Annotated in this window: 108 protein-coding genes and 1 pseudogene (1 of these 109 cut by a window edge); 53 read left to right on the top strand and 56 right to left on the bottom strand. The window is 36.2% G+C overall.

The window, feature by feature from the left end; translation table 11 throughout:
* On the top strand, window positions 1-921 hold the 3' portion of the coding sequence (locus tag F598_RS0106160; protein ID WP_019038155.1) for a 3-phosphoshikimate 1-carboxyvinyltransferase. 291 nt of this gene lie to the left of the window's left edge; 921 of the gene's 1212 nt are visible here — the last part of the coding sequence; its start codon lies off the left edge, out of view; its stop codon occupies window positions 919-921.
* A 104-nt stretch (window positions 922-1025) separates the two neighbouring features.
* Entirely contained in the window at window positions 1026-2075 is a 1050-nt protein-coding gene (queA, locus tag F598_RS0106165) for a tRNA preQ1(34) S-adenosylmethionine ribosyltransferase-isomerase QueA (RefSeq protein ID WP_026302551.1), read from the top strand.
* A gap of 53 nt (window positions 2076-2128) precedes the next feature.
* Here queA and rlmH read toward each other — a convergent pair whose 3' ends face one another.
* Window positions 2129-2602 (bottom strand): 23S rRNA (pseudouridine(1915)-N(3))-methyltransferase RlmH, encoded by a 474-nt coding sequence (gene rlmH / locus F598_RS0106170; RefSeq protein ID WP_019038157.1) that lies wholly within the window; start codon window positions 2600-2602, stop codon window positions 2129-2131.
* A 47-nt stretch (window positions 2603-2649) separates the two neighbouring features.
* Here rlmH and nadC point away from each other — a divergent pair, with 47 nt between their 5' ends.
* The 7 genes from nadC to F598_RS0106205 all read left to right on the top strand — a co-directional run bounded on the left by nadC (window position 2650) and on the right by F598_RS0106205 (window position 10622).
* Window positions 2650-3507, top strand: a complete 858-nt coding sequence (gene nadC / locus F598_RS0106175) for a carboxylating nicotinate-nucleotide diphosphorylase (RefSeq protein ID WP_019038158.1) — start codon at window positions 2650-2652, stop codon at window positions 3505-3507.
* Between the two features lies 1 nt (window position 3508).
* The gene (locus F598_RS0106180) at window positions 3509-4435 is read left to right on the top strand and encodes a YihY/virulence factor BrkB family protein (RefSeq protein WP_019038159.1); all 927 of its coding nucleotides are present in this window, start codon (window positions 3509-3511) and stop codon (window positions 4433-4435) included.
* Between the two features lie 3 nt (window positions 4436-4438).
* Window positions 4439-4999, top strand: coding sequence for a chalcone isomerase family protein (locus F598_RS0106185; RefSeq protein ID WP_019038160.1), 561 nt, complete (start codon window positions 4439-4441; stop codon window positions 4997-4999).
* A gap of 3 nt (window positions 5000-5002) precedes the next feature.
* On the top strand, window positions 5003-5428 hold the full coding sequence (locus tag F598_RS0106190) for a DUF2147 domain-containing protein (RefSeq protein ID WP_019038161.1): 426 nt from the start codon (window positions 5003-5005) through the stop codon (window positions 5426-5428).
* Between the two features lie 19 nt (window positions 5429-5447).
* The gene (priA, locus tag F598_RS0106195; protein WP_019038162.1) at window positions 5448-7910 is read left to right on the top strand and encodes a replication restart helicase PriA; all 2463 of its coding nucleotides are present in this window, start codon (window positions 5448-5450) and stop codon (window positions 7908-7910) included.
* A gap of 81 nt (window positions 7911-7991) precedes the next feature.
* Entirely contained in the window at window positions 7992-8936 is a 945-nt protein-coding gene (locus tag F598_RS0106200; protein WP_019038163.1) for a hydrogen peroxide-inducible genes activator, read from the top strand.
* Between the two features lie 192 nt (window positions 8937-9128).
* Window positions 9129-10622, top strand: a complete 1494-nt coding sequence (locus F598_RS0106205; RefSeq protein ID WP_019038164.1) for a SulP family inorganic anion transporter — start codon at window positions 9129-9131, stop codon at window positions 10620-10622.
* A gap of 85 nt (window positions 10623-10707) precedes the next feature.
* Here the strand turns inward: F598_RS0106205 and F598_RS0106210 are convergent, their stop codons facing one another.
* Window positions 10708-11142: a 3D domain-containing protein gene (locus tag F598_RS0106210; RefSeq protein ID WP_019038165.1), complete on the bottom strand. Its 435-nt coding sequence runs from the start codon at window positions 11140-11142 to the stop codon at window positions 10708-10710.
* A gap of 198 nt (window positions 11143-11340) precedes the next feature.
* On the opposite strand from F598_RS0106210, the gene F598_RS0106215 reads away from it, so the two are divergent.
* The 7 genes from F598_RS0106215 (at window position 11341) to F598_RS0106250 (ending at window position 17005) form a co-directional block, all read left to right on the top strand.
* Entirely contained in the window at window positions 11341-12414 is a 1074-nt protein-coding gene (locus F598_RS0106215) for a transporter substrate-binding domain-containing protein (RefSeq protein WP_245539758.1), read from the top strand.
* Between the two features lie 169 nt (window positions 12415-12583).
* Window positions 12584-12745: a hypothetical protein gene (locus F598_RS14460; protein WP_157594966.1), complete on the top strand. Its 162-nt coding sequence runs from the start codon at window positions 12584-12586 to the stop codon at window positions 12743-12745.
* Between the two features lie 901 nt (window positions 12746-13646).
* Complete coding sequence (locus F598_RS0106230) at window positions 13647-14162, top strand: hypothetical protein (RefSeq protein WP_019038169.1); 516 nt, start codon at window positions 13647-13649, stop codon at window positions 14160-14162.
* The gene (locus tag F598_RS0106235) at window positions 14159-14641 is read left to right on the top strand and encodes a hypothetical protein (protein WP_026302552.1); all 483 of its coding nucleotides are present in this window, start codon (window positions 14159-14161) and stop codon (window positions 14639-14641) included. The genes F598_RS0106230 and F598_RS0106235 overlap by 4 nt, the downstream gene beginning before the upstream one ends.
* Before the next feature lie 117 nt (window positions 14642-14758).
* On the top strand, window positions 14759-15772 hold the full coding sequence (locus tag F598_RS0106240) for a hypothetical protein (RefSeq protein WP_157594967.1): 1014 nt from the start codon (window positions 14759-14761) through the stop codon (window positions 15770-15772).
* 12 nt (window positions 15773-15784) lie between these two features.
* A complete protein-coding gene (locus F598_RS0106245; RefSeq protein ID WP_019038172.1) occupies window positions 15785-16246 on the top strand; it encodes a hypothetical protein in 462 nt (153 codons plus the stop codon).
* 162 nt (window positions 16247-16408) lie between these two features.
* Window positions 16409-17005, top strand: a complete 597-nt coding sequence (locus F598_RS0106250; RefSeq protein WP_019038173.1) for a hypothetical protein — start codon at window positions 16409-16411, stop codon at window positions 17003-17005.
* Window positions 17006-17300: 295 nt separating this feature from the next.
* Here F598_RS0106250 and F598_RS0106260 read toward each other — a convergent pair whose 3' ends face one another.
* Together F598_RS0106260 and rho are read right to left on the bottom strand one after the other, a co-directional pair.
* Entirely contained in the window at window positions 17301-18110 is an 810-nt protein-coding gene (locus F598_RS0106260; protein ID WP_019038175.1) for a helix-turn-helix domain-containing protein, read from the bottom strand.
* Between the two features lie 176 nt (window positions 18111-18286).
* A complete protein-coding gene (rho, locus tag F598_RS0106265) occupies window positions 18287-20059 on the bottom strand; it encodes a transcription termination factor Rho (RefSeq protein WP_019038176.1) in 1773 nt (590 codons plus the stop codon).
* Window positions 20060-20233: 174 nt separating this feature from the next.
* Between rho and F598_RS0106270 the strand changes: the two genes are divergently transcribed.
* Complete coding sequence (locus F598_RS0106270; protein WP_019038177.1) at window positions 20234-20644, top strand: DUF4293 domain-containing protein; 411 nt, start codon at window positions 20234-20236, stop codon at window positions 20642-20644.
* Window positions 20645-21029: 385 nt separating this feature from the next.
* Here F598_RS0106270 and F598_RS0106275 read toward each other — a convergent pair whose 3' ends face one another.
* Window positions 21030-21545: a metallophosphoesterase family protein gene (locus F598_RS0106275; protein ID WP_019038178.1), complete on the bottom strand. Its 516-nt coding sequence runs from the start codon at window positions 21543-21545 to the stop codon at window positions 21030-21032.
* Window positions 21546-21625: 80 nt separating this feature from the next.
* On the opposite strand from F598_RS0106275, the gene truA reads away from it, so the two are divergent.
* Window positions 21626-22390: a tRNA pseudouridine(38-40) synthase TruA gene (truA, locus tag F598_RS0106280; RefSeq protein ID WP_033408520.1), complete on the top strand. Its 765-nt coding sequence runs from the start codon at window positions 21626-21628 to the stop codon at window positions 22388-22390.
* Window positions 22380-24146: an ABC transporter ATP-binding protein gene (locus F598_RS0106285; RefSeq protein ID WP_019038180.1), complete on the top strand. Its 1767-nt coding sequence runs from the start codon at window positions 22380-22382 to the stop codon at window positions 24144-24146. The genes truA and F598_RS0106285 overlap by 11 nt, the downstream gene beginning before the upstream one ends.
* Here F598_RS0106285 and cdaA read toward each other — a convergent pair.
* Together cdaA and folP are read right to left on the bottom strand one after the other, a co-directional pair.
* Entirely contained in the window at window positions 24143-24922 is a 780-nt protein-coding gene (gene cdaA / locus F598_RS0106290) for a diadenylate cyclase CdaA (protein ID WP_019038181.1), read from the bottom strand. The genes F598_RS0106285 and cdaA overlap by 4 nt on opposite strands.
* Before the next feature lie 3 nt (window positions 24923-24925).
* Entirely contained in the window at window positions 24926-25753 is an 828-nt protein-coding gene (gene folP / locus F598_RS0106295; RefSeq protein WP_019038182.1) for a dihydropteroate synthase, read from the bottom strand.
* A gap of 102 nt (window positions 25754-25855) precedes the next feature.
* On the opposite strand from folP, the pseudogene F598_RS15810 reads away from it, so the two are divergent.
* Window positions 25856-26089, top strand: a pseudogene (locus F598_RS15810) (DUF5652 family protein).
* Here the strand turns inward: F598_RS15810 and gldG are convergent.
* Genes gldG through F598_RS0106320 form a run of 4 tightly spaced genes read right to left on the bottom strand, consistent with a single transcriptional unit; the run spans window position 26086 to window position 29614 of the window.
* Window positions 26086-27756, bottom strand: a complete 1671-nt coding sequence (gene gldG / locus F598_RS0106305; RefSeq protein WP_019038184.1) for a gliding motility-associated ABC transporter substrate-binding protein GldG — start codon at window positions 27754-27756, stop codon at window positions 26086-26088. The pseudogene F598_RS15810 and the gene gldG sit on opposite strands and share 4 nt — an antisense overlap.
* Window positions 27753-28484, bottom strand: coding sequence for a gliding motility-associated ABC transporter permease subunit GldF (gene gldF, locus F598_RS0106310; RefSeq protein WP_019038185.1), 732 nt, complete (start codon window positions 28482-28484; stop codon window positions 27753-27755). Before gldF ends, gldG begins: the two co-directional genes overlap by 4 nt.
* 1 nt (window position 28485) lies before the next feature.
* Window positions 28486-28782, bottom strand: coding sequence for a putative quinol monooxygenase (locus F598_RS0106315; RefSeq protein WP_019038186.1), 297 nt, complete (start codon window positions 28780-28782; stop codon window positions 28486-28488).
* A gap of 1 nt (window position 28783) precedes the next feature.
* Window positions 28784-29614: an SAM hydrolase/SAM-dependent halogenase family protein gene (locus F598_RS0106320; protein WP_019038187.1), complete on the bottom strand. Its 831-nt coding sequence runs from the start codon at window positions 29612-29614 to the stop codon at window positions 28784-28786.
* A gap of 95 nt (window positions 29615-29709) precedes the next feature.
* On the opposite strand from F598_RS0106320, the gene F598_RS0106325 reads away from it, so the two are divergent.
* Together F598_RS0106325 and F598_RS0106330 are read left to right on the top strand one after the other, a co-directional pair.
* Window positions 29710-30663 (top strand): PhoH family protein, encoded by a 954-nt coding sequence (locus tag F598_RS0106325; protein WP_026302553.1) that lies wholly within the window; start codon window positions 29710-29712, stop codon window positions 30661-30663.
* 3 nt (window positions 30664-30666) lie between these two features.
* Window positions 30667-31617, top strand: a complete 951-nt coding sequence (locus F598_RS0106330) for a phosphoribosylaminoimidazolesuccinocarboxamide synthase (protein ID WP_019038189.1) — start codon at window positions 30667-30669, stop codon at window positions 31615-31617.
* Here F598_RS0106330 and F598_RS0106335 read toward each other — a convergent pair.
* The 7 genes from F598_RS0106335 to F598_RS0106365 form a co-directional block, all read right to left on the bottom strand.
* Window positions 31614-32015, bottom strand: coding sequence for a DUF4174 domain-containing protein (locus F598_RS0106335; protein WP_019038190.1), 402 nt, complete (start codon window positions 32013-32015; stop codon window positions 31614-31616). The genes F598_RS0106330 and F598_RS0106335 overlap by 4 nt on opposite strands.
* A 59-nt stretch (window positions 32016-32074) precedes the next feature.
* Window positions 32075-32458, bottom strand: coding sequence for a DUF4174 domain-containing protein (locus tag F598_RS14465; protein ID WP_019038191.1), 384 nt, complete (start codon window positions 32456-32458; stop codon window positions 32075-32077).
* A gap of 28 nt (window positions 32459-32486) precedes the next feature.
* Window positions 32487-33041, bottom strand: coding sequence for an RNA polymerase sigma factor (locus F598_RS0106345; RefSeq protein ID WP_019038192.1), 555 nt, complete (start codon window positions 33039-33041; stop codon window positions 32487-32489).
* Window positions 33038-34138, bottom strand: a complete 1101-nt coding sequence (locus tag F598_RS0106350; RefSeq protein ID WP_019038193.1) for a glycosyltransferase — start codon at window positions 34136-34138, stop codon at window positions 33038-33040. Before F598_RS0106350 ends, F598_RS0106345 begins: the two co-directional genes overlap by 4 nt.
* Window positions 34139-34188: 50 nt before the next feature.
* Window positions 34189-34398, bottom strand: a complete 210-nt coding sequence (locus F598_RS0106355) for a hypothetical protein (protein ID WP_019038194.1) — start codon at window positions 34396-34398, stop codon at window positions 34189-34191.
* Window positions 34399-34461: 63 nt separating this feature from the next.
* The gene (murB, locus tag F598_RS0106360; RefSeq protein ID WP_019038195.1) at window positions 34462-35475 is read right to left on the bottom strand and encodes a UDP-N-acetylmuramate dehydrogenase; all 1014 of its coding nucleotides are present in this window, start codon (window positions 35473-35475) and stop codon (window positions 34462-34464) included.
* On the bottom strand, window positions 35476-36669 hold the full coding sequence (locus F598_RS0106365) for a pyridoxal phosphate-dependent aminotransferase (protein ID WP_019038196.1): 1194 nt from the start codon (window positions 36667-36669) through the stop codon (window positions 35476-35478).
* Window positions 36670-36804: 135 nt separating this feature from the next.
* Here F598_RS0106365 and F598_RS0106370 point away from each other — a divergent pair, with 135 nt between their 5' ends.
* Complete coding sequence (locus F598_RS0106370) at window positions 36805-38130, top strand: retropepsin-like aspartic protease (protein WP_019038197.1); 1326 nt, start codon at window positions 36805-36807, stop codon at window positions 38128-38130.
* 4 nt (window positions 38131-38134) lie between these two features.
* On the opposite strand, the gene F598_RS0106375 is transcribed toward F598_RS0106370, so the two are convergent.
* Window positions 38135-38509, bottom strand: a complete 375-nt coding sequence (locus tag F598_RS0106375) for a DUF1573 domain-containing protein (RefSeq protein ID WP_019038198.1) — start codon at window positions 38507-38509, stop codon at window positions 38135-38137.
* A gap of 134 nt (window positions 38510-38643) precedes the next feature.
* On the opposite strand from F598_RS0106375, the gene F598_RS0106380 reads away from it, so the two are divergent.
* On the top strand, window positions 38644-41271 hold the full coding sequence (locus F598_RS0106380) for a valine--tRNA ligase (RefSeq protein ID WP_019038199.1): 2628 nt from the start codon (window positions 38644-38646) through the stop codon (window positions 41269-41271).
* Between the two features lie 86 nt (window positions 41272-41357).
* Here the strand turns inward: F598_RS0106380 and F598_RS0106385 are convergent, their stop codons facing one another.
* From F598_RS0106385 to rsfS, 6 genes are all read right to left on the bottom strand, one after another.
* A complete protein-coding gene (locus tag F598_RS0106385; RefSeq protein ID WP_019038200.1) occupies window positions 41358-41663 on the bottom strand; it encodes an acyl-CoA-binding protein in 306 nt (101 codons plus the stop codon).
* A 1-nt stretch (window position 41664) separates the two neighbouring features.
* Window positions 41665-42318 (bottom strand): phosphatidylserine decarboxylase family protein, encoded by a 654-nt coding sequence (locus F598_RS0106390; protein WP_019038201.1) that lies wholly within the window; start codon window positions 42316-42318, stop codon window positions 41665-41667.
* Entirely contained in the window at window positions 42308-43108 is an 801-nt protein-coding gene (locus F598_RS0106395; protein ID WP_019038202.1) for a phosphatidate cytidylyltransferase, read from the bottom strand. The genes F598_RS0106390 and F598_RS0106395 overlap by 11 nt, the downstream gene beginning before the upstream one ends.
* 3 nt (window positions 43109-43111) lie before the next feature.
* Complete coding sequence (locus F598_RS0106400) at window positions 43112-43717, bottom strand: LUD domain-containing protein (RefSeq protein WP_026302554.1); 606 nt, start codon at window positions 43715-43717, stop codon at window positions 43112-43114.
* A gap of 115 nt (window positions 43718-43832) precedes the next feature.
* Window positions 43833-45881 carry an ATP-dependent zinc metalloprotease FtsH gene (ftsH, locus tag F598_RS0106405; protein WP_019038204.1) on the bottom strand — a complete coding sequence of 683 codons (2049 nt, stop codon included), beginning with the start codon at window positions 45879-45881 and terminating at the stop codon, window positions 43833-43835.
* 17 nt (window positions 45882-45898) lie between these two features.
* Complete coding sequence (gene rsfS, locus F598_RS0106410) at window positions 45899-46270, bottom strand: ribosome silencing factor (protein WP_019038205.1); 372 nt, start codon at window positions 46268-46270, stop codon at window positions 45899-45901.
* Between the two features lie 88 nt (window positions 46271-46358).
* Here rsfS and F598_RS0106415 point away from each other — a divergent pair, with 88 nt between their 5' ends.
* Window positions 46359-47090 (top strand): biotin--[acetyl-CoA-carboxylase] ligase, encoded by a 732-nt coding sequence (locus F598_RS0106415; RefSeq protein WP_026302555.1) that lies wholly within the window; start codon window positions 46359-46361, stop codon window positions 47088-47090.
* A 24-nt stretch (window positions 47091-47114) separates the two neighbouring features.
* On the opposite strand, the gene F598_RS0106420 is transcribed toward F598_RS0106415, so the two are convergent.
* Window positions 47115-48200: an acyloxyacyl hydrolase gene (locus F598_RS0106420; protein WP_019038207.1), complete on the bottom strand. Its 1086-nt coding sequence runs from the start codon at window positions 48198-48200 to the stop codon at window positions 47115-47117.
* A 207-nt stretch (window positions 48201-48407) separates the two neighbouring features.
* Here F598_RS0106420 and rpsU point away from each other — a divergent pair, with 207 nt between their 5' ends.
* A complete protein-coding gene (gene rpsU / locus F598_RS0106425) occupies window positions 48408-48602 on the top strand; it encodes a 30S ribosomal protein S21 (protein WP_003436964.1) in 195 nt (64 codons plus the stop codon).
* 57 nt (window positions 48603-48659) lie between these two features.
* Here the strand turns inward: rpsU and F598_RS0106430 are convergent, their stop codons facing one another.
* On the bottom strand, window positions 48660-49457 hold the full coding sequence (locus F598_RS0106430; protein WP_019038208.1) for a DUF2797 domain-containing protein: 798 nt from the start codon (window positions 49455-49457) through the stop codon (window positions 48660-48662).
* Window positions 49458-49527: 70 nt separating this feature from the next.
* Here F598_RS0106430 and F598_RS0106435 point away from each other — a divergent pair, with 70 nt between their 5' ends.
* The 4 genes from F598_RS0106435 (at window position 49528) to F598_RS0106450 (ending at window position 52832) form a co-directional block, all read left to right on the top strand.
* On the top strand, window positions 49528-51045 hold the full coding sequence (locus F598_RS0106435; RefSeq protein WP_019038209.1) for a GH3 auxin-responsive promoter family protein: 1518 nt from the start codon (window positions 49528-49530) through the stop codon (window positions 51043-51045).
* A gap of 31 nt (window positions 51046-51076) precedes the next feature.
* Window positions 51077-51286, top strand: coding sequence for a hypothetical protein (locus tag F598_RS0106440; RefSeq protein WP_019038210.1), 210 nt, complete (start codon window positions 51077-51079; stop codon window positions 51284-51286).
* Window positions 51276-51821, top strand: coding sequence for a Smr/MutS family protein (locus tag F598_RS0106445; protein WP_019038211.1), 546 nt, complete (start codon window positions 51276-51278; stop codon window positions 51819-51821). The genes F598_RS0106440 and F598_RS0106445 overlap by 11 nt, the downstream gene beginning before the upstream one ends.
* Window positions 51822-51899: 78 nt before the next feature.
* Entirely contained in the window at window positions 51900-52832 is a 933-nt protein-coding gene (locus F598_RS0106450) for a peptidylprolyl isomerase (RefSeq protein ID WP_019038212.1), read from the top strand.
* A gap of 83 nt (window positions 52833-52915) precedes the next feature.
* Here F598_RS0106450 and F598_RS0106455 read toward each other — a convergent pair whose 3' ends face one another.
* Window positions 52916-54355 (bottom strand): L-serine ammonia-lyase, encoded by a 1440-nt coding sequence (locus tag F598_RS0106455; protein ID WP_019038213.1) that lies wholly within the window; start codon window positions 54353-54355, stop codon window positions 52916-52918.
* A gap of 186 nt (window positions 54356-54541) precedes the next feature.
* On the opposite strand from F598_RS0106455, the gene dnaK reads away from it, so the two are divergent.
* The 9 genes from dnaK (at window position 54542) to F598_RS0106500 (ending at window position 63602) form a co-directional block, all read left to right on the top strand.
* Window positions 54542-56452 carry a molecular chaperone DnaK gene (gene dnaK, locus F598_RS0106460; RefSeq protein ID WP_019038214.1) on the top strand — a complete coding sequence of 637 codons (1911 nt, stop codon included), beginning with the start codon at window positions 54542-54544 and terminating at the stop codon, window positions 56450-56452.
* Window positions 56453-56623: 171 nt separating this feature from the next.
* Entirely contained in the window at window positions 56624-57163 is a 540-nt protein-coding gene (gene pyrR / locus F598_RS0106465; RefSeq protein ID WP_019038215.1) for a bifunctional pyr operon transcriptional regulator/uracil phosphoribosyltransferase PyrR, read from the top strand.
* 8 nt (window positions 57164-57171) lie between these two features.
* Window positions 57172-58122, top strand: a complete 951-nt coding sequence (locus F598_RS0106470; protein ID WP_019038216.1) for an aspartate carbamoyltransferase catalytic subunit — start codon at window positions 57172-57174, stop codon at window positions 58120-58122.
* 61 nt (window positions 58123-58183) lie between these two features.
* Window positions 58184-58516: a hypothetical protein gene (locus tag F598_RS0106475; protein ID WP_019038217.1), complete on the top strand. Its 333-nt coding sequence runs from the start codon at window positions 58184-58186 to the stop codon at window positions 58514-58516.
* A gap of 4 nt (window positions 58517-58520) precedes the next feature.
* On the top strand, window positions 58521-59429 hold the full coding sequence (locus F598_RS0106480) for a ribonuclease Z (protein ID WP_019038218.1): 909 nt from the start codon (window positions 58521-58523) through the stop codon (window positions 59427-59429).
* Between the two features lie 57 nt (window positions 59430-59486).
* Window positions 59487-60137, top strand: coding sequence for a pyridoxamine 5'-phosphate oxidase (gene pdxH, locus F598_RS0106485; RefSeq protein ID WP_019038219.1), 651 nt, complete (start codon window positions 59487-59489; stop codon window positions 60135-60137).
* A gap of 1 nt (window position 60138) precedes the next feature.
* A complete protein-coding gene (locus F598_RS0106490) occupies window positions 60139-60624 on the top strand; it encodes a SixA phosphatase family protein (protein ID WP_019038220.1) in 486 nt (161 codons plus the stop codon).
* Window positions 60624-62696 (top strand): polyphosphate kinase 1, encoded by a 2073-nt coding sequence (gene ppk1 / locus F598_RS0106495; protein ID WP_019038221.1) that lies wholly within the window; start codon window positions 60624-60626, stop codon window positions 62694-62696. The genes F598_RS0106490 and ppk1 overlap by 1 nt, the downstream gene beginning before the upstream one ends.
* A gap of 3 nt (window positions 62697-62699) precedes the next feature.
* Window positions 62700-63602: a Ppx/GppA phosphatase family protein gene (locus tag F598_RS0106500; protein ID WP_019038222.1), complete on the top strand. Its 903-nt coding sequence runs from the start codon at window positions 62700-62702 to the stop codon at window positions 63600-63602.
* A 4-nt stretch (window positions 63603-63606) separates the two neighbouring features.
* Here the strand turns inward: F598_RS0106500 and F598_RS15815 are convergent, their stop codons facing one another.
* The 4 genes from F598_RS15815 to F598_RS0106520 form a co-directional block, all read right to left on the bottom strand.
* The gene (locus tag F598_RS15815) at window positions 63607-63804 is read right to left on the bottom strand and encodes a sulfotransferase (protein ID WP_425413766.1); all 198 of its coding nucleotides are present in this window, start codon (window positions 63802-63804) and stop codon (window positions 63607-63609) included.
* 437 nt (window positions 63805-64241) lie between these two features.
* Window positions 64242-64757, bottom strand: coding sequence for a DUF4136 domain-containing protein (locus tag F598_RS0106510; protein WP_019038224.1), 516 nt, complete (start codon window positions 64755-64757; stop codon window positions 64242-64244).
* 55 nt (window positions 64758-64812) lie between these two features.
* Entirely contained in the window at window positions 64813-65292 is a 480-nt protein-coding gene (gene purE / locus F598_RS0106515) for a 5-(carboxyamino)imidazole ribonucleotide mutase (protein ID WP_019038225.1), read from the bottom strand.
* Between the two features lie 4 nt (window positions 65293-65296).
* Window positions 65297-66457 carry a 5-(carboxyamino)imidazole ribonucleotide synthase gene (locus tag F598_RS0106520; RefSeq protein WP_019038226.1) on the bottom strand — a complete coding sequence of 387 codons (1161 nt, stop codon included), beginning with the start codon at window positions 66455-66457 and terminating at the stop codon, window positions 65297-65299.
* A gap of 116 nt (window positions 66458-66573) precedes the next feature.
* Between F598_RS0106520 and F598_RS0106525 the strand changes: the two genes are divergently transcribed.
* A complete protein-coding gene (locus tag F598_RS0106525; protein WP_019038227.1) occupies window positions 66574-67722 on the top strand; it encodes a sensor histidine kinase in 1149 nt (382 codons plus the stop codon).
* Between the two features lie 2 nt (window positions 67723-67724).
* Here F598_RS0106525 and obgE read toward each other — a convergent pair whose 3' ends face one another.
* The 4 genes from obgE to F598_RS0106545 all read right to left on the bottom strand — a co-directional run bounded on the left by obgE (window position 67725) and on the right by F598_RS0106545 (window position 71397).
* The gene (obgE, locus tag F598_RS0106530) at window positions 67725-68735 is read right to left on the bottom strand and encodes a GTPase ObgE (RefSeq protein WP_019038228.1); all 1011 of its coding nucleotides are present in this window, start codon (window positions 68733-68735) and stop codon (window positions 67725-67727) included.
* Window positions 68736-68757: 22 nt separating this feature from the next.
* The gene (locus tag F598_RS15770) at window positions 68758-69330 is read right to left on the bottom strand and encodes an adenylate kinase (protein ID WP_019038229.1); all 573 of its coding nucleotides are present in this window, start codon (window positions 69328-69330) and stop codon (window positions 68758-68760) included.
* Window positions 69323-69862 (bottom strand): phosphoribosyltransferase family protein, encoded by a 540-nt coding sequence (locus F598_RS15775; RefSeq protein ID WP_026302556.1) that lies wholly within the window; start codon window positions 69860-69862, stop codon window positions 69323-69325. The genes F598_RS15770 and F598_RS15775 overlap by 8 nt, the downstream gene beginning before the upstream one ends.
* Window positions 69863-69990: 128 nt before the next feature.
* On the bottom strand, window positions 69991-71397 hold the full coding sequence (locus tag F598_RS0106545) for a S1C family serine protease (protein ID WP_019038231.1): 1407 nt from the start codon (window positions 71395-71397) through the stop codon (window positions 69991-69993).
* A gap of 123 nt (window positions 71398-71520) precedes the next feature.
* Between F598_RS0106545 and dapF the strand changes: the two genes are divergently transcribed.
* From dapF to mltG, 3 genes are read left to right on the top strand one after another with little or no spacing between them, the layout of a single operon-like run.
* Window positions 71521-72312 carry a diaminopimelate epimerase gene (dapF, locus tag F598_RS0106550; protein WP_019038232.1) on the top strand — a complete coding sequence of 264 codons (792 nt, stop codon included), beginning with the start codon at window positions 71521-71523 and terminating at the stop codon, window positions 72310-72312.
* Window positions 72299-72826: a GNAT family N-acetyltransferase gene (locus F598_RS0106555; RefSeq protein ID WP_019038233.1), complete on the top strand. Its 528-nt coding sequence runs from the start codon at window positions 72299-72301 to the stop codon at window positions 72824-72826. The genes dapF and F598_RS0106555 overlap by 14 nt, the downstream gene beginning before the upstream one ends.
* A complete protein-coding gene (gene mltG / locus F598_RS0106560) occupies window positions 72816-73859 on the top strand; it encodes an endolytic transglycosylase MltG (RefSeq protein WP_019038234.1) in 1044 nt (347 codons plus the stop codon). Before F598_RS0106555 ends, mltG begins: the two co-directional genes overlap by 11 nt.
* 126 nt (window positions 73860-73985) lie before the next feature.
* Here the strand turns inward: mltG and F598_RS0106565 are convergent, their stop codons facing one another.
* Window positions 73986-76367 (bottom strand): penicillin acylase family protein, encoded by a 2382-nt coding sequence (locus tag F598_RS0106565; RefSeq protein WP_019038235.1) that lies wholly within the window; start codon window positions 76365-76367, stop codon window positions 73986-73988.
* A gap of 181 nt (window positions 76368-76548) precedes the next feature.
* Entirely contained in the window at window positions 76549-78180 is a 1632-nt protein-coding gene (locus F598_RS0106570; protein WP_019038236.1) for an ABC-F family ATP-binding cassette domain-containing protein, read from the bottom strand.
* Between the two features lie 135 nt (window positions 78181-78315).
* Here F598_RS0106570 and F598_RS0106575 point away from each other — a divergent pair, with 135 nt between their 5' ends.
* Both F598_RS0106575 and typA read left to right on the top strand, forming a co-directional pair.
* Window positions 78316-79722, top strand: a complete 1407-nt coding sequence (locus F598_RS0106575; protein ID WP_019038237.1) for a TlpA family protein disulfide reductase — start codon at window positions 78316-78318, stop codon at window positions 79720-79722.
* Between the two features lie 121 nt (window positions 79723-79843).
* Window positions 79844-81640, top strand: coding sequence for a translational GTPase TypA (gene typA / locus F598_RS0106580; RefSeq protein ID WP_019038238.1), 1797 nt, complete (start codon window positions 79844-79846; stop codon window positions 81638-81640).
* Window positions 81641-81720: 80 nt separating this feature from the next.
* Here typA and F598_RS0106585 read toward each other — a convergent pair whose 3' ends face one another.
* The 12 genes from F598_RS0106585 to F598_RS0106640 form a co-directional block, all read right to left on the bottom strand.
* Window positions 81721-82341, bottom strand: a complete 621-nt coding sequence (locus F598_RS0106585; RefSeq protein ID WP_019038239.1) for a hypothetical protein — start codon at window positions 82339-82341, stop codon at window positions 81721-81723.
* A gap of 12 nt (window positions 82342-82353) precedes the next feature.
* Window positions 82354-83043, bottom strand: a complete 690-nt coding sequence (locus F598_RS0106590) for a DUF2490 domain-containing protein (RefSeq protein ID WP_026302557.1) — start codon at window positions 83041-83043, stop codon at window positions 82354-82356.
* 36 nt (window positions 83044-83079) lie between these two features.
* Window positions 83080-83343 carry a hypothetical protein gene (locus F598_RS14470; RefSeq protein ID WP_019038241.1) on the bottom strand — a complete coding sequence of 88 codons (264 nt, stop codon included), beginning with the start codon at window positions 83341-83343 and terminating at the stop codon, window positions 83080-83082.
* A gap of 97 nt (window positions 83344-83440) precedes the next feature.
* Entirely contained in the window at window positions 83441-83947 is a 507-nt protein-coding gene (locus F598_RS0106600) for an NADPH-dependent FMN reductase (RefSeq protein ID WP_019038242.1), read from the bottom strand.
* A 36-nt stretch (window positions 83948-83983) separates the two neighbouring features.
* Window positions 83984-84733, bottom strand: a complete 750-nt coding sequence (locus tag F598_RS0106605; RefSeq protein WP_019038243.1) for a LytR/AlgR family response regulator transcription factor — start codon at window positions 84731-84733, stop codon at window positions 83984-83986.
* Window positions 84730-85767: a sensor histidine kinase gene (locus F598_RS0106610; RefSeq protein ID WP_019038244.1), complete on the bottom strand. Its 1038-nt coding sequence runs from the start codon at window positions 85765-85767 to the stop codon at window positions 84730-84732. The genes F598_RS0106605 and F598_RS0106610 overlap by 4 nt, the downstream gene beginning before the upstream one ends.
* 164 nt (window positions 85768-85931) lie before the next feature.
* On the bottom strand, window positions 85932-86264 hold the full coding sequence (locus F598_RS0106615; protein ID WP_019038245.1) for a hypothetical protein: 333 nt from the start codon (window positions 86262-86264) through the stop codon (window positions 85932-85934).
* A 273-nt stretch (window positions 86265-86537) separates the two neighbouring features.
* On the bottom strand, window positions 86538-87152 hold the full coding sequence (locus F598_RS0106620; RefSeq protein WP_019038246.1) for a porin family protein: 615 nt from the start codon (window positions 87150-87152) through the stop codon (window positions 86538-86540).
* A 74-nt stretch (window positions 87153-87226) separates the two neighbouring features.
* The gene (locus F598_RS0106625) at window positions 87227-87547 is read right to left on the bottom strand and encodes a hypothetical protein (RefSeq protein WP_033408524.1); all 321 of its coding nucleotides are present in this window, start codon (window positions 87545-87547) and stop codon (window positions 87227-87229) included.
* Between the two features lie 509 nt (window positions 87548-88056).
* Window positions 88057-88455, bottom strand: a complete 399-nt coding sequence (locus tag F598_RS0106630) for a nuclear transport factor 2 family protein (protein ID WP_019038248.1) — start codon at window positions 88453-88455, stop codon at window positions 88057-88059.
* 13 nt (window positions 88456-88468) lie between these two features.
* Window positions 88469-89989, bottom strand: a complete 1521-nt coding sequence (locus F598_RS0106635; protein WP_019038249.1) for a M20/M25/M40 family metallo-hydrolase — start codon at window positions 89987-89989, stop codon at window positions 88469-88471.
* 349 nt (window positions 89990-90338) lie between these two features.
* Window positions 90339-91736, bottom strand: coding sequence for a glycosyltransferase family 2 protein (locus F598_RS0106640; RefSeq protein WP_051080730.1), 1398 nt, complete (start codon window positions 91734-91736; stop codon window positions 90339-90341).
* 232 nt (window positions 91737-91968) lie between these two features.
* Here F598_RS0106640 and F598_RS0106645 point away from each other — a divergent pair, with 232 nt between their 5' ends.
* Entirely contained in the window at window positions 91969-93021 is a 1053-nt protein-coding gene (locus F598_RS0106645) for a CNNM domain-containing protein (RefSeq protein WP_019038251.1), read from the top strand.
* 22 nt (window positions 93022-93043) lie between these two features.
* On the opposite strand, the gene F598_RS0106650 is transcribed toward F598_RS0106645, so the two are convergent.
* Window positions 93044-94528, bottom strand: coding sequence for a carboxypeptidase-like regulatory domain-containing protein (locus F598_RS0106650; protein WP_019038252.1), 1485 nt, complete (start codon window positions 94526-94528; stop codon window positions 93044-93046).
* Between the two features lie 292 nt (window positions 94529-94820).
* Between F598_RS0106650 and F598_RS0106655 the strand changes: the two genes are divergently transcribed.
* The 3 genes from F598_RS0106655 to F598_RS0106665 are packed head-to-tail and all read left to right on the top strand — an operon-like array spanning window position 94821 to window position 100516.
* On the top strand, window positions 94821-98003 hold the full coding sequence (locus tag F598_RS0106655) for a SusC/RagA family TonB-linked outer membrane protein (protein ID WP_019038253.1): 3183 nt from the start codon (window positions 94821-94823) through the stop codon (window positions 98001-98003).
* A gap of 16 nt (window positions 98004-98019) precedes the next feature.
* Window positions 98020-99480: a SusD/RagB family nutrient-binding outer membrane lipoprotein gene (locus F598_RS0106660; RefSeq protein WP_026302561.1), complete on the top strand. Its 1461-nt coding sequence runs from the start codon at window positions 98020-98022 to the stop codon at window positions 99478-99480.
* Between the two features lie 4 nt (window positions 99481-99484).
* Window positions 99485-100516 (top strand): choice-of-anchor J domain-containing protein, encoded by a 1032-nt coding sequence (locus F598_RS0106665; protein ID WP_245539759.1) that lies wholly within the window; start codon window positions 99485-99487, stop codon window positions 100514-100516.
* 16 nt (window positions 100517-100532) lie between these two features.
* On the opposite strand, the gene F598_RS0106670 is transcribed toward F598_RS0106665, so the two are convergent.
* Window positions 100533-101453: a LysR substrate-binding domain-containing protein gene (locus F598_RS0106670; protein ID WP_019038256.1), complete on the bottom strand. Its 921-nt coding sequence runs from the start codon at window positions 101451-101453 to the stop codon at window positions 100533-100535.
* A 215-nt stretch (window positions 101454-101668) separates the two neighbouring features.
* On the opposite strand from F598_RS0106670, the gene F598_RS0106675 reads away from it, so the two are divergent.
* Together F598_RS0106675 and F598_RS0106680 are read left to right on the top strand one after the other, a co-directional pair.
* On the top strand, window positions 101669-103123 hold the full coding sequence (locus F598_RS0106675; protein WP_033408440.1) for a proton-conducting transporter transmembrane domain-containing protein: 1455 nt from the start codon (window positions 101669-101671) through the stop codon (window positions 103121-103123).
* A 5-nt stretch (window positions 103124-103128) separates the two neighbouring features.
* Complete coding sequence (locus F598_RS0106680; protein ID WP_019038258.1) at window positions 103129-105438, top strand: DUF2309 domain-containing protein; 2310 nt, start codon at window positions 103129-103131, stop codon at window positions 105436-105438.
* A gap of 18 nt (window positions 105439-105456) precedes the next feature.
* Here F598_RS0106680 and F598_RS0106685 read toward each other — a convergent pair whose 3' ends face one another.
* The 4 genes from F598_RS0106685 to F598_RS0106700 form a co-directional block, all read right to left on the bottom strand.
* Window positions 105457-106380, bottom strand: a complete 924-nt coding sequence (locus F598_RS0106685; protein ID WP_019038259.1) for a DMT family transporter — start codon at window positions 106378-106380, stop codon at window positions 105457-105459.
* Between the two features lie 201 nt (window positions 106381-106581).
* Window positions 106582-106776: a helix-turn-helix transcriptional regulator gene (locus F598_RS0106690; protein WP_019038260.1), complete on the bottom strand. Its 195-nt coding sequence runs from the start codon at window positions 106774-106776 to the stop codon at window positions 106582-106584.
* Window positions 106773-107162 (bottom strand): hypothetical protein, encoded by a 390-nt coding sequence (locus tag F598_RS0106695; protein WP_019038261.1) that lies wholly within the window; start codon window positions 107160-107162, stop codon window positions 106773-106775. The genes F598_RS0106690 and F598_RS0106695 overlap by 4 nt, the downstream gene beginning before the upstream one ends.
* 399 nt (window positions 107163-107561) lie before the next feature.
* Entirely contained in the window at window positions 107562-107867 is a 306-nt protein-coding gene (locus F598_RS0106700) for a GIY-YIG nuclease family protein (protein WP_019038262.1), read from the bottom strand.
* 515 nt (window positions 107868-108382) lie between these two features.
* On the opposite strand from F598_RS0106700, the gene F598_RS0106705 reads away from it, so the two are divergent.
* The gene (locus F598_RS0106705) at window positions 108383-109252 is read left to right on the top strand and encodes a PPK2 family polyphosphate kinase (RefSeq protein ID WP_019038263.1); all 870 of its coding nucleotides are present in this window, start codon (window positions 108383-108385) and stop codon (window positions 109250-109252) included.
* Between the two features lie 256 nt (window positions 109253-109508).
* Window positions 109509-109796, top strand: a complete 288-nt coding sequence (locus tag F598_RS0106710; RefSeq protein ID WP_019038264.1) for a DUF4235 domain-containing protein — start codon at window positions 109509-109511, stop codon at window positions 109794-109796.
* Window positions 109797-110259 lie beyond the last annotated feature (463 nt).

Raw genomic sequence — 110259 nt, forward strand, 5'->3', positions numbered from 1 at the left:
CCCATCGGAATCCTCGTTGAAGCCATGCGCGAGCTTGGAGCAGATATTCAATATGAAAAGACCGAGGGTTTTCCGCCATTGAAAATCAAAGGCACAACCTTAACCAAAGACGAAATTTCTATTTCTGCTAATGTCAGCAGTCAATACATAACAGCCTTAATGCTTATTTCACCTTCGCTTACAAAAGGCTTGAAAATCAGATTAGAGTCTAAAGTGACTTCTAAGCCTTATCTGAAAATGACAGCACAGGCGCTTCGGAATATTGGCGTAAAGGTCGATTTTGATAAAAACCAAATCAGTATCCAACCCAAAAGTGCAATTTCTGATAAAACTGTTGCAGTAGAATCAGACTGGAGTTCAGCATCTTATTTTTATAGTTGTTTAGCCTTACGAGATTTAGGGAGTATTGAACTTTCAACGTACTATAAAAACAGCTTACAGGGAGATTCTAAGGTGGCAGAATATTATAAACTATTTGGTATTCATACCGAGTTCCAAGAGCAGTCGATCCGACTTTCAAAAGAGGAAAACTTTCAAATTCCAGAATTTATTGAACTCGACTTGAATGATACACCAGACCTGGCTCAAACCATTGCTGTTAGCTGCTTAGGTTTAGGGGTAGAATGTTTATTAACGGGTCTTCATACGCTCAAGGTCAAAGAAACCGATCGTTTAGTCGCTTTGAAAAATGAAATTGAAAAGTTTGGAGCTATCGTTGAAATCACTTCAGAATCTCTTCACTTAAAAGCTGAAGCTAATTTGAATTCAAATGTTCAGGTAAAAACCTACCAGGACCACAGGATGGCAATGGCTTTTGCGCCTTTAGCGATCAAAACAGGTTTACAAATTTTAGAGCCAGAGGTCGTCTCCAAGTCATTTCCAAGCTTTTGGGAAGAAATGAAAATCTTAGGCATCTCGTAAAATCTGCTATTACAAGCTTTTAAGCTAAATAAACTACAATTTACTTGACAACGGCTATTCCGAGGTAGTATATTTGCGTTTTTAAAAAAATCTAGACTATGGGAATGAAACTTTCACAATTCGACTTTACTTTACCTGATGATCTTTTAGCAGAATTTCCTTCAGAACATAGGGATGAAGCTAAATTAATGGTGGTAAACCGAAAAGATGGTTCAATTGAGCACAAAATGTTTAAAGATGTCATCGATTACTTCGATGAAAAAGACGTCATGGTGTTCAATAATACCAAAGTTTTCCCTGCTAGGCTTTATGGAAATAAAGAAAAAACAGGCGCTAAAATTGAAGTATTTCTGTTGAGAGAGCTCAATCCTGAAACACGATTATGGGATGTTTTAGTAGATCCAGCCAGAAAAATAAGAATAGGTAACAAACTTTATTTCGGCGAAGATGAGAGTCTGGTAGCTGAGGTTATAGATAATACCACCAATAGAGGAAGGACCCTGAGATTTTTATATGATGGTTCTTATCAGGATTTCAGAGATAAACTGACCGAACTTGGCCAAACTCCACTTCCCAAATACATCAAGCGTGATGTTGTGCCAGAAGATGCAGAGCGTTACCAAACCATATATGCTAAAGAAGAAGGTGCTGTTGCTGCTCCAACGGCAGGCTTACACTTCTCTAAGCACCTCTTAAAACGATTGGAAATCAAAGGCATCGATTTTGCAGAAGTGACGCTACACATCGGTCTCGGGACATTCAATCCTGTAGAAGTTGAAGATTTGTCTAAACATAAAATGGATAGTGAGCAAATCATGGTTGATGAAAAGGCGACCAAAGTGATTAACGGTGCTAAATCTGAAAAAAGAAAAATATGTGCAGTTGGAACCACTGTGATGAGAACACTCGAAAGTGCTGTAAGCTCCAACCATCGTTTAAATGAGTATAATGGCTGGACCAACAAATTTATTTTCCCTCCCTACGATTTTAGTATAGCTAATTGTATGATTACTAATTTTCATATGCCAAAGTCAACGTTGTTGATGATGATCTCTGCGTTTGCAGGTCACGAATTGATGGAAAAAGCCTATAAAGAAGCCATCAAAGAAAAATATAAATTTTATTCTTATGGAGATGCTATGCTGATATTGTAAGCTAAAAACAAAACTTAAAACTAAAAAGCTGACATACATGAGTCAGCTTTTTTTTATTCGTGATGATAGGGTAAATTTTTCAAAATTGTAAACGCCCGGTAGAGTTGTTCTGTGAAAAATAATCTTACCATTTGGTGAGAAAACGTCATTTTGGAAAGTGCGAGTTGTTGATTTCCTCTTTTGTAGACTGAAGGCGAAAAACCGTAAGGTCCACCAATAACAAACACTAAATTTTTTAGGCCCGAATTCATTCGTTTTTGAAGCCAACTTGCCATTTTAGTGGAGGTGTATTCTGTTCCTTGCTCATCCAAAAGGACAACAAAATCTGAAGTTGAGACTTTATTAAGTATCAATTCTCCTTCTTTTTCCTTTTGAAGTTCGATGTCCATGTTCTTTCTTTTTTTTAAATCTGGAATAAGAACAACATTGTAGTTGACGAAGAAAGATAATCGCTTTTTGTAATCTGCTATCAGAGCTTCTAAATGCTTACTATCTGTTCTACCTACAAGGATAAGTGTGATGGTCATCCGTTCAAAAAAGTTTAACTTTGTTATGCACAAAAATAGAGAACCCAATGATTAGTCAAAAGCAATTGGACGAAGAAATCCAGCTTATCATCAAAAATGCAATCCGAGAAGATATTGGCGACGGTGACCACTCGAGTTTGGCTTGCATTCCTAAAGATGCAACTGGTAAAGCCAAATTGCTTGTAAAAGACAAAGGCATACTAGCAGGGGTTGAATTTGCTAAGCAGGTTTTTGCTTTTGTGGATCCTTCGCTTAAGATGGAGGAACAGATGAAAGATGGCGATGAGATGCAGTATGGAGATATCGCTTTTTATGTATCAGGGCCGAGTCAATCCATATTGAAAGCAGAACGACTGGTCTTAAACGCTATGCAACGTATGAGTGCCATAGCCACTAAAACTTCTGAATTTTCAAAACTTCTATCCTCCTACAAAACTAAAATTCTAGATACGCGTAAAACTACTCCTGGATTTAGGGCCCTAGAAAAACAGGCTGTAAAAATAGGTGGTGGTGAAAACCATAGGTTTGCACTCTATGATATGATCATGTTGAAAGATAATCATATTGATTTTGCTGGAGGCATCACAAAAGCCATCGATAAGACATTAGCTTACCTGAAAACTAATGATTTGGACCTCAAAATTATTGTAGAAGCCAGATCACTTTCAGAAGTAGAAGAGATTTTGAAATCTGATGGGGTATATCGAATCTTACTTGATAACTTTAGTTTCGAGGATACTAAAAGCGCTGTCAAACTTATTGATAATAGATGCTTGACAGAATCCAGTGGTGGGATAACCCTCGAGAATGTAGAAGACTATGCTAAGTGTGGCGTGGACTTTATTTCCAGCGGAGCTTTGATTCATTCGGTGCATAACCTGGACCTGAGTTTAAAAGCTATGTAAAATGGCCAAAGAAATTAGCGATACTCTTAAAAAAATTCCAGTTGTAAGTCGTATAGCGTATTGGTCGAATCAATTAAATCTTCCAGGCTTAGAAGGCTTTACGCTTTACGATCTATTAAGTTTGTATACCAGCGGAATTATTAAGGGCACGTTTTCTACCCGTGCAGGGTCTATCGCTTTTAGCTTTTTTATGGCCATTTTCCCCTTTTTGTTATTTATTTTAAACCTGATACCTTTTGTTTGGTTTATCGATGATTTTCAGCAGGAACTACTCAATTATTTAGAAGAGCTACTACCACCACAAACTTCAGGACTTTTTCAGGATATATTCTATGATATTGCCAACAATCCAAGAGCTGGTTTATTATCTTTTGTGTTTTTACTTTCTGTATTTCTAATGTCAAACGGGGTCAACGCTATCTTTACTGGATTTGAATTTTCATTCCATACCAAAATCAATCGTTCTATCATCAGACAATATTTTGTAGCGGTTGGAGTCGCTATAATTGTGGCCTTTTTATTGCTTATTGCAGTTATTGCGACTGTCTATTTTTCGTATCTCATAGATCAGTTTAAAAGTCTTGGAGTGGTTGGGGATTCTATCGTGCTTGCAAAATATGGTCGCTTTGCAATATTAATATTAGTGTTGGTTTTAGGAATTTCGACCCTGTATTATTTTGGAACTAAAGAAGGTAGAAAAACCCGTTTTTTTTCGTTAGGTTCATTTTTTACAACGGTCCTGATCATTTTAACGACGTATTTATTCTCAATCTATGTAGAAAATTTTAGTGCTTACAACAAACTTTATGGTTCTATTGGAGCGCTCCTCATCCTCATGTTATATATTTGGTTAAATTCAAATATTCTCCTACTTGGATTCGAATTGAATGGATCCATTTACAACCTTAAACAAAAATTGAAAACATAATTTATGAGGACCACTTGTTTTACATTACTACTTTTTTTCGTTTTGACATCTACTTTTTCTCAAACCAAAATCGCAGGGGTTGAGCTTCCAGCAACTTACCAGATTAAGGATCAGAATCTAAGGCTTAACGGAGCAGGCGTAAGAGAAAAATTCTGGATGGATCTCTATGCCGGAGGTCTTTATGTCTCCAGTAAACTCTCTAGTGGAAAAGAGGTTTTGAATGCTGATTCTCCTATGGTTATTAAAATACACATTGTTTCTGGTTTAATTTCAAGTGATAAAATGAGTTCTGCAGTAGAAGAAGGCTTCGAAAACTCAACAAAAGGCCATCTTGAAGAGTTAAGGGTTAAAATTGACAAATTCAAATCCTTTTTTTCTGAAGAAATAAATAAGAATGACGTTTTTGATATTGCTTATTCTCCAGCAGATGGGATAATGGTGTTCAAAAACAACAAAGAACTCGGACATATTGAGGGCTACAAATTTAAAAAGGCTCTTTTTGGAATTTGGTTTGGCGACCAACCTGCAGATAAGGACTTAAAGGAAGGAATGCTTAATATTTAATCGATGAAATTATTTATACTATATTTTGGCTTGCTTTGTGGAAGTCTTGTAAACGCCCAAGACGTTGTAGGCGAATGGAAAACGATTGACGATGATTCTGGTGTTGCCAAATCTATTGTAGAAATTTACAAAGAGGAAGGTAAACTTTATGGTAAAGTAAAAAAAATACTCAGAGAAGATAAACGAGATGTACGTTGTACAAAATGTAAAGGACAACGTAAGAATCAAAAAGTTGAAGGTATGGTTATTCTGAGGAATCTTACCGAAGAGGATGGAGAATATACAGGTGGAACGATTACGGATCCAGAAAACGGAAAAAGCTACGATGCTAAAATTTGGATTGATGAGGACCAGCCTAACACCTTAATGGTGAGAGGGTATGTTTCATTCTTGTATAGGACGCAAGAATGGAAAAGAGTTACCGACTGAGTGATTAGAAATTAAATTTATGCCATTCTTCATTGATGTTATCGTTCCCCTGCCTTTAGAACAAAGGTTCACCTATTCTATTACAGATGAAGAGCAACGAAGGCTTAAAGTAGGAATGCGAGTAGCCGTTCCTTTTGGGAAAAGAAAAGTCTATACAGCAATAGTTGCTAAAATTCATCAGACTCCGCCATTACGCTATGATGCAAAGCCTACAGAGGAGGTACTAGAAGATCAACCTACAATCACGGCACATCAACTGAAACTTTGGAAGTGGATGAGTAACTACTACTTATGTACAGAGGGAGAAATTTTGAGATCTGCTCTGCCAAGTGCGCTTCTAATCGAAAGTGAAACCGTTGTTGAACCTCATCCAGATTTTAATCTTGATCTAATAGATGATATTGAAACCTTAAGTGATCAGGAATACTTGATATTACAAGCGCTTCAAAAACAAAGTTTACTTAAGATTGGTGAGATCATTTCTATTCTAGATAAGAAAACCATCTTCCCCGTGATCAACGCAATGGCAGAAAAATCTTATATTTTAGTTAACCAGGAACTGAATAAGCAATATAAGCCAAAGCTTCAAAAATACTTAAGATTGGCAGATCAGTACTCTTCTGAAGCTGATTTACCTACATTATTAAATCAGCTTGAAAAAGCAAAAAAACAAAAAGAAGCCTTATTACAATTCTTCAATTTCAAAGCTAAAACTCAAAAGCCCATTTCTAAAAAACTTTTGAAAGAAAAGGCAGGAGTGTCTGCATCTGTGGTTAAATCCTTGATAGACAAATCTATACTGGAAGAATATTATATCAAAAAAGATCGAGTAGAACATCATGCGGAGGCGATTGATTCAGAAATTCAGCTTAATGAATATCAAGAAGCCGCCTTATCCCAAATTCAACAGGGATTTGAAGAATTACACGTTTGTTTATTACAAGGCGTCACTTCATCGGGAAAAACTGAAGTCTATATTAAGCTAATTGAAACGGCCATAAAAAAAGGGGAGCAGGTTTTATATCTGTTGCCGGAAATTGCACTAACCACTCAATTAATTAAAAGATTACAAGATTATTTTGGTGATGAAGTATTAGTCTATCATAGCAAATATTCGGTAAACGAAAGAGTAGAAGTATACAGGCATTTACTGAATCGTACCAAGGGCAAAATTGTAATAGGAGCCAGGTCTTCAGTGTTCCTGCCTTTTAAAAATCTAGGACTTGTTGTCGTAGATGAATCTCATGAAACAAGTTTTAAACAATTTGACCCTGCGCCGAGATACCATGCCAGAGATACTGCTATAGTGCTAGCTTCTATTTTTGGTGCTAAAACCCTACTTGGGACAGCGACCCCAAGCTTAGAAAGTTTTTACAACGTCAAACAAGAAAAATATGCTTTTGCGAAATTATCCAAACGCTTCGGGAATGTCGTACCACCAAAAGTGGAGTTAGTAGATTTGAAGGATCAGCAGCGAAAGCAAAAAATGACTGGTCATTTTTCTGAAACGCTCTTAAAAGCAATAGAATCTACCTTAAAAGAAGGACAGCAAATCATTCTGTTTCAGAACAGAAGGGGATATTCTCCCATTCTAGAGTGCAATACCTGTGGACATGCTCCGCAATGTCCAAATTGCGATGTAAGCTTGACTTACCATAAACATAATAATAGTCTACGATGTCACTACTGCGGCTATCATATTGCTATGCAAACTAAATGTATGGCCTGTGGTTCCACAGATGTGACCACAAAAGGATTTGGTACAGAACAAATTGAAACAGAACTAAATGCTTTATTCGAAGATAAAGTGATTAAGCGTATGGATTTGGATACGACACGAGGAAAATATGCTTATGAAAAACTCATCTCCTCTTTTGAAAACCGAGAGATTGATATTTTAGTTGGCACGCAGATGCTTACTAAGGGTTTAGATTTTAGGCATGTAAAGCTTGTAGGAGTTATGAATGCTGATAGTTTGTTGAATTTCCCAGATTTCAGAGCTCACGAGAAAAGTTTTCAGCTGTTGGTACAGGTGGCTGGCAGAGCAGGGCGTACAGAGGAACAGGGTCAAGTTCTCATTCAAACTTATAATCCTTACCATAGAATTTTACAACAAGTTACCACCAATAGCTATGATGAAATGTTCAAGGAGCAGCTTGATCAGAGAAGGCATTTTAAGTACCCTCCTTTATTCAGGATGATAAAAATTACTTTTAGGTCTAGAGATTTAAATAAGATGAATGAAGCTTCAGATTGGTTGGCCTTATTTTACAGACAAATTTTTAAAGCCAATGTTCTAGGCCCGGAGTTTCCTGCTATTTCTAGGATAAGAAATGAATATCATAAAAATATCTTGATTAAGATACCTCCAGAACAGTCCCTTTCTAAGACCAAGTCTTATGTTAAATCTGGGATAGATAAATTTAAATCGATCGCTCAATTTAGATCCATTAAGGTTCAGGCAAACGTCGACCCATATTAGTATTTAGATCTATAATATAATATAGCTAGATAGTAGAATGTAGTTTTATATTAGTTTGTATTTTTATCAAAAATAACTGAGATGACTATAACTCAACTTAATTACGTACTTGCTGTAGCAGAATACAAAAACTTTACGAAAGCTTCAGAAAAGGTGTTTGTGACTCAGCCTACACTTAGTATGCAGGTTCAAAAATTGGAAGAGGAGTTAAACGTCAAGATTTTTGATAGAACAAAAAAGCCGATTAAACTCACTCCCGTTGGTGAAAAGATTATAGAGCAGGCTAAAAATATAGTTAATGAAAGTGTTAGAATTCAGGATATTGTAGATCAGCAAAAAGGCTTCGTAGGTGGAGAGTTCAAATTAGGAATTATCCCAACGGTAATGCCAACCTTGCTGCCGATGTTTTTAAATAATTTCATCAAAAAGTATCCAAAAATCAATCTCAAAATTGAAGAATTACATACAGAGGTAATTATTGAAAAGCTTAAGGAGGGACATCTAGATGCCGGGATTGCCGCCACTCCTTTAGCCGATGAAAAAATAATAGAGAGGCCCTTATATTACGAGCCATTTATGGCATATATTCCTCCACAACACAGATTATTTCAGCAAAAAGAGCTTGTTTCAGATGATTTGGATGTAGATGAAGTTTTACTTCTTGAGGACGGGCACTGTTTTAAAGACAATATTCTTAATCTTTGTAAAAGTGTTCAAAATCATCCTGATCAAAAGAAATTTTATCTGGAAAGCGGAAGTTTTGAGACCCTAATCAAACTTTCAGATGAAGGCTTAGGTATGACTTTACTACCTTATCTACATACCTTAGATTTAAAATCTGAAAAACAAGAGCATGTCAAATTCTTCAAAAAGCCTTATCCTTCAAGAGAAATAAGCATTGTCCATCATCAAAATGAATTGAAATCGCATATCATAAAAGCGCTACATGATTCTATCAGTTCTATAGTGAAAGCAGCTATTCAATTTCAGGACATTCAGATTATAAGTCCGTTGAATAATCATTAATGACTGATTACTTCAAAGTTAAGTGCAATTCAGCATAATTAATTTAAAGCTTAATCCTCTTTTTAATCTGTTTTAAAAGCCTAAATTTGCAATTTTTTTAAAAAGGCGATCACTTTTGATAATTGTGTTAGTGATACATCATTATTTAGGTATCGTTTAAACGCTGAAGGTACATATCATTAAAATATACAGATGAAAAAGCTGATTAACCTATTTGATTTTAAACAAAAAGTCGATTATAAAATTGAAGTTTTATCCGGCTTAACAGTTGCTTTAGCCCTTATACCAGAATCTATTGCCTTTTCTTTTATTGCAGGTCTATCCCCTCTCACTGGTTTGTATGCCTCGTTTGTTATGGCACTCGTCACCTCTATTTTTGGTGGACGTCCAGGAATGATTTCTGGAGCCACAGGTGCTGTGGCCGTTGTACTTGTGAGTCTTTCAATGGAATTTGGGGTCGAATATATTTTTGCAGCCGTTATACTGGCTGGGTTATTACAGGCTGCAGCAGGTTTGCTTAAGCTGGGTAAACTCATGCGACTTGTGCCACATCCTGTCATTTTTGGATTTGTGAATGGTCTTGCGATTATCATTTTTATGTCTCAGTTAGATCAGTTTAAAGATGCTTCCGGAGCCTGGTTAACGGGAAGTAATTTGTTTATCATTTTAGGTTTGGTAGTCTTAACGATGCTCATCATCTGGTTATTACCAAAACTGACGAGAGCGGTTCCAGCGTCTCTGGTGGCGATTTTAGTAGTTTTTGCAATTGTTTATTTTGGAGATATCACAACCAATACAGTTGGGGATCTGGCCAGTATTAGTGGTGGATTTCCACCTTTCCATATTCCAGACTTTCCTTTTACATTTGAAGCCTTTTTAATTATACTGCCTTATTCAGCCATTATTGCTGGTGTTGGACTAATTGAAAGTCTTCTTACCTTAAATATTGTGGACGAGATTACCGAAACGAGAGGTAATGGTAACCGGGAAGCTATTGCACAGGGGAGCGCCAACATTATTTCTGGTTTCTTTTCTGGAATGGGTGGATGCGCCATGTTAGGACAGAGTTTAATTAATATTTCCAACGGTGCTAGGGCGAGATTGTCTGGTATCGTTGCTGCGGTAGCTTTACTGGCCTTTATTATGTTTGGGTCTGGTATTATAGAACAAATGCCCATGGCCGCCCTTACAGGCCTTATGATCATGGTGGCGATTGGAACCTTTGAATGGGCAAGTTTAAAAACCTTTAGACGAATGCCAAAATCTGACGTTCTAGTGATGGTACTGGTTACTTTGGTGACCATCATACTCCACAACTTAGCTTTAGCTGTTTTGGTAGGTGTTATCATCGCCGCTCTGGTGTTTGCCTGGGATAATGCTAAGCGCATTAGAGCTAGAAAGCGAGTTGATGAAAACGGAGCCAAACACTATGAAATTTACGGACCTTTGTTTTTTGGTTCTACTACAGTATTTGCAGATAAGTTTGATGTGATGAATGATCCTCAAGAAATTATCATTGATTTTAAAGAGAGTCGAGTAGTGGATATGTCTGCCATTGAAGCGCTTAATAAGATCACCGAGCGTTATCAAAAAGTAAATAAGAAAGTTTATCTCCAAAATTTAACAACTGACTCAAAAGCTCTATTGGTAAAAGCAGATAAATTAATTGAGGTCAATATTCTTTAAGAGCAGGATCCAAGTCTTACTTTCTACTAAAATCTGAGTTGAACTTAACGATTTTAAACTCTTACTTTGAGCTAATTTGAATCGACTATCTACTTAGCTTGTTAACTTTAGTAGTATCTTCTTCGTGGTATTGAATAGTTACGCTTTTTTTACCCCATTCTTTAGCTGCTTCTTCGTCAAGACCCATGTATACATCTATTTTCTTCTCCCAGCGTTTATTCATTTTATCCTTGACAATATAGTTGCCTTCGAGGCCTTCTATTTTGACGCTATCGTTATGACTTAGTCCCATTTTAATAAGATCACGGGAAACAGCAATAGCTTTTTCGCCTGGAACTAGTGTATCTCCCCAGGCTGCAAGTCCGATATTACCTTTTTTAGTCTGGCTTTCAACCGAATTGTAAGCTGTCGCTGTCACTTCAATTTTTACATTGTAATCGTCTTCTTTAGTGTTTTTACATCCGTAAATTAAAAGCGCAAAAGCACTAAAGACTACTAAAAATTTCTTACAATTTATCATAAACATCTTTTCCTTCAATATAGCTATTATTGTAGACTAACTTAGTTAATGCCATCATAAGCCTTTTTCAGTTTTCAATTAGTTTTAGATATGAGTTGCTAAGTCGATGTATTTGTGTTAGCTTGACTTTTTATAACTAATGGGTATGCTACATTTCATTCGCATGAATAGAATTGTCGACTTTTAAAATTAATTATCATGATGCTTTTTTTTCGCTTTTGCTTACTTATTTTCATAATCACATCTTTTAGTACATCTGCACAACAGGATTCATTATCAACTGCTTCTAAAGACTTAAAAATTGGCGTATTCATCACGCCTCCTTTTGTTATGGAAGATAAAGGGTCTTTATCGGGCTTGAGTATTTCCTCCTGGGAGTTAGTCAATAAAGACTTGCAAATGTCTTATGAGTATATTCAATACGAGTCCTTGAAAGCTTTATTGGAAGGAGTAGAGAAGGGCGAAGTGGATTTCAGTATCAACCCAGTAACCGTGACCGATAGCCGGATGAAACGTTTAGATTTTTCGCAACCTTATTTTATTTCTAAAACAGCCATTGCTAAACGAACCGAAAACCAAACCTGGACTTTTATCAAAAACCTTTGGAGCTGGAATTTTATTTCTGCAGTTCTGATTTTGATCACAGTCATATTCATATTTGGAGTGCTGGTTTGGTTATTTGAAAGACGAAAAAACAAAGAAGAATTTGGAGGAAAGGGTTTGAGTGGTATCAAAGAAGGATTTTGGTGGAGCGCTGTAACCATGACAACGGTAGGTTATGGAGACAAATCTCCACGAACCACGGGAGGTCGGATTGTCGGACTGGTCTGGATGTTTGCAGCTATCATTATGATATCAAGTTTAACGGCTGGTATTGCTTCTGCCTTAACGGTTCAAAACATCAATAATAGCATTACATCTGTTGAGGATTTAAGTAAGTTTAAAACGACCACGGTAGCCAATTCCAGTGCAGAAGAATTACTGGAGCTTTACGGTATTGAATCACAGAGTGTTTTTGACGAAAAAGCTGGCGTTCAACAGTTGCTGGATAAGGAAACGGATGTTTTTGTATACGACGAACCTATCATAAGCTATGAAATACAACAAAGAGAACTTTCAGATAAGATTGAAATACTTCCCAGAACTCTAAAAAAAGATTACTACAGTTACACTTTTCCTAAAGAGTCTAATTTATTATCTCAAATTGATCCTATCCTTGTAAGTACTTTAAAAATTATGGAGTGGAGTAAATTGTTAGAGAAATATCAATAGTGTTTATTTACATCTAACCTATGACTAAAAAGCAAAGAAGACTAGGGCAATTGCGAATTGTCCTTACTATCCTACAAGCAGTATCTGTCATATTTTTTATTTTTTTTTGATAACAATTAGATCTGCAAATAGTTTTGTAAAGGATAGTAAATTATTTGAAAAAAAAAAAATGATTAAAATAGATACTATTCATTCTGGTGGTGGAAGAAGCGGAGAAACAGCTACTTATAGCGGTCATGGCGAACTTTGGGGTGAGCCCAAAGCATTTTTAAGCGGTATTCTCTACGGTACTCACTTAGTTCCAAAAAGCATAAAAACAAGGGCAAAATAAATGCTCCATTGCATTACGCACCCTTGTTTTTACCATTCCTTTCATACAGCTTTATCAAGCAGTATTCCATTCATTTGCTTTTTTACACACGCTGTGTTCTTCGTTCATAGGTGGCTACTTTGTCTTGTTTGCCATATTCCGACAAGCTCCCTATCGCAAACAATCCACCGCCACCAATAATTTTGCTCGCCTGCGGGTCGCAGCTGGCTACGGGCAATTTGATTATTTAGCCTACGGCAGTAAGGATGCCCTTGTGTAAGTTGCGTTGCGCTCCGTTATTTTTGTATTAAAAAATAAAAAAACACTTCGCTCCACTTCACACATAGCTACAAAACGCCTTTATCAAGGCTCTTTTTGTACCACCCTTGCTCCACTCACTGGCGGCTCGCTGAAATGCTTCGCTTTGGCTCAAGGCTGTTTTTCCTGTGTTTACGCACTTAAACCCCTTAGTTAATTTAGTTCTTCGCCTTCCGCGCGCAAATAAAATGCATCATTCTAATCAAGATTTTACTGCGCTTGGATACTCATTTTTATCTGTGCCTTGTTCCGCTACGCTCCACAAACCCCAGTTAAAAATCGAGTTGTTTTTTCTTCAATTGAAAAGAAAAACGAACTCGATAATGTATCTTTGTTGCCAGTGAGTAAGTCATTTAAAATATTCCTATTAATTGCATTAAGCTTTTTGTCAAGCTTCAATTTAAGTGCAAACGACACTTTTTTTTCAATTGAAAATAAAGGCAATAGGGTTTGTGAAGTGGCTAATTCGGGGTGGAATATAAAATTCGGAAAATCATTTGTTAACTCATTGAACGGTTTTTCGGACAATATAGATTCTTTAGCTAGTAAGCAAGGTTTAAGTATTGATGATTTTAAATTACTACAATAAAAGAGGTATGATGTAATGACACCTTTGGAACAAGCCAATATAAATGCTATCAGGAACTCTATTCCACTGCCTGATGGTAATACAATTTTACAAAAAGTTATACCTAAAGCCGATATTAAAAAATATTTAGACGGTACTTACAATCAAATAAGTGGATTTGTAACTACCGCTAAAGATGCAAAACATCTTTCAACATTTGAAGATGTTTATTATGGTATGAGACTTGATTATGCATTAAATAATGGAATTAAGCCTTTTAAATTAAGTGATGGAAGTTTTGGTGTTATAAGATATAAGACATCTACAACAGACGCATCTGTACCTAAATTACCTTCTGTAGATGGTAAAGTACCATACACAGGGAATGGCTTTACTGGAGGGAGCAATGGTAAATTAGGAGTTCCTGAATGGCAAACACCTTACAATACTCCAATTGATGGAGCTGAATTATGGGAAATAACTTCGGATGGAACAGAAACATTAAGAGCAATATTTAATGTTAATCAAAATAAATTCATAGCCGTACCATGATGAATATTAGAAATGGAACATACACTCTTTTGAATGGTGTCGAAATGGAAATAAATGGTTTTTATGGACATGGTATTTCAAATCCTGATATTGAAAAAATCAAACAAATATCATACTCAAAAAAATTCAAACCACTAAAAGGATTTAGATTAGATGATAAAGAAGAGTCTTTTGTGAAAGACATTCGAATTAGTGAAATAAACAATGCATATAAAGTTACAACAAAAGCCTCTTTTCAAGGGGAAGAAATGAACGTGTATAATTTTTTTGAAAAAGAAAATGCACTTGGATTGACTACTCATACTTTTATTCAAGACTCTAATTTTATTAAATCAATTGACCAATATGGAGTAGATTACTGTATAGGAATGATTGGACTTCCTGAAATTGAAAGTATATGGGAAGAAAGAAGTAAAAGTGAATATGATTTGCCTATGCCAGTTGGTATTGAAAAAATTAAAAAAATTATCCTTCGATAATGCGTTTATCCTGTTATTTACAAAAAGAGTAAAAAAGATAAACTAAACAAAAAATTGAATAAAATCTCTAAATATAAAGCTTGTCTAATTTAACTCATCAACCTTTAAAACCAATTTTTGTCACCAAAACAACTTCATATCAATCAACTTAATTCACTAAAAATTCTTTTTGTTTTCTTGTTGGCTACATCCTCTATGCTAGGCGAAACTTTGCTAGAAGAAGCCTCCGGCAATTCAACTTCAGCCTGGGAAGAAGCCACTAATGAAAATACAGATTGGGGTAAACGAAGGCATATTTATTCCAAAGGAACGGTTCGGACAGCCAGTTCTATTTTCTTCTCAGGAAAATTAGTCTTAAAACTCCCTGAAATCGCCGAAGACCTGATACTAAAGATGGGCAGGGCTAAAGAGAGATTGAAATTTAAGGATGTTGCTGAAGCAACGGATGCCCTGCAAGATAATTTAAATCAATTATTAGATAAAATTAAATCCCTTCCCGATGAAGGTAAGAAATTTCTGGATGACTTTGCAGAGGCTGAGACTAATGTTTTAGAGCTTTTTTTGTTAAATCCTGAGTTGGTAGAGGCGTGGCGATTCTTGGATGAAGCTGGTGTAGATGAGACTTTAAGGCGGAATATTGATGCATTAGCCGATCCAGATGCAGCACTGGATGCTATCCAGATGTTTCAGAAGGTTAAGCCTACCTGGCCAGAAATACAGGCACTCTTTAAAAGAGGTAACGATTTTAATAAGAAAGGAAGACTTAAGTATACTGATGATTTTGTCGAAGTAGTTCTAAGAGGAGTTGACGGAAAACCAGGAAAGCGATTAGATACTTATATACCTCCTTCAGGGGGAAAAGCTGGAGAGATAATTTCAAGAAAGGCGACTACACTCAGTGAAATACAGCCTAATACATTTAGGATTTATTTGAATGAATTAGTAACGAAATATCCTAAAGGAGCTGAATTGAACTCAAGTAAGTTCCCTTCAGGTACTACACTAAATGGAGATTATTTCTTAGAGATACCGACTTCAAATAAATCCTTTTTTGAATCAAGTTCTGAGTTTCAGCAAGTGTTGAGCGACTTCAATACAAGCAAGGGTGTGGATATAAAATCAAATATTTAAACGAGTAGTTTTATGAAAAAGCTTATTTTAAAAATACTTCAGGAAATAGAACTAGATAAGGAGTACGCGAAGCTATGTGAGAGATATTGTGATTTTGATAATAATGCTAACCTCAATAATAAAGAAGTAGCCCCTATCATTAAATCCTTTGATTCTGACTTTAAATACGTAGCAAAAGATAGAACGTTTTTGAAAGAAACCATTTTTGAAGATTACACCGTACGTTTTTTTATAGGCTTTAAAAGTGGGATTACAGGTTTTGGATATTTAGTTTGGAAAGAAGGAGAAAATCATAATTTCTACAAAGGAAATTTGGTGACACTATCAGAACAAATTGATCCAGAGTTTAAAGAAAGAGTGAAATATAACTCTCCAATAGCTACATCTTTAGAAGACTTCAAAGAGATATTATCAAAGTATTTTGAGTTGTTAGAATCCTTTAAACAACATTTTCAAGAAGCAGTAAAAAGCTGATTTAGGAAGTCTCATCCCGCTAGCACTAGTGGCCTTTTGAACATAACAAAAAGAGCAAAAAGATAGATGAGAAACAAATCAAAATGAATTAAAAACAATTATCTTTATGCTCTAAGCACTTAAATCATCCCATCTATTTGATAAAACTTTAAATCTAACTTTTTGCCACCAAAACAACCATCCTTTCATCCTAACTTTTTATGCTTTTTCCTGTTGTTTTTTCTCCTGGCAACTTTGTCTGCTCGAGGACAAGACCTTGAGAATATTGGTAGTCGTACTCTGGATAAGATTAGAAACAGCCCTTTGCGGGTCAACGGCGGGCTATCGGCCAATTCTATTTTTTATGATTCCAATGGAAGAGATGCTCGAGAACCTTTTACCTACTTTTTACAGGGATTCCTCAACGTCACCTGGCTGTCTTTCACCATGCCGGTAAGCTATAGCCTAACCAATCAGGAAAGTCAATTGGGTTACGAAACTCCTTTTAAGTTCAATAGAATAAGCTTAAACCCCAAGTACAAATGGGTACAAAGCCATATTGGGGATGTAGCCATGACCTTTTCGCCCTACACCTTAAACGGTCATCAGTTTACTGGTGGAGGAGTAGAATTAGCCCCAGAGGGTGGGTTTAGCCTAAGTGCGATGACAGGACGTCTGCTCCAGGCCACAGAAGATGATGAGCAGGCTCAAACTCTTCCTGCTTTAGATCAGCAAGATGATTTGCTTAAGCTGGTGAAAGCTTATAACTCCTGTAAGTAATTCTCTTAAAGTAAAAAAATAAAATACTATCGTCAATTTCTGGGTCAGAAAGGTGTTGATTTGACCTAAAAATCTTTCTATCAATCATAATCGGGATTTCTAGATATTGCACGATTCAAGCTTGAATCATTATAAGCACCAGCATCATGCTGGTGTTTTTTTTCAATAAATAAAAAAAAACCGCCAGTTATGACGGTTTTAATTGAAAAAAGATAGAGGCTCTTAATTTTTAAAGCCAATAGGATGATCTGTTTTTCAATGCGTATCCATTTATTAATAATTTCTGTTATTCAAATTAAAACTTACTGTATTCTCTTTGTAAGGCCTGAGATAACAAAGGATTAAAGTCATTTTTATAACTATTGATGCTTTGACCTAGAAACTTTTTGAAGTCTTTTTCAAAATGAGAGAGATCGTAATAATTGTATCTTTCAATCAATTCCTCCATGCTTATGTAATTTTGTTTTTCCAGCTCACGAATGATAAAGTTGAACCTGATTAAACAAATAAACCGGTAGGGGGTAGATCCTACTTCAGTATTGAACATACGTTCTATACTGCGCTCTCCGTAAGGAAACTTCTCACTGAGCATGGATACTGGTAGAATTCCTTTTTGTCTGTAGATATAATCTACAATCAACGTAGAATTCAAATTTAAGTTCCAGCTGCTGTAAAATTTATGGAGGTATTTATCCAGTGTTTGTGTTAGGCTTTCAATAGTTTGATTTCCATGTATTTCGTTGTAAAGCTCATCCAAAATAGATGCATCCACATAGTCGTATAAATCAATCAATTTATTTCTATAGTTCTTAGCAATAAGCTTGGTGATGTTATGAAAGCTATGAGTGGGTAACTCAATTGAAATCCAGGTAGTGTTTTTATACGCTTTGATATTGAAATAATCTCCAGTGCCTTTCACAAAGATTTTTGGGACAGGAACCAAATTATTCTGATAATCATAAGCTTCAAGATCCCCAAAACGTAACATAATGTAGCTATAGCCATAGTCGTTAATACACTGTAATGGCATATCAGCTTTGTAATTAATCCTAATTATGTCTTTAAAAAATGAGTGTTCGAAATTAACATCATTAATAAATTCCATTATGCTGAATTTGACAGCAAAATAGCTCTTATAGACAAGTTCGGATTGTAAATTTCCGACAAATACTAACGGTTATGATTTTCGACAGAAATCTATAAAAGCCTGAGTATTTAAATGAAAAAATCCCTAAATGAGTTTTTTCATTTAGGGATTTACTTTTTGTTTTTTAAGATAAATTATCCGTTCATCGACATCAAAAACTCTTCGTTGGACTTGGTGTCTTTGATACGTTGGTTGAGGAATTCTATCGCTTCAATAGGGTTCATATCGGCCAGGTACTTTCTCATGATCCACATTTTCTGGATTTGATCATCGCCCAACAGCAAGTCGTCTCTTCGTGTGCTTGAGGAATTAAGATCAATTGCAGGGAAAATACGACGGTTAGCAATTTTTCTATCCAACTGTAATTCCATATTACCTGTTCCCTTAAATTCTTCAAAGATCACTTCATCCATCTTAGAACCGGTATCGGTTAGAGCTGTGGCAATAATTGAGAGTGATCCACCGTTTTCGATATTACGGGCAGCCCCAAAGAATCGCTTCGGTTTATGCAAAGCGTTGGCATCTACGCCACCACTCAATACTTTACCACTAGAAGGTTGTACGGTATTGTAGGCTCTGGCCAATCTGGTGATAGAATCGAGTAAGATGACCACATCATGTCCACATTCTACAAGACGCTTAGCTTTATCGATCACAAGATTAGCTACACGTACATGCTCGTGGGCTTCTTTATCAAAAGTAGACGCGACCACTTCACCTCTTACATTACGTTGCATATCGGTTACCTCTTCAGGTCTTTCGTCAATCAAAAGTACAATTTGGTATACTTCAGGATGATTGGCTGCAATGGCGTTAGCAATGTCTTTAAGTAACATCGTTTTACCAGTTTTGGGTTGAGAAACGATCATACCACGTTGTCCCTTTCCAATAGGTGAGAATAAATCTATAATTCGTGTAGAAATTGTACTTTGCTTTTCTGCCAATTTGAATTTTTCCTGAGGGAAAAGTGGCGTCAAGTGTTCAAATGACACACGGTCTCTAACGATCTTAGGATCGAGACCATTTATTTTTTTAATTTTAATTAAAGGAAAATACTTTTCGCCTTCTTTTGGAGGTCTTACTTCACCTAGAACTGTATCACCTGTTTTTAAGCCAAATAAACGAATTTGAGATTGAGACAAATAAATATCATCTGGAGAAGATAAATAGTTGTAATCTGAAGATCTTAGGAAGCCGTAACCATCCTGCATTAAATCAAGGACACCCTCACTTTCAATGATTGAATCAAATTCGAAGTCTGGATCCTTGTATTTGTTACGATTGTCCTTATTCCCGTTTTTATCGTTGGATTTATTATCGTTTCTAGACTTAGAGTTCTGTTGTTTTTGATTAGGATTATTCTTTTGCGAATGATCTCTTTGTTTGTTTTGAGGCGTGTGTTTTTTCTCCTTAGCCTCTTTATTTTTATGTTGAGGATTAGAAGGTTTTTCTTCTTTCTCAGGTTTCGAAGAAGCATTGGACTTAGAAGATGATGTAGGAGATTTAGGGTTTGGTTTTGAGTTCTCCTGATTTTTCTGTTGTCCTTCGTTTTTAGAGTTGTCGCTTGCTTCAAATGGATTTTGAGGAGCTTTTTTAGCCTCTCCTTTTTGAACTCTCTTTCTAGGTTTTTTTGAAGAATGGTCTTCTTTACTTTGATCTTTAGAAACCGATTTTGCATTAGACTCAGATGACGACGTCTTATTTTGAGTGGGCTTGGAGGATGATTTAGCATCCTTCTCATTGTTCAAAATTTCTTTCATCTTTTCAGGATTAGCCGCCTGGTAATCCAAAATTTGATAGATAAGGTCTAATTTTTTTAAACTTCTAAATTTTGGGACTTTAAGTTCTTTTGCAATTTCTTGTAAGTCTGAAAGCTTTCTAGACTTGAGTTCAATAATTTCTAACATTGATATTTTTTGAAATTAAATAGTTTCGAGGGAGATTCGAATTTAAGTTGATGATTTGTAAACGCTTAAGTATGCGTAAGTCCGGAGACATTGCAATTATACAACTTTATTTTATTTATAAATATGAATTCTTAAATATTCTATTATTTTTGCCTTGTAATTCGATTGAAAATAATGATACAGAGAATACAAAGTTTATACCTGCTCATCGCCATTTTGTTAAATGGGGTGCTTAGCTTTTATTTACCGCTGTGGTTTACCTCAGAAAATGTAGAAATATTTGCATTATCTCAACCTGTAGCCATATCTTTGTTTTTAGTCTCAGTTTTATTATCGTTCATCAGTTTAATTTCATTCAAAAAAAGAAAACGTCAATTTGTCTTAGGACGAATTAATATCATATTGAACTTTGTTTTAGTAGGTGTTTTCGCATATTGGACACTAAGCTTACCTGGAGAGATGGATATCTCAGAGAAGGGTATTGGGATGCTTCTTCCAATCATTTCTATCGTTTTTATTGCTCTGGCCAATAAGGCCATCAAAAAGGACGAAGATCTTGTAAAATCTGTGGATCGATTGCGCTAAACCTGAAATCTTAGTAATGTTAGTGCATTAAAACCCCGAAGCCATTCGGGGTTTTTTGTGTTTTATTGTAGAGGTATTGTTTTATTCTCTTCTGATTTTGTTTGCGTTGCCTTTAGAATTTTTGAAAAAGTAAGCTTACCACCTTAAAGTTCCCTTATTGAAAGGAACTCTTGGGGGAGGTAATTTGAAGGGTCATGACTTAAACCTGCTCCCAGTTCGTCTGAAGTTGAGGCAACACGCTTGTTTTTCTAGAGAGAAATACCCTCAGGCAAAAGAATCTTGTCATTTCGACAGAACGAGGGACGAGCGACGAGAAATCTTTGACCTTTAAATCAGAACTTCAATTAATAATTCGTAATTAAAAATTCAAATTTTAAATTCAAAATTAAGAATTACTCTTTTGCCCTCGTTTCCCAAAATCTATGACCTCCAGATTTTTAATATTTCCATCTTCTAAGTTAAACCTTAGCATAGTTCGCTTTTGATGAAAGCCATGTACGCCCACGGCTCCAGGATTCATATGTAGAAGGCCTAGATTCTTATCATTCATGACCTTGAGAATATGAGAGTGACCACTGATAAACAATTGAGGAGGATGACGCTTTATCTCTTCTTTCACCTCTCGGCTGTAGCGGTTAGGGTAGCCGCCAATATGCGTTATCCATACGTCTACACCTTCAAGCTTAAAGCGTTGATTAAGCGGAAACTCGCTCCTTAATTCATGCCCGTCTATATTTCCGTAGACTGCTCTTAGTGGTTTAATAGCTTTTATAGCATCGGTAACCCTTTGATCACCAATATCACCAGCATGCCATACTTCATCGGCCTTTTTTGCCCAATCTAATATTTTATTGTCTATGTAGCTGTGTGTGTCGCTTAACAGTAGAATAGATTTAGCCATTTTCTTTTTTGTGCAATATAAAGAATGCTTTAAGGATAGGTCTTTTGTCTATGATTATATTTGTGACTTTAAAAATTGAGATGCGGTATATTCTACAACTTTCTTATTTAGGGTCCCGATATCATGGCTGGCAGAAGCAGGTGGATAGCATAACAGTTCAATCTCAAGTCACTACCGCTTTGCAGACTGCCTTGCAGGAGCCGGTGGAAGTAGTAGGGGCAGGAAGAACCGATACTGGCGTTCACGCTTCAGGTTATATTGCTCACTTTGATAGTAGCCAGCATATCCTAGATGCTAAAAAAATTATTTTCAAACTCAATAGTATTTTACCTCTGGATATTGCTGTACATCAGTTACAGAGAGTTGCAGACGATTTCCATGCACGTTTCGATGCATTATCCAGAACTTACGAGTATTCAATTGTTCAATTCAAGGATCCATTTTCTATCAACCGCAGTTATTTTGTCAAAAATAAACTAGATATAGAAGCGATGCAGAGTGCTTCTAAACTCTTATTTAATCATAAAAATTTCAAATCTTTTTCCAAAGTTAAAACCGATGTTTATACATTTGATTGCGAAATACAAAAAGCAGTTTGGAGACAGGAAGACCGCCATCTTGTATTTGAAATCTCTGCGAATCGCTTTCTTCGAAATATGGTGAGAGCGATAGTAGGAACTCTTATAGAAGTTGGGTTGCATAAAATTTCAGTAGAAGATTTTGATCAGGTCATTTTAGCGCAAGATAGATCTAGAGCAGGTAAATCTGTTCCAGCTCAAGCTTTGATTTTAAAACACATAGAGTATCCAAATTTGATGCTTGAGAATTCTGAACATGGGAAATAACACCGGAAACGCATTTGATACTAAACTCTTTAAACGACTTTTAAAGTTTACCAATCCTTATAAAAGAACATTTTATTTCGTTGGCTTTGCGGCCATCGTTCTTTCTGGGCTTGGCGTATTGAGACCTTACCTATTGAGACTCACTATCGATGAAGGAATTACGCCAAGTGATGCTGAAAGCCTGGTGACCTATGTAAGTGCCATGTTAATTGCCTTAATTTCTGAGGTGATATTTCAATTCAGTTTTATTTTTTACGCCAACTGGCTCGGTCAGGAAGTGATCCGAGATATCCGAGTAAAGTTGTACAAACATATGATGAATTTTAAAATGCAGTATTTTGATAATTCATCTGTTGGCAGGTTAGTAACAAGGGCTGTGAGCGATATTGAAACCATCGCCAGTATTTTTAGCCAGGGCTTATTCATGATCATAAGCGACTTGCTTAAAATGATTGTTGTTCTTGGATTTATGTTTTGGCAAAGCTGGCAATTAACTTTATTGGTTCTTACGGTTTTACCTTTTATAATCTATGCTACAAGAGTATTTCAAAAGAAAATGAAAATTGCTTTTGAAGAAGTGAGAACCCAGGTTTCTAACCTTAATTCTTATGTGCAGGAACACCTCACAGGTATGAAAATCGTTCAGATTTTCAATAGAGAGCAAGAAGAATATAATCGGTTTAAAGATATTAATGAAAAACACAGGAAAGGCTGGATCAAAACGGTATGGTACAATGCTATTTTCTTTCCCATTGCCGAAATGTCTACCTCCATTACTATTGGTTTAATTGTTTGGTTTGGTGGATTAAGAGTGGTAGAATCGGACGCGTTATCTTTGGGTATTATAGTGATGTTTATAGAGTTAGCTCAGATGCTATTCCGACCATTACGTCAAATCGCAGATAAGTTCAATTCGCTTCAGATGGGTATGGTAGCGGCCAACAGAGTATTTAAAATTCTCGATACAGATTCACATATTGAAAATAAAGGACATATTCTTCCGGAACGCCTAAAAGGTCATATTGAGTTCGAAAATGTAAGATTTAACTACATACCAGATGAAGAAATTCTAAAAGGTATCTCATTTGAAGTCCAGCCAGGAGAGACTATCGCTATAGTGGGAGCTACCGGCGCTGGAAAAAGTACCGTAATCAATTTACTAAGTCGATTTTATGAAATCAAATCTGGAATAATTAAAGTAGATGGTGAGGATCTTAAAAATTACGAATTAGCTGCGTTACGGAGTGAAATAGCAGTGGTTTTGCAAGATGTATTTCTTTTTGCAGATAGCATTTTAAATAATATCACCTTGAATAAACAGGGGATTACGGAGGAACAAGTGATTAGTGCCGCAAAAGAAATAGGAGTGCATGACTTTATTTCAACGCTTCCTAAGGCATATCATTATAATGTAAAAGAAAGAGGGGTGATGCTATCCTCAGGTCAGCGGCAGCTCATAGCTTTTTTGAGGGCCTACGTATCAGATCCAAGCGTTTTGGTGCTGGATGAAGCAACTTCTTCTGTTGATAGTTATAGTGAAAGATTAATACAAGACGCAACAGATAAATTAACCAAAGACAGAACCTCAATCGTCATTGCACACCGATTAGCTACCATCAAAAATGCAGATAAAATTTTGGTGATGGACTCTGGTAAAATAGTCGAAACGGGAACACATACAGACTTACTAAAACAACCGGATGGTTACTATAGAACACTTTACGAAGCACAATTTCAACACGAAGAAGTAAATTAGTCCAAATCCTGTTTGATCTGCTCAGTCAACTTTTCTAGATCATCAAAAATATTAAACTCTCCGTTTTTCAGGTAAGATATTTGACCAGTCTCTTCACTCACAACAAGGGCAACAGCATCTGTTTTTTCACTTATTCCAACGGCAGCCCTATGCCTTAGTCCAAACCTTAAGGGGATGTCCCTATCATTACTTACTGGAAGAATGACTCTGGTAGCCGTTATTCTTCCATCTTCTATCACGATCGCACCATCATGCAAGGTGCTGTTTTTGTAAAAAATAGACTCTATGATGGGTCTGTTCACCTTGATATCCATGTGATCACCCGTATTTTTAACAAATTCAAGTTTTGTATTCCGTTTGATGACGATTAAAGCACCAGTTTTGGTACTGCCTAATTTTTTGCAGGCACTTACAATCGTATCTACATAATCTTGGGTTTTGTTTTCTCGATTTGAGAAATTGAGTTGGAACCAGTTGTTTTTTCCGTTAAAACTGGTAGAGCCTACCATGAGTAAAAATTTTCTTATCTCCTGTTGAAACACAACAATTAAAGCAAACATTCCCACTCCTATGAATTCACCAAGAACACTGCTCAACATTTCCATTTGAAGAAGCTGCGTCAGTTTCCAGATGAGATAGATAATCACTATACCAATAAAAATGTTGATCGCAGCAGACCCTTTTACGAGCTTGTAAATATAATAGAGTAAAACGGCGACCAATAAAATATCGAGTAAGTCTAAAATTCTAAACTCTAAAAAATCAAGTCCAAGCATAAATTATTTTTCAGTTAGTTTTTGATAGAGCTCAATGCATTGCTTAGCTTCTAATACATCGTGAACTCTCAAGATGGAGCTACCGTTCATCAAACAAGCCATGTGCAAAGCAGTGGTGCCATTTATTGCTTCTTTCGCTGTAATTTCTAAGGTTTTATAGATCATCGATTTTCTGGAAATTCCAGTAAGAATGGGTAAATCTAAGTGTTTTAAAAACTTTAAATGATTAAGCAATTCGAAGTTTTGATTTATAGTTTTTGCAAAGCCAAATCCTGGATCAATAATTAGATCATTGATGCCCTTGGACCTAGCAATACTGATGCGTTCCGAAAAATAATAAACTACTTCTTTCATAAGATCATCGTAGCTGGCAAGGCTCTTCATAGTTTGAGGTGTCCCTTTCATGTGCATCATAATGAATGGAACCTGATGTTTTGCAATTATATCCATCATGCTTAGATCCAGATGACCAGCAGAAATATCATTTATGATATGAGCGCCGCAATTTATACTTTCCTCTGCTACTTTACTTCTGAAGGTATCAATAGAAATGATAACCTCTGGAAAGGAATCTATGATGGTTTTTAAAATAGACTGCTGGCGTTTTAATTCCTCTTCTTCACTTATATCATCTGCCCCAGGTCGAGAACTATAGGCACCAATATCTAGAATATCCATACCATCCTTTATGTTCTTTTCTACTTGATTAAGCACCTCCTTATCATTTTTGAATTTACCACCGTCGTAAAAGGAATCTGGAGTTAAATTCAAAACCCCCATTATTTTAGGAGTATGAAGGTCAAGAAGTTGTCCGTTACAGTTTATTGTCATGCTAACAAATTTATAATTAAAAAAGACTTACCAAATGAATTTATTGTTTTGATTTTTTTTCTTTTCATTTTTATTCTAAATTAAAGGGCTAATTATCATGTTATGAGCTATTTAATTACAGATTTCGAATCAATTTTAGAACAATATTCTTTTTTATTGGGGATGATTCTTGTATTTGTTGTTATCGACTCTATTTTAAGAATGATTACCCTTTGGCAAACGGCAAGAAGAAACCAGATTGGTTGAATTGTTTTTTTGGCTTTGATTAATTCACTAGGAATTTTAACTGTTATTTACTTAATAATTTATAGAAATAAAGACATGTATATTCGCTAATTACGAGAATAAGTCTTCTTTCGCCATAACTGATAAAGACCGACAAACAACAAGATAAAGAGGACTGGAACCAAGAGGTTGAAAATTTGCCAGGTTATTTTTTCACTTTTTAATTTTTCAAGGTCCATAGTATTCAACTGAATAGACTTGCTTCTGGTACGAACCAAATCTTGGTCCCCCAAAAGGTAATTCACTGTATTAAGCAAAAAGGTCTTATTTCCATAAGTTAGACCGGTATAACGATCAAAACCTAATTCTAATGGTTTTCCAGATTGGATTTGATTTTTTATAAGATCTCCATCGGCAATAAAGACTTGTTGAGTTTCCAGGCTTTCATCTAGAGGATTCTCTACATTAAATGGTTTAATTTTACCCGAAAAAGCAGATTTGAATTTTCCTTCAGTCAATACAGCCAGTGGAAAATTACCATTTCTGTATAGTTGAGGGTTAGGTTCCTCGGTTATAGTTTTTAAGCTGATTTCTGATGGAACTCCAACTTTTCTGGATAACTCAGAGCTCTGTAAAAGTACAGTCTGCTCCAGATCGGTTTTCAAAGTATCGATCGGATTAGCAAATTCAAATTTAACTTGGTTAATCTGACTCGTTATCGGGTGTTTATGCCCTACATTTCCTAGTGGATCATAAAACCATGGAAATCTAGATAATTGAGTAGAGTTACCTCGACCTGAGGCTAGTACAATAGGAGCAGAATACAAATCATTAACAAGTTGAGGGTTAATTCTTACACCATAATTGAAAAAAAGAGAATATAAATTGAGGTTTCTTGGTAAAGCTAAAGTAGACTTGCTTTCACGATACAAACTATCTTTTTCTATCTTAACGTGTTCTGTAAGCCATAGAGCTTTTCCACCATCCATTATGTATTGGTCGATAGCATACAGTTTTTCATCACTAAAGGCTTCAGTAGCCTTGGCATCTATGATTAGATCATATGTTTTTAGAAGCTTAAGCGTTCGTTGTGGATTATGCTCCACAGAATCTAATGTAAAAGGAGCGATGAGGTAATATTGTTTTAGAGTTTTAAGGAAATCGGACAAATACTTGTCACCTAATTCCCCCTGACCTTTTATGATCGCTATTTTTTTACTTCTTTTTCTTGTTAATTTGGTGACCGCATTTACAAATCCGTATTCTAAGCTTTCAACAGATTTTTGTATCAATTCGGAATTACCATCAGAAAGGGTTTTCTGCAATAAAGGAATGGATACGCTTTGATTTTTAAATTGAGCAACGGCCCATGGAAAAATGAGGCGCTCCGTCAGTTTTCCGTTTTCTCTTATGTTGAGAGATTCCGGTGACATACCGTTTTCGTAGAAGCGATTGGCAATGCTCATGGCATCTTCATCAGATTCTAATGGATTTTTAAATTCAAATTTAATATAGGAATTATAAGCTTGGAGTTCTTCCAATATGTATCGAGTTTCTGTTTGAAGCCGTTTAAACTCCGAAGGCAAATCACCAGACAAAAAAACCTGTATCAAAAGCGGGTTTTCTAAAGTATCTATTAATTCTAAAGTCGATTTTGATAACGTATATCTTTGGTCTGAAGTGAAATCGATACGTGTAAAAAAAACAGAGGCTAGTACATTGACTATAATTAATAGAATGATAACGCCTGCTAAGTTTTTGATCTGATTTTTTTTCATGCTGAATGCGTTTTGAGTTGAAAACGCGTAAGCGATAAAAATAGAATCGTAACACTAATGAAGTAGATCACATCTCTGGTGTCTAACACTCCTCTAGATATACTTTTAAAATGATAACGAATTCCCAGGTAATCTAGAGCGTAGAGTTGTGAATTGCCTAAACTAATAGAGCTTAAGCTATCCCAGCCGTAAAAAAGGAATAAACTTATCATAGTTCCTATAATAAATGCTACAATTTGATTGCTACTTAGCGATGAAGCATAAATTCCAACAGATGTATAACATGATAAAAGCAAGAAAGTTCCTAGATACGAACTGAAAATGACTCCATAATCTACCATTACATTCTCATTAGCAAGTGAAGACAAACTTATCAAGTAAAAAAGGCTTGGTAAGACCGCAATTATACTCAATAATAAACAGCCTAAGAATTTGCCAAAAACCAGTTGTGGTATGCTTAAAGGTTTTGTGAGTAAGAGTTCCAATGTACCTTGTTTCTTTTCTTCAGAAAAGCTTCGCATACAGACTGCAGGAATCAAAAACGCAAAAATCAAAGGTAATACTTCAAAAAACGGGATAAGGTTGACGTAGCCATAGTCGAAAATATTGAATCCTCCCGGGATAACCCATACTAAACTTCCTACGGCAATCAGAAAGAGTGATACAACTATTAATCCTATTGCCGACGAAAAAAAACTATTGAACTCTTTAGAGAAAATGGCTAGCATATTAGTTGAGTTCTATAAGTTGATCGAGACTCCAAGCTTCTGGCTTATGCGAGAAGCCTTTTTTCGTAGCTTTCCATACTTCAGCAAATAAAGCTGAATGTCTGTAACTGTTTAGATGAGATTCTGAAGCCCAATAACTATATGTAAAAAACAAAGTCCTATCCTTTTGATCTCTATAGAGTTCAAGATGTTTACAACCCTCAAAACCCCTAATTTTTTCTTTATTCTCATCAAATAATTCAAGAAAAGCATCTACAGCCTTAATTTCAAATTTCATCTTGACTATTCTAATTAACATACTACAAAAATTTAACGGTAAGGGTATCTAAATATTTTATACCAAATAAGCTTGATGCACATCCAACGCTCATGGGGTTGCTTTTGTAAATTGCAAGTTCCAAAAAATCTGATGAATTAAATAATGCGATTTTTTTTCCTTCCATCTCCCTTTGTTCTTTAGGGACTTCAAAATTAATGGCCTCAGAATAACTAGAATACACACTGTTGAATTTTGTGGATCTAGCCGTTATGATAGCATCACGTCCTTTAGCCATTGTCTTAAAAAAGGACCGACTGATGTTGGATACAACATTACCAAAGTTGTCTATATAGATGATATGCCCGATAATTTGATCTTCTTGTTGATTCACAGTTGGCTTCACGTGGGTGAGTTCATTGATCTTGGAAACAGGCTTTCCTATGACATCTAAATCTCCGCCTCGATAAATATGTGCAGCAACACTTATGAAGACATTCAGAATTTTAGATTTTCTTTCGTAATTATCATGAATATTGATTTCAACGATTTTATCTGGTTTTATTTCAGAAGCTAGAAGCGACAAAATACCATTATCCGCACAAATAAAATAATGACCATCCAGATATATTGCCAGATGCTTGTTTTCTGGAGTTAGTTCTGAATCCACTCCAATAATATGAATTGAATTCTTAGGGAAGTTATGATATGCATTCTTGATAATATATGCCGCTTCTGTGTAATTAAACGGAGAAATTTCATGTGAAATATCAAGGATGTTCACATTATCAAGCTCGCAGAGTAAAGCGCCTTTTACAGCAGCTACAGAGTGATCCTTAAGTCCAAAATCTGTTGTAAGAGTTATTGTAGGCATTTAATAGACAGTTAATAATTGAGAGCTCATTTTCGTCAAAAAAATGCGTAAATTTGCTATGCGAATTTATTATTTTAAACTAAAAATTGCTGCTTTTGAATGAACTTATTTTAGAACTCTCAGAAATTAATCCAAGAGAATTTTTTGGACATCATAATGTGAATATTGAATTGATAAAAAAATACTATCCACAGTTAAAACTTGTTGCGAGAGGTAATAAAATAAAAGTTTTTGGAGATGATGAGCGATTAGAAGAATTTGAGCAGCGCTTTCAAATGCTCATGGACCATTTTTCAAAATTCAATTCTTTAGATGAAAATGCCATAGAGCGCATCTTAACCAGTCAATCCAAAGCAGATTATGATGCTCCCATAGCATCTGGTGCTGTATTAGTTCATGGGGTAGGAGGTAGGCTTATTAAAGCCCAAACCGCGAACCAAAGAAAGCTGGTTGACTTGATGAATACTAATGATATGGTATTTGCTATTGGACCCGCTGGTACAGGTAAGACATACACCGGTGTGGCCCTAGCTGTACAGGCTTTAAAAAATAAACAAGTAAGACGAATTATATTAACCCGCCCAGCGGTGGAAGCAGGAGAAAACCTTGGATTTCTACCTGGAGATCTCAGAGAGAAATTAGATCCTTATATGCAACCTTTATATGATGCTTTAAGAGATATGATTGCTCCAGAAAAGCTTGAAAGCTATATTGAGAAAGGAACTATACAAATAGCCCCAATGGCTTTTATGAGAGGAAGAACATTAGATAATGCCTTTGTGATTTTAGATGAGGCCCAAAATACGACTCACCCGCAAATGAAAATGTTTTTGACGAGAATGGGTAAAAACGCTAAATTCATGATTACAGGTGATCCAGGGCAGGTCGATTTACCAAAACGCGCTATTTCAGGACTTAAAGAGGCGCTTCTAGTGCTTAAAGATGTAAAAGGTATCGGAATGATTTATCTAGATGATAAAGATGTAATACGTCACCGACTCGTCAAAAAAGTAATTTCTGCGTACAAAGCCATTGAAAATCCAGAATAAACTATGAGTACAACCTTACTATCTACTCGTTTTCAGTTTCCAAAACAAACCGAATATTATAAAGGTAAAGTGAGGGAAGTCTATACGCTTTCCAATCAGAAGTTAATTATTGTAGCTACAGATCGACTTAGTGCATTCGATGTGGTTTTACCTCAAGGTATTCCCTTTAAAGGTCAAATTTTAAATGAAATTGCTTCAGATATGCTGGAGGCGACAAAAGATATAGTTCCTAATTGGTTGGAAGCCACTCCAGACCCCAACGTAAGTGTTGGAGTGAAATGTGAGCCTTTTAAGGTTGAAATGGTGGTAAGAAATTACCTGGTGGGTCATGCCGCTAGAGAATATTTTGACGGTAAGCGTGAGCTTTGTGGAGTTGAGTTTGAAGAGGGTTTGAAATTGAATCAAAAGTTTTCTAAGCCTATCATCACACCAACAACTAAGGCCGATCAAGGAGAACATGATCAAGATATTTCCAGAGAAGAAATTTTAAGTCAAGGAATAGTAAGCACCGAGGATTATAAGGTTTTAGAAGATTATGCGCTCAAACTCTTTCAAAGAGGAGCAGACCTGGCTGAGTCGAGAGGGCTTTTGCTGGTTGATACAAAATATGAATTTGGGAAAACACCAGAAGGTAAAATTGTTGTGATAGATGAAATTCACACTCCCGATTCTTCACGCTATTTTTATAAAGAGGGCTATGAAGAAAGGCAGGCAAAAGGTGAAAAGCAAAAACAACTCTCTAAGGAATTTGTAAGAGAATGGTTGATGGATCATGGTTTTCAAGGTAAAGAAGGTCAGCAAATTCCTGAACTTACTCCTGAGGTAGTGGAATCCATAAGTCAGAGGTATATTGAACTTTACGAAAAAATTACAGGTAAAACATTCATTAAAGCAGAGATAAACAACATAGAAGAAAGGATTCTTAAAAATGTTAATAACTACTTAGGGGTTTAGTTTTTATTCATTTCTGCGCGCCGCATGGGCATGCTATCAATTATTTCAAAAATTTGAATTGGGAGAACAAGTTCTTTAAATGTTCTTTTTACCCCTTGATCCAAACCCACTAGATACATTTCGAAAGATAAACTTGAATTATACCTGCTTTTGTTTTTTTCCACAAAAGCTTTACTCGCTTTATTGGCATTAAAAATAGGAGTGACTTCACTATCAATTAAGGTAAATATCGCCAGCTTTCTTTCTTCAAGCTGAAGTGATTCTTTCTTTAATCGGTCTATTTGCTCTTTTACAGCGGAATTGATCTCAGTTGATGAGATAACTATAATTCTTTTATCATTAAATCCTTGGGTTAAATTCATAAGGCTAAAAAGAAATATGGTCAATATCAGTTTCATGGTATTAAATTTAGAAGATCAATAGATTTAAAACTTTTGAGTTTAATTCAAATAAACTTCTAATAGCGCATCTGACTACCGTCTATAGTTCCAAACAAATTCCGAAGTTGAAATACATTGTTATACTGCCTCAAAAGACTTCCGTTTAAATCAATTAAGTAAGCTTTTGGATCTGCTGTTTGGGTGTAATTATTTTTATTTCTTTCTAAAAATTTATCGGTCTGTTCACTAGTGTTTAATATCGCAGTGACCTCTCCGTCTATCAAACTATAAACAGCAGTTCTTCTCTTTTCTATTTGCATCGAATTACGGTCTATCCAATTCAAATAATTTTGAAATTCAGAGTTTTCTTCCGAACCAGAAATGATTATAATACGCCTGTCGATATAAACTTGAAGTAGAGTGGATAGGCTAATAGCAAGTCCGAGAAAGGCTAATTTCATAATTAAAGATTTACATAAATATAATAAATTACAATGTGTTTTTATTTTCGTTTATGATTTCAGCTAGAAGTTTTTTTGCCCTTAATAATCTCACTTTAACATTAGTGAGCGGTTGGTCTGTTCGTGCAGCTATTTCCTTATAACTCATTTCTTTAAAAAAACGCAATTCGATCACTTCTCTGTAATGGGGCTGAAGTTGTTTGATTTTAGAAAGAAGACTACTCAGATTTTGCTCCTTAATAATTTTATCTTCCACGGTAGGCTCTGCATCCGCAATTTGTGAAACCTTTCTGTCGTTAATTTCTGATGTTTTAAGTTTTTGCTTTCTCGTAAGGTCGATATGGATATTTTTGGAGATGGTGATTAGCCATGTTTTAAATTTATAACTATCCTCATAAGTATCTATTTTATCAAAAGCTCTAGCAAAGGTTTGAACTGTTACTTCTTCAGCTTCATAAGCGTCACTTGTCCTTTTTAGTTGAAACTTATAAACTTCTTCCCAAAAGTGATTTAATAAATCCTTAAATGCTTTTTGATCATCCTGCTTAGCTTTATTGATAAGTTCTTTAATGTTTTGTGTCATTGCCACGAATTATGTTTTTTAAACCGACCGTTAATACCAAGACCAAGCTGTAAAAGCATTAAACATATTTCTAAGATAGGCCAAAGCCATAGATATCGATTTGAAATTTTGAAAATTCTAAATAAATACTTCATCAACACAGACTTTAACAATAGCGTGCTACTTACTATAATTAAGGATAATGGCATGTACTCACTAAACATTAAGACTGTAAAACTTAGCCAAAACAAGCCTTGGCATCCGTGGAATACTCCAAGAAATAGTTTATTTGAAAGCGAATAATAATCAGCACTAGAATAATGTCTGAGTTTTTGTTTCCACCAGGCAGTGAAATTGGTTTTAGGCTGACTTTCAATAAACGTCTCTGCAGCTAAGGAAACAGTGATTTGCTTCTTATCCTTAATATTTTGTATAAGCAAGTCATCATCTCCAGATGTTAAATGTTTTTCGTTTTCAAAATTTTCAGAAATTAAGAAAAGAGATTTAGAATATAGAACATTGCGTCCTACACTCATATAAGCGTTACCCTGGACCGCCTGTGACATGTAAAGACTTGCGGTTTGCAGAGTCTCAAATTGGATAACTGAGTTTAAAAATGTAGGATATTCAGTGTAAGGTGAATATCCTAAAACGCAATTTGATGATTCTGAAATTTCAGCAGTCATTCCCTGAATCCAGTATTTAGAAACGGGCCGACAGTCTGCATCAGTTAGTAAAATCGTCTCATTTTTTGAGGCCAGAACACCATTTTTTAATGCATTTCTTTTAGAGTTGGAAGGCTTAGATGTAAGTTGAACTAGCTTTAAGTTTGAATACAATTTTTGGAGTCTCTGCACCTCCAAAACCGTATTATCTTCAGAACAATCGTCAACTACAATAACTTCAAAAGAGGGGTATTCCTGATTTAGAATTAACTTTAGATTTGAAGCAATAGACTTTGCTTCATTTCTGGCGCAAATAATGACGCTAACAGGATTGATGTCTACTTGATTATTGGCAGCCTTGTTAAATTGCTTTCTTAATGGGTAGTAAATTCTAAACTGCTGGAAAAGTATAGCAACAGTTGAGACAATAAATAAGATCAAAACAACAACCAAGCATCTAAAATTAAGTTATTAATACATGGCTATAATAGTTGAAACCTTGTTTATGATTTGATTCTAGCCGATCCGCTGCAGTCCGTTTGCTCATCTGGCGTTTTGCCACAATAGCTGCATGACTCTCCTTCTTTATTTAAGAAAGGGCTTTGACTGGCACAAGTCCCTGCAAATTTACCATCCTTCTTTCCCCAGATTTTGATAGCAATTCCTGCTACTGCTAAACCTAAAAGTGCTATTGATATAAGTAGTAATTTCATAATGCAAATTTAATAAAAGTCAATTTTATAAACTTGTTTTTAACGAAAAAGAAAAAACAACACTTAAAATATGTTGACTTCTGTCTCTAACTCAATATTGAATTTTGCTTTAACTGCCTTTCTAATATGCTCTGCCAAATCCTTGATGTCTTTTCCACTGGCCTTGCCGTAATTGACTAAAACCAAAGCTTGTTGTTTGTGTACTCCAGCATCTCCGTCTCGATAACCTTTTAAACCAGTGCGTTCTATAAGCCAACCAGCAGGTAGTTTCACACTATTGTCATCAATTTTATAGTAGGGTAGGTTCGGAAAATCGTTCTGAAGCGTTTCTAAAACTGAATGAGATACGACAGGGTTCTTAAAAAAACTACCACTGTTTCCTATGTCTTTGGGGTTTGGCAATTTCGATTCTCTGATGGAAATAACTGCCTTGGATACATCTTGAATTGTTGGCGAATCTATCGAATTTGCTTCTAATTCTTTTTGAATAGATCCATAGTCTAAATGCAGCTTGTGTTGATTTTTAGATAACTTGAAGGTAACACTAGTGATGATAAATTGATTTTTAAACTTCGATTTAAAAATAGAATCCCTATATCCAAATTGACAGTCTTTAGTATAAAAGGTTTTTTTTGATAAGGTTTGACGGTTGATGGTTTCACAATATTCCATAACATCCTTTAGCTCTACTCCGTAAGCACCAATATTTTGAATGGGCGAGGTGCCTACATTACCTGGAATAAGAGACAAATTTTCTAAGCCACCATAATTATTTTCCAAACAAAATAAAACAAATTCGTGCCAATTTTCACCTGCTGCAGCTTTCACAATAACATAATTGCCAGTTTCCTCAAGTACCTCAATACCTTTTAAATTGATATGAAGCACCGTTTTTGAGATGTTTTGGGTGAGTAACATATTGCTACCTCCACCCAAAACAAAAAGCTCTGAAGCATAGAAACGTTTCAATATCCCTTCAAGCTCTTCTTCATTTCTTACAGAAATAAATTGATGAGCTTTGACATCAACTCCAAAAGTATTGTAAGGCTTTAAAGAAATATCTTTTTCAAGCTTCATTTATCTATTGGTGTAGGTTTGAAGCGCCATTTTTAGGATTGCAACCGCTTTTAATAAGTTTTGCTTTTCTAAAACGTAAGCAATTCTAATTTGATTAAGCCCTGTCCCTGGTGTGGAATAGAAGCCCGATGCTGGAGCAACCATAACGGTTTCGCCATTGACATCAAATTCTGAAAGCATCCATTTAGCAAAATCTTCTGTGTCCTCTACAGGTAGCTCAGCGACGCAGTAAAAGGCTCCTTTAGGCTTAGCAACTTTTACACCATCGATATCCTCTAAAGCTTCAATAAGCGTGTCTCTTCTGTCGGTATACTCTTTATTAACCTCTAAAAAATAGTCTTTTTTAGTTTCCAATGCGGCTTCACTTGCAATTTGAGCAAATGTTGGTGGGCTCAATCTTGCCTGAGCAAACTTTAACGCTGTGGTCATCAATTCTTTATTTCTTGAGACCATACAACCTATTCTTGCTCCACACATGCTATACCTTTTGGAAACAGAGTCAACCATGATAGCATGATCTTTTAGTTCTGGTAGACTCATGATAGAATGATGCTCAACACCGTCATAAACAAACTCTCTGTAAACTTCATCGGCAACTAAAAACAAATCGTGTTTTAAGGCTAAATCTGCCAGTTTTTGAATTTCATCTTTTGTATAAAGATACCCAGTTGGATTACCAGGATTACAAACTATAATTGCTTTGGTTCTCTCTGTAATCTGGGCTTCAAATTCATCAATAGGTGGCAAAGCAAAGTTATTTTCGAAATGAGATTCAACTGGTTTCACTGTGACTCCAGAAGCCACTGCAAATCCATTATAATTGGCGTAAAATGGCTCTGGTATGATAACTTCATCGCCAGGGTCTGTAATGCTACCCATGGTGAAGAGCAAAGCTTCAGAACCCCCTGTTGTGACTATCAGATCGCTTGGCTCGACATCGATTCCATTACTGATGTAGTATTTAGCCAATTTTTTCTTGTAAGAATCGAACCCAGAAGACGGGCTATATGATAAAATGTCAAGGTCGTTATTTTTAACCGCATCTAAAGCAACCTGAGGTGTTGCAATATCTGGCTGTCCTATATTTAAAAAATATATTTTTTTTCCCTCCTCTTTGGCTTTATCAGCAAAAGGTGCCAGTTTTCTAATTGGAGATTCTGGCATTTCTAGCCCTTTAAACGATAATTTCGGCATAATAAAATTTTTTACAAATGTGGTGAATTTAAATACTAACTGCAAGATTCACAAGCCCCAAAAAGCATCTAAAATTAGACTAAATACTTCATAAATTTAGTCTTAAATTGTTATTTCATATTATATTTATATAGTATGATTAGAGCTAAATTATTTGTTTTAGTATTTACGTTTGCTATAGTAAATAGTGTATTCTCTCAGGATGAGTTCAAATTCAAAGATCCTAATAAAAGAGCGGTAACACTTAATTTTAAGTCTCTCAACAACTTAATTATTCTGTCGGCTACTCTCAATGGAAAACTTATAAATTTCCTAGTGGATACAGGGGTTAATAAAACCAAGGTTTTTGGAAATGTCAAGGACTCTACCTTTTTGGAAACTACAGAATTTATTCAATTGAGAAGTTTAGGGAGTGCAGAACCTGTTAAAGCCTATAAGTCCACTGAAAATACAATTGATTTTGGGCCCATCTATGGTAATAATCAAGAAGTTTATTATATCACAGATCCAAGATTTGACCTATCGAGTAAACTTGGCTTAAATGTTCAGGGTATTATTGGTTATGAGCTATTTAAAAATTTTATAATTAGATTAAATTATACGAGAAAGAACCTCAGATTTTATCAACATGAAAAATTCAATAGAAAACTCAACACCTTTGATGAAATAGATTTTAGATTGATTCGAAAAAAACCAAACATTAATTTATCTGCTAAGCTATTAGATGGGACGCAGAAAGATCTCGTTTTTCTGGTCGATACGGGATCTAGTGATGCCTTTTGGATTTTTGAAGGTAAAAATATAACTGCACCTAAAGAGTCCTTTGTCGATTTTGTAGGCTATGGTTTAGAACAAGTAGTGAAAGGAAAAAGGTCTAAAGCCAAAACAATAAGTGTTGGTCAGTATGACCTTAAGAAACCAAGAGTGGCTTATATAGATTCAACCTCTGCAGAGCTATTTACTGCAGATTTATATAAAAATGGTATAATGGGAAGTGAGGTCCTGAAACGCTTTGTTTGGTTCTTTAATTATAAAGAAAGGAAATTATATTTCAAACCTAATGGTCAATTCAACAGTAATTTTAATTACGACAGAAGCGGATTGATTTTGACCTATGCCGGGGAGGAAATTAAAACTGTTAAAAAAAAAATATTTGCAACCTTTGATGAAAAACCAAATTACGGATTTGGATCAGATGATTCAAAAACTTTTGAAATTCGATATGAGAAATATCAAATATTACAGGTCGCCTATATTCGCCCTGACTCCCCTGCATCAAAGGTAGACATCAGAAAAGGAGACAGGATTTTGAGATTTGATGGCAAGCCTGTAGAGAGAATGAATCTAAAGGAAATTAATGACTTATTGAGTGGAGATGAAGGAGAAAAGGTAATAATTCAATTAAAGCGTGGTAAATTAATATTGAAAAGAAAAATTTATTTATCATCACGTTTAAACTAAATAATCATTCGCTTCTTACTTCACCAATAAGTTTTAAAGTTGTTGTATTATCCTTCAAAGAAGTAAAAACACTCAAGGTTTTTCGTATAGGTCCAGTGCAATTAGTATCATATTCTGCTATAATTACTCCTTTTTCATTGGGGGCATAGGCTTTTAAGCTTGAAGTATCAATCTTTAAGCAATGATTTTCACCGTGTATTTTTAATATTTCAATAGTTTTTGAAGATGAATTTAAAAATTTGAATTTAGCTTTTGCTTCAGATCCCTTCATAAGGGTTCCGAAATCATGAGTTGTAGCTTGAAAACTCAAGCCATCCTGAGTTTGCGAATAATTTATAAGAGGAGTTAAAATTAATAAGAGATAGTAAAAAGTTTTCATATATAGTTGGTTAAGTTCTGATTAGTAAATATAAGCAAGAATTATAAAACATAATATTAAAAATAGATTTACAGATTTTAGTCTTTCTAGTTTAAGCGCTAATGAGTAATTTCGCCACTTAAATAAATTTAAGCATGTCAAGTAAAGTAGAATATAATTCGAAAGAATCTGAACAAAAGTGGTATTCTTATTGGGACGAGCACAATTTTTTTCATTCTGAAGTAGATGAAAGAGAGCCTTATTCCATTGTTATTCCACCTCCAAATGTCACTGGAGTTTTACATATGGGACATATGCTTAATAATACGATTCAAGATGTTCTGGTTCGTCGAGCTAGACTGCTTGGTAAAAATGCCTGTTGGGTGCCTGGTACAGATCACGCTTCGATTGCCACTGAGGCGAAAGTGGTTGCTAAACTTAAAACTGAAGGGATTTCAAAGTCAGATCTTACCCGAGACCAGTTCTTATCACATGCCTGGGAGTGGACTAATGAATATGGTGGTAAAATTTTAAACCAACTTAAAAAATTGGGTGCTTCTTGTGATTGGCAAAGAACTAAATTTACCCTTGACGATGACATGTATGAATCTGTGATAGATTCTTTTATAAATCTTTATAATAAAGGATTGATTTACAGAGGCTATCGCATGGTGAATTGGGATCCTGAAGCCCAAACCACTCTGTCTGATGAAGAAGTGATTTACGAAGAAAAACAAGGCAAATTATACTTTATTTCTTACCCACTAGAAAATTCTGATGAGAAATTAACTATTGCTACAACGAGGCCCGAAACCATATTTGGAGATTCTGCAATATGTATCAATCCTAAGGATGAGCGCTTCACTCATCTTAAAGGCAAAAAGGCAATCGTACCTATTGTAGGGAGAATCATTCCTATTATTGAGGATGAATACGTAGAAATGGAATTTGGAACAGGCTGCTTGAAAGTAACCCCCGCCCATGACGAAAATGATAAAACCTTAGGAGAAAAACATAAACTAGAGGTGTTTGATATTTTTAACCCCGATGCAACACTCAATAGTTTTGGTTTGCATTATGAAGGACAAGATAGGTTTGAAGCTAGAAAAAATTTTGTAACTGAACTTGAGGAAAAAAACTTTGTCATCAAAGTTGAAGACTATACCAACAAAGTAGGAACATCAGAACGTACTAAAGCGGTTATAGAGCCAAGATTATCTGACCAGTGGTTCTTAAAGATGAAAGATTTAGCTAAGCCAGCTATAGAAGCAGTTTTGAAATCAGATGATATAAAATTACACCCCAAAAAATTTGAAAATACTTATAGAAATTGGATGGAGAATATTCGAGACTGGAATATTTCTAGGCAATTATGGTGGGGGCACCAAATTCCTGCTTATTACTTTGGCGATGGCGAAGACGATTATGTGATTGCAAAAACCAAAGAAGAAGCTTTAGTAAAAGCAAAACAAAAATCTGAGAAGTCCATCAGCTTAGAAGATTTAAAGCAAGATGAAGATGTACTAGATACCTGGTTCTCTTCTTGGCTTTGGCCTATGAGTGTTTTTGATGGCATAAGACATCCTGAAAATGAAGAATTTAAGTATTATTACCCTACCAATGATCTGGTAACAGGTCCAGATATTTTATTTTTTTGGGTAGCTCGAATGATCATGGCAGGCTATGAGTACACAGATAAAAAACCATTTGAAAATGTTTATCTCACTGGCTTAGTGAGAGATAAGAAAAGACAAAAAATGTCGAAATCTCTGGGAAATTCTCCAGATGCTTTGGAGTTGATAGAGAATTACAGTGCCGATGGAGTGAGAGTAGGATTACTTTTAAGCAATGCAGCGGGTAATGATTTACTCTTTGATGAAGCACTTTGCCAGCAAGGTAAAGGCTTTAGTAATAAAATCTGGAACGCTTACAGGCTGATTACCTCTTGGACTGTAGATGAAAATTTGCTCCAACCCGAATCTTCTAAGAAAGCTATAGATTGGTATAGTTCAGTATTTCAGGAAAAGCTCGTAGAGCTAGAAGATCATTATAGCAAATACAGGATTTCTGATGCTCTCATGACCAGTTATAAATTAGTTTGGGATGACTTTTGCTCTTGGTTTTTGGAAATTATAAAACCTGGTTATGAGCAGCCTATAGATAAAAGCACTTTAAGCGCTGCTATCTCTTTATTTGAAGATAATCTCAAAATTTTACACCCTTTTATGCCATTCGTAACAGAAGAAATCTGGCATCAAATTCAAAAAAGAAAGCCAGAAGACGCGCTTACTGTTTCTAAGTGGCCAAAACTTCATTCTTTCGATAAACAAATTATCTCCGAATTTACCTTTGCTTCTGAAGTCATTTCTGGCATTAGAACTATAAGAAAGGAGAAAAATATTTCCTTTAAAAATAAGATTGATTTGGTTGTTATTAACAATGAATCTGCAAACAGAACAATGGATTCTATCATCTCAAAAATGGGTAATATCCAAGATCTTACTTATTCTGATGCTGGAATGGAAGGTAGCCTTACTTTTAGGGTGAAATCCAACGAATATTTTATTCCGGTTGACGGAGCCATCGATGTAGAAGCTGAAAAGGAAAAACTAAAAGAGGAGCTAAATTATTATAAGGGATTTTTAAAGTCTGTGGAAAAAAAGCTTTCAAATGAGAGATTTGTTTCAAACGCTCCAGAAAAAGTGGTTGCAATTGAAAAGCAAAAGAAAGAGGACGCTTTAGCTCAAATTGAAACGATAAGTAAGAGTCTAGAAAATCTCTAATCTCATAAAAGGTCAATTAAAAAAGCTCCTTATACTTCAATTATAAGGAGCTTTTTTAAATATCACTATCGTAAACCTTTTTGAACCTATTTCAACTTAAATTCATCACCTAAATATTTCATTGCAAGTTTGATGTAATTAATTTTTGATTCTCTTTCAGAAAATTTTTTAACCTGGAACATCGCATTTGCTTTAAAAGCACTTATCAATCGTTCTTCATCAATTGGATTTTGAGAAGCATTTAATTCAGAATCATCTTTAGCATGCTTATAGTAGGCATAAAAATAAAGCAAAACATCTTGAGGGAATTTCTTCTTCGTTTCACTCACTTTTTTATAAGCTAATTGAAATAAGTCTTCTAGGGCAATATCTGAATAGTCATTGAAATCCATGTTAAGCCATTTTAGAAATAATAGACTGGCCTCCCTTTACTTTATCATTAATTTTTACAGATATATTGGCATCTACTGGTAAGAATAGGTCAACTCTGGAACCAAATTTAATAAATCCAGAATCATTTCCCTGTGTAGCATAATCAGTGTCTTTGGCATAATTAACTATTCGTCGAGCTACCGCTCCTGCAATTTGTCTAAAAAGAACCTGGCCGAATTTTTTAGAATCGACAACTACCGTTGTTCTTTCATTTTCTTCACTAGATTTTGGGTGCCAGGCGACAAGAAATTTACCAGGATGATATTTGCTATAAAGGATTTTGCCTCCAATAGGATATCTTGTGACATGGACATTAAGTGGTGACATAAAAATAGACACTTGTATACGTTCTTCATTCACAAACTCGGGCTCAAATACCTTTTCGATAGCAACCACTTTTCCATCAACAGGAGCAAGAATATGATCTTCATTTTTGTTGATGACTCGTTTTGGGTTTCTAAAAAATTGAGCGATAAGAATAAACAGTATAAAGGTCAAAGCAAATACGAGTGTGATGATCCACTGCTTGTTAAAAATAAAATTGGATAACAGGTTAATAATTATTAAGGAGATAAGGCTTATCGCCAATATTTTGTGACCTTCTTTATGAAACATAGTCTATTAATATGATGAAAATGAAAACAAATGTACTAGAAAAAAGCATACTATCCATTCGGTCAAAAATGCCACCGTGTCCAGGCATAATTTTACCACTGTCTTTTACGTCTGCTTTTCTTTTGAATTTGGATTGCACTAAATCGCCGAGCGTTCCAAATATACTAACGATAACGGCAAGTACTATCCAGGCCCACCAAGGCAACAATCCAACGTACATGAATATAAAATAACTTACAACTACAGAAGCGACTGCACCGCCAATAAATCCTTCTATTGTTTTTTTAGGTGAAATTCTTTCAAACAGTTTATTCTTTCCGAAGTTTTTGCCCACTAAGTAAGCGAAAGAATCATTTGTCCAGATCAATACAAAAGTCCCGATAAGAACGTATTCATAATCTGTTTTGAACACAGGAATCATCGTTAAAAAAATGATGGAAGGGACTATATAGAATAAAGTCAATAGGTGCTTTCTACCATCAAATATTGGTATGTCATTAAGTGTATACAAATCTCTCAATAAAAAAAACTTTACCACAAGAGTCATTGCCATGTAGGTGAGAAGTAAAGGCATATATACTTCTGTGAAATTGAAATAATAAAGCAATACTACAAGTGAAATGTAAGAGATGATATTCCTAAAATCTAAAAGGGATTGAAATTCTTTTAAACAGATAAAACCTACCAAAGTAAAAAACAACAAAAGCAAATAATGGCTTAAAAATGCAGTGGATACTATGACGGCAATATATAAGGCACCAGTAATGCTCCTTTTAAGAATTTCAGACATTCGCTATAAATCTTCTAACAGGAGCAAATATAAATTTTTTGGGGTACTTCCGTAAGACATGAAATCAGAATCTTGATTTTTATCGAAAGTTTTAATTGTAGTAATATTAGTGGGAAGATTTCTATTCTGTCTGCTATTGATTTTTTGTAAGCCTTCACCAATTGTTTTGATAAGTTGACTAGTTTTAGCAACAATTATAAAGTTTAGGGGTAGGTCAGCAAGTTTTTTATCTCCCATCTGACTAGAACTCACTAGTATAGCGCCAGTATTAGAAATTAAAAACTCACAATCAGACAAAAAGAAACAGGCCTTCAGATTTTTATTAAATTTGAGCTTTGTATGATCAAATTCTTTACTTAATTGATCTTTGCTACAATAGACTTCGCAGGTCTCCCAACCATTTTCTTTTAATATTTCGGAGAAATTTAATCGCATTTCATTTTCATCTTCACAATACAAAAACTTGCCTCCGTTACTTTTAAAATTATGCATAAACTCTTCATCGGTTGGAATTTCTGGCTTTGGCATAAATTTGCCAATTTCATTTCCATTCTCATCCGTAACTTCATTATTAGATTCGAGCCCTAAAAGACGTTTTATGAAGTTCATAAAAATTGCATAATATTTATCCAAATATACATTCAATTCAAATATAAAAAAAACCTGAAGTTGAAAATGTCAAATTCAGGCTTTTAAACTTTAATTAATAACTTAAGGAAATAATTTAAGAACTACTCTCTACTGTATTATCTTCTTTTTCTTCATTATTTTCTGAATCACCTGTGTTACCATTTTCTTTAGATTTAGCCTTTTTTCCTTGATATGCATTAATCATTTCAGGCTTTTTAAAAGGCCTTTCACCAAAAATCTCCACAAGATTATCCTTAAAGATGACTTCTTTTTCTAGTAGCAATTCAGCTAATTCAGTTAATTTATCCTTATTCTCTTCAAGAATTTTAATTGCTCTTTGATACTGTTCTTCAATTATTTTTGAAATTTCTTCGTCTATCAATTCTGAGGTCTTATCACTATAGGGTTTAGTGAAATTATATTCAGACTGACCAGAAGAATCATAATAAGTCAAATTACCAATTTTATCATTCAAGCCATAAATAGTTACAATGGCTTTGGCCTGTTTTGTAACTTTCTCTAAATCACTTAGCGCACCAGTAGAAATTTTACCAAAAATGACTTTTTCTGCAGCTCGCCCACCCATAGTTGCGCACATTTCATCCAGAATTTGCTCAGTTCTTACAATTTGACGTTCTTCCGGTAAATACCAAGCAGCTCCGAGAGATTGACCCCTCGGTACTATGGTAACCTTTACAAGTGGCGCCGCATATTCCAACATCCAGCTCACAGTAGCATGACCTGCTTCATGAAAAGCAATAGCTTTTTTCTCTTCCACAGACATGATTTTATTTTTCTTTTCAAGTCCTCCAACAATTCTATCAACTGCATCTAAGAAGTCTTGCTTACCCACTGCTTTGCTATCATTTCTCGCTGCTATTAATGCCGCTTCATTACATAAGTTGGCAATATCCGCACCAGAAAATCCAGGTGTTTGTTTAGCTAAAAATGAAGTATCTAGTTCGTCAGCTACCTTTTTGAGAGGTTTTAAGTGAACTTCAAATATTTCTTCTCTTTCCCTTACATCAGGTAAATCCACATAAATTTGTCTATCAAATCTACCAGCCCTCATCAAAGCTTTGTCGAGAACATCAGCTCGGTTGGTAGCTGCAATCACAATCACATTTGTATTTGTTCCAAAACCATCCATCTCAGTAAGAAGTTGGTTGAGAGTGTTTTCTCGCTCGTCATTGGATCCAGACATATTTCCTTTACCTCTAGATCGACCAATAGCGTCTATTTCATCAATGAAAATGATGGAAGGAGATTTTTCCTTGGCTTGTTTAAACAAGTCTCTTACTCTGGATGCACCAACTCCTACAAACATTTCAACAAAATCAGATCCCGACAGAGAAAAGAAAGGAACTCCAGCTTCACCTGCTACAGCCTTAGCTAATAATGTTTTACCTGTTCCTGGAGGACCTACTAGTAATGCTCCTTTTGGAATTTTACCTCCTAAGTTGGTATATTTATCTGGATGTTTCAAGAAATCTACTATTTCCTGAACTTCATCTTTAGCTCCTTCTAATCCAGCAACGTCTTTAAAGGATGTTTTTATGTCTTTTTTCTCATCAAAAAGCTTAGCCTTGGATTTTCCTATATTGAAGATTTGACCTCCAGGTCCACCGCCACCGCCTTTACTCATTCTCCTCATGATAAAAATCCAAATACCTACAATTAGGATAATTGGGAGTAAGCCGATTAAAATTTCACTAAAATAATTAGACCTAGTTTCATAGTAAACGCTAGTCGAAATATTTTGCTCTTTTTTAATCTTATCTATGGTGTTTTCAAAATTTTGTAAATCACCAAATTCGAAAGAATAATCTGGACTTCCAGATGAGGCAAAGACCTGGTCTTTATTGGTGCCTTTGTGTTCTGGTTTGGATTTTGCTTCGGTAGTAAGGAATATCTCTGCAACACGCGAATTTTTAATGATATTCACTTTTTCTACATCTCCGTTTCTAAGAAATTTTTCAAATTGTGCAGGACTTGTTTTTTCTGGATCACTAAAACCACTTCCGCCAAAAAATTGTACTCCTAAAAATATTGCAATGATACCAATGTAAATCCAGTAAGAATTAAATTTAGGTTTCTTAGGATCTTTATTAGTATTTTTTTTCTGTGCTGATTTATTAGCCATTCTCTTTATCTCTTAATTTAGTAATTCGACTCGATAGAGGTTATTTTAGCATCACCCCACAAACTTTCTATATCGTAATACTCTCTTGTTTGGTTTTGAAAGATGTGTACCACTACATCAACGTAGTCCATAAGCACCCATTGAGAATTTTCAAGTCCTTCTACGTGCCATGGTTTATCTTGCAGTGCTTTACTTACGCTCTTTCTAACTGAGCTTTCTATAGCATCAACCTGTGTATTTGAATTTCCGGAACATACAATAAAATAATCACAAACGGTATTGTCTATCTCTCTTAAATCTATAATATCAATTTGATTCCCTTTTACTTCTTCAATACCTTGAATTATATGTGTAATAAGTTTATCTACTTGCTCTTTTTTTGTACTCATTAAAAATTTTAATTTTAACGCAAAAATAGGTTATTAATCCCTTTTTTTGCGCCAGTTAACAAAAGATTATTCGATATCTAATCATTATATGATAGTAGTCAAAGTTGATGCCATAAGTTCTACTAATGCATTTTTAAAAGAATATATTAAAACTCATTCTGAGAAAAAAATGTACTGTATAAGTGCCTTTCACCAAACCACTGGTAAAGGCCAAAGAGGCACGATCTGGTCTACCGAAGCTGGAAAAAACTTAACATTTAGCGTGTATCTCCCTGGCATTCGTAACATACACCAAAACACATTTAAGTTGAGTGCGCTTGTTGCTTTAGCACTTACAAAAGTGCTAGAAAGGCATGACATTCCTAAACTTTCCATTAAATGGCCAAACGACATCCTGTCACGTCAATATAAAATAGGAGGGATTCTTATTGAAAATATGATGACCCAAAATAAAGATGGAGCCAGTATAATAGGAATTGGATTAAATGTAAATCAAACCTACTTTCCTGAGGTTCCTAAAGCATCATCTTTAAAATCAATTATGAATGCAAGCTTTAATTTAGATGAACTGCTAAATGAAATTTTAATAGAAATGGAAAGTATTCCAAATCAATTTAATACATTGAGCTACTCCGATGTGATTAAAGACTACTATAAGCGACTTTTCAAATACAAGGCTGTAAGCATGTTTCAATTTCCAAATGGTCAATTACTTCAAGGACTTCTGAGGGGTGTCGATGAGTATGGCAAATTGATAGTAGAATTTGATAATGACCGTGTAGCGAATTTTGATATCAAAGAAATCAAGATGATTTACTAAAAGCATGAATATAGGGAATGGATTCTAAAATGTATATCCAATTCTTAAGTCAAAGAAATCGGCAACATGTCCATGAGCTTTTAGATTGACTCCTGCAAACAGGTGTTTTGTAAAATTATAGGTAATCCCATAGCGTTGATAAATATCGTTTCTCACGTTAAAGTCTTTATAGTAGTAAATTCCAAACTGCTGACTAAAAGTCACCTTTCCAAGCCAAAACTCATGACCCAAGAGTCCTGCAGCCTGAATAAAATTGTTATCTAATCCATTAAGCCGAATATTTTCACGTCTGGCGTAGTCCAGAATTAATTCTGTACCCAAAGACAGGGCACTTCTTTTACCAATCCATCTACTATATTGTCCTGACACTCCAAAAACGTAAAAGGTTTCCTGTTGTTCAAGATCAATATCATTCCAGCTTGAAAAATAAGCTAAACTTATCCTGGACTTTGTTTCAGGAGGCTGCCGGTTTTCTATTTTTTGGAAATCTGGATACTCTACAGCTTCAAGGCTTTTGTTCAGACTCAAGTTGAGTGAAGGAAAATTCAAACCTTTATTGGGCGACTTTACTCCTCCGTTGGAAGTGTGATTGTATTTTATGAGCATACCAACATCCAATTGCTCTGTAAGCCGGTAATTTAAACCCATCCCAACCATAATTGCAAAGCTTAGGTCGGTACTATAGGAAAGATTATCGGGATTGTTCTCCACGTCATAAGGATTGCTTAGGTAGGCTCCACCTAATCCAGCTCTGAATTTTAAATTAAGCCTTTTGTGAGTCCTGAAGTAAGGTTCTACAAAGCCCATTGCAAGTAAACCATTGCCAAGTATCTCAGGATTATCCCAACGCCAGAAAGCGATTTCAGCTCCGACTTTAGGAATACAATTACAAAACTCCCAGGCACTTTTAGATAGCAGCATCTTACCCCATTCTAAACCTATACCAATAGGAAAGGCATCATCAAAAGCTCTGAGATTCTCGGAGTGTTTTAAAATATAACCATAATCAAAATTAACTCCAAGACTTGTTTTGGTGTTCTTAGGCTCTACCTGAGCCAAAGAGTTAAAACTAAGTAATGAAATGATTACTGCACAAATAAGTTTTTTCATAATTATCATAATCTAAGCATAAATATAAGGTTAAGATTCTTAGATATTGCTAAGCCATTATAATTATACATATCGTCATGCTTAGCCCTAAATTCGAAGTTGAAAAATTAATACAGAAAAAAATAAAACTATTTTATAAATTATAATTGAAATGTGTATATTTGCAATTCCAAAATTTTAAGTCAACAGTAAATAATTAATCATTATATGTTAGTAGTTAAAGTAAAAGATGGTGAGAAAATTGAAAGAGCTCTAAAACGTTTAAAGCGTAAGTTTAGAGATACTAAAGTTCTTCAAACCCTTCGTGACAAAAAACAATTCACGAAAAAATCTGTCGAAAAAAGACAAAATCTTAAAAAAGCACAATACATCCAGTCCTTGAGAGAGAAGGATAACATGTAATTAGATTTTTTTATTTTATATATAACCCTGTGATGAATTATCACAGGGTATTTTTGTTTATGGATGTATCTCAAAGTCGACCACATAGCCTTCACTATTTCTAATATTGAAGACGATGTCGTTTTCAAATATTAAATATTGACCTTTAATCCCTTTTAGCTTTCCTTTATAGGTGTTATTTTTTTCAAGGTTGAGACTTTTGAGCTTTTTGGGGTAGTCGATCACCGGGAAATTGATTTGGTATTCTTCGCTTGATGCTAAATAATAATCTGAAGCTTCGTCCGGTATAAATTCTTTCAGCTTTTCTCGTTCCTGGACCAGGTTTTTATCTTCAATCTCATTTTTAAGCATGGTTCTCCAATTGGTTTTGTCTGCCACGTGTTTTTTTAAAGCTACTTCAGTAATCCCAGCTAAATAGCGATTTGGAGTTTCTAAAATGGCAATAGCCTCATGAGCACCTTGATCGATCCACCGGGTTGGAATCTGACTTTTTCGGGTAACTCCCACTTTTATGTTACTAGAGTTAGCCAGGTAAACGATATGGGGTTGTAATTGTACTTTTTTCTCATACTCTAAATCCCGGTCTTCTTCATCTAGATGCGCCTTACTCTGTTCGGGATGCATGATCCAATCTCCTGCATTTGGAATCTCCTGAAAACAATCATAACAAAACCCCTGTCTAAATATCTTTTTATTTTTTTTACAATTCAGGCACTGGTACTCTACAAAATAAAAAGCTATTTCCCTATCTAGGAGCTGATTAAGATGGACTACATCGTTCTCAAATTCTAAAAAATAATCGACCTCTTCGTTATTCTCTGTTTTCATTTTCCTTAAGACTCCTCTATATTGCATTTTTTATTATGTTTGATAAATTCAAAACCTACTACCTGTAATAGGCTTTCAAATTTAAAGTTGTTAAAAGATGCCCATACCAATTGTTAATTCAATAGCCTCTTGGATTCTTAAAAAAAGGATTCATCACATGGAATTGTTTAAAAAACATCCAAATGAGGTTCAAAATGAATTATTGATGGACTTATTATCTAAAGCCCAAAATACGGAAATTGGTAAAATTTATGGCTTTAGTGAAATAAAAAATTACGATACTTTTTCAGTACGTGTCCCTGTTCAATCTTACGAGGATCTGGAAGCTACCTTTGAAAGATGCAGACAGGGGGAATCCAACATCATATGGCCCAATCCAATTTCAATGTTTGCTAAATCCAGTGGGACCACAAGTTCCAAAAGTAAATTTATTCCTGTGAGTCAGGAAGCTTTAGAAGATTGTCATTACGCAGCTAGTAAGGACTTATTATGTATTTATCTCAATAATAATCCGGATTCGAAATTATTTACGGGTAAAAGCTTAAGACTGGGTGGGAGTAAGGAAATATATCAAGATAAAGGGACGTCTTATGGAGACTTGTCTGCTTTGCTTATTTATAATATGCCGTTCTGGGCAAGTTTTAGCAGCACGCCAGGCAATGAGGTCTCATTGATGAGTGATTGGGAAACTAAAATGCAGGCGATTGTAGATGAAACCATCAAAGAAAAAGTAACGAGTTTGGCAGGAGTTCCTTCCTGGATGCTTGTGCTTTTAAACGATGTCCTAAAAACCACTGGTAAGTCTTCTATCTCAGAAGTTTGGCCAGATCTTGAGGTTTATTTTCATGGCGGCGTAAGTTTCGAACCTTACAGAAATCAATATCAAGAGCTCATTCCTTCAAAAAAGATGAAGTATTATGAAATCTACAATGCTTCGGAGGGTTTCTTTGCCGTTCAAGATCAAAATGATTCTAATGATTTATTGTTGATGCTGGATTATGGAATTTTCTTTGAATTTATTCCCATGTCCACTTATGGATCAGCCCAGGAAAAAGTGATAAGCCTGGCTCAAGTTGAAATTGGGAAAAACTACGCTATTGTTATCACCACAAACTCAGGCTTATGGAGGTATAAAATAGGAGACACGGTTAGATTTACCTCTTTAAATCCTTACCGAATAAGAGTCACAGGTAGAACAAAACATCACATCAATGCCTTTGGTGAAGAATTAATCATCGAAAATGCGGAAACAGCCATAAAGAAAACTGCAAGCGAGCTAAACTGTGAGGTGATGGAGTATACGGCAGCTCCTGTATTTATGGAAGGATCACAAAAAGGAGCTCACGAGTGGATGCTTGAGTTCAAAACCCCACCAGCTGATCTAGCTGAATTTCAAAAACGTCTAGATTTAAACCTTCAGGCCATCAATAGTGACTACGAAGCCAAGCGCTATAATAATATGACTTTAGATCTCTTAAAAATTCATCAGGCTAAACCCAACTTATTTCAATGTTGGTTAAAAACACATAACAAATTGGGAGGGCAACATAAAATTCCTAGATTGTCTAATAACAGGCAACACTTAGAGGAATTGTTGGCTCTTAATAAAAATTGAGTTTATCTTTGTGGGTTGAAAATTTTCTGTAATGATCAATACCAAAAAACAAGCTATTTATACTGCTTTTATTATCATAGGTGCTATTATGATTATCTATGATTTAACGGGGAAAAACGAAAATGTTTATCTTAAAGTTGGTGGCCTTGTGGTGTTGATGTTAGGTTTATATAACTCTACCAAACAATGGGCAAGTGATAATCCTAAAGACGACGATAATTCCACCTCCGATGAGCAGTAAGTCTTTTGAAATAGGGGATAAGGTTGAGCTTTTAGACGACGATGTCTCGGGTCATGTCACCTTAGTGGAAAGGGATGGTATAACTTTTGAAACTTCGGACGGTTTTGAAATGAAAGTGCCCTCAAACCTGCTTGTCAAGATCAAAGGAAATCTTGATATTGATTTCCAGGATGATAATTTGCTTCAGAAAGTAAATTCAGATCTCAACCCTAAAAGAAAAGGACCTTCACCAAAGCCCAAGCGCCAACAGCCTGCCATGGAAGTAGACCTGCATATTCACAATCTGGTCGATAAAACCTCGCATCTGAGCAATTATGAAATGCTCAATCTACAGTTGGAGCACAGCAGGCGAAAAATAGATTTTGCCATTGAGAAACGTATTAAGCGTATTGTGTTTATTCACGGCGTAGGGCAGGGGGTACTAAAAGCTGAACTCCAAACGCTTTTTAGACGCTACGACCAGATAGAAAGTTATGATGCCGATTATCAAAAATATGGTTTAGGGGCTACTGAAATTTATATTTACGATAGCTAATTCTCCTTCATTTGTTTAAAACCCAATTTGATTCTTTGTAAACTAGATTAAATCTTAAATTTGCAAAAAAATAAATTTATGGAAAACGGATTATATGCTCATTTTAATACGGCAAAAGGAAAAATCACAGTTAAACTAACTCACGATAAAACTCCTGGAACGGTTGGCAACTTTGTTGGACTCGCAGAAGGGAAAATTCAAAATTCAGCTAAAGATCTTGGTACTCCATATTACGACGGTCTTGTGTTTCACAGAGTGATCGATAATTTTATGATTCAAGGTGGGGATCCTCAAGGTAATGGAACAGGTGGGCCTGGCTATCAGTTTGATGATGAAATTCATCCTGAATTGAAACATAATCAATCTGGAGTTTTATCTATGGCTAATGCTGGCCCTGGCACTAACGGGAGTCAATTTTTCATCACGCATGAACCAACACCTTGGCTGGATGGCAAGCATACTGTATTTGGTTATGTAGTTCAAGGACAAGACGTTGTCGATAGCATCAAGATGAAAGATGATTTAAATTCAGTAGAAATAGAGCGTGTTGGTGAAGAGGCTAAAGCCTTTGATGCAGTGAAAAGTTTTGAAAAATTTAATGCTTCCAAAGCTGAAAGAGAAGCTGAGCTCAAAGCGGAAGCTGCAAGAAAGTTGGATGAAATTTCAAAAAGTTATAAGGAAACTGAAAGCGGTTTGCGCTATCAAATCATCAACAAAGGTTCTGGGGCGAAACCAAAGAAAGGCCAAACCGTGAGTGTTCATTACAAGGGAAGCTTGGAGGATGGTACTGTGTTCGATTCATCTTACAAGAGAAAACAACCTATCGAATTTCCTGTAGGCGCTGGTCATGTTATTGAAGGCTGGGATGAAGGACTGTTATTATTGAATCAAGGGACTAAAGCACAATTTGTCATTCCTCCACACTTAGCTTACGGTGATAGAGAAGTGGGTGGAGTGATTCCAGCGAATTCGATTTTAATTTTTGACTTGGAATTGGTGGATATCAAGTAACATATTTCAAAATCTTAGAAAATTTAGACCTCACAGTCCCTAATGCATAAGGGACTGTGAGGTCTAATTTTATAGAGTTTTTCTTAGCAATCACTCATGTTTACTTTAATAGCTAGGCCGCCTTCTGAGGTCTCTTTATACTTCGACGTCATGTCCTGTGCAGTATCCCACATTGTAGCAATGACTTTATCTAAAGGGACTTTAGCCTTGGTAGCATCAGATTCCATAGCGATTTCAGCAGCGTTAATAGCTTTGATGGCTCCCATGGCGTTGCGTTCTATACAGGGGATTTGAACCAGACCTGCAATAGGGTCGCAGGTCATGCCCAGGTGGTGTTCCATAGCAATTTCACTGGCCATAAGAACCTGCTCTGGTGTACCTCCCATAAGTTCAGTGAGTGCACCGGCAGCCATCGCTGAGGATACTCCGATTTCTGCCTGACAGCCACCCATTGCCGCAGAGATGGTCGCTCCTTTTTTGAAAAGACTACCTATTTCTCCAGCTACCAGCATAAAGCGCTTTAAATCCTCAAATGTAGCCGCATGGTTTTCAATTACCATATAATACATCATCACTGCGGGGAGGGTTCCAGAACTCCCATTGGTAGGAGCAGTCACTACTCGACCAAGTGAAGCATTGACTTCATTAACAGATATAGCAAAACAGCTCACCCATTGTAAAATCTGTCTAAACTTGACCTCTTTTGTCCTTATGGTTTCCAACCATTCTTGAGGAGTTGTGTAAGTTTCAAATTTGTCTTCTAAGAGTTTTTTGTTCATCTTGGCAGCTCTTCGGCTTACATTAAGACCACCAGGAAGGATACCCTCGGTATGACAGCCAATATACATGGATTCCAGCATGGTTTCCCAGACCTTCTTTAAGCCAGAATCGATTTCAATTTCATCCCTTAAGGACAATTCATTTTCCAGCACAATTTCAGAAATTATTTTTTGCTCCCTTTTACAGTGCTCTACCAACTCTAAGGCTGAATTGATCTGAAACGGAAAACTCTTGAATTCTTCTTGTTTTTGCTTCGCATTTTCACGCTCTTCCTTTACGACAAAGCCTCCCCCAATAGAATAGAATGTCGATTCTACCGTCTCTCCGCTATTTAAATATCCCAGGTAAGTGATGCCGTTGGGATGAAATTCTTTAAAGTCTTTTTTGAAAACCACATCCTTATCAAAATCAAAAGGGATGAATCTTGAATCATCGAAATTGAGGCGACCTTCATTTTTAACTCGATCTATTTCAATATCGATATGACTGATGTCCATTGTGACAGGGTCATGACCACAAAGCCCTAAAATAGCTGCGATATCTGTGGCATGTCCTTTCCCCGTTAAGGATAAAGAACCATATAAAAGAATTTCGATTTTCTCGATACTATCTATAAGCTTATCCTCTTTTAGCTCATCAATCCAGCGTTGAGAAGCTCGCCAGGGTCCGAGTGTATGAGAACTCGAGGGACCCACGCCAATTTTCAACATATCAAATACGCTAATACATTCAATTTTTTTCATTCGATTCAAGCTTTATTTAAGGAATTACAAATATTCAAGTTTTTTTCGAGATTATATTCATAATGCTTCAAAATACTAAGTTATAATCCTAAGGTTTGAAGTGACAGTATGTCATACCTTTTGTCATGGCATAAAGATTGACTTTTGTATAGCAAATACAAATATTAAGAACGAAAACTAATAATTATGAGTAAGATTATAGGTATAGATTTAGGAACAACCAACTCTTGCGTTTCTGTGATGGAAGGTAATGAGCCAACAGTAATTCCTAATGCTGAAGGTAAGAGAACAACTCCATCTGTAATTGCCTTTGTTGAAGGAGGGGAAATTAAAGTTGGAGATCCTGCAAAACGACAAGCAGTAACCAATCCAGAAAAAACGATTTCTTCCATTAAAAGATTTATGGGTAACAAATTTTCTGAATCTACTAAAGAAGTAGACAGAGTTCCTTATAAAGTAGTAAAGGGAGAGAACGATACTGCGAGAGTAGATGTAGATGGAAGAATGTATACTCCACAAGAGCTATCTGCTATGGTACTACAAAAAATGAAAAAAACGGCCGAAGATTACTTAGGTCAAGAAGTGTCCGAAGCTGTGATAACCGTTCCCGCTTACTTCAACGATTCTCAAAGACAAGCGACTAAAGAAGCTGGAGAGATTGCAGGTTTAAAAGTCAGTAGAATTATTAATGAACCTACTGCTGCTGCACTTGCTTACGGACTCGACAAAAAGGATAAAGACCAAAAAATTGCTGTATTTGACTTTGGTGGTGGTACACATGATGTTTCTATTTTAGAACTAGGAGACGGCGTATTTGAAGTACTTGCAACCGATGGTGATACACACCTTGGTGGTGATGATGTAGATGAGGTTATTATTGACTGGTTAGCTGAAGAATTCATCAAAGATGAAGATATTGATCTTAGAAAAGATGCGATGGCACTTCAAAGATTGAAAGAAGCTGCAGAGAAAGCTAAAATCGAATTATCATCTTCAAATTCTACTGAAATTAATCTACCATATGTTACGGCTACCCAAAGTGGACCAAAGCACTTGGTAAGAACATTCTCAAGATCTAAATTTGAGCAACTCATTTCAGACCTTGTTAAAAGAACGATTACGCCTTGCGAAAAAGCATTAAAAGCTGCTGGACTTAATACAAGCGATATCGATGAGGTTATTCTTGTTGGTGGTTCTACTCGTATTCCAGCAGTACAGAAAGCAGTAGAAGACTTCTTTGGTAAAAAACCAAGTAAAGGTGTAAATCCTGATGAAGTAGTCGCCATTGGAGCAGGTATCCAAGGAGGTGTATTGACTGGAGATGTAAAGGATGTATTATTACTAGATGTAACTCCTCTTTCTTTAGGTATTGAAACTATGGGAGGCGTAATGACCAAGTTGATTGAAGCCAATACAACTATTCCTTCTAAAAAATCTCAGGTATTTTCTACAGCTCAAGATAATCAGCCAAGTGTAGAAATACATGTGTTGCAAGGTGAACGTCCTATGGCCACTGATAACAAAACAATTGGTAGATTTCACTTAGACGGTATCCCTCCAGCAAAAAGAGGTGTACCACAAATTGAAGTGACTTTCGATATTGATGCCAATGGTATTATAAAAGTAAGTGCTACAGATAAAGCAACTGGAAAATCACAGGACATCAGAATTGAAGCTTCATCTGGTTTAACAGAAGAAGAAATCGAAAAAATGAAGCAGGAAGCTGAAGCAAATGCTGAGGCAGACAAAAAAGCGAAGGAAAAAGTAGATAAGCTGAACGAGGCAGATGCTATGATTTTCCAAACTGAGAGTCAAATGAAGGAATTTGGTGACAAGATTTCTGAAGATAAGAAAAAGCCAATTGAAGAGGCGCTAGAAGAATTGAAAGCGGCTTACGAAACTAAAGAATTGGAGAAAATTACTCCAGCTTTAGATAAGTTAAATGAGGCATGGAAAACCGTATCCGAAGAAATGTACAAAGCTCAGGCAGAAGCCCAGCAAGGAGGTGGAGCTCAAGATCCAGGACAGAATGCGGGCAGTTCTAATAGTAATGATGATAGCGATGTTGAAGACGTAGACTTCGAGGAAGTAAAGTAAGCATCAGTTAAGTTAAATTTTAAACCGCTCTCAAGAGAGAGCGGTTTTTTTTGTCTTATGTTGACAAAAAATAATCTCACAGATCAATTCACTCTTCATAATACCAAGACTTAAACCTCTCTAGGTTAATGATTTTTAATTACTTTTGTTTTTATACCTGAAATTCTACTGATGAGCCAAAAATTGATTCTCAACACTAAAGAAATTGATATCATACTCCAACGTTTAGCTTGTCAACTTGTTGAAAATCATAAGAACTTCGAAAGTTCTGTTCTCATAGGAATTCAGCCCAGAGGTAGCTTTCTTGCAGATCGACTTCATAAGATATTAGAGGATGAGTATAACTTGCAAAATATCCCATACGGTAAATTAGATATTACATTTTATAGAGATGATTTTAGAAGAGGCGATAAAGTATTAAGAGCGAACGAAACAGATATAGATTTCATCGTAGAAAATAAACGAGTTGTTTTAATTGATGATGTTTTATATACCGGTAGAAGCATTCGAGCTGCTTTAACTGCCCTTCAATCATTTGGGAGACCATCCAGAATTGAATTATTAACTTTAATTGACAGGCGATTTAGTAGAGATTTGCCGATTCAACCCGATTATAATGGTAGAAAAGTTGATGCTATTAATAACGAGCACGTTAAGGTATGCTGGAAGGAAAATGATGGAGAAGATGCAATATATCTTTTGAAAAATTGAATGTATCCATGAAAGAACTTAGTGTTTCAAATTTACTAGGAATTAAATATTTAAAAGAGGAGGATCTTCACCTCATTTTTGAAACTGCAGATCAGTTTAAAGAGGTGATCAATAGACCTATCAAAAAAGTTCCAAGTTTAAGAGACATTACCATTGCTAATCTTTTTTTTGAAAACAGCACTCGTACTCGACTATCTTTTGAACTTGCTGAAAAACGTCTCAGTGCCGATGTTATAAATTTTTCCGCTGCCTCATCTTCAGTAAACAAAGGGGAGACTCTGGTAGACACTGTCAACAATATTCTAGCGATGAAAGTGGATATGGTGGTAATGCGTCATCCCAATCCAGGAGCAGGCGTGTTTTTATCTCAGCACATTGGAGCTAGTATTATTAACGCAGGAGATGGAGCCCACGAACATCCTACTCAAGCCTTGCTTGATGCTTTTTCCATTAGAGAAAAGTATGGCCAAATTGCAGGTAAAAAAATTGTGATTGTAGGTGATATTTTGCACTCTAGAGTAGCTTTAAGCAATATTTTTACTTTGAAAAAACTAGGTGCGGAGGTAAAGGTTTGCGGTCCAAATTCATTGATTCCTAGACATATTGAAAGCCTAGGTGTTAAGGTTGAACCTAACCTGATTAAAGCTTTGGAGTGGTGTGATATTGCCAATATGCTTAGAGTTCAAAACGAACGTATGGATTACACCTATTTCCCAAGTACACGAGAATATGTTCAGCAATACGGGATCAATAAATCCTTGCTAGACACACTTAGCAAACCTATTACAATAATGCATCCCGGACCTATTAATCGAGGGGTAGAAATTACCAGTGATGTAGCGGATTCCGAACATTCTATAATCCTCAATCAAGTTGAAAATGGTGTTGCCATCAGGATGGCGATCATTTATTTAATCGCATCAAAAATTAAAAATCACGAAGGTAAGCCACATCATTAGATAGCAATTTTTGAATCTGATTTTGAAATTTATAGGCTATTAAGACAAGAAACTCATAACAATGCATACTGAAAAAAAAGATAATTATATCATTCTTAGAGATCAAAAAGATGATGTCGTAGATTTTGCACAGTACCTAACGAAAATTCAAAAAAGCTTTGAAAATGAAAATGTGGTCATTGATATTCAAAAATACGGTAAACTTAATTTAGAGGAATTACTAAAATTTTTGGAACTCTCTTTTACCCATAGAAAAGGGAAAAAGTCTCTGGTCGTAGTCAATGATACAATCAATATTGACGCTGTTCCCGATGAAATTCATGTTGTCCCTACGTTGCAGGAAGCAGAAGATTTGATTGGTTTAGAAGAAATAGAGAGAGATTTGGGCTTTTGATATGATGCAACTCATGATTTTAGGCTGTCATTCGGCCACTCCCAGAGCTAATGCTCACCCTACTTCACAAATACTGGATATAAATGGCGAATTGATGCTTATTGATTGTGGGGAAGGTACGCAAGTCTTACTCAGGAAACACAAAATTAAATTTTCTAGAATACGGCATATCTTTATCTCACACCTTCATGGCGATCATTATTTTGGACTTATTGGCCTTTTATCTACTTTCAGCTTACTAAGTAGAACAGCAGAGCTTCATATTCACGGACCAAAGCAACTTGAGGATATAATCAACATCCAGCTAAAAGCTAGTCAGGCCTTCACTTCCTATCCAATAATTTATCATCACCTCACGTCCACGGATTCAGAACTTATTTTAGAAAATGACAAGTTGACTGTTGAAACAATTCCGTTATCCCATCGCGTTTACACCAATGGATTTCTCTTTAAAGCCAAGCCTGGGGACCGCAAACTGCTAATTGATAAAGTACTTGAGTATGACATTGATAAAGCCTATTATAAAAGCCTTGTGAAAGGAAAAGATGTCGTTTCCAAAACTGGTGAAGTGGTTAAAAGTGAAATGGTGACAGAAGACCCTAAAATGCCACCCAGCTATGCGTTTTGTAGCGATACTGCTTTTAAGCCTGATATAGTGCCTCAGATTGAAGGGACAACGCTTTTATATCATGAGTCAACATTTTTGCAAGATCAGGAACAATTATGTGATAAAACAAAACACTCCACTGCTTTACAGGCAGGAATTATTGCGCAAAAAGCCAAAGTAAATAAACTTGTCTTAGGTCACTTTTCTGCCAGATATAAAGATTTGTCATTATTCAAAAAGGAGGCTGAGGTTGTTTTTGATAATGTAGAAGTTGCAGAAAGCGGTAAAATCTTTAGATACGAATAATCTCAAACTTTTATAAATTCAGTTGCGCTTAAGTCTTTAATTTTCTAATTTGCTTAAATGGAAAATAAGTTACACGATTACAGAAAATCTTATGAAAAGTCGAGCCTCATACGTGAAAATTTAGACGACAACCCATTTCAACAATTTAGATCATGGTTTCATGATGTTGAAAAATATGGTGGAGTTGATGAGGCCAATGCTATGACAGTCTCTACCATTGGTAGTGACGGCTTCCCAAAAAGCAGAATAGTTCTTTTAAAATCATACGATGAGAATGGATTTGTCTTCTACACCAATTATGACAGTGAAAAAGGAAAAGCTCTTTTAGATAATCCTAAAACCTGCCTGTCTTTCTTTTGGCCTAATACAGAGCGACAGGTAATCATTAAAGGAACTGCAAAAATGGTCGATGAAAATGTCTCTGATAACTATTTTGCTTCCAGGCCAAAGGGTAGTCAGCTTGGAGCGTTAGTTTCCAACCAAAGCAGTGTTATCAAAAATCGACAAGTACTGGAAGATGAATTATCATCTTTAGAAAACAAATACGAAAACCGGGAAGTTCCACGGCCTAAAAACTGGGGAGGTTTTTTAGTAAAACCAGCAACTATAGAATTTTGGCAAGGCCGACCTAACCGGCTTCACGATAGGTTTTTGTTTTCCAGAACAGAAGCAGACCTAGACTGGAAAATAGAACGTTTAGCACCTTAATATGAAACGACTCATATTTGTAAGACACGGTAAGTCTTCATGGGATTATGATGTTATAGATTTTGATCGTCCTTTAAAAAAGAGAGCATATAATGACGCAGATCATGTAATTTCTGCTTTCAAAGCTCACTTGACATTTGAAGTTATGGTATTTTCCAGTCCCGCTCAAAGAGCAAAAACTACAGCTGAATTATTTAAGAATGGATTAGAAATTTCAGATCAGCGTTTTGAAATTGTGTCAGAGCTATATACATTTAATTCTGATGAAGTTTTAAATTTTATAAAGAATCTTAATAACGAGTTTGAGAATGTGATGATTTTTGGCCATAATCCTGCTTATACCTTCCTGGTCAATATGTTAGGAAGTCTTCCTATCGACAATTTACCAACCACTGGATTAGTAAGTATTGAATTTAATGTGGACAATTGGAAGGTTTTAGAAAAAGGAAAAACACATTTATACTTGTTCCCAAAATATTTGCGCTAATGCGAGAAAATAAATACGATAACAGAGAATTAAGTTGGTTAAAGTTCAATCAAAGAGTACTGCAGGAAGCTGCAGATCCCAGTGTTCCATTAATTGAGCGCCTTAGATTCCTAGGTATTTTCTCAAATAATTTGGATGAGTTTTTCAAGGTACGCTATGCTACTGTCAAGCGTATTGATCTTGCTGGAAAAGCAGGTAAAAAGGTTTTGGGCGGTTTCAATGCAGGTCGTTTATTGAAAGAAATCACCCAGATAGTTATAAAAAAACAGGCTGAAAGCCTTGAGATTTTAGCATCTATTCAAGAAGAGCTTAAGCATCATGATATTTATATCATAGACGAAAATGAAGTAAGCTCAGAACATGCTAAATTTTTAAAAGAATTTTTTCTTCAAAAGGTCAGTCCAGCTTTAGTTACCATCATGTTAAATGATATCGACAAAGTTCCTAATCTCAAGGATTCTAAAGCTTATTTGGCTGTGAAGATGGTTCAGTTTGAAAAAGATAGACTGTCTAACCGCTACATATTGATAGAAATACCGTCGAGTGTAGAGCGATTTGTGGTTCTGCCTTCCACAGATGGGAAGAAGTACATTATGCTATTGGATGATGTGATACGACATAATTTAAGTGTGATTTTCAATATTTTCGACTATACGAGTATTTCAGCTCATATGATTAAGATTACAAGAGATGCCGAGCTAGATTTGGAAGGAGACTTAAGTAAGAGTTACATTGAAAAGTTAATGGACAGCGTCAAAGATAGAATAGAAGGAGATCCTGTTCGCTTCGTCTATGATAAGGAAATTGAGCAAGACACTTTAGATTTTCTACTAAAAAAAATGGAAATTGATTCGACTGATAGTTTAATTCCTGGGGGGAGATATCACAATAGAAGAGATTATATGAATTTTCCAGATTTAGGTGCTAAGCATCTGCTATACGAGAAAATAGAGCCATTGCCTATTCCTGGTCTGCACATTCAGGGAAGCTTATTGGATCAAATTTCAAAAAAAGACTTTCTTCAATATGTTCCTTACCAGACCTTTTCATACACAGTCAAATTTTTAAGAGAAGCTGCATTAGATCCTAAAGTGAAATCCATCAAAATTACAATCTATCGGCTTGCAGCCGTTTCACATATTGCTAGCTCACTTATAAACGCAGCAAAAAACGGTAAAAGGGTGACCGTGTCTATTGAATTACAGGCCAGATTTGATGAGGCTAATAATATCAAATACGCCGAAAAAATGGAGCGAGAAGGAGTGAAGCTTATTTTTGGAGTGACAGGCCTTAAAGTCCACTGTAAGACCTGTATTATTGAACGTTTGGAAAATCAAAAAATCAAATATTACGGATTCATCAGTACTGGTAATTTCAATGAGAATACTGCTAAAATCTATACAGACTATACCTTATTTACTTCCCATCAGGGAATTTTAAAGGATATTAATAAAGTCTTTGATTTCTTTGAAGTCAATTATAAAATAAAGCGTTACAAGCATCTTATAGTCTCTCCACATTACACTCGAGCCAAGTTTTCTGAATTAGTAGACCAAGAGATTCTAAACCATAAAGAGGGAAAGAAGTCTGGTATTTCCATTAAGATGAACAGTCTTTCAGATTATGGGATGATAGATAAACTGTACGAAGCGAGTCGAGCAGGGGTTAAGATTAGGCTTATCGTGAGAGGAATCAATTGTTTACTTCCACAAGTGAAAGGCATGAGTGATAATATCGAATCCATAAGTGTAGTCGATAAGTTTCTGGAGCACCCAAGACTCTATATCTTCCAAAATGAAGAACATCCTAAAGTATTTATTTCATCAGCAGACTGGATGACTAGAAATATAGATCATCGTGTAGAAGTGACTTGTCCAATCTATGATGAGGACATACAAGAAGAACTGATAGAAACTTTTGAAATTTGCTGGAAAGACAATGTAAAAGCGAGGGATTTTTCTGCAGCTAAGGAAAACTCCTACAGGAAAAAGTCTGGAAAGGAATTTAGGAGTCAATTTGAAACTTACACTTACTATCAGAACAAACTTATGCCTACCGAAGAAAAAAAATAGATAATGCTTACCATCAAAAAATTTGCGGCAATCGACATTGGGTCTAACGCGGTCCGTCTTCTTATCTCAACTGTGACGGAACCGGACAATAAACCAGTTACCTTTAAAAAAACATCTTTAGTCAGGGTTCCAATCAGACTTGGTCAGGATGTGTTTACAACATCCAATATTTCAGAGCAGAATACAGAGCGAATGCTGGATACTATGAAGGCATTTAAGCTGTTAATGAAATCACATAAAATTGAAGCTTACCGTGCCTGTGCTACTTCTGCTATGAGAGATGCAAATAACGGAAAAGCTATTGCTAAAAAAATAGACGAGCAGTGTGATATTGATATTGATATCATAGATGGATCTGATGAAGCCGCCATCATTGCAGCTACAGATTTACACGCTTTAGTAGACGACAATAAGACTTATTTATATGTGGATGTAGGAGGCGGGAGTACAGAGTTCACTCTTTTTTCTGAAGGAAAAACTATAGAATCTAGATCTTTTAAGCTGGGTACCGTAAGAATTTTAAATAATACAATCAGTGACGAGGTTTGGGAAGAAGCAGAGCAATGGGTAAAGGCTATCACCAAGCCATACTCAAGAATCGAGATGGTAGGCTCTGGAGGAAATATAAATAATATATTTAAATCAAGTAATAAAAAAGTAGGGAAACCTTTGTCTTACTTTTATCTAAGTTCTTATTATCAATTACTCAATTCATTGACTTACGAAGAGCGGATTACGGAGTTAAGTATGAATGAAGATAGAGCAGATGTCATTATTCCAGCGACAAAAATCTACCTCTCAGCGATGAAATGGAGCAAAGCTAAAAATGTACATGTGCCTAAAATTGGATTGGTGGATGGTATTATAAAAGCGCTTTACCATCAATCTAAACATAGTTCAGAATAGAGATTTAAAGCAGTTGTTTTATTTTTTGAAAAAGCAACCGTTTAGATTTTTCAATAGCAGTTAGACTTTTTGGTTCAATGTTCTTAGCTGGAAATTCAATATCTGGAATATCTCTTTCTGAAAATGAACAAAGTTTTTCCCAACTGTCACTTTTGGTGAAGTCAAAACTCGAAGATCTTTTGTCTGATGATTTGAATAGAATCCTTCAAGAATTTTTATTAGACTTTCTTAACTTGTAACCTGGCGTTTTTTATTTATTATTTTTTAAACTAGTTTAGTCCTTAAAGATATACCATTGCTGCTTTTCAACCAATGGTCAATATTTCTGCTAGTTCAAAAGGACTTACTTCCTAGATTTTGGTTATTAAATCTTTTAACAATCAAATGTGATGTTTCATCATGCTCAACCTTAGAAGGCATCGAAATGATCTCAACCTGATATAACATTCTTTTTTCTTAGAAATATTAGTTTTGATAAGTCTCTAATGTTTCTATCCTAGTCGTTTCCCTAAAGTAAACGCTTTTAATTTTAAAATTTGAAGGGCCTTTTGTCAAGGTGAGGTACCGATTTATTTAGCGCAATGCAAAATTTTTTGATTTCATAGATAAACTTCTGAGTAGTCGATAACTACAAAATGTTTACTTATTATCGGGCGGATAATTTTCTAGGACTTTACCTACCAGCATTCTGAAAAATTCCGCTCTTTCCTTTCCTTTGAGGTTCTCTTTGAACCTGGCTTCAACAACACCTTGCCAAAAAAGATTATTGGTCAGCCCATCAGCAAACTCTATAGTGAGTGCAATATTTCTTTTACTAGTTTGAGGTGAAATAGTTCCTCCTATTGCACCATTGTAGCCTCCAATACCCACGCCAAAATTACTATTAGAGGTTTGGTTGAACACTTCAGCGTAGTAATTGATTTTAAAATCTGGAATTAGCTTTTCTTTAAAGCCTTTAGCGGTGAGTGTATCCTGGAGAGTTTCATATATTCTATCTTCATCCAGAGGAGCAAGGCCTGAATTTTCCAAAGCATAAAAAGCAAAGGATTTATATTCATCGAAGTCTACATCAGAGGCATAATCTGTAAAGACTTTAGGAGAACTACATGAGCTGAGTAAGATTACAATTAAAACAAAATATAGACCGGCTTTCATTTTTTATTTGAAGTTAAAAATTTAGGTGATAATGAGATAGTTTTTTAATTAAATATTAAAGCTCATCCCTCATTTTTTGAACTTTATCTTCAAGTTTATCCATATAATCTAGCAGTTCTCTTCTAATGTTATGATCTTTAACTCCTATGATTTGAGCTGCTAAAATTCCTGCATTTTTAGCGCCATCCAAAGCAACTGTCGCTACAGGAACTCCACCAGGCATTTGTAGAATAGAAAGAATAGAATCCCAGCCATCTATGGAATTACTTGATTTTACAGGCACACCAATGACAGGAATAGGGGTCAAGGATGCGACCATGCCTGGTAAGTGAGCAGCACCTCCGGCTCCAGCAATTATAACATCAATATCATTATGATGCGCATTTTTTCCAAATTCCATCATGTATTCCGGGGTGCGGTGTGCAGAAACTATGTCTACTTCTGTCTCTATATTAAAGTCTTTTAGGATATCGATAGCCTCTTGCATGACAGGGAGGTCGCTTTTGCTTCCCATGATTACGGCAACTTTATTCATAATGTTAAGATTTTGATATAACTTTTATGGTTGATTTGACTTGTTCTGCAATGCTTCGAGCCTCATTTAGTACGGGATGAATAATATTGACGTGCCCCATTTTTCTAAAAGGTCTGGTTTCTTTTTTACCATAAATATGGGGAGTTACTCCCGGCATCTTCATGATTTCTTCAATACCATCATAAATAACTTCTCCTTTATGGTTCTCATCACCTACAAGGTTGACCATTACCGAATTAGATTTGTTTTCTGTACTGCCTAATGGTAAATTTAAAATAGCTCTTATGTGCTGTTCAAACTGATTTGTAAAACTTGCTTCAATGCTAAAATGTCCGCTATTATGGGGTCTAGGAGCTACTTCATTCACCAAAACGTCACCGGTGATGGTGATGAACATTTCTACTGCCAGTAACCCAACATGTTCAAATCGGCTTGAAACGAGATGAGCCAATTCCCTTGCTTTTCTAGCTGTTTCTTTTTCGATTCTTGCGGGGCATAAAACATATTCTACCTGGTTGGCTTCAGGATGAAATTCCATTTCGACTACTGGATAGGTTTTAATTTCTCCAGAAGCACTCCTGGCGACGATAACTGCTATTTCCTTTTCAAAATTTATTAGGCTTTCCACAATACATTCTACATCAGGAATTTTATTCAGGTCAGTTTCAGTTTTTATGACACTTACACCTTTGCCATCATAACCTCCTGTCGTGCTTTTCCAGACAAAAGGAAGAGTTATTTCGCCTTTAGATAATTTTTGCTTTAGTGAGTTTTTATCAGAAATCATATAGAAATCAGCAGTAGGAATGGTGTTGGAATGATAAAACTGTTTTTGAACACCTTTGTTTTGAATCTTCTCAAGGGTTGAAGCTGAAGGGTATACTTTTTTACCCAATGCTTCAAGTTCTTTTAGTGCTTCAATGTTAATAGACTCTATTTCGAAAGTGAGTATGTCCACTTGTTTTCCAAATTCAACAACCTTATCGTAGTTCATGAGATCTCCTACTTGAAAATGATCACAGGCTATTCTTGAAGGTGCTTCTGGGCTTGGATCCATGACGTAGGTTTGAATATCAAACTTTCTGGTGTCGTATAGCATCATTTTGCCTAGCTGACCACCGCCGAGTATTCCTAATTTGAAATTTGAAGAAAAATAATGTTTCATCTTACGAAAATAATAGATTTAAAGACTGGACTACAGTAATTCTAAAATATTTTCATTTTTAGCCGGTTAATATTAAAGTTGTTAGTTTTTGATTATACTTACAGTAATTTTCTAATATGAAATTTTTTGAAAGTACAGTTAAGGTTAGATATTTTATCCTTTTTGTTTCGGTAATTGTCATAGGGATTGTGGTGTGGAATATCTCAGTCTTTTATGAAGGAATTAAAAAGGAAGAACGTGAGAAAATGAGAATATGGTCTTCCGCTCAGGCTTCCATCGGTAAAGCCGGTGAAGAACAAGACTTAAATCTTGAACTAGAAATCATAAATTCTGTCAATAATATTCCAATGTTTATCGTTACTGAAAATGGTAAATTTCAGGAAACAAACAATATTCCAGAGCCTATTGTAAATGACTCTCTAAAACTAAGGCAGTTTTTTGAGTCTGTAAATGGGCAAAATGAACCAATTATTATTGATTTGGGTGATGCCGGACAACAGTATCTATATTATGGAGACTCTTCTACGCTCACCAAAATCAAATACTATCCCTTTGTTCTTTTATTGATAGTGTTTCTCCTATTAGGCATCATTTATGTCTACTACATCACTTCAAAAAACAGCGAAAAAAATATGTTATGGGCAGGAATGGCTAAAGAAACTGCTCATCAAATAGGAACCCCACTTTCTTCTTTAGTAGGTTGGATGGAAATTTTAAGATCAGAGAATGTTAATCCTGAGTATATCCTTGAAATAGAGAAAGACATCAATAGGCTGAAAACCATCACAGAACGCTTCTCTAAAGTTGGTTCCAATTTAGCGCTAGAGCGTTCAAGCTTAAATGTGGCTGTCGAAAATTCATATAATTACCTAAAGCATAGAAGCTCTAAATTGATTCAATTTTCGATTGACTTACCCGATCAAGATTTATATTGTAAACTCAACCCTACATTGCTTAGTTGGACCATAGAAAACTTGACTAAAAATGCAATTGATGCCATGAAGGGTAGAGGACAACTTAAAATCTCCCTATGTGAAGATAAAAAGACCTATAATATTCATGTGAGCGATACCGGTAAAGGCCTTCCAGCATCGAAGTTTAAGACTATTTTTAAACCTGGCTATTCAACCAAAGAAAGAGGCTGGGGTCTAGGTCTATCTTTATCGAAGCGCATAATCGAAGATTATCATTTTGGTAAGATAAAGGTACTTTCCAGCTCTCCAGAAGCAGGAACTACGTTCGAAATTCAACTTCCAAAGGCTTAACCTTATTCTTTATCATCGTTGAGTGTTTTCCAAAGTAAATCTTTTAATGGCTGTAACCCCTGCTGTGCAATCGAAGAAATAAAGACATGGGGAATATGGTCAAAAGCATTTTCAATTTCTTCTGCTAATTCCGTTTTCAGTTCCTCGTCCAGAAGATCAGCTTTAGATATAGCAATCACTCTGGATTTATCTAATAATTCTGGATTGTATCGCCTCAATTCGTCCAAAAGAATTTCATACTGTTGCTTTATATCCTGAGCATCTGCAGGAATAAGAAACAAGAGAGTTGAGTTTCTTTCGATATGTCTTAAAAATCGGTAGCCAAGACCTTTGCCCTCGGCAGCTCCTTCTATAATTCCTGGAATATCTGCAACAACAAAGGTTTTATAATCTCTGTATTTTACAATGCCTAAATTGGGCTTGAGCGTTGTAAACTCATAGTTGGCGATCTTAGGCTTAGCCGCTGTAATGACAGAAAGCAAAGTGGATTTTCCTGCATTTGGAAATCCTACTAAGCCTACATCTGCTAGAAGCTTTAACTCTAAGGTGACATCTTTCTCTTCACCAGGTATTCCAGGCTGAGCAAATCTTGGTGTTTGGTTAGTAGAACTCTTAAAGTGAGCGTTACCTTTACCACCCATACCCCCTTCTACTGCAATATATTCCTCACCATGCTCTGTCATTTCTTTAATGACCTCATTGGTATTGGTATCCCTTAAAACAGTCCCTAAGGGAACCTCAATATACTGATCTTCACCTTCAGCCCCTGTACTGGTTTGCTTGCTTCCGTGCTCTCCATGGGTCGCTTTGATATGTCTTTTAAACTTTAAATGAAAAAGCGTCCAAAGATCTTTATTAGCTTTAAATATGATATGGCCTCCACGGCCTCCATCTCCTCCGTCTGGACCACCTTTAGGGATATATTTCTCCCGTCTTAAGTGCGCTGATCCTTTTCCACCATTACCAGATTTTAAATGGAGTTTTATGTAGTCTACAAAATTTCCTTCAGTCATAGTATTAAGCTAAGTGCTGTATTCATAATGTGTCAATCACTTTACTGATGCGGTCGGTGATTTCAGAAATAGAACCAACGCCGTCTACACCGTAATATTTATTCTCTTTTTTATAAAACTCTTTTAGAACTTCTGTTTCGTTGTAATAAACTTTTATTCTATTTCTGATAATGTCTTCGTTCGCATCATCTTTTCTTCCGGATGTTTTACCGCGTTTCAATAGGCGATTTACCAAAATTTCATCATCTACTTCTAAAGCGATCATAGCATTAATTTGAGAATTTTTAGAAGCCATCAGTTCATTCAATGAGACTGCCTGAGCTTCAGTTCTAGGGAAACCGTCAAATATAAAGCCTTTACTTTCTAAGTGCTGTTCCACTTTAGCATTCAGCATTTTGATAGTGACTTCATCAGGAACCAGGGCACCTTTATCGATATAAGATTTAGCCAATAAGCCTAATTCAGTCTGGTTTTTAATGTTGTAACGAAATAAATCTCCGGTAGAAATATGCTTGAGATTATACTTTTCTTTAAGATGTTCTGCCTGGGTTCCTTTTCCTGCCCCGGGAGGGCCAAAGAGCACTATATTAATCATTTAAGTTCGGTTTTAATTGGTATATTTCTGAGAGGTTTCTGCCTAAACCATTATAATCCAGACCGTAGCCTACAATAAATTTATTTGGTATTTCTAAGCCTATATAATCGATAGGGAGTGATTTTAAATAAGCTTCAGGTTTAAAAAATAAACTTGCTATCTTATAAGAGGCCACTTGTTCTGTCTTCAATACATCTACAATATGTTCTAAGGTGTGACCAGTGTCTACAATATCTTCGACAACTATCACATCTTTTCCTTCCAGATTGCCGGCACCAAGTAAAGTGTTGATATTCTGAGTTGAAGAGGTACCTTCGTAGGAAGCCAGTTTGGTGAAGCTTATTTCACAATCACCTTTGTAAAACTTCATGAGATCCGATAAAAACATAAAGGCTCCATTTAAGATTCCTAAAAACACTGGGGTTTTAGATTGATAATCTGAATAAATGTGTTCAGCTATAATTTTTACCGAAGATTCTATTGCCTGTTGATCAAGATAAGGTTCAAATTCCAAATCGTGAAGCTTCACCATGGTCATAAATTTTATGAACCGCAAATATAAGGATTCATTGCCTATTAGATGAGAATGTGATAGCTAAATAAAAAACTCCCTTCTTAGTTTATAAGAAGGGAGTTAATACATCTAAAAGCCTTATTACTCTATCTAAACACATAGGTTTTTTCTTGTCCATTAGGGCTTAGAAAGGTGACCAGCATGGGTTCATCAGAATTTCTTGAAGTTATGATAGATTTGACGTCATCTATAGAGTTGACTTCTTTTTCATCAATTTTAGTGATTAGAAGTCCGCTCAAATCAGATTTTGTGAAACTGCTAGACATGGTTTTATTGATGAGAACACCAGACTCAGCTCCATATCTTTTTAAGTCGTCTTTAGAAATATCAATGACTTCTACACCTATTTCTTCAATTTGGTAGACTTCAAAGATGTCGAGAACTACATCTGTTTTTTTCATATTATTATTTCTGATGAAGTTAACAGAGACTGTTTCACCTGGGTTTTTAGAATTTAAATACCCAGTCATATCTGAAAATTTTCTAATTTTAATATCGTCTATAGCGGTGATGATATCTCCTTCTTTAAGCCCAGCCACAGAAGCTCCACTTTCAGGATCAACACTACCGATATAAAAACCTTGAGTATTGTCGACCTCTAGCTGCTTTGCCATTTCACCATTGAGTTCACTTCCTCTAACCCCTAAAATTGCTTTTCTTACATTGCCAAATTCTAAGAGATCATCAACGATTTTTTTCGCATTATTACTGGGTATTGCAAACGAATAGCCTATAAAAGATCCAGTTTGCGAAGTGATGGCTGTGTTAATCCCAATCAGTTCTCCACGAGTATTTACCAATGCGCCACCACTGTTTCCTGGATTAACAGCGGCATCGGTTTGAATGAAAGATTGGAAATTGCGATCAGATTTACCTAAATCACGAGCCTTTGCACTTACAATACCTGCGGTTACCGTAGAGGTAAGATTGAACGGATTTCCTACGGCTAGAACCCATTCCCCGATTTGAACATTATTGGAATCTCCAAATGGCAGGTAGTCCAGGTTGGAGGCGTCAATTTTGAGTAAAGCGATATCGTTGTCTGGCGCAGTACCTAATACTTCAGCGACATAAGTTTTATTGTCATTTAAAGTGACCTGTACTTCTGCTGCACCTTTTATGACATGATTGTTGGTGACGATGAGGCCGTCTGGGCTCAAAATAACACCGGACCCCGCCCCGCGTATGGCCTTTTGAGTTTCACCGCTTCCATAGAAGTATTCGAATGCATTTCTGGCTTGTCGGGTTACTGTCACATTTTTAACGTGAACTACAGCATTGACGGTTCTTTCTGCGGCTTCTGTAAAGTTTGAATTAGCATCATCAGCATAATATGAAGCTAATTGAGTTGAGGCTTGACTGGCCTCAGTTGCCCAAGGCGTTTGGTATTCCTGAGAGTTCACTTCCTCTTGCTCAAGATACAAATGATAGCCTCCTAAACTTAGTGCGCTAGCACATAAAGCGATTGTAAACAATTGAATGCTTTTTTTCATTTTTATTGTTTTTTTTATTTGAAATTAATTTTTAAACTATTGACTAAAAATATTTTTAACCGATTTTTAACCCCTATGTCTCCTGTAATAATTCATTATATTTGCAAATTCTAAACCTAACTGATGGATTTACATTTCTTTAAATACCAAGGCACAGGAAACGATTTTGTAATCATCGATAACAGAAAAAAAAGTTTCAAAAACAATACCAAATTGATACAAAAGATTTGTGACAGGCGTTTTGGTGTTGGAGCAGACGGGTTTATTTTGTTAGAAGAATCCTCGATGGATCTATGTGATTTTAAGATGGTTTATTTCAATGCTGATGGAAATGAAAGCAGCATGTGTGGCAACGGTGGTCGTTGTATCGTAGCTTTTGCAAAGCACCTAGGCATCATAAATTCTGAGACTACCTTTGAAGCTGTAGACGGACTGCATTCTGCTATTATAAAAGGTGATTCTGTAAATTTAAAAATGGTAGATGTTCCAACAGTTAATATTAGTAAGGATGCTTGTTTTCTGGATACGGGATCTCCACATCATGTCACTTTTGTGGACGATATAGATGATTTTGATGTGTTCACTCAGGGAAGGAGAATTAGGAATTTACCCAACTATGATACCATCAATGGAACAAACGTCAATTTTCTACAAGTTAAAAACGGCGTTGTTCAGGTAAGAACCTACGAGAGAGGAGTTGAAGATGAAACCTTTTCGTGTGGTACTGGTGTAACAGCCGCAGCAATTACTGCAAAAATGTCTAATAAGATTGAGGATGTTCCGGTAAAGGTCTCCACAAAGGGTGGAAACCTCGAGGTTGATTTTGAGATAGAAGGTTTAAATGCTGTAAAAAATATATGGCTAAAAGGGCCAACAGAATTTGTATTTGAAGGAGACTACTATGATAAAACTTAAAAGTTCCCATATCCTGCTTAGAGCTTTAACTACAGAAGATCTTGATTTTCTGGAGTTGGTTGAAAATGATGAGCATTTGTGGTACTTAAGTGATACACTTCAACCCTTTTCTAGACCTATATTAAAAGAGTATCTGGATAATTCTCATAAAGATATTTATGAAGCTAAACAAATGCGTTTGGTCATCGCGCTCCATAACAAACAGCCCATAGGTTTTATCGATCTTTACGATTTCGATCCTAAAAATAAAAGAGCAGGTTTAGGCATTATTATTCTTGAAGATTACCAGTCTAAAGGTTATGGTACCGAAGCTTTAGAGTTAATGCTGGATTATGCCTATGATGTATTGGATCTTCATCAACTTTTTGCCTCTATTATTGAAGAAAATAAAAGAAGCCTGAAACTTTTTAAGAGCTTTGGATTTGAAATTATTGGTTTAAAAAAGGATTGGCGATATAATTCAGGACACTTCCAGAGTGAATATTTATTACAAAAAATCGAAAATGTACATTAAAAAAATTTTAATCGCAGCCTCTGTGGTTGGACTTCTTGTTTTAGGGGGGGTAAGTATTTACATCTACAACGTTATTTTTTCACCCAACACCGCCTTTGAATCTGAAACCCAGTCTTTATATATTTCTACCGGAAGCACACTCCAGGACGTGGTAAACCAAATACACCCCTACATTCAGGATACCGACGACTTTATAACTGTAGCTAAAAAAAAGGGATATGCGTCTAATGTTAAATCAGGCCATTTTGTGATTAAAAAGGGTATGAATAACAATGAAATTATCAACACATTGAGATCCAGAAATATTCCTATCAAGGTTAGCTTTAATAATCAACATAGATTAGAAAATCTTGCTGGAAGAGTGGCAGAACAAGTTGAAGCCGATAGTCTTGAGCTTTTATCTGCTATGGTATCGCCTTCATTTCTAGATTCTTTGGAGGTTTCAGCGTTGGAAAGTTTAAAATATTATATTCCAAACACCTACGAGTTTTATTGGGATACATCAGGTAAAGAATTCAGAGACAGAATGGTGAGGTATTATCATGAATTCTGGAATGAATCCCGACGAAAAAAAGCTGAAAAAGCCAATTTGTCTCCTTTTGAAGTGATGTCATTAGCGGCTATTGTTCAAAAAGAAACTGCTAAGGTAGAAGAACGACCAAGAGTTGCGGGTGTTTACCTCAATCGTTTAAAACGCGGCATCAAACTCCAGGCAGATCCTACCGTTATTTTTGCAATTCAAAACCAAAATCAGGATTTTGAAACTCCTATTAAACGGGTTTTGTACAAAGATTTAGAATTAGATTCTCCGTATAATACTTATAAATATAAGGGAGTTCCTCCAGGTCTAATTGCTATGCCAGATTTATCTTCAATTAAGGCCGTTCTTAATGCAGAATCCCATGACTACTTATATTTTGCCGCCGATGTAGAAAACCCTGGTTACCATAAGTTTGCAAAAACTCTAGCCCAACATAATAGAAATGCAAGAGCATATCAAAACTGGGTCAATAAACAAAAGATCTATAGATAAGAGTGTTATTTTTGAGAGTCAATCCCGTGCCTTGTGGATCTTAATATTAGCTTTCGCTTAAGGTAAAAGAAGTTAACTTGGTGTTTTTCAATAATCATTTAGAATCAAAAAGGGTTAATGTCAATTTCATTCTACCGCCTTCAAAATCAATTTATTATCTAGTTTTTTGATTTCTTCAGTATTTAGCATCATTTCAATGTATTCCCCATTCAAATACTTTAAAGACTGGTCATCATAATGCTTGCTCATGAGATGTCCAGATTGACCAGTTGGTAAAATGGAGTAGCTGTGTTCTACATCAGAAAAATCTATAATTCTTCTAGTTGAGGGGCCAGATCTAACTTTATAAATTCCAGTACTATCCAGGTTGATGATTTGATTGTTCAGGACCTCGTTTCCTCCTATGGTTTCAAAAGGCCCGACGTTGAAAATTTTACCCATTAAGCCACCAGCTCTTCCGAAAGCATGTTCATGCTGTACAGAAATGACTCTTTTCCATGTCCACTCATCAATATCTTTTCCTAATTGTTCTTGTAAAAATTCCACTGCACTCTTAAAGGATTTTTCAACTATGAGGGATCTTGTTTCTATCCTATCGGGTGTGGAAATATCATCCCACCACACCGAATTCTTGTTCTTGATTTGCGCAGTCAAAGCTTGATCTTGCAATTGTGAATTAATGAATAGTGGGAAGGCTTCACCCATTTCATCCTGGTAAGTCAAAACTAAAAACTGATATAGCAACCTGTTGTATATAGTAGGCCCTACAGCATCTTTTAGGTAGTTACCATCCCAACTGCTAATGACCGATAAGGCTTTTTTTTCGGCTTTGGTTAAGTTTTTTCGATCTAATTGCTGAATGAAATCTTCGATGATATCAGGTGCTTTAGAAGACTTTACATCGTAGGTCATTTCAGCCACATCCTCTTTAATGAAATCGTCTTTGGCTTCGAGCAGTTCTACAATTCGTTTCGAACGATCCTCGGGTTGGTAGTAGCCTGGATACAACTTACCTCTCACAGAATCTGGTTGGTGATTAGCAGAATATACGTAGCCCTGCTCAGGATTAATGGCCTTTGGGTTTTCTTTAAAGGGTAAAATCTCTAAGATCTCATCTTTTCCTGTTGAACCATTTAGGTAGGTTTTGGTGGACAAGCTATCTCTTAATTCATACAATTTGGCAGATGCAAACCAGGCGACGTTCCCTTTAGCATCACCATACATCATATTTAATCCTGGGGCGTGAAGATTTTTAGCAGAGTTTTTAAAATCCTCGAGGGAGGTAGAATGGCTAATACCATGGTTTACCTCCAAAATTTCATTTTTCAACTGGGTATAAATCCAGTGCATGGCTATAGGCCTTCCATCATCGATATGCTCTATCAAATCGTTCATAAGAGGGCCATGACGACTATTTTTTACAGTAAAGGTGGTATCTGGTGCATCTTTTACTTTAATGGTCTTCTTTTTTAATTTATAGGGTAGAAAACCATGTTCAGTTTTGTACTCTAAAGGATTTTTAGGATTATTTTCTTCCACATAAAAGTTCAAATCATCGTTAGCCAGCATGGTTAGCCCGTAGGCATACTGCCTATTATGTCCTAAAAGTGGAAAAGGCATTAAGGCAATATTGAATCCATACATTTCATAATCTGGTGTTTTGATATGACTTTGGTACCACACAGAGGGTTGTGAATAACCTATATGAGGATCATTTTCAAAAATCACCTGACCATTTTTAGTCTTTTCTGGTCCTAGGACCCAAGCATTACTTCCAATTAATGGGGGAGCTGGAAGGTTCTCTATAATATTATGGACTGCCAGAGATATTTTAGCTTTTATAGGATTAACCTCTGTTTTGTTGATGGTAAGATTTTGGTTTGAAGAGGATAATAACTCATTTAAATAAGGCTCACCTAGCTTTTCTTTTACCTCCGTAAGTAGGGGGTCTGTTTTTTGAGCTACTGCAAAATTAAAAGCCATATAGCCTATAACATGATAAATGTCTTTGAGGGTATATTTTTCTTTTTCAATGCCTAGAAGTGTAAACTCAATAGGAGTAGCACCCTCTGCTATAAATTGATTGATGCCGTCCAAATATTTTAAGGAAAGCTTGTAGGCAGGACTCTTTTGATCCAAATTAGCAATCGCTTCTTCCGAAGCCTCTTCAATTCCTAAACCACTAAAAAACAGATCAGTTTTCAAAAGATCTTTACCTAAGACCTCAGATAATCTTCCAGGGGCAATTCGTCTGATCAACTCCATTTGCCAAAGCCGTTCCTGGGCGTGCAAATAGCCTAAGGCGAGGTAGGCATCTTCCTGATTGTTGGCGTAGATATGTGGGACCGCAAACTCATCAAAATAAACTTCGGTGGTTTGAGAAAGGTTTTTAAGTTGGACTTCTCCCTGATATGTAGGTTGTAAATACTGTAAGTAAACAAAAGAGGCGATAGTTCCCAGGACCAACACCCCAAGAATTATCAGCAGGATTTTTTTCAGAATTTTCATTATAAATTGTATAGCTATAACCAAATATAGCTATACAAAATTTAAATGCTGTTGACGGGATTACAAAATAAAAAGGTTTTCTTCAACAGTACGACATTCCATGCAGCAATTGAGGATTAAAGCATAGGAAAGGAAAGTCCGACCCCAAGGCTTTGGGGGTAAGCCCCAAGTGATTATTGACTTATGCTTCTACAGCATACATCTTTTCTCGCTGTTCTTTGATTTTTGCATCAGACATATATTCATCAAAAGTTGAGAATTTGTCTATCGCTCCTTTTGGTGTTAATTCGATGACTCGATTACCCACGGTTTGAGCAAATTCATGATCATGAGTAGTTAATAGAATATTGCCTTTAAAATTCTTCAACGAATTATTGAAGGCTGTAATGGTTTCCAGATCTAAATGATTCGTTGGTTCATCCATAATAAGAACATTGGCTCTCGTCATCATCATTCTGCTCACCATACATCTTACTTTTTCACCACCAGAAAGTACATCGCAAGTTTTCAAAGCTTCATCACCACTAAAAAGCATTTTCCCCAAAAACCCTCTAATGTGTACTTCCTCACGCTCTTCTTCGGTTTTTGCCCACTGTCTTAGCCAATCCACAAGAGATAATTTGCTTTCGAAGTACTCGCTGTTATCGTTGGGTAAATAGGATTGATTGGTAGTAACGCCCCACTTATAAGAGCCTGCATCTGCTTCCTCTTTGCCATTGATGATTTGATAAAAGGCTGAAGTCGCTCGGGAATCTTTAGAGTAGATGACTACTTTATCACCTTTGTTTAAATTGATATTGACATTGTCGAAAAGCGTTTCACCATCGATACTAGCTGAGAGTTTTTCAACATGAAGTATTTGATCTCCCGCTTCTCTTTCCTTTTCAAAAATAATGGCTGGATACCTTCTGTTAGACGGCTTAATATTTTGAAAATCCAATTTATCCAGCATTTTCTTTCTGGACGTAGCTTGCTTAGATTTGGCTACGTTGGCACTAAAGCGTTCGATAAACTGTTGTAATTCTTTCTTCTTTTCTTCAGCTTTCTTATTCTGTTGTGCGCGTTGCTTGGCAGCTAGCTGAGAAGATTCGTACCAAAAGGTATAGTTACCACTGTAGTGGGTTATTTTACCAAAATCAATATCAGAAATATGAGTACATACAGCATCCAGAAAGTGACGATCGTGAGATACAACGATGACCGTATTGTCGAAATTGGCCAGGAAGTTTTCCAGCCAGGAAATCGTTTCATAATCCAAATCGTTAGTAGGCTCATCCATAATCAAAACATCTGGATTCCCAAAAATTGCTTTGGCTAGAAGAACTCTTACTTTTTGTGTACCATCAAGATCTTTTACTAAGGTATAATGAGATTCTGCACCAATGCCCAAGTTAGAGAGTAAGGAAGCCGCATTGCTTTCTGCGTTCCATCCGTCCATTTCTTCAAACTCCACCTGAAGCACTCCTACACGTTCGCCATCAGCATCACTAAAGTCTTCTTTAGCATAGATCTCCTCCATCTCTTTTTTTATTTTAAAAAGAGGCTCATTTCCCATCATCACGGTTTCCAGAACGTTATAATCATCATATAACGAGTGGTCCTGTTCTAAAACAGACATTCGCTTTCCTGGTTCTAGAGAGACGTGACCAGAGGTAGGCTCAATTTTGCCAGAAATAATATTGAGGAATGTGGATTTTCCTGCACCATTGGCGCCTATGATTCCATAGCAATTACCAGAGGTGAAAGAGGTGTTAACTTCGTCAAAAAGTACACGCTTACCAAATTGAACAGAAAGATTTGAAACTGATAGCATAGTGAAACTAAATTTTTTGCAAAAGTACTCATTTTATCATAATGCATAAAAGTATTTAGAGTCTTCCTCTTTTTTAACGATGGCTTAACATGCTTTAATCTCTGGTAAACATAGATTTGTGACGAGATCGGTTTTATGAAATATATCTGTTTTATCATTGTTTTGATATGTCTGGGCTGTTCGCAAGATCAGGTGAGAGAAAAAACTTTTCTAGGCGGTCGCATCGTTAATCCTAATTCTAACTATGTGATTCTAGAGCATAAAGACCAACTTATCGATACTATTACCTTAGATAAAAACAATAATTTTAGATACGAATTTGATCAGGAAGAAGAATCCATCTACACCTTCGTTCACTATCCTGAAAGTCAGACGGTATATCTGCAACCAGGCGATAGTTCTGTGTTAAGAGTAAATACTTTAGAGTTTGATGAATCCTTAAGTTTTGGAGGAAGCTCCTCAAAAGAAAACAATTTTTTGATCGATATGTTTCTTTTGAATGAAAAAGATAATGACTTAATCTTGTCTTATTATAAAATTTCACCTCAGCGATTTGTTAAAAAAACAGATTCGATTTTAAAGCTAAGAATGAGTGAATTTGAAAAGTTAAACACTGAATCTAATTTTACTCCATTTTTTCAAAACATCGCTAAAAAAACGATTCAGTATGAATATTTTGACATGAAAGAGCGCTATGCTTTTTTGATGAAAAAATATGTGCCAAGTAAATTCAATGACTTTCCAGAGGATTATTTCGATTACCGCAAAGAGGTCAATTTCAACGATTCAATTGTGGCCTCAAACTTTAGTTATATGCGTTTCTTAGATAATTACCTTAGAAACAAATCTATTGAGCTATGTGAGTCTGAGAATCGAGATTGTTTCGATCTGAATAATCACCAAAACCTAAAGCGAAGGTTGAACATGGTGTTAGAATTATTTGATGATGAATATTTAAAATTAAATTTCTTCAATCGCTTCATCAGAAGGGAAATCGTTTTTTCTCAAACGGAAAAACAATTAAAAGAAACGCTAGAAATCATTAGTAAATTTGATTTAAAAGCTTTAGAAGAAGAGGAGTTGCATCAACTTACAGCGATACAGAGTAAGTATTTGAAAGGTAGAAATCTAAAAAATTTAAGCCTAAGGACTCCATCAAAAGATACTATTCAACTCAAAAATATTTCAGAATCTAAGCCAATTATGTTGTATACCTGGTCGGCTTTGTCTTTTGAGAGCAAAAAAAATAATCTTAATAAAATTAATGAGTTGAAAGAAAAATATCCTGAAGTTAAATTCATCAGCGTAAATCTAGATTTTCAGAATCCTGGCCTTTGGCAAAACGCACTGAAATCCTTCAATTATTCTGAAAACTCAGAATTTCAGGTCATTTCTGATGCGCCTAGCAATACTTACGGATTTTTTAGAAATTACCTCAATAGAGTTTATCTCATCAATAAAGATTTCAAAATCAAAAACAATTCTTTAAGCCTTTTTGATCCTAAGCTGGAAACCCAGATATTGAGCCTACTCAATCCTTAATACATAAGTTACTGAATATCAATTTAAAAGAATTAATATTCACTTAACTTATCATTTCTATATTAAGGTTTTTTATATCTAAAATAAGCCTACCTTTGCCGACTTAAAATTACCCGTTTTTATGAATATCAAAAATATTGCGATTATCGCTCACGTCGACCACGGTAAGACAACACTGGTGGACAAAATTATGCACCATTGTAAACTGTTTCGCGAGAACGAATCGACTGGAGATCTTATTTTAGATAACAACGATTTGGAGCGTGAGCGTGGGATTACTATTGTATCCAAAAACGTTTCTGTAGTATACAAAGACACTAAAATAAATATCATTGACACGCCTGGTCACGCCGACTTTGGTGGAGAGGTAGAACGTGTACTTAATATGGCCGACGGTGTTTTACTATTGGTAGATGCTTTTGAAGGGCCAATGCCACAAACCCGTTTTGTATTACAAAAAGCTTTGGACCTTGGCTTGAAACCTTGCGTCGTTATCAATAAAGTGGATAAACCAAACTGTACACCGGATGAGGTGCATGAAAAGGTTTTTGATTTAATGTTTGAACTTGGAGCAGAGGAGTGGCAGTTAGATTTTCCTGCAGTTTATGGTTCTGCCTTAAACAACTGGATGAGCGAGAGCCCAGATGAGAAGACTGAAAATATAGAACCATTATTAGACATGGTTTTGGAGCATGTAGAGTCTCCTAAAATACAAGAAGGAACTACACAGATGTTGATTACGTCTTTAGATTTCTCTTCTTATACTGGACGTATTGCAATAGGAAGACTTCACAGAGGAGTTTTAAAAGAAAATATGCCAGTATCTCTAGTAAAAAGAGACGGCAGCGTTACCAAAACACGTATCAAAGAACTTCATACCTTTGAAGGTGTAGGTAGACGAAAGGTTGAGGAAATCCAGCCAGGCGATATCTGTGCGATTGTTGGTCTAGAAGGTTTTGAAATTGGGGATACTGTCGCCGATATTGAAAATCCTGAAGGACTTAAATCTATTGCTATTGATGAGCCTACCATGAGTATGCTCTTCACCATTAATGATTCTCCATTTTTTGGTAAAGATGGAAAATTTGTGACCTCAAGGCACATTAAAGACAGGCTAACCAAGGAACTTGAGAAGAACCTGGCTTTGAGAGTGGAAGAAACCGATTCTGCAGATAAGTTTAACGTCTTTGGACGTGGTGTGATGCACTTATCTGTTCTTATAGAAACCATGCGAAGAGAAGGCTACGAACTTCAAATTGGTCAGCCACAGGTGATCATCAAAGAAATTGATGGCGTGAAGTGTGAACCGATTGAAGAATTAACCATCGATTTACCTGAATCTATTTCTGGTAAAGCTGTCGAAATGGTCACCATGAGAAAAGGTGAAATGTTGAGCATGGAAGGGAAAGGTGAACGTATGACGATTCAGTTTTTAATTCCTTCTCGTGGTATTATTGGACTGAGAAATCAATTGATGACCGCTACAGCAGGTGAAGCCATCATGGCTCACCGTTTCAAAGAATTTCAACCTTTGAAGGGAGATATCCCACAACGTCAAAATGGCTCGTTGGTGTCTATGGAAAAAGGAAAAGCAATTCCTTATTCTATCGATAAGCTTCAGGACAGAGGTAAGTTTTTTGTAGATCCAGGCGAAGAGATTTACGAAGGTCAGGTGATTGGTGAGAATTCAAGGTCTGATGATATGACTGTGAACATCACTAAAACTAAGAAACTTTCCAACGTCAGATCTTCTGGTGCAGATGATAAAGCTAAAATCGTTCCTGCTAAAAAGTTCTCTTTGGAAGAAGCTTTAGAATACATTCAGAAAGATGAATACGTGGAGGTTACACCTAGCTTTTTAAGAATTCGTAAAATCTATTTAAAAGAAGTAGACCGTAAACGATATAAAATTATCTAATTCATTTAGATTAAGATAAAACAAAAAGCCTGTTCAAAAAATTTGAACAGGCTTTTTTTAGCTATCAAATTGTTGTAAAATTAACTACCAGGAACATAAGGTAATGAGGACTGGTGGGCCACAATTCTTAGCTGCCCAGATTTGTCCTTCACATAAGCGAATGTGTATTCGACTTTAACAGGTGTATCCTCGCCTTTTGGGGTAAAAAAGTAATTACCCATCGCTACTGCCATTCTACAACTATTATTAATAATGCCAGTATTATCGAAAGTCACCTTGGTGTAAGGTGCAATGGCGAATCCCTTGTCTTCTGGATAGGCTTCATTACCGGCTACATAGTAAGAAAGCGCTGCATCGAAGCTGGATCTAAATTGATCTTCAGAAGCTAAAGTAGGTTTAAACAATACGCTACTTAAATCATATCCATACATATCTTGTATGAAATCTGCTGCTTCTTTGCTATAGTCTCCGTTGTCTGAATATACCTTTCCAATTCTTATGATACCCTGGCCCCATAATTTCTGAGCTTCTATAACTTCACGCTCTGTAATACATTCTGAGGAATACAGCAAAACTTCATTTTCATCAGCTTGCTGTTTGGCTATTTCCTGTGAGGTAGATGGCGTAGTTGTGTTTTGGCAGCTAGTCATACTAACTATTACTATTGCTGCTACTAAGGTTTTATATATGTTTTTAATCATGATTTTTGTTTTTTAAAAGTTTAAATTTTGATGTAAACTAAATTGTAATTGATTTTTGGTCCAGACTTCAGTTTCCTGTCGCATGATGCCAACTTGAACTCTTGTGCTTTTGGTTAAAACATAACCTAAACCAAAGTAGGTACGATTTCTATCAAAAAGCTCAAGTTCATTAAGACCGTTGTCGCGTTCACCATTCATAAATAATTCATTATAAAGGGCGACATAATACGTTTTAGGACTTAATTCTTCACTGTTCAAAGCGATGTTGACAAATAAATTATACCTAAATCGTGTCCTGAAGTCTTGATTTTCTACCCATCGCTGCTCATATCTAAATCGATGGGCCAGATGAACACGTTTCAAGATCTTGTGGTTGATGAGCGCTTCCTGATAAATTCTATTTTCATTTACAGTTGAAGAACTTTCGCCAGGGGTACCCGTTGTGATATTGGCGTAACCAAGAGTAAATAAAATAGGTTCTCCATTAGGCCGGTAAGTCAACCCAGACCTTAATAACAATTGCTCTAAGTCACCTAAGGTATTCCAGTTTCTGTATTGAAAATCTCCCTGAACTCCAAAGTCGCTGTTTTCGAAATTGACATTGTAAAAATACATCAACCAGTTACCCAACTTGGACTCTTCAACCTGAGCGACAGCATTGAGTGATAAGAACATACTTATCCCTATGATAAAATATTTCATTAAAATTTTTATTTAAGTTAATTAAGAATATATCTATTAACTCAAATAATCTGGTGGATCTATGTCCTGATCAGGGTGAGTCTGATCAAAGGAAAGTAAATAAGGTTTGAATTTTTCAAGTTGATTAGGTATTTCAGAAGACTTATCACGAAAATTATCATCCAAAGAAATAAACTCTTCAAGTACCGTATTATTTTCTTCAACTTCTAAAACAATAGACGTTTCTACCAAGTCGATGTCGTAAAAGTCGACTTGGGTTGAGAAAAGTAAAATTCCTAATAAGAATACTATGAGTTTCAACTTGTATTAATTTTGAAGGCAATAATACAGGCTAAACCAGATTAAAAGATGATAAATAAATAAAATTTAACTTTTAAATAAATATTTTTTATGTATACTATAGTGAAATGCCCTCTGATAGCATTTCTTTAATCTCCTGAGGTAAAATAATGAGATCATCCACAAACTCCACTTCCGTTTTATAAAAACTAGCTTCAGAAATGAGGTTTGCCTTTTGAGCTTTAAGGCTCATTTGAAGAGAAGCCAGTGCATGCTCACCTCTGGGAGGTTTTGGAGTAAAGGTCATTGGCAGGATTCGCTTGCCAAAAAACTCACCAGAATCGGTGAGCCATTCCAGAAGATTCTTCAACACTGCAGGAATATTGTGGTTGTATTCTGGTGTCGAAATCAGGATTAAATCAGCATTCTTAATTCGGTTTCTCAGTAAATTTACGGGTTCCGGAATCCCGACTGCCTGCCGCTCCGGAGTGAAGAGTGGAAAATGATACAAGCCTTCATAAACTTCGACTACATGATCATTAGATAGATGTTCTGCAATAGCTTTAAGAAATTTAAAGTTGCTGCTATTCTTGGAAGCAGAGCCGGAAATGCATAAAATATTCATTTTTTAGATTAAAGATACACATCTGTTTTGCAATGCTTACCCTATCCAGCTTTTAAATTCTTTTACGCGTTCACGACTAACAATGACAGGCTGGTTAAAACCCTCAGCGGTAATTTTGATACGGCTGGAAGAATAGCTAAGCATATCTTTAATCGATTGATAATGTAAAATGTGACTTCTATTTACTCTAAAAAAATCTTTCGGAGACAACTGAGGCTCCAATTGATTCAAGGATTCATCGATGACATAATGTTTTCCTTCTTTGGTGACTAAAGAGGTGGCTTTATCAGAACTTTCAAAACCAGCGATGTCTGAGGTGGAGAAGGTTTTTAGTCTATCTCCAATTTTAATAGAAAAGCGATTTTTGTAGGCTTCAGTTGAACTGGATTCCTGAAAGAGATGTTTTAAAACTTCTGGATTGATGACCTGGGCAGAGTGTCTTTTTTCAAATTTATTGAGCGCCTGGCGGAGTTCATTCTCATCTATGGGCTTCAACAAATAATCAATACTATTGAGTTTGAATGCTTTTAGGGCGTACTCATCATAGGCAGTGGTGAAAATCAAATCAGCTTCGACGTGAACTTGATCAAAAATTTCGAAAGACAAACCATCACTTAACTGAATATCCAAAAAAATCAAATCTGCTTTAGGATGAGTTTTAAACCAGTCCACTGCTTCTTCTACAGAATGTAATTTCTGTTCTACTTTGTATTGAAATCCATTGAGGAGGCGTTCCAGTCTTCGCGCTGCAAGCTTTTCGTCTTCTACAATTATGATACTTCTCATGAGTTTTTGTTTTTTAATAAAGGTAATTTAACCATAAATGATGTTTCGTTTTTGATGATCTCTATGGATTGACCAAAGCTTTCAAATCGATTCTTAATATTCTCTAATCCAATTCCATTTCTGCTAGATTCTTTGGCTTTCGGATTGAGATTATTTTCGATGATTAAATCACTTTCTGTATTAGAAATCTTAAGGTGTAAAGGTTGCTTTTCAGTGACCTTATTATGCTTCACAGCATTTTCAATCAACAGTTGAAGGGATAGTGGGACCGTGAATTTGTGCTCATCATCCTTAATATCAATCGTATATTCTAAACTGTCTTCAAACCTGGTCGATAAAAGATTAAGATAGACTTTAGCGAAATCTAATTCTGATCTCAAGCTCACTAGATCTTCTTGTCGTTGATCAAGGACATAACGATAGACCTTGGATAAATTGGTGGTAAACTTAGTGGCGCGTTTAGGATCTTCTTCAATTAAGGAAGCAAGGACGCTGAGGCTATTGAACAGAAAATGTGGATCCAACTGATCTTTTAAGGCTTGATGCTTGGCCTTGGTATGCTCTATAACTTGTTTTTGAGCCTTTAGTTCTGCATTCACCCCAAATTTATAAAAGTAGTAGGCATGAAAGGCTAAGGTCACTATCAGGGCTATAAAAACGGCAAAGAGGTAGCTAAAAAAACTCTCATTGGCTAGAAAATAATCAATGCTGTTTCCGTAAATCCAAACACTATGAATTACTCGTCCAATAAAAAAGCCAAAGACGGATAAAATTACAGATCCTGGAATACCTAAGGCAATTAAGGTTTTAGGGTGAGTTCTCCAGGAAAATACCTTTTGTATCCAGGTAAAAAACCCAATGTTTAAAAAACCGATGATAAAGGCGTAACTAAAGTTACTCAGTAAGGGTTTATAATTGAGTAAATAGTCAATTTTCCAGCCATTACCCATAAAGTTGATAAAGTGAATCACCAAAGCGATGATGGCCGAGATCCAGAGGAATCTTAAGATGGGATAAATTGATTTTGATGTCATGTGTGACTTGATTTGCAATCAAACTTAATAATAAAGTTAATTCATAAGCTTCAATAATTGATGAGCTGTTATATTTTGCGTATGAATCGGCAACCCCTGATATCAAAATAAAAAAGCTTCCAAAATTAATTTGAAAGCTAAAAATATTAGTGTTTTTAATAAATTTATCCCTTTTCTATTTTACCATTGGGCTTTATACGAATAGACTTTAATTGATCATCAAGTAAATAAGAAATAAGAAAAAGATTTTGGTTTTTTAGCGTTACAGCTTTTATCGACTCAATAGTTTTAGGCTTTATGTCCAATTCATTTAATTTGTTTTTTACCCTTCCAGGTAATTCACTGTAAGATATCATCTTATAGTCTATGGTTTTATCGAAAACATCTCTAATTTGAAATTTCTCAGTTGTCGTCTTTTTGTCTTCATTGTTTTCTGGATCTTGGCATAGACCAGTAAAACAAATTAATAGTGTCATAATAATATATACAGTTTTCATAGTTTATTATTTAAAAGTTATATGTCTAACATATTCAAAAATGAATCCATTAGCTTCAAGTGGCTTTAATTATCTGTAAATGAGAAATTTATGTTTTAAGTGTTGTTTTGTTATTATACAAAAGTGTGGAACACCACATCAATTTCTACAATAATTCAACACTGTGCTTGTAGAAATCCAAAATTATATTTTATGTAAACTTTAATTATATAAATAAAAAAAGCGCATCTCGAAAGATGCGCTTAAAGTAGCTAAAGATTAGGTTGGTTAAACTTAAAATTCAAAAGCTACATAAGCCTGAAAAGTGGAGTTTCTAGCTTCAATTCCTGAAAAGCTAGCAATATCATTATCTACGATGTCCTGCAATCCATAGTAATATCTAACTCCTACAACGATTGGCGATAAATTGACATTAGCACCTACGGCTAAACCGTAATCAAAATCTTTAAAGTTGTCGGTACCGATCTCTCTTTCAAAAGGTTCATTAGATAGAACAGATTCTCCAGAAACATTAGCATCTAGTAAATAAGAAGCATAAGCTCCCCCCTCTACATAAAAAAGGTCTGCAACTCCTACAGAAGCCATAATTGGTAATTCCAGATAGCCCAAACCGAGCTCTGCTTCACCAGCATCTCCTTCAATTTTGGCTCCTTTTCCGGAATACCCTAGCTCAGCTTGAAGATATAAAACATCTTCTACCAAGGCACTTCTGGAGTAGACACCAAAATTAAGACCTGTTCTCAGATTTTCGTCATCTACATTTTCAGTAAAAAAGTTAGACATATTCAGTCCCCCTTTCACACCAAAGGCGCTTTCCTGAGCTTGTGTTGTGAATGAGACAAGTCCTAATAGTAAAATAAATGTTAGTTGTTTAATTCTTGTGTTCATGTGTAATGGTTTTGTTGGTTAAAAATGTTGATCATGAAAAATGTCTTATTTGGACTTGGCCACTCATAATAAATTTAAAGATTGGAAATCGATGAATCGTCACCCATCAATAGACCTACCTCATCAAATTTAAGGATGATCATCTCTTCATTACTGCTGAAGTAGCAATTATAAAAGTGTTTATCTCTAAAACTAATCTTTTGAATTTTAGCAAAGTTCTCTGGAAACTCACTGTAAAGTCTACCCAAATCAGAATGTTCGAAATCTTCGTCTAATCGTGATAAATTTTCTACGCTTACCTGTTCAACTCCTTTACTAGTTTTTACAGATAATTGAGAGGTGCCAGCACTTGTAAAATTTGCAGTTTCGTTTATTAACTTATAGGCTTCATCCATGTCGATCATTTACATCATCTGGTGCAAATCTAATTCCAATATGAAGAGGAAGAATACTCAATATTAAACTTTAGTAGAAATTATGAATAAGTCTTAAGAATTCATTAAAAGTTTTAGTCCTGGCATTAGCACGTTTTGTCCTGACTTAAGATGCCATAGTCATCAGAGAAATTGCAAATTTTGTCAACTTTAAACAATGAAATCCAAATCACGTCTGTGAATAAAAGTCATGTCGCCAATACTACAAATCCAGATGTACTTAATATTTACCAACCTCAAAACAGCTTTATCAACAATACTTTTTTATGGTCTTATTGTTCGGTAAAGGAGGCATGATCATGAGGTTTATTATTTCTTAAAAAAAAATAAAAAAATGATGAGGGGTTAGGTTATATTTCAAGATAAGGTGCTTTTACTCGTTTTAAAACTCTACACAATGTTGAAAAATGCAATGGTTTTGATAGACTTTGTACTTTTTAAATAGGCTTGAGTACCTTAAAACTGAGCTTTTATTCCCGGATAAATTCACATCGCACAATTTTACCTTCGTTCACGACGTAAATAGCAATGAGTAATAGGGGCTTATTGCTGCCCTCTCTTCCTGTAATGTATTCGTAATCAATTACAGTGTTGCCGATCACCTGCCTGGAAATGACTTCACTATGAAGATTGGGTGAAGACTTAAACAGTTTTCCATATACCTCCTTAAAACTTTCTTTTCCTTTAATGAAAGGTTGGGGCTTTCCATAATTGTAGGCAGTCGCATCTTTACTAAAAACGCTCAAAAAGGCAGTCAGGTCTTTTGCATTATAAGCGTCTAATTGGTCTTGAACTACCTCGCGAGGTGTTTGCGCCACACAAGTCAAAGTAAAAACACCAAAAATAATCAGATAAGTCTGTTTCATCATCTTTTTTATTTAATTAATTTTCAAAAGCTTCAGTGAGTATGGCCATTATGCTTATGATACCATCTCTGTAATGCCCCAGCCTAAGGTTTTCGTTTGGACTGTGTTGATTATTGTCGCTATTAACCAAAGGAACTGTAACTGCTGGAACTGAGAGTGCGCTTACAAACGGAGAAATTGGAATAGATCCTCCAGAAGTAGGTATAATGACTGGAGCAGTGTTAAAGGCCCGCTCCAAGGCACTTATTAGCCACAATCCAATTGGGGCATCTGTATCTGTTTTAAATGCATCGTAGGCAAAATTATAATTGAATTGAACAATCTTAGATAAGTCTTGTCTTTGTTTTGCAGAAGGCGCTTCTTCTAAAATGCTATAGCCTTGTGCTTCTATGTGAGATTTGATTAAGTTAATCAGTCTTTCTGGTTCTGAAGATTTAACTAGTCGGATATCTAGTTCAGCTATGGCTAAGTTCGGAACGATAGTTCTTGCTTCGTCTTCTACCCATCCAGAACTAAGACCTCTTATGTTTAAGGAAGGGTATTGAATTGATGCTTGCAAAAAATCGGCTACGCGGTCTTTCGTAATAATTCCCAAATCCTGAGTCAATTTTTCTTCATCATCTGGTACAGCTTGTAAAGCCTTTAATTCTTTCTTGGTGAGTTCTACTCCATCGTAATATCCTGGAATAGCAACGCGACCATTTTCATCATAAAAGCTCGCAAGAAGTTGAGCCATTTGTCTGGCTGGATTAGTGATGTAATTTCCATAATGTCCGCTATGTTGAGCATCATAGGCTCCATAGGTTTTAAGGGTTAGCATCTGTATACCTCTTGCACCAAAAGACAGAGTTGGCTGGTTAGTGGAATGTTGTGGACCATCTATAATTACAAGCATATCTGCAGCGAGGTCTGCCTTGTATGCATCCACCGCCTGTGGTAAATTGGGAGAGCCTAGTTCTTCTTCAAAATCAATGATTACTTTTAAATTCACTTTCATTCTCAGATCTGATTCCTCTATGATGTCTATAGCCGTCCATAGCATAGCAATAGGTCCTTTATCGTCTGAGGTTGATCTCCCAAAAATTCTCCAATCGGGATTAAACTTAGATTCTATAGATGACCAGGTTATGATCTCCCAGTTCCCTGTCTCATCTTTTTGTTTTAAAACGGGAAGATAGGGGTCAGGTTGATCCCATAAATTTTTATCTACGGGTTGCCCGTCCGCGTGGGCATATACGAGTAAAACAGGAAGATCTTTATCTATTTTTTTCTCTGCTAACAGCAGAGGTGTAGCCTCTGTAGATAAAATGTTAGTTGTAAATCCACGACTTCCAAAAGCTTCTTCTGCGTATTCAAGGTTATTTCGAATATCTTCTTTTACACTCCCATTATTGGGTAAGCTTAACCAATCTTTGAGAAGGGCTATACTAGAATTGAGATGAGTATAAGTTAGCTTCTGAAGTTCCTCATGGTTTGGAGTTTGAGCACAAACAAAAGCAGTAAATAGAAAAGCTAAAGCAATAAAAAAAGATTTCATAACTTATGATTTATGGCTTAAATATAAGTCAATAAAATAATTTGTTTGAATTTATAAAACGATCACCACGCTAAGTTTCTATTGAATTTTCCTCTGCTAAAGTTGTTTACTTAAGATATTAAGCTTAAGTCACATAATTCACTTCAATCTTATAGCTGAAGCTGACGATAGCATTGAAGGAGTCATCCTATTTAAGAAATGAAATCAACTAAAATGCTCTATCTAGTTTATTTTAAATAAAAAAGCCCCAAGTTGGGGGCATTAATGAAGGAATTGGTTTAAGCTGAATTCCTTAAAATTACAGGTGACTACGTATCAGATTCAGTAGAAAACACTATAAACATAAGCATCAAGAAGCCTTAGGCAATTCTCTTGTGAGCCAGCCTCTACGGCTTGCTGTGGCAATGGCATAGGGTGTAATCCAAAATAGACTAAAGGTATAAAACAAACTATAACAATACATCCAAAGCGACTCTCCTTTACTGTAATATCTGGCATAAAACAAAGCAGGTATACTTGAAAATACCAGGATACTCACTAAGGCTGAACTAAAGAATAAGGCTGGATGTAAAACGATAAATGCCAGCATCAGCAGTACTAATGGATAGGCAAAGGCTATCTTGATCCATTGATTGATGAGTAAAATACGTGGCCCGATTTTATTGCCTTGTCGATAGTTTGAAAAGGCAAACTGACTCATTTTAATGTTTTCTCTCACATTACTTCGCTCCCAACGAATAAACATTTTATAAAGATTTTTATAGCGTTCAGGAATGTTGGTCAATACTACGGCATTGCTTTGAAAACGTACATTCTTACCCTGTTTTAATATCATATTGGTCATGGCTCTGTCTTCACCGATATCTGTTTTTTGTCTCATAAAGGTTTGGTGCATCCAGTCTTCAAGGCAATTGAGCACAGCATCTCGCCTGTAGGCCGCCAGGGCACCAGGAGTACATAAAACAGAACCCAACTGACTTTGAGCAGAGCGAATGAATTCAAAACTAAAAGCAAAACTTACATTAAGCATTCTAGGAATAATGGCTTTTTGGTTGTTGAGGACACGTACATTTCCTGCAACTGCTCCACAGTTATCGTCGGTTACAAAAGGAGAAACTAAATTTCTGAGTGTATCTGTTTTTACAATGGAGTCACTATCTATCGTGACGTAAACATCTCCAGCTCCCATTTTGAAAGCCCTGTATAACGCTTGACGTTTCCCCATGTTTTTAGGCTGCTGAAAAATACTGAGTTGATCCCCAATTTCTAATTTTGCCTTTTCCATCCATGTCCAGGTATCGTCCTTGCTTCCGTCGTCTATGGATATGATCTGTATCTTATGCTTAGGATAGTGACTCCCAGCAATGCTGTGCAATGTTTTCCAGACTAACTTGCCCTCATTATATGCAGGAACTATGACCGTAAGCACAGGAAGTTGATCATTTTTAACAGAAGCAACAGGTTTGTACTTAAGCCTGAGCACAAAAATGAATCCCAAGAAAGAAGTTTTAAATGCTAATAATGCTATCGACACAAAGATCAAAGCCTTTCCCCATAGCGTTCCCATTCGCTCCAGATGCAACTCTTCAAATGCTGGCTGTAGCTGTAATAAAGCAAGTAAAGCTATTGCTAAAAGTATAAACGTCATCGAGAATATTGTAATATCTAGTTTAGAAAGCGTTTTTAATTGACCTAAAGAATCTATAGGATTTTTTTGAGCCTCATAGCGGTTAACTTCTTTTTTCATGATTGTTTTGTTTATAGAGGAATAACCAAGTAATGTACCGAAGCTCAATTAGCATGCTTTACAGCCTTTATGGTGATAAAAGCCCATAAAATTGTGGTTTATTATCAGCATTATGTAGAGACCTATTTCATCACATTCTACAGAATTAGGAACTCCTTTAGAAGGGATTGGGTTTTATTTATGAAGCCAAAAGCTCTATGTGTGTCAAAAACCGTATTTTGGAATCAAAAACATGTTTTTACTTTTTGCTTATTTGTTTTTGGCTCTTTTTGTTTCTTTTTTATGCTCAATCATGGAGTCTGTTTTATTATCTGCTAATCGTTCTTTTCTAATCGTTAAAGCAGAAGGGGGAGAGCTTTGGGCCAAATCTTTTTTGAATTATAAAAAGGAAATTGATAAGCCGCTCTCTGCTATTTTATCCTTGAATACTGTGGCGCACACTATTGGAGCCGCCGGGGTTGGGGCACAAGCGGTAAAGGTTTTTGGAGAGGCTTATTTTGGAGTAGTATCTGCGGTATTGACAATCTTGATCTTGGTGGTGACAGAAATTATCCCTAAAACTTTAGGAGCTAGATATTGGAAGAGTTTTGCGAAAGGCTCTTATTACATTTTAAGAGGCATGATTGTGATTACCTATCCTTTGGTAGTTTTATCATCTGTGATTACCAAGATGCTTTCGAGTAATAAAAATGAAAAAACAACTAGTAGAGAAGAAATTGCTGCTTTAGCCAGTATTGCTAATAAAGAAGGCTTGTTTACGGAAAAGGAAAATAAAATCATTCAAAATATATTGCATCTTAAGAATATTGAAGTCGAACACATTATGACACCTAGGGTGGTGGTTGAAGTGGAAGATGAAGACACGACTTTAAAAAATTTCCTAAAAACAAAAACAGATAATGTGTTTTCCAGAATTCCAGTATATTCTGGTAATGAAGATAATTTTACAGGCTACGTTTTCCGTCAGCAACTCTTAGAAAAACTAGCGGATGATCAGCATCATCTTAAGCTCAAAGAACTGAGGCGAGAAATCATTGTAGTGTCTGGAGAAGAACCTTTGTTTAGCCTGTGGGAAACCTTATTACAAAAGCGTGAGCATATCGCTTTGGTGGTTGGAGAGTATGGAGGATTAGATGGTATTGTTACCATGGAAGATATCATCGAAACTATATTAGGTTTAGAAATTATGGATGAAAAAGACTTTGCTACAGACATGCAGAAGTATGCGAAAGATCTCTGGAATAAGAAAAAGAAATATTTAGACGGCTCAAAAACTAAAGAATAAGCTGTATCTGTTAACAACCGAACTACTCATAAGATTTAATGGCCTCTGTAGCTTCAATAATATTATAGTTTTCCCAGTAACTTGGGTTATAGGTACTCAGCTCATCGATCAAAATATAATCCTCTACAGAGAGGGAAGAAGCCAGATCTAATGTTGTATTTTCCATTTCTATACCTACAAGTTCAGTGGTTTCTATAAGATCATATTCCAGTTCAAATTCCAATTTGAGTTTTTTCCTATCGCTTCTTGTGGGATTGTTCTCTTTAAACATTAAGCTTCGATTGATATAAGCGTAATTTCCATCTGTACTCTTCACATATTTTGGGAAATAACGGTTATCCTCGGTTTTGGAGAACACATAGAAACCACTGTCTAGAAAGGTGTTCACTTTAATACCTAAGACGAATTTTAAATTGACATTCATAGCTTTTTTACCCTTATCAAGATCAAACTTATAACTTACCATACCAAAATCCTGAGTATTGATAAATAAATCACCTACGTATTTTCCTTTCCTACGTTCTGGCGAAAATTTCAAGTGATAACAAGGCTGGCCGTAGGCTTTCGTAACGCCTACAAGTTGGTAATCATAGTACTTTGGCGTCATGATAAAGTCATGATTGAAATTGGTCGCGTAGCGTTTATAGGATTTTCCGCGATAGCTAGATTTATTTTTGAGTGTATCTGGTACATTTTGCTGCTTCTGATCATTCTCCATGTCTTCAATTAACTCAGATAGAGAAATGTCTTTTCCAAGTGGAATAATTCCAGTTCTTACTTTGAATGAATGTGGAGATTTTAGTGTGCTCATAAGCTCATAGAAAACCTGCTCCTGAATTTCATCGGTATTGAAGGTTTTATCTCGATTGATAAGATTAAGCGCTTTTTTATGATCGGTAATAAGAGTGTCTTCAAAAACTAAAATATCTGATAAGCGCTCCTGGTAAAAAATTGAAGGGGAAGAGGTGATTTTACTGCCAAGATCCTGCATTGCTGTATTCATCCGTTTTCGCTCTCCCTTAGACATAAAAGAAGCTTTTTCCACATCAACATCAAATATTTTGGCCTGGTAATGATCATTATAACGGCTAAAGAGTTGAATTTTAGAATTATTGATGTCGTGATTTTGTTTACGATTAGTTCTAAAACGCTCAAGTATGTCTTCTGCAGTGAGCTCTCTGTCGAATAAAAGGACTTCATCAAGCTCATAAGTTGAAGGGCTGAGGACAACGCTTTGATCGTTTTCAAATTCAGATAAGGGGATTTCAAGACTTTCGAAGCCCATAGAAGAAAATATAAGAACTTTTTCCTCATCGGTTCGTCTTGGTTTTAAAATAAAATACCCTTCTTCATTAGAAATTACACCATAATTAGACCCCAACTGTACAGTTACAAATGGAATTCCTTCTTGAGTTTCAGCTTCTATAATTCGGCCATTTATGGTTTGGGCAGTAGTGTTGTAAAAAAAACATAAGAGTAAAGCACTGAAGATGTAATGAAATTTCATAATGTGGATTTTTAATTAAGACGCATAAATGATTGATTTGTTACAAGTTAAAGATCGAACATCTTTGTCATATAGAGTCGATCCAGTTTGGTTAGAACAGCCTTATTTTAACATTTGTCTAATGATGATACCTTGGGATTATATTTATTTTAGGAAAATGAATAAATGCATTGAGTACGGTAATTCTATTTCAATAAATTGATAATAAGCTAGTTAATGGTTGTGATTAAGATCAGTTGTCTGTTTTAAAATATGATACTTCAACTCATGAGTCAATACAATTTTTTAACACATGAACTCGACTTCCTTTTCAATTCCACCAATAGCTTTAAAAATAGCTATTGGCTTTCTATTCGCACTATTCACATCTAGCAGTTTTGCTCAAACCTCAGGGGTCAGTACTACTCAAAATCAGACTGCACTTCCAGATTCGGCTTTTCCATTGACTATAAAAGGAAAAGTCACCGACAAAATATCTGGAGAACCTCTACTTGGTGTTTCTATTATTGCTGAGGGTACTTCCAGGGGAGCTACGACCAATTATGAAGGTGAGTTTGAATTATATTTAGAAGACCCAGTAACCAAGCTGTTATTTAGATACCTAGGGTATAAACAAGAAGAAGTTACAATAACAAGCGATGCTTACCTTGAGATTGAGCTTACCAGTGATATCAATGCTTTAGATGCAGTAGTAGTTACAGCCCTCAATATTAAAAAATCTGAAGAGCGAATTGGTTATGCCACTCAAAAGGTAGATGGAGAGGCCTTAGTGAAAACTCAGGAACCCAATGTAGTGTCCAATTTAACGGGTAAAATTGCAGGTTTAACTGTTTTCAATTCTACCGACTTTTTTGCTAACCCAGGTTTCAGTCTTCGTGGAGAACGCCCTTTGATCGTGATTGATGGGGTGCCCAATACCTCAACCAATTTATGGGAGCTGAATGGAAACGATATCGAATCTATCAACGTTTTAAAAGGAGCTCCCGCATCGGCTCTTTACGGTTCTATTGGTAGAAATGGAGCCATCATGATCACCACCAAGAGAGGAGCAACCGATGGAGGTCTGCAAGTAGAAATTTCGTCTAATACAATGTTTCAAACTGATTTTTTACGGGTGCCAGAAACGCAAAGCCAATATGGGTCGGGTAGAAATGGTATCTACAATTATACTGACGGCACTGGAGGAGGGCAGGAAGGTTCAGGTTTTTCCTGGGGGCCTCGACTCAATCAGCCAGATCCAACTACACCGAGTGGTTTTGTGGAATTAGTCCAATATAACAGTCCCATAGATCCAACAACTGGAGAGCGAATTCCGCTTCCCTGGATATCCCGGGGTGAAGATAATCTGGATAATTTTTTTAGAACAGGAGTGATCAATAATACCTCAGTGTCAGTTACCGCAGGAAATTCAGAGCGAAATGTAAGAGTGTCCATAGGTAATCGCTATCAGCGTGGGATTGTTCCTAATACTCAGCTTAATAATTCTAATTTTAGTGTTTCAGGACGATTTAAACACAATAAACTCACCGTTGATGCTTCATTAAATTATAACAAACAACAAACCGACAATATTCCTGAAGTGGCCTTCAGCTCACAAAGTTTTATTTACAACTTAGCCCTGTGGATGGGAGCCAACGTAGACGTCAATGACCTTAGAGATTACTGGGAGCCAGGGCAGGTAGGTTTTCAACAAAGGCACTACAGTACCAGTTTTTATAATAATCCGCATTTTGTAGCCAACGAATTCAATAGAGGTTATTACAGAGATGTGACTTACGGTCAGGTATTTTTAACTTATGATCTAACAGACGATTTAACTGTTAACATGAGAAATGGATTCAATTTTTTCTCACTCGACCGAACCACTAAGCAACCTATAAGTTTTGTTAGAGACTTCAACGTAAGTGATGGTAACTTTTCACAATCTTATAACTCTAGCTTTGATTTCAATACCGATGTATTTTTAAATTATACTAAAGTGATATCCGAGGATTTTAATATTCGGTCAACTGTAGGCCTTTCGAATTTATACCGAAGTAATTCTGCTTCTTCCGTCAGTACTAATGGATTAAATGTGCCTAATTTCTATAATATTGCCAATTCCAGAAATGCAGTGCAGGGAAGTAATTTCGAATCAGAATCTCGGATCAGTTCAGCGTACGCTACTTTGGATTTAAGTTTTTTTAATTCTATTTATATTGGATTTACAGGTAGGAATGACTGGGTGACTACTCTGCCTCAAGAAAACAACTCCTTCTTTTATCCATCGGTTTCCTTGAGTTACGTAGCAAGCAAGATGTTTGATTTGCCTGAAGTGATTTCTAATCTTAGGTTAAGAGGAAGTTGGGCTGAGGTGTCTAATGCAGATTTTGGAGGGACTTATTCTCATATCACTTCCTATAATAGCGCGATCAACTGGCAGAATAATGCCTCTTTAACTTTTCCAGGGAATTTGATTAGTCCAGAATTGAATCCAGAAACCTCTTCTGCTTTTGAAGGTGGACTGGTGGTTGGCTTTTTTGAAAACAGACTGAGTTTTGATGCGAATTTAGTTTACGTTAGAAACTTCAACAATCTCACTAATGTGCCTATATCTTTAGCTTCAGGATTTTCTTCTCGGCTGATTAATGCGAATGAATTTGAGAAGAAAGGCTTTGAACTCGTTACCAGAGCAAGCCCGATCAAAAATAAAACCTTCACCTGGGATATGACCTTTAACCTGAGTCAGTATAGAACTTACATCAGCGAAATAAGCGAAGCAGAAAATATCGGACAATTACGAGAAGGAGATCGAGTAGATAAACTGTTTACCACCGTCTGGCAGGAAACTCCAGATGGACGCCCAATTATTGGAAATAATGGTATCAACGTTAGAGATCCTTTCAACAGGCATATTGGCTACAGGGATCCGGATTGGGTCTACGGGTTTTTAAACAATTTTAAATACAAAAATTTCAATCTGTTTGTCGGTTTGGACGGAAGGCTAGGAGGTAAGGCTCAAAGCAGAACCATAAGAAACATGTGGTGGTCTGGAGTGCATCCTGGCTCCATCAACAGGTTTAGAGCAGCTGCTGCAAGGGGAGTCAGCAATTACATTGCAGACGGTGTCGTTGTCGTTGGTGGAGAGGTGCAATACGACACTGAAGGCAATATCATAAGCGATACCAGGCAATACGCCCCAAACGAACAAGTCGTGAATTACGAAGACTATATGACCACCTACCATTCCAGAGCTTATGGAAATCACTTTTATGATCTAAGCTTTTTAAAATTGAGAGAGATAAGCCTGAGCTATAATTTTCCTGCTCAACTTTTGGAAAATTCATTCCTAGAATCGGCAACGGTTTCACTTATAGGAAGAAATTTAGCCATATGGTCCAAAGTGGATTTTATAGATCCGGATTCTGGAAATGACACTAACCTACAAACCCCTTCCATGAGGAATTTTGGGGTTCACTTTAATCTAAAGTTTTAATTTGAAAACGACACTTATGAAATTGAATATAAAAATACTAATGATAAGCCTATTGCTGATTGTTCTTTCGGGCTGTCAGGATTTTGAAGAATTTCAAAATGACCCCAATAGTACCACTCAGGCCAATCCCGGCTTGTTATTGACGAATATTGAAATCAGTTCGCTTAATTCCATAGACTTAAACGCTTCTATGGCCGTTAGACATTTGGTAAACGTGAATCTGGTGGAAGATTCCCAATACTATGGTTGGGATAGAGCCAGTTTTGGGTTTTATAACACCTTACGCCAGGTCAAAAAAATGGAAGAGGAGGCTGAAAACTTTCAGAATTCTAATTTTACAGCCTTATCTCAGTTTTTTAAAGCCTTTCTTTTCGAGCAGATCACCAGGCAGTTTGGAGATATTCCTTTATCGGATGCTTTAAATGCTGAAAACGAAGTATATCAGCCAGAATACGATACCCAGGAGCAGGTCTACTTGGCCATTTTTGATTTATTAGAAAATGCTAATGCCCTTTTAGATGTGAATGGCCCTGCCATTAATGGGGATGTAGTTTTTAATGGAGACTTACTCAAGTGGAAAAAGTTGATCAACAGTTTTCATTTGAGAGTTTTAATGAGTTTGTCCAGACGTGAAGCAGATCCCAATTTGAACCTGCCTTCTCGATTCAACGCTATTTTTAGCAATCCATCAGATTATCCTTTAATGGAGTCTACAGACGATAATTCTACCTACACCTATTCAGAAGAAACAGGAAATGTTTACCCGTTTTGGAGGAATGCATCTATAACCACCTCTTATGTTTTGGAAGAAAGTTTTGTGGAGCGTTTAAAATCCTTCAACGATCCGAGGTTATTTGAAATGGCTGCACCAGATCCTAACTCCGCAAATGATTCACCCTTAACGTTTGATAGTTTTTCTGGATTATTAGGCAGTGCCCCGCTTAATGAAAATGTAGCCCGATTGAGCAACGGTGAAGGCTCTCCTCTCAACCAGCGTTATGTCGATGATGCGGAAGCTGAACCCAACCTTTCCCTTGGATATGCAGAGTTAAACTTCTTGTTAGCCGAAGCAGCCTATCGCAACTGGATTTCTGCAGATGCTGCAGGCTTTTACCAGGAGGGTATTAGAGCATCTATGAATTTCTATTCTATCTCCGATGAAGAGGTGGATACGTATTTAAATCAGCAGCAATTGATTTACCAATCCTCAACGGGACTCGAACAAATAATGACCCAAAAACATATAGCGATGTTTTTAAACTCTGGCTGGGAACCGTTTTACGATAACAGAAGGACAGGCTTGCCCGTTTTTAATATAGATGGAGGCGGAGTCATCAACGATGAAGGAGTACCGAAACGCTGGCTTTATCCATTTTCGGAAATCAATCAGAATGAAGAAAATTTGGGAGAAGCCATTCAGCGACAATTCCCTCAGGGGGATAATGTGAATGCCGAAATGTGGTCTATACAAGAATAGGGTTATGAAGCAATTTAAAATTAATGGTATGCAAGGCTTTAAATTTATAATAGGAATAATGCTGATTGGGATGTTAGGCTTATCCTCCTGTACAGACGACGATGATCTAGCCATCGTTAGTTTTACTCAATCAGAACTGGAAGTAGTGACGGATACACTCACGACCAGCAGAATTGAAATTGAATTATCTTCTCCTGCTCCACAAAATTCTAATGTAATCGTCATAGCTCCAGGAAACAGTTATGCTAATGCATACACAACAGTTCCAGGTCTAGATAGGGGTGAAATTCTAATCACTGTTGAAGCCGGAAGTATGACAGCACATTTTGATTTTGTACCCTTAGAGTCAGGAATTGGTTTTGACGATTTCCAGCAAAACTTTGAGATTATCGCTACTGGGCCTGGCTTGGCAACCAATACGTTTGAAGGTAGGTTTTTGAATTTTAACCTTATCAATGAACGCGTGCAGGAAGATGATCTTCCTTTTGTTGAAAACTTTAATGTTTGTGGTCCAAACGGTAGTTTTGAATTGCCTCCAGAGGATTGGACATTGATTGATGTGGCTCAAAATTCTTTTGGCACAGGAGGTTATTTCTGTTACACTGGCCAGGGAGTGACAGGAGTAGGTACCAATCCATTTACACCCGACGGCGAACAAACACAGGGTGACGATTATTCTGAAGCCTGGCTCATCTCTCCAAGCATAAGTCTGGGCGGTGCAGAAAGTCCAAGCTTAAGCTTCGATTTTGATAGACGATTTGATGCTCCCATAGATGATAATACATTGGCTTACGGACTTCAAATCTCCACAGACTTTGATGGTTCAAATTTTGAAACCGCAAACTGGGAAGTCTTTCAGCCGGCCGTAGAGGCCATGACAGCCAATGATCCTGGTTTTGATAATATCGAGAATACAGGGCCTTTAGACTTAAGCGCTTACGAAGGTGAAGATATTAGTATTGCGTTTATCTTTCGAGCTGCAGATGCCTATTTTCAAGCAACCTCCATCAGGATAGCGAATGTTAGAGTAGAGTAGATAGATCTTTAATTGATTACCTAGTTTCGTTAATCCATCCAAAATGATTCTGGCTAATCATATCTTTATTGGTTTCGATATAGCTTAGAAATGCTTTAGCCACTGGGGAAAGCTGTTTGGAAGATAACCAGACCATTTGCCATTGCGTGGTTATGGGTAAGCCTTCCATGGGTATGATTTCCAAATCTTTAGTCATCAACTCATTTTTGATTCCAATTAAAGGCATAATGGAAAAGCCTAAGCCAGCGATAACGGCCTGTTTTACGGCTTCATTGGAAGTCAATTCAATTTTTTTAGAAGAGTTTACTTTTTTGGAAGAAATGAAATTTTCCATGGCTCTTCGTGTGGCTGAGCCGGGTTCCCTTAATATTAAAGGCAAATCGTTTAATTTTTTGATGGTAGACAAGTCGTAACCCGACGCTTTTGAGCCTATCAAAAACAATTGATTTTTAATAAGGTCCACAGAATTGATTGATAGGTTTTCTGGAAGCACCGAAACTAGGGCAAAATCTGTTTCATTTTCTTCTAGACTCCTAATGACTTTAGTCTTGTTGGTAACAGAAATAGCCAGGTCTACAGCTTTGTATTTCTGCATAAACCCCGATAAAAAATAAGGCATCACATACTTACCTGTAGATGCGATTGAGAATTTTAGTCGGCCCGTCAAAATACCTTTGTAAGCATCGGTTTTATAAGTGATGGATTCTACATCATTTAAAATCTTTTCTGCCGTTAATGCGATTTCTTTTCCAAAATCAGTGATATAGATCTTTCTGCCTATATGTTCAGTAAGCGGAATAGAAAACTGATCCTGAAAATTCTTCAATTGAATAGATACTGCCGGCTGGCTCAGATGTAATTCTTCAGAGGTTTTTGTTATACTCTGGTTCTGATAAATTTTATAAAATATCTTAAGCTGATGGAGTGTATAGTTCATAAATCAAAATAATGATAAATATAAAGTATATAAATAAATTATTATGTTTTAAAAATGTAATATTTGCGGCAGTTTTAAAGTAGGTAGAGACCGAGTTTCCATTAGTGAATTCGGAAAAATAATCAGGAGATGATTATTTTAATATCTACGATAAAAAGTTATAAATTTAAAGTTTTAGATCAGAACATTAATTATTCAAAAGCAGTTAAGAGCTTATGCAAAATTCTTTAAAGATTCAATCTAGATCACGACAAGCTTCTGTACCACTTATCTCTCGCCTTCTCAATCCATTGTTATGGATTGTTTTTTTTATGAGTCTTATCGGTTTGGTGGTCTACTTATCTCAGGATGAGGTATGGCACCTGGGTACTTATATTAGGCTTAATGGTTTAAGCTTTGTCATGATTTCTACAGTGACTTTTTTTGGAGCCCTTATCAGTCATTTTTCCAATAACTATTTGCGAGGCTTTAAGTATCAGCATTTCTTCTCTTATTACAGCTTAGGTTTTATATGTGCTGTCATATTATTTGTTATTTCCAATCATGCCTTGCTCATTATATTTAGCTGGTATTTCATGGGAGTTTTTATGGCGAAGCTCATCGGAGTCAATTCAGATTGGGGAGAGGCCAGAGCTTCAGCCAGGGTAGCTATGCTATATTTTTTGGGCAGCACTATAGCCCTCATCATAAGTCTTGGGATCTTAATTTATTTTACCAATTCCTTTTTTCTGGAAGAGATTTTTCAGGCTTTGGAAAGTGTTCCTTATGCATTTCTTCTCGTTTCTGCGCTATTTCTAATTGTTGCCGGATTAATTCAGTCTGCTTTGTTTCCTTTTCATAAGTGGTTACTATCGGCCATGACTTCCCCCACGCCAGCCTCTGCACTCATGCATGCCGGATTCATCAATGGGGCTGGAGTGCTCTTTACTATATTTGCGGCTGTGCTAGTAGCTTCAGATACTCTAGCCTTACTCTTCGTATTGGGAGGATTTACCGCCATATTTGCGCAGTTTGTCAAGCTATTACAAGTAAATGTCAAACATAAATTGGCCTGTTCTACCATTGCCCAAATGGGATTTATGGTTATGCAATGTGGCTTAGGATTTTTTAATGCAGCTATCGCCCACCTTATTCTCCACGGATTCTACAAAGCTTACTTATTTCTATCTTCAGGAGAGCAAATCGAAATGCGATCTCCTCAGGTACCTGCCAGAATCAGGATTCAAGTCATACAAGGAATTATAATTGTTCTTTTTGGCCTCGTTGGAGGGGGGTTATTCATGTGGATGACTTCCAAAACCTCTCTCACCAGTACAAGCATATTTCTCACCATTGTGGTAGCCATTACAGTAGGACAAACCTCTCTCAACATCATCAAAGAACCCAGCATGAATTATGCAAAGCGTATCGGGTTATCTCTAGCCTTGTTTATTGCTGGTATCGCGATGTATGCCTTGGTTTATAATGGAATCAGTTATATTCTTCAAGATGTGAGTTACTCCCTGTTTCCACATAAGTTAACCTATGCTGAAATTATTTTTGGAGTACTCTTCCTGGTAGGGTTCCTACTCATGCGTATCGGTATATACAGGAAAACACCCTGGCTATATGTCAAATTATTGAATATTACACAGCCACATCAAACCACAGTTTTAAAATTTAAAAAATAATTAGCATGGATTCTAAAGCACTTCAAACTCAAATCACTGAAGCGTCTAAAGTCGTAGGTACCACCTGGCCATTGTATGCCTTTGTGACTTCCAATCCACTATCTGGTTATGAGGCTTCTTCATTTCGAGAAGCTTGTGAAAACGCCTTTACCAAGATGGGTAATTTAGCTTATCCCGACGCTTCTTTTTTTAAATCGGCTATAGATAAGGGCTATTTAACCGAGGCTGATTTTAAAAATCTGTTGCTAGATCATCATGTATCAGAGGATTTGTCTGCTTTTTTTGAAGAACTGGATCACCTCAAAACCAAATTACAACTCAACCCTACTCATAAGGTAGATCAACTCCTGGTGAAATGGTTGAGTGCTTTTCTAGATGAGGGGGTTGCGGCCTGGGATATGCCGAATAAGCAGAAAGGCTTCTATCAGGCCTGGAAAAGTTTAGCCATTTATGACAAAGATTTGAACATGCCCAGGGGTAAATCCTTACCTGAATCATCACTAGAAGTCATCACAGAATTAACTGCCGAACTTTCTCAGAATGAACAAAAAGCTTTATTTGAATCTTATTTTGCAGCCTTACCTGGCTGGGTAGGATTTATAAAATACCGTATCCAGCAAAGTCCTTGGCAGGAAACTTATCCGCTTCATTTAGAAGATTATATCGCTGTGAGATTGCTCATTTCAAAAGGACTTGGTTTTCCACTCTCTCCTTCTGAAGTGAAACCAGACCACCAGTTAGAGATGCTGAAGGTTCTGGACAAAGCCTTATCACAAATTGAGCAATCCTGGCAGTCCAATCTCCTCAGCAGCCTTAGTTTGAGCGATAAACCCGAAGTGAAAAAGGTTCGTCCCGATGCGCAACTGGTGTTCTGTATCGATACCCGTTCCGAATTAATCCGGAGAAATATCGAAGTAAAGGGAAACTATCAGACCTATGGCTATGCTGGCTTTTTTGGCATTGCTATGGACTATGAAGTTCCTTTCTCCGGACTGATCAAAAAATCCTGTCCACCAATTCTGGATTCAGCTTATAGAGTAACCGAAGCAGAAAAAGCGACTGCATCTGGAAAAGATGAGCTGGAAAAACAGTATAGACAGAAAAAATTTAAAACCTATTTTCTTAATAGGATGAAAAACCTATTACCTTCAGCCTTTGGGTTTGTAGAAGGTGCAGGTCTGGTCTACTTATACCAATTGCTTAAGCGAAGTTTTAATTTATCTAAAAATGAAATCGATAGTCAGACGCCATCATCTCTAGAAACGGTTTGTGAAACCGATATCAAAACAGCTGAAGGAAATGAATCACTGCCTCTAGAAGAGCAAACACTAATTGTTAAATCTGCCTTCGACTTAATGGGTTGGAAAACCTTTGCGCCTTTGGTCGTGTTTTCTGGTCATGGTAGCCATACTACTAATAATCCTTTTGCTTCCAGTCTGGATTGTGGAGCCTGTGCGGCGAGTCCGGGTCGTCATAATGCCCGTATGATCGCCAGACTGGCCAATTCTGAAGCGGTAAAAACCCAGCTTAAAGAGAAGCATGATTTAGAAATTCCCGAGGATACTTTATTTCTGGCTGCCGAGCATAATACGACCACCGAGGAGATCACCTTGTTTGATGCCGATGCTCCGGAGACTTTCAGAGCTCAAATCGACCAACTAAAAGCTGACTTATATTCTGCTCAGGAAACGGCCACGGCTGAGCGTTTGGGTGAAAGTCAATCTTTAGATAAAGCCATCTTAAAAGCAACCGATTGGTCGGAGACCCGACCAGAGTGGGGGCTAGCCAAAAATGCCGGCTTTATTATCGGTTCCAGAGATCTGACTCAACATGTTGACTTAGATGGTGAATGTTTTTTACATTCTTACAACTGGGAAGCTGATCCAGAAGGGGAAGCGCTTAACGCGATTTTGAACGGCCCCATGGTGGTAACCCAGTGGATCAACAACCATTATTACTTTTCAACCGTTGATAACTTGACCTATGGCGGAGGATCCAAAATCACTCATAATGTGGTAGGCAAATTTGGAGTGGTACAAGGAAACGGTGGAGACCTCAAATTTGGATTACCACTGCAGTCGGTGAATATGAGCGATGAAGAAAATTACCACCAGCCTCAGCGGCTTTCGGTTTTTGTTCATGCCCCTAAGGCCAGGCTAGATCAATTATTAACTTCTAATCCACACCTTCAACAACTGATAGAGAACCGTTGGATTCATTTATTGGTAATCGACCCAACAGCCCATAATCAGGTCTACAGGTATCAAAAGGACTTAAACTGGCAGGAAGTAGAAGCGGTTACAGAGATGGCTTAAGTAATGGGTCGACAAGAGCTATTTCAACTTAAGACTCAGGTTAGGAAAATATTTTTTGAAATCAACTTGGGTGACTCCCAGGCCTATCACAATGATTAAGAGGCCAACAATATCCCAGGTTTCTATTTGATCTCCAAATAGGATCCAAGCCATCAGCATGGTGACAGGCGGACCTAAATAGAAGAGACTGGCCACACGAGTTGCGCTAATGCGCTCAATCAACATCCACATCATATAATAGGCGCCCAGAGAAACAAAAACACTTAACCAGGAAATGGTCACTACAAATTCTGAAGTCCACTCGGTTTTAAAATCTTCAAAAATCAGCGCCGGGCCTATAAGCACGATTAGGGTTCCCAAAGCCTGGTAGAAAAGCGATAGATCTAGATTCACTGTTTGAATGCTTTTATCATATTGCCGTTGCCGCTGGTAAAGACTGGCGAATGTGATAGCCACAACCGAGCCAAGAGGAATCAAGTACTTCACGAAGGAAGCTCCATTACCTTCTATTCTGAAAATTATGGGCAAGGCGACTCCCAAAAATCCAATCACTAGCCCAAGCCATTGCTGTTTGGTCGTATGTTGTCCAGTCACAACTCCTTCCATCGCACCCGTGGTGATGGGTTGTAAGGACACGATAAGCGCTACAATGCCAGCTGGAACTCCTTCAGTGATAGCAAACAAAGAGCAGGACAACCATACGCCATGGGCTAAAATTCCAATAATAAATTGAGGATAGGCTTCCTTCCAGGTTAGCCATCGAAATCGTCTACTAATAAGAAGAAAGGCCAATAGCAAAGCACTCACTCCAAAATAACGCCAAAATAATTGAGTAAAAGGCTGGGCGTAGGGTAATCCGTATTCTGCTCCCACAAAACCTGAGTTCCAAAAGAGCACAAACCCAATGATTAAAGCAATCGTTGTATAATTAATATTTTTCATAGAATCAAACTATGAAAAACGAAACACCTCAGTTTACTGTCTTTTATTTTTTGTTAATCTTATAAGACTTGTGGAAATCATAGATTCTATAATGGAAAATTAATAACTTAACTCCACCAATCACCAATCACGACCTGCCTTTGCCAAGGAAACGCAGGCAGGCTCACGAATCACTGCTCACTACTAACGAGTCGCGAATCACTATTCACTATAAATAAAAATCTCCTCTATTTCAGTGTTGAATAAGCGCGCTAACTTAATCGCCAAAACCAAACTGGGATCAAACTTCTCCTTTTCAATCGCATTGATGGTCTGTCTGGAGACCTCTACAGCTTTAGCCAGTTGATCCTGGGTGTAGTTATGTTCCGCACGTAAGACTTTGAGTTTATTTTTCATACGTAGCGATTTCTGTTAACCAACAAAGTAACCAGGTAAGTGATACCCATAAAACCGACCAGTAAACCTATTTCTGCATCCATCGGAATGAGATTGGTAATGTCCAACACAGAATAGGTGATGCCTACGATCATGCTTAAGCCAATGGTAAAGGCCAGAGCTTCCAAATGAATTTTACGCTGCAGTTCATCCAGGCTGTTAAAAAATTGTCGATTGGCCACCAGCATGGCCACGCCGTTGGTAAAATTCACAGTAACAGCAAGGACCGTAAGGAGTTGGTGATCATCCCAGATCAAGATCGGCCCAAAGGTAGCTACTGCCAGAGTAGCCACCCAGGACCAGGTCCAACCGGCTAATTTTAAAGTTTGTTTTCTCGTGTTTTTCATTTTAAAAAGTAATTAAGATTAGACATTATGTAAATAAGACTTTACAAATATAATCGAAAAAACGATAATGTCAAGTTTGCTTGACATTAATTACTCTGATTTTTGTGTTATAACCCGTTATGCATTTAAAAAATTCTGTCAATTCTAGTGAATTTCACGATTGAAATGAGTGAAATTTGTATCGAGAATAAGAATTTTTAGAGATTGAGTTCGACCTGCCTGCCAGAGGCAGGCGAGAGGCAGGCTCCTATCGTCGGAATGACAATGAGATTCCTCGTCGAAGCAAAAAAACTTCTCTGTTGGAATGACAAACGAGAATGTCATTCTGAACGAAGAGCAACGAAGTGAAGAATCTCTCTTATCGCAAAATAAAGATTCCATCTAATGGTCAAGTGTTAATTAGATTTCGTCATTCAAAAATTTCCATTCAGGATTGAATTCATTTATTAAGTTTTCTTTTTTCAATCTTCTATACCCTTTAATCTGTTTCTCCCGATCAATGGCCTGATTAATATCGGGAAAGTGCTCATAATAAATCAAAAAATAACACTTGTATTTAGTAGTAAAAGCTTTTGAAGGCGCAGTTGGTTTTTTATGAAAATGAAGTCTTGATTTCAAATCGTTAGTCACACCTGTATATAAAACAGTTTTATTTTTGTTTGTTAAAATGTAAACGTAATAGTTGTGTGTTCCGAGTGTTTTCAATAGACTTATTTAAATATTAATTAATCTAAAATAATGAAAAGATTCCCTGCCTTTGCCAAGTAAAAATGTCTGGCAGAAGTAAGACAGACAAACGCAGGCAGGCTCCTATCGTCGGAATGACAACACGCTGTCGTTCAGAGGTATATTCGGTTGGCTAATAAATTTTTCAATTTGTCATTCTGCCTGCCCGACCTCTGGCGGGAAGGAGCACAGCGGAATGAAGAATCTGTCTTATCGTAAAGCAAAGATTCCCTGCCTGCCAGAGGCACCTGCCTGCTAAGGCACGACAGGCAGGCGACAGGCAGGCTCAAGAAACACTAGTAAAAAAAAGAGCAGATTTAATTAGGTCCTCACCGTTACTTGATAGGGTAACGATGAGCAAATTTGCAATAAATCCCATACCAGTATCAGAGACTAAATTCATGAGATTTTTTGTTTCAGATGAGCAATAGGGCCTCCATATCAAATCATTTATTTAATTTGTGAGTTATACCTTTACTTTACAATCCAACATCATGAAACTATCCGATCTCCAAGTTAACGGCAAAGTCCAATTGAGTGAATATCCAACGCAGTTGGAAACTCACCTAAGTGATAAAGCCCTCAAAAAGAAGCTCAAAAAAGAACGCAGAGCATTAGGAGAAATGCAAAATACCTTATATGCTCACGGTAAATATTCGGTTTTGGTTTGTATACAGGGAATGGATACCTCAGGGAAGGACAGTTTGATTCGAGAGGTGTTCAAAGACTTTAACGTTAGAGGAGTCATTTCCAATAGTTTTAAAAAACCTTCACACAAGGAGCTGCAGCATCATTTTCTGTGGCGGCATCAAAAGGCGTTACCTGCCCGGGGAAAGTACGCGGTGTTTAACCGGTCGCATTACGAGAATGTGCTGATCTCCAGAGTGAAGCCAGAAATTGTGCTCAATGAAAACCTGCCCCACATTAATAAATTGGAGGACATTACTCCAGAGTTTTGGACTCAGCGGCTGGAGCAGATCAATGCCTTTGAGGATACCATTCACCAGAATGGCTGTATCATCTTTAAGTTTTTCCTTCATATCTCTAAAGACGAACAAAAACACCGACTCTTACGTCGCCTAAACACTCCAAGTAAACACTGGAAGTTTTCGCCGGAGGATCTCAAAGACCGAGATCTTTGGGAGGAGTTTACCCAAGCTTATGAAAAGGCTTTATCTGCTACGTCTAAACCTCATGCGCCCTGGTATGTGATTCCAGCCGACTCCAAGCACCAGGCCCGACTGCTGGTTGCGCAAACGATCAAAGCACGGATGCAAACCTATACCGATATCCAAAACCCGAGTTTACCCGAAGAACTTCAAAATCAAATCGACTCTTATAAACAACAACTCCTGAAATCATAGGTGATAGGAAAAAAACCTGGAGGAATATGCATTGGACCAAAGGCTTAGCTACGTATTTTTTACTGACTAAGTTGTGTTACACTCTTATAAATACAAACCGTTTAAAAATTATTGTCACAAACTTAAGACTGTATTTTTATCTACTTCCTGACCTTAACCTGGCATCAGATTTAACTCCAGAAAAATGATAAAATAGGCTTAAAGCCAGGCGGCACATCTCCTGCTTTCTTTAATTTAAAGAATTAAAAACTCACCTATGAAAACCAAAACCTACCTCACCGAAAAAAACTTTGAAGTCGTAAGCCTTGTGGCTGCGTTTGGGATGAGCTTACTCGCTAAAGAAGTCCTAAAAACGACTTATGAAAAAACAACCGACACGCCTGCGCCAGACCATCCGTCTTCGGCTCAGCACAACCTTAAAGACGTCCTTATGTTTTCAGTGGGTCTGGCTTTGGTAAGTACAGGAGTTAAACTACTAACTAAACATAAAATTGCCAAGCACTGGAAAAAAAATGAGGGTAAATTGCCTCAGCACTTGGACTAGGCTCCGAAAACATTAATAATTTTTTTCAAAGTAAAGTTGGATATAGCGTCCTGGCATTTATCGCCTCAGGCTTGTTGATTTACGGACTCTTAAAGTTGATAAAAGCCAGATACAAAGTTTTAGGACTTTAATTTATATTCTGTTTTCTGTTGATGCTAATTTTTTAAACAGTGGATGCAAACTTATACCAACATTCAAAACCCGGGTTTGCCTCAGGACTTAGAAGACCAGATCTCCAGTTTTAAAGCCCAGCTAAGGGGATCTTAGATTTCTGAGTGACCAGTTTTGATTTGTCGTAAACAATTAGTTGACAATCAAAAATTGGGGAACGTAAGTAAAACCATATGGCAGTCTTGCACCTTCGCTCAAATGCTCAATCACATTTATTATCGCTCGGTCGTTTTCAATCCCGAAGCCTCGGGAGTATTTTCACTGAGGATTCACAGGAAACTAATGGTACAGA

Source organism: Psychroflexus tropicus DSM 15496 (assembly GCF_000378765.1).
GTDB lineage: Bacteria > Bacteroidota > Bacteroidia > Flavobacteriales > Flavobacteriaceae > Psychroflexus > Psychroflexus tropicus.

What these genes read in the sequence shown, in the direction of transcription:
- queA (WP_026302551.1), top strand. Translation starts at nt 1,026, where the DNA reads ATGAAACTTTCACAATTCGACTTTACTTTACCTGATGATCTTTTAGCA.
- rlmH (WP_019038157.1), bottom strand. Translation starts at nt 2,602, where the DNA reads ATGACCATCACACTTATCCTTGTAGGTAGAACAGATAGTAAGCATTTA.
- nadC (WP_019038158.1), top strand. Translation starts at nt 2,650, where the DNA reads ATGATTAGTCAAAAGCAATTGGACGAAGAAATCCAGCTTATCATCAAA.
- F598_RS0106180 (WP_019038159.1), top strand. Translation starts at nt 3,509, where the DNA reads ATGGCCAAAGAAATTAGCGATACTCTTAAAAAAATTCCAGTTGTAAGT.
- F598_RS0106185 (WP_019038160.1), top strand. Translation starts at nt 4,439, where the DNA reads ATGAGGACCACTTGTTTTACATTACTACTTTTTTTCGTTTTGACATCT.
- F598_RS0106190 (WP_019038161.1), top strand. Translation starts at nt 5,003, where the DNA reads ATGAAATTATTTATACTATATTTTGGCTTGCTTTGTGGAAGTCTTGTA.
- priA (WP_019038162.1), top strand. Translation starts at nt 5,448, where the DNA reads ATGCCATTCTTCATTGATGTTATCGTTCCCCTGCCTTTAGAACAAAGG.
- F598_RS0106200 (WP_019038163.1), top strand. Translation starts at nt 7,992, where the DNA reads ATGACTATAACTCAACTTAATTACGTACTTGCTGTAGCAGAATACAAA.
- F598_RS0106205 (WP_019038164.1), top strand. Translation starts at nt 9,129, where the DNA reads ATGAAAAAGCTGATTAACCTATTTGATTTTAAACAAAAAGTCGATTAT.
- F598_RS0106210 (WP_019038165.1), bottom strand. Translation starts at nt 11,142, where the DNA reads ATGATAAATTGTAAGAAATTTTTAGTAGTCTTTAGTGCTTTTGCGCTT.
- F598_RS0106215 (WP_245539758.1), top strand. Translation starts at nt 11,341, where the DNA reads ATGATGCTTTTTTTTCGCTTTTGCTTACTTATTTTCATAATCACATCT.
- F598_RS14460 (WP_157594966.1), top strand. Translation starts at nt 12,584, where the DNA reads ATGATTAAAATAGATACTATTCATTCTGGTGGTGGAAGAAGCGGAGAA.
- F598_RS0106230 (WP_019038169.1), top strand. Translation starts at nt 13,647, where the DNA reads ATGACACCTTTGGAACAAGCCAATATAAATGCTATCAGGAACTCTATT.
- F598_RS0106235 (WP_026302552.1), top strand. Translation starts at nt 14,159, where the DNA reads ATGATGAATATTAGAAATGGAACATACACTCTTTTGAATGGTGTCGAA.
- F598_RS0106245 (WP_019038172.1), top strand. Translation starts at nt 15,785, where the DNA reads ATGAAAAAGCTTATTTTAAAAATACTTCAGGAAATAGAACTAGATAAG.
- F598_RS0106260 (WP_019038175.1), bottom strand. Translation starts at nt 18,110, where the DNA reads ATGGAATTTATTAATGATGTTAATTTCGAACACTCATTTTTTAAAGAC.
- rho (WP_019038176.1), bottom strand. Translation starts at nt 20,059, where the DNA reads ATGTTAGAAATTATTGAACTCAAGTCTAGAAAGCTTTCAGACTTACAA.
- F598_RS0106270 (WP_019038177.1), top strand. Translation starts at nt 20,234, where the DNA reads ATGATACAGAGAATACAAAGTTTATACCTGCTCATCGCCATTTTGTTA.
- F598_RS0106275 (WP_019038178.1), bottom strand. Translation starts at nt 21,545, where the DNA reads ATGGCTAAATCTATTCTACTGTTAAGCGACACACACAGCTACATAGAC.
- truA (WP_033408520.1), top strand. Translation starts at nt 21,626, where the DNA reads ATGCGGTATATTCTACAACTTTCTTATTTAGGGTCCCGATATCATGGC.
- F598_RS0106285 (WP_019038180.1), top strand. Translation starts at nt 22,380, where the DNA reads ATGGGAAATAACACCGGAAACGCATTTGATACTAAACTCTTTAAACGA.
- cdaA (WP_019038181.1), bottom strand. Translation starts at nt 24,922, where the DNA reads ATGCTTGGACTTGATTTTTTAGAGTTTAGAATTTTAGACTTACTCGAT.
- folP (WP_019038182.1), bottom strand. Translation starts at nt 25,753, where the DNA reads ATGACAATAAACTGTAACGGACAACTTCTTGACCTTCATACTCCTAAA.
- gldG (WP_019038184.1), bottom strand. Translation starts at nt 27,756, where the DNA reads ATGAAAAAAAATCAGATCAAAAACTTAGCAGGCGTTATCATTCTATTA.
- gldF (WP_019038185.1), bottom strand. Translation starts at nt 28,484, where the DNA reads ATGCTAGCCATTTTCTCTAAAGAGTTCAATAGTTTTTTTTCGTCGGCA.
- F598_RS0106315 (WP_019038186.1), bottom strand. Translation starts at nt 28,782, where the DNA reads ATGTTAATTAGAATAGTCAAGATGAAATTTGAAATTAAGGCTGTAGAT.
- F598_RS0106320 (WP_019038187.1), bottom strand. Translation starts at nt 29,614, where the DNA reads ATGCCTACAATAACTCTTACAACAGATTTTGGACTTAAGGATCACTCT.
- F598_RS0106330 (WP_019038189.1), top strand. Translation starts at nt 30,667, where the DNA reads ATGAGTACAACCTTACTATCTACTCGTTTTCAGTTTCCAAAACAAACC.
- F598_RS0106335 (WP_019038190.1), bottom strand. Translation starts at nt 32,015, where the DNA reads ATGAAACTGATATTGACCATATTTCTTTTTAGCCTTATGAATTTAACC.
- F598_RS14465 (WP_019038191.1), bottom strand. Translation starts at nt 32,458, where the DNA reads ATGAAATTAGCCTTTCTCGGACTTGCTATTAGCCTATCCACTCTACTT.
- F598_RS0106345 (WP_019038192.1), bottom strand. Translation starts at nt 33,041, where the DNA reads ATGACACAAAACATTAAAGAACTTATCAATAAAGCTAAGCAGGATGAT.
- F598_RS0106355 (WP_019038194.1), bottom strand. Translation starts at nt 34,398, where the DNA reads ATGAAATTACTACTTATATCAATAGCACTTTTAGGTTTAGCAGTAGCA.
- murB (WP_019038195.1), bottom strand. Translation starts at nt 35,475, where the DNA reads ATGAAGCTTGAAAAAGATATTTCTTTAAAGCCTTACAATACTTTTGGA.
- F598_RS0106365 (WP_019038196.1), bottom strand. Translation starts at nt 36,669, where the DNA reads ATGCCGAAATTATCGTTTAAAGGGCTAGAAATGCCAGAATCTCCAATT.
- F598_RS0106370 (WP_019038197.1), top strand. Translation starts at nt 36,805, where the DNA reads ATGATTAGAGCTAAATTATTTGTTTTAGTATTTACGTTTGCTATAGTA.
- F598_RS0106375 (WP_019038198.1), bottom strand. Translation starts at nt 38,509, where the DNA reads ATGAAAACTTTTTACTATCTCTTATTAATTTTAACTCCTCTTATAAAT.
- F598_RS0106380 (WP_019038199.1), top strand. Translation starts at nt 38,644, where the DNA reads ATGTCAAGTAAAGTAGAATATAATTCGAAAGAATCTGAACAAAAGTGG.
- F598_RS0106385 (WP_019038200.1), bottom strand. Translation starts at nt 41,663, where the DNA reads ATGGATTTCAATGACTATTCAGATATTGCCCTAGAAGACTTATTTCAA.
- F598_RS0106390 (WP_019038201.1), bottom strand. Translation starts at nt 42,318, where the DNA reads ATGTTTCATAAAGAAGGTCACAAAATATTGGCGATAAGCCTTATCTCC.
- F598_RS0106395 (WP_019038202.1), bottom strand. Translation starts at nt 43,108, where the DNA reads ATGTCTGAAATTCTTAAAAGGAGCATTACTGGTGCCTTATATATTGCC.
- F598_RS0106400 (WP_026302554.1), bottom strand. Translation starts at nt 43,717, where the DNA reads ATGAACTTCATAAAACGTCTTTTAGGGCTCGAATCTAATAATGAAGTT.
- ftsH (WP_019038204.1), bottom strand. Translation starts at nt 45,881, where the DNA reads ATGGCTAATAAATCAGCACAGAAAAAAAATACTAATAAAGATCCTAAG.
- rsfS (WP_019038205.1), bottom strand. Translation starts at nt 46,270, where the DNA reads ATGAGTACAAAAAAAGAGCAAGTAGATAAACTTATTACACATATAATT.
- F598_RS0106415 (WP_026302555.1), top strand. Translation starts at nt 46,359, where the DNA reads ATGATAGTAGTCAAAGTTGATGCCATAAGTTCTACTAATGCATTTTTA.
- F598_RS0106420 (WP_019038207.1), bottom strand. Translation starts at nt 48,200, where the DNA reads ATGAAAAAACTTATTTGTGCAGTAATCATTTCATTACTTAGTTTTAAC.
- rpsU (WP_003436964.1), top strand. Translation starts at nt 48,408, where the DNA reads ATGTTAGTAGTTAAAGTAAAAGATGGTGAGAAAATTGAAAGAGCTCTA.
- F598_RS0106430 (WP_019038208.1), bottom strand. Translation starts at nt 49,457, where the DNA reads ATGCAATATAGAGGAGTCTTAAGGAAAATGAAAACAGAGAATAACGAA.
- F598_RS0106435 (WP_019038209.1), top strand. Translation starts at nt 49,528, where the DNA reads ATGCCCATACCAATTGTTAATTCAATAGCCTCTTGGATTCTTAAAAAA.
- F598_RS0106440 (WP_019038210.1), top strand. Translation starts at nt 51,077, where the DNA reads ATGATCAATACCAAAAAACAAGCTATTTATACTGCTTTTATTATCATA.
- F598_RS0106445 (WP_019038211.1), top strand. Translation starts at nt 51,276, where the DNA reads ATGAGCAGTAAGTCTTTTGAAATAGGGGATAAGGTTGAGCTTTTAGAC.
- F598_RS0106450 (WP_019038212.1), top strand. Translation starts at nt 51,900, where the DNA reads ATGGAAAACGGATTATATGCTCATTTTAATACGGCAAAAGGAAAAATC.
- F598_RS0106455 (WP_019038213.1), bottom strand. Translation starts at nt 54,355, where the DNA reads ATGAAAAAAATTGAATGTATTAGCGTATTTGATATGTTGAAAATTGGC.
- dnaK (WP_019038214.1), top strand. Translation starts at nt 54,542, where the DNA reads ATGAGTAAGATTATAGGTATAGATTTAGGAACAACCAACTCTTGCGTT.
- pyrR (WP_019038215.1), top strand. Translation starts at nt 56,624, where the DNA reads ATGAGCCAAAAATTGATTCTCAACACTAAAGAAATTGATATCATACTC.
- F598_RS0106470 (WP_019038216.1), top strand. Translation starts at nt 57,172, where the DNA reads ATGAAAGAACTTAGTGTTTCAAATTTACTAGGAATTAAATATTTAAAA.
- F598_RS0106475 (WP_019038217.1), top strand. Translation starts at nt 58,184, where the DNA reads ATGCATACTGAAAAAAAAGATAATTATATCATTCTTAGAGATCAAAAA.
- F598_RS0106480 (WP_019038218.1), top strand. Translation starts at nt 58,521, where the DNA reads ATGCAACTCATGATTTTAGGCTGTCATTCGGCCACTCCCAGAGCTAAT.
- pdxH (WP_019038219.1), top strand. Translation starts at nt 59,487, where the DNA reads ATGGAAAATAAGTTACACGATTACAGAAAATCTTATGAAAAGTCGAGC.
- F598_RS0106490 (WP_019038220.1), top strand. Translation starts at nt 60,139, where the DNA reads ATGAAACGACTCATATTTGTAAGACACGGTAAGTCTTCATGGGATTAT.
- ppk1 (WP_019038221.1), top strand. Translation starts at nt 60,624, where the DNA reads ATGCGAGAAAATAAATACGATAACAGAGAATTAAGTTGGTTAAAGTTC.
- F598_RS0106500 (WP_019038222.1), top strand. Translation starts at nt 62,700, where the DNA reads ATGCTTACCATCAAAAAATTTGCGGCAATCGACATTGGGTCTAACGCG.
- F598_RS0106510 (WP_019038224.1), bottom strand. Translation starts at nt 64,757, where the DNA reads ATGAAAGCCGGTCTATATTTTGTTTTAATTGTAATCTTACTCAGCTCA.
- purE (WP_019038225.1), bottom strand. Translation starts at nt 65,292, where the DNA reads ATGAATAAAGTTGCCGTAATCATGGGAAGCAAAAGCGACCTCCCTGTC.
- F598_RS0106520 (WP_019038226.1), bottom strand. Translation starts at nt 66,457, where the DNA reads ATGAAACATTATTTTTCTTCAAATTTCAAATTAGGAATACTCGGCGGT.
- F598_RS0106525 (WP_019038227.1), top strand. Translation starts at nt 66,574, where the DNA reads ATGAAATTTTTTGAAAGTACAGTTAAGGTTAGATATTTTATCCTTTTT.
- obgE (WP_019038228.1), bottom strand. Translation starts at nt 68,735, where the DNA reads ATGACTGAAGGAAATTTTGTAGACTACATAAAACTCCATTTAAAATCT.
- F598_RS15770 (WP_019038229.1), bottom strand. Translation starts at nt 69,330, where the DNA reads ATGATTAATATAGTGCTCTTTGGCCCTCCCGGGGCAGGAAAAGGAACC.
- F598_RS15775 (WP_026302556.1), bottom strand. Translation starts at nt 69,862, where the DNA reads ATGGTGAAGCTTCACGATTTGGAATTTGAACCTTATCTTGATCAACAG.
- F598_RS0106545 (WP_019038231.1), bottom strand. Translation starts at nt 71,397, where the DNA reads ATGAAAAAAAGCATTCAATTGTTTACAATCGCTTTATGTGCTAGCGCA.
- dapF (WP_019038232.1), top strand. Translation starts at nt 71,521, where the DNA reads ATGGATTTACATTTCTTTAAATACCAAGGCACAGGAAACGATTTTGTA.
- F598_RS0106555 (WP_019038233.1), top strand. Translation starts at nt 72,299, where the DNA reads ATGATAAAACTTAAAAGTTCCCATATCCTGCTTAGAGCTTTAACTACA.
- mltG (WP_019038234.1), top strand. Translation starts at nt 72,816, where the DNA reads ATGTACATTAAAAAAATTTTAATCGCAGCCTCTGTGGTTGGACTTCTT.
- F598_RS0106565 (WP_019038235.1), bottom strand. Translation starts at nt 76,367, where the DNA reads ATGAAAATTCTGAAAAAAATCCTGCTGATAATTCTTGGGGTGTTGGTC.
- F598_RS0106570 (WP_019038236.1), bottom strand. Translation starts at nt 78,180, where the DNA reads ATGCTATCAGTTTCAAATCTTTCTGTTCAATTTGGTAAGCGTGTACTT.
- F598_RS0106575 (WP_019038237.1), top strand. Translation starts at nt 78,316, where the DNA reads ATGAAATATATCTGTTTTATCATTGTTTTGATATGTCTGGGCTGTTCG.
- typA (WP_019038238.1), top strand. Translation starts at nt 79,844, where the DNA reads ATGAATATCAAAAATATTGCGATTATCGCTCACGTCGACCACGGTAAG.
- F598_RS0106585 (WP_019038239.1), bottom strand. Translation starts at nt 82,341, where the DNA reads ATGATTAAAAACATATATAAAACCTTAGTAGCAGCAATAGTAATAGTT.
- F598_RS0106590 (WP_026302557.1), bottom strand. Translation starts at nt 83,043, where the DNA reads ATGAAATATTTTATCATAGGGATAAGTATGTTCTTATCACTCAATGCT.
- F598_RS0106600 (WP_019038242.1), bottom strand. Translation starts at nt 83,947, where the DNA reads ATGAATATTTTATGCATTTCCGGCTCTGCTTCCAAGAATAGCAGCAAC.
- F598_RS0106605 (WP_019038243.1), bottom strand. Translation starts at nt 84,733, where the DNA reads ATGAGAAGTATCATAATTGTAGAAGACGAAAAGCTTGCAGCGCGAAGA.
- F598_RS0106610 (WP_019038244.1), bottom strand. Translation starts at nt 85,767, where the DNA reads ATGACATCAAAATCAATTTATCCCATCTTAAGATTCCTCTGGATCTCG.
- F598_RS0106615 (WP_019038245.1), bottom strand. Translation starts at nt 86,264, where the DNA reads ATGAAAACTGTATATATTATTATGACACTATTAATTTGTTTTACTGGT.
- F598_RS0106620 (WP_019038246.1), bottom strand. Translation starts at nt 87,152, where the DNA reads ATGAACACAAGAATTAAACAACTAACATTTATTTTACTATTAGGACTT.
- F598_RS0106625 (WP_033408524.1), bottom strand. Translation starts at nt 87,547, where the DNA reads ATGGATGAAGCCTATAAGTTAATAAACGAAACTGCAAATTTTACAAGT.
- F598_RS0106630 (WP_019038248.1), bottom strand. Translation starts at nt 88,455, where the DNA reads ATGATGAAACAGACTTATCTGATTATTTTTGGTGTTTTTACTTTGACT.
- F598_RS0106635 (WP_019038249.1), bottom strand. Translation starts at nt 89,989, where the DNA reads ATGAAATCTTTTTTTATTGCTTTAGCTTTTCTATTTACTGCTTTTGTT.
- F598_RS0106640 (WP_051080730.1), bottom strand. Translation starts at nt 91,736, where the DNA reads ATGAAAAAAGAAGTTAACCGCTATGAGGCTCAAAAAAATCCTATAGAT.
- F598_RS0106645 (WP_019038251.1), top strand. Translation starts at nt 91,969, where the DNA reads ATGTTTTTACTTTTTGCTTATTTGTTTTTGGCTCTTTTTGTTTCTTTT.
- F598_RS0106650 (WP_019038252.1), bottom strand. Translation starts at nt 94,528, where the DNA reads ATGAAATTTCATTACATCTTCAGTGCTTTACTCTTATGTTTTTTTTAC.
- F598_RS0106655 (WP_019038253.1), top strand. Translation starts at nt 94,821, where the DNA reads ATGAACTCGACTTCCTTTTCAATTCCACCAATAGCTTTAAAAATAGCT.
- F598_RS0106660 (WP_026302561.1), top strand. Translation starts at nt 98,020, where the DNA reads ATGAAATTGAATATAAAAATACTAATGATAAGCCTATTGCTGATTGTT.
- F598_RS0106665 (WP_245539759.1), top strand. Translation starts at nt 99,485, where the DNA reads ATGAAGCAATTTAAAATTAATGGTATGCAAGGCTTTAAATTTATAATA.
- F598_RS0106670 (WP_019038256.1), bottom strand. Translation starts at nt 101,453, where the DNA reads ATGAACTATACACTCCATCAGCTTAAGATATTTTATAAAATTTATCAG.
- F598_RS0106675 (WP_033408440.1), top strand. Translation starts at nt 101,669, where the DNA reads ATGCAAAATTCTTTAAAGATTCAATCTAGATCACGACAAGCTTCTGTA.
- F598_RS0106680 (WP_019038258.1), top strand. Translation starts at nt 103,129, where the DNA reads ATGGATTCTAAAGCACTTCAAACTCAAATCACTGAAGCGTCTAAAGTC.
- F598_RS0106685 (WP_019038259.1), bottom strand. Translation starts at nt 106,380, where the DNA reads ATGAAAAATATTAATTATACAACGATTGCTTTAATCATTGGGTTTGTG.
- F598_RS0106690 (WP_019038260.1), bottom strand. Translation starts at nt 106,776, where the DNA reads ATGAAAAATAAACTCAAAGTCTTACGTGCGGAACATAACTACACCCAG.
- F598_RS0106695 (WP_019038261.1), bottom strand. Translation starts at nt 107,162, where the DNA reads ATGAAAAACACGAGAAAACAAACTTTAAAATTAGCCGGTTGGACCTGG.
- F598_RS0106705 (WP_019038263.1), top strand. Translation starts at nt 108,383, where the DNA reads ATGAAACTATCCGATCTCCAAGTTAACGGCAAAGTCCAATTGAGTGAA.
- F598_RS0106710 (WP_019038264.1), top strand. Translation starts at nt 109,509, where the DNA reads ATGAAAACCAAAACCTACCTCACCGAAAAAAACTTTGAAGTCGTAAGC.